This window comes from Flavobacterium sp. ASV13, from assembly GCF_000745775.1.
Classification (GTDB): domain Bacteria; phylum Bacteroidota; class Bacteroidia; order Flavobacteriales; family Flavobacteriaceae; genus Flavobacterium.
Genome location: NZ_KN050752.1, coordinates 228,745 through 344,087, shown reverse-complemented (window position 1 = coordinate 344,087; position 115,343 = coordinate 228,745). Strand labels below are relative to the sequence as shown.

General features: G+C 33.1%; 102 protein-coding genes and 1 tRNA gene (1 of these 103 running past the window's edge). 54 read left to right on the top strand and 49 right to left on the bottom strand.

Annotation, left to right across the window (positions count from 1 at the left end; all coding sequences use genetic code 11):
* Nucleotides 1-4: 4 nt before the first annotated feature.
* The 3 genes from rpmF to pdxA all read right to left on the bottom strand — a co-directional run bounded on the left by rpmF (nucleotide 5) and on the right by pdxA (nucleotide 1,906).
* Complete coding sequence (rpmF, locus tag GQ47_RS22050) at nucleotides 5-199, bottom strand: 50S ribosomal protein L32 (protein ID WP_008465217.1); 195 nt, start codon at nucleotides 197-199, stop codon at nucleotides 5-7.
* Nucleotides 200-208: 9 nt separating this feature from the next.
* Nucleotides 209-751: a YceD family protein gene (locus GQ47_RS22045; protein WP_035653532.1), complete on the bottom strand. Its 543-nt coding sequence runs from the start codon at nucleotides 749-751 to the stop codon at nucleotides 209-211.
* A 105-nt stretch (nucleotides 752-856) separates the two neighbouring features.
* Nucleotides 857-1,906: a 4-hydroxythreonine-4-phosphate dehydrogenase PdxA gene (gene pdxA / locus GQ47_RS22040; RefSeq protein WP_035653188.1), complete on the bottom strand. Its 1,050-nt coding sequence runs from the start codon at nucleotides 1,904-1,906 to the stop codon at nucleotides 857-859.
* 57 nt (nucleotides 1,907-1,963) lie between these two features.
* Between pdxA and GQ47_RS22035 the strand changes: the two genes are divergently transcribed.
* Entirely contained in the window at nucleotides 1,964-2,554 is a 591-nt protein-coding gene (locus tag GQ47_RS22035; protein WP_035653185.1) for a riboflavin synthase, read from the top strand.
* Between the two features lie 32 nt (nucleotides 2,555-2,586).
* Here GQ47_RS22035 and GQ47_RS22030 read toward each other — a convergent pair whose 3' ends face one another.
* From GQ47_RS22030 to GQ47_RS22010, 5 genes are all read right to left on the bottom strand, one after another.
* Nucleotides 2,587-2,850 (bottom strand): hypothetical protein, encoded by a 264-nt coding sequence (locus GQ47_RS22030; protein WP_152561078.1) that lies wholly within the window; start codon nucleotides 2,848-2,850, stop codon nucleotides 2,587-2,589.
* Between the two features lie 177 nt (nucleotides 2,851-3,027).
* Nucleotides 3,028-3,101 (bottom strand) — tRNA-Ile (locus GQ47_RS22025).
* Nucleotides 3,102-3,247: 146 nt separating this feature from the next.
* Nucleotides 3,248-3,652 carry a methylmalonyl-CoA epimerase gene (mce, locus tag GQ47_RS22020; RefSeq protein ID WP_035653181.1) on the bottom strand — a complete coding sequence of 135 codons (405 nt, stop codon included), beginning with the start codon at nucleotides 3,650-3,652 and terminating at the stop codon, nucleotides 3,248-3,250.
* A 10-nt stretch (nucleotides 3,653-3,662) separates the two neighbouring features.
* On the bottom strand, nucleotides 3,663-6,020 hold the full coding sequence (locus tag GQ47_RS22015) for a hypothetical protein (RefSeq protein ID WP_035653179.1): 2,358 nt from the start codon (nucleotides 6,018-6,020) through the stop codon (nucleotides 3,663-3,665).
* On the bottom strand, nucleotides 5,980-6,948 hold the full coding sequence (locus GQ47_RS22010; RefSeq protein WP_238568022.1) for a hypothetical protein: 969 nt from the start codon (nucleotides 6,946-6,948) through the stop codon (nucleotides 5,980-5,982). Before GQ47_RS22010 ends, GQ47_RS22015 begins: the two co-directional genes overlap by 41 nt.
* Before the next feature lie 189 nt (nucleotides 6,949-7,137).
* Between GQ47_RS22010 and GQ47_RS22005 the strand changes: the two genes are divergently transcribed.
* Nucleotides 7,138-8,826: an Ig-like domain-containing domain gene (locus GQ47_RS22005; RefSeq protein WP_035653177.1), complete on the top strand. Its 1,689-nt coding sequence runs from the start codon at nucleotides 7,138-7,140 to the stop codon at nucleotides 8,824-8,826.
* On the opposite strand, the gene GQ47_RS22000 is transcribed toward GQ47_RS22005, so the two are convergent.
* Nucleotides 8,823-9,590: a nitrilase family protein gene (locus tag GQ47_RS22000; RefSeq protein ID WP_035653174.1), complete on the bottom strand. Its 768-nt coding sequence runs from the start codon at nucleotides 9,588-9,590 to the stop codon at nucleotides 8,823-8,825. The genes GQ47_RS22005 and GQ47_RS22000 overlap by 4 nt on opposite strands.
* A 233-nt stretch (nucleotides 9,591-9,823) precedes the next feature.
* Here GQ47_RS22000 and GQ47_RS21995 point away from each other — a divergent pair, with 233 nt between their 5' ends.
* From GQ47_RS21995 to GQ47_RS21960, 8 genes are all read left to right on the top strand, one after another.
* On the top strand, nucleotides 9,824-12,979 hold the full coding sequence (locus GQ47_RS21995; protein ID WP_035653171.1) for a SusC/RagA family TonB-linked outer membrane protein: 3,156 nt from the start codon (nucleotides 9,824-9,826) through the stop codon (nucleotides 12,977-12,979).
* A gap of 11 nt (nucleotides 12,980-12,990) precedes the next feature.
* Nucleotides 12,991-14,520 (top strand): SusD/RagB family nutrient-binding outer membrane lipoprotein, encoded by a 1,530-nt coding sequence (locus GQ47_RS21990; RefSeq protein WP_035653168.1) that lies wholly within the window; start codon nucleotides 12,991-12,993, stop codon nucleotides 14,518-14,520.
* 15 nt (nucleotides 14,521-14,535) lie between these two features.
* A complete protein-coding gene (locus GQ47_RS21985; RefSeq protein ID WP_035653165.1) occupies nucleotides 14,536-15,855 on the top strand; it encodes a GntP family permease in 1,320 nt (439 codons plus the stop codon).
* Nucleotides 15,856-15,859: 4 nt separating this feature from the next.
* Complete coding sequence (locus GQ47_RS21980; RefSeq protein WP_035653162.1) at nucleotides 15,860-16,327, top strand: RidA family protein; 468 nt, start codon at nucleotides 15,860-15,862, stop codon at nucleotides 16,325-16,327.
* A gap of 208 nt (nucleotides 16,328-16,535) precedes the next feature.
* Nucleotides 16,536-17,567, top strand: a complete 1,032-nt coding sequence (locus tag GQ47_RS21975) for a sugar kinase (RefSeq protein ID WP_035653160.1) — start codon at nucleotides 16,536-16,538, stop codon at nucleotides 17,565-17,567.
* 15 nt (nucleotides 17,568-17,582) lie between these two features.
* On the top strand, nucleotides 17,583-18,230 hold the full coding sequence (locus GQ47_RS21970) for a beta/alpha barrel domain-containing protein (protein WP_035653157.1): 648 nt from the start codon (nucleotides 17,583-17,585) through the stop codon (nucleotides 18,228-18,230).
* 3 nt (nucleotides 18,231-18,233) lie between these two features.
* Nucleotides 18,234-19,349 (top strand): D-TA family PLP-dependent enzyme, encoded by a 1,116-nt coding sequence (locus tag GQ47_RS21965; protein WP_035653156.1) that lies wholly within the window; start codon nucleotides 18,234-18,236, stop codon nucleotides 19,347-19,349.
* Nucleotides 19,350-19,367: 18 nt separating this feature from the next.
* Nucleotides 19,368-20,438, top strand: a complete 1,071-nt coding sequence (locus GQ47_RS21960) for a dipeptidase (RefSeq protein WP_035653153.1) — start codon at nucleotides 19,368-19,370, stop codon at nucleotides 20,436-20,438.
* On the opposite strand, the gene GQ47_RS21955 is transcribed toward GQ47_RS21960, so the two are convergent.
* Nucleotides 20,435-21,211, bottom strand: a complete 777-nt coding sequence (locus GQ47_RS21955; protein WP_035653150.1) for a DeoR/GlpR family DNA-binding transcription regulator — start codon at nucleotides 21,209-21,211, stop codon at nucleotides 20,435-20,437. The genes GQ47_RS21960 and GQ47_RS21955 overlap by 4 nt on opposite strands.
* Nucleotides 21,212-21,410: 199 nt before the next feature.
* On the opposite strand from GQ47_RS21955, the gene GQ47_RS21950 reads away from it, so the two are divergent.
* The gene (locus GQ47_RS21950) at nucleotides 21,411-23,699 is read left to right on the top strand and encodes a family 20 glycosylhydrolase (RefSeq protein ID WP_035653147.1); all 2,289 of its coding nucleotides are present in this window, start codon (nucleotides 21,411-21,413) and stop codon (nucleotides 23,697-23,699) included.
* A 70-nt stretch (nucleotides 23,700-23,769) separates the two neighbouring features.
* On the opposite strand, the gene GQ47_RS21945 is transcribed toward GQ47_RS21950, so the two are convergent.
* From GQ47_RS21945 to GQ47_RS21930, 4 genes are read right to left on the bottom strand one after another with little or no spacing between them, the layout of a single operon-like run.
* The gene (locus GQ47_RS21945; RefSeq protein WP_035653144.1) at nucleotides 23,770-24,516 is read right to left on the bottom strand and encodes a succinate dehydrogenase/fumarate reductase iron-sulfur subunit; all 747 of its coding nucleotides are present in this window, start codon (nucleotides 24,514-24,516) and stop codon (nucleotides 23,770-23,772) included.
* A gap of 46 nt (nucleotides 24,517-24,562) precedes the next feature.
* Nucleotides 24,563-24,937, bottom strand: a complete 375-nt coding sequence (locus GQ47_RS21940) for a four helix bundle protein (RefSeq protein WP_035653142.1) — start codon at nucleotides 24,935-24,937, stop codon at nucleotides 24,563-24,565.
* A 21-nt stretch (nucleotides 24,938-24,958) separates the two neighbouring features.
* Nucleotides 24,959-26,959 carry a fumarate reductase/succinate dehydrogenase flavoprotein subunit gene (locus tag GQ47_RS21935; RefSeq protein WP_035653139.1) on the bottom strand — a complete coding sequence of 667 codons (2,001 nt, stop codon included), beginning with the start codon at nucleotides 26,957-26,959 and terminating at the stop codon, nucleotides 24,959-24,961.
* Nucleotides 26,960-26,970: 11 nt separating this feature from the next.
* Nucleotides 26,971-27,636, bottom strand: coding sequence for a succinate dehydrogenase cytochrome b subunit (locus GQ47_RS21930; protein ID WP_035653136.1), 666 nt, complete (start codon nucleotides 27,634-27,636; stop codon nucleotides 26,971-26,973).
* Nucleotides 27,637-27,971: 335 nt separating this feature from the next.
* On the opposite strand from GQ47_RS21930, the gene GQ47_RS21925 reads away from it, so the two are divergent.
* Nucleotides 27,972-29,333 carry a hydroxymethylglutaryl-CoA synthase family protein gene (locus tag GQ47_RS21925; protein WP_035653134.1) on the top strand — a complete coding sequence of 454 codons (1,362 nt, stop codon included), beginning with the start codon at nucleotides 27,972-27,974 and terminating at the stop codon, nucleotides 29,331-29,333.
* 186 nt (nucleotides 29,334-29,519) lie between these two features.
* Here GQ47_RS21925 and GQ47_RS21920 read toward each other — a convergent pair whose 3' ends face one another.
* The 8 genes from GQ47_RS21920 to GQ47_RS21885 all read right to left on the bottom strand — a co-directional run bounded on the left by GQ47_RS21920 (nucleotide 29,520) and on the right by GQ47_RS21885 (nucleotide 33,556).
* Nucleotides 29,520-29,702, bottom strand: coding sequence for a hypothetical protein (locus tag GQ47_RS21920; RefSeq protein WP_035653131.1), 183 nt, complete (start codon nucleotides 29,700-29,702; stop codon nucleotides 29,520-29,522).
* A 59-nt stretch (nucleotides 29,703-29,761) separates the two neighbouring features.
* On the bottom strand, nucleotides 29,762-30,133 hold the full coding sequence (locus tag GQ47_RS21915) for a hypothetical protein (RefSeq protein WP_152561077.1): 372 nt from the start codon (nucleotides 30,131-30,133) through the stop codon (nucleotides 29,762-29,764).
* A 14-nt stretch (nucleotides 30,134-30,147) separates the two neighbouring features.
* Nucleotides 30,148-30,993 (bottom strand): tetratricopeptide repeat protein, encoded by an 846-nt coding sequence (locus tag GQ47_RS21910; protein WP_035653126.1) that lies wholly within the window; start codon nucleotides 30,991-30,993, stop codon nucleotides 30,148-30,150.
* A 166-nt stretch (nucleotides 30,994-31,159) separates the two neighbouring features.
* Nucleotides 31,160-31,900 (bottom strand): LytTR family DNA-binding domain-containing protein, encoded by a 741-nt coding sequence (locus tag GQ47_RS21905; RefSeq protein ID WP_035653125.1) that lies wholly within the window; start codon nucleotides 31,898-31,900, stop codon nucleotides 31,160-31,162.
* Nucleotides 31,901-31,917: 17 nt separating this feature from the next.
* Nucleotides 31,918-32,367, bottom strand: a complete 450-nt coding sequence (locus tag GQ47_RS21900; protein WP_035653124.1) for a GNAT family N-acetyltransferase — start codon at nucleotides 32,365-32,367, stop codon at nucleotides 31,918-31,920.
* Entirely contained in the window at nucleotides 32,367-32,804 is a 438-nt protein-coding gene (locus GQ47_RS21895; RefSeq protein ID WP_035653123.1) for a GNAT family N-acetyltransferase, read from the bottom strand. The genes GQ47_RS21900 and GQ47_RS21895 overlap by 1 nt, the downstream gene beginning before the upstream one ends.
* 24 nt (nucleotides 32,805-32,828) lie before the next feature.
* The gene (locus tag GQ47_RS21890) at nucleotides 32,829-33,296 is read right to left on the bottom strand and encodes a macro domain-containing protein (protein ID WP_202965026.1); all 468 of its coding nucleotides are present in this window, start codon (nucleotides 33,294-33,296) and stop codon (nucleotides 32,829-32,831) included.
* Nucleotides 33,296-33,556 (bottom strand): hypothetical protein, encoded by a 261-nt coding sequence (locus tag GQ47_RS21885; RefSeq protein ID WP_035653121.1) that lies wholly within the window; start codon nucleotides 33,554-33,556, stop codon nucleotides 33,296-33,298. The genes GQ47_RS21890 and GQ47_RS21885 overlap by 1 nt, the downstream gene beginning before the upstream one ends.
* Nucleotides 33,557-33,997: 441 nt before the next feature.
* Here GQ47_RS21885 and GQ47_RS21880 point away from each other — a divergent pair, with 441 nt between their 5' ends.
* Complete coding sequence (locus GQ47_RS21880; RefSeq protein WP_035653120.1) at nucleotides 33,998-35,290, top strand: aminopeptidase P family protein; 1,293 nt, start codon at nucleotides 33,998-34,000, stop codon at nucleotides 35,288-35,290.
* On the top strand, nucleotides 35,283-36,197 hold the full coding sequence (locus GQ47_RS21875) for an alpha/beta fold hydrolase (protein ID WP_035653117.1): 915 nt from the start codon (nucleotides 35,283-35,285) through the stop codon (nucleotides 36,195-36,197). The genes GQ47_RS21880 and GQ47_RS21875 overlap by 8 nt, the downstream gene beginning before the upstream one ends.
* A gap of 55 nt (nucleotides 36,198-36,252) precedes the next feature.
* On the opposite strand, the gene GQ47_RS21870 is transcribed toward GQ47_RS21875, so the two are convergent.
* Nucleotides 36,253-36,771: a ferritin gene (locus tag GQ47_RS21870; protein WP_035653114.1), complete on the bottom strand. Its 519-nt coding sequence runs from the start codon at nucleotides 36,769-36,771 to the stop codon at nucleotides 36,253-36,255.
* A gap of 90 nt (nucleotides 36,772-36,861) precedes the next feature.
* Nucleotides 36,862-37,218, bottom strand: coding sequence for a hypothetical protein (locus tag GQ47_RS21865; RefSeq protein WP_035653111.1), 357 nt, complete (start codon nucleotides 37,216-37,218; stop codon nucleotides 36,862-36,864).
* 179 nt (nucleotides 37,219-37,397) lie between these two features.
* Between GQ47_RS21865 and GQ47_RS21860 the strand changes: the two genes are divergently transcribed.
* Together GQ47_RS21860 and GQ47_RS21855 are read left to right on the top strand one after the other, a co-directional pair.
* The gene (locus GQ47_RS21860) at nucleotides 37,398-38,201 is read left to right on the top strand and encodes a TIGR00266 family protein (RefSeq protein WP_035653108.1); all 804 of its coding nucleotides are present in this window, start codon (nucleotides 37,398-37,400) and stop codon (nucleotides 38,199-38,201) included.
* Nucleotides 38,202-38,368: 167 nt separating this feature from the next.
* Entirely contained in the window at nucleotides 38,369-39,145 is a 777-nt protein-coding gene (locus tag GQ47_RS21855; RefSeq protein ID WP_035653106.1) for an alpha/beta fold hydrolase, read from the top strand.
* A gap of 663 nt (nucleotides 39,146-39,808) precedes the next feature.
* On the opposite strand, the gene GQ47_RS21850 is transcribed toward GQ47_RS21855, so the two are convergent.
* From GQ47_RS21850 to gdhA, 13 genes are all read right to left on the bottom strand, one after another.
* Nucleotides 39,809-40,480: an ATP-binding cassette domain-containing protein gene (locus GQ47_RS21850; RefSeq protein WP_035653104.1), complete on the bottom strand. Its 672-nt coding sequence runs from the start codon at nucleotides 40,478-40,480 to the stop codon at nucleotides 39,809-39,811.
* 292 nt (nucleotides 40,481-40,772) lie between these two features.
* Nucleotides 40,773-43,538, bottom strand: coding sequence for a PD-(D/E)XK nuclease family protein (locus GQ47_RS21840; RefSeq protein WP_035653528.1), 2,766 nt, complete (start codon nucleotides 43,536-43,538; stop codon nucleotides 40,773-40,775).
* A 63-nt stretch (nucleotides 43,539-43,601) separates the two neighbouring features.
* A complete protein-coding gene (locus GQ47_RS21835; protein WP_035653099.1) occupies nucleotides 43,602-45,065 on the bottom strand; it encodes an OmpA family protein in 1,464 nt (487 codons plus the stop codon).
* A 113-nt stretch (nucleotides 45,066-45,178) separates the two neighbouring features.
* Nucleotides 45,179-46,372, bottom strand: a complete 1,194-nt coding sequence (gene kbl / locus GQ47_RS21830; RefSeq protein WP_035653097.1) for a glycine C-acetyltransferase — start codon at nucleotides 46,370-46,372, stop codon at nucleotides 45,179-45,181.
* A gap of 80 nt (nucleotides 46,373-46,452) precedes the next feature.
* Complete coding sequence (locus GQ47_RS21825; protein WP_035653094.1) at nucleotides 46,453-49,608, bottom strand: UvrD-helicase domain-containing protein; 3,156 nt, start codon at nucleotides 49,606-49,608, stop codon at nucleotides 46,453-46,455.
* An 85-nt stretch (nucleotides 49,609-49,693) separates the two neighbouring features.
* Complete coding sequence (locus tag GQ47_RS21820; protein ID WP_035653092.1) at nucleotides 49,694-50,290, bottom strand: lipoprotein signal peptidase; 597 nt, start codon at nucleotides 50,288-50,290, stop codon at nucleotides 49,694-49,696.
* A 222-nt stretch (nucleotides 50,291-50,512) separates the two neighbouring features.
* The gene (locus tag GQ47_RS21815) at nucleotides 50,513-50,893 is read right to left on the bottom strand and encodes a TraR/DksA family transcriptional regulator (protein ID WP_012022792.1); all 381 of its coding nucleotides are present in this window, start codon (nucleotides 50,891-50,893) and stop codon (nucleotides 50,513-50,515) included.
* Between the two features lie 11 nt (nucleotides 50,894-50,904).
* The gene (gene ileS / locus GQ47_RS21810) at nucleotides 50,905-54,306 is read right to left on the bottom strand and encodes an isoleucine--tRNA ligase (RefSeq protein WP_035653091.1); all 3,402 of its coding nucleotides are present in this window, start codon (nucleotides 54,304-54,306) and stop codon (nucleotides 50,905-50,907) included.
* 130 nt (nucleotides 54,307-54,436) lie between these two features.
* Entirely contained in the window at nucleotides 54,437-55,150 is a 714-nt protein-coding gene (gene recO, locus GQ47_RS21805) for a DNA repair protein RecO (RefSeq protein ID WP_035653088.1), read from the bottom strand.
* 46 nt (nucleotides 55,151-55,196) lie between these two features.
* Nucleotides 55,197-56,159, bottom strand: coding sequence for a hypothetical protein (locus GQ47_RS21800; RefSeq protein ID WP_035653086.1), 963 nt, complete (start codon nucleotides 56,157-56,159; stop codon nucleotides 55,197-55,199).
* Between the two features lie 3 nt (nucleotides 56,160-56,162).
* Nucleotides 56,163-57,611, bottom strand: coding sequence for an MBOAT family O-acyltransferase (locus tag GQ47_RS21795; protein WP_035653083.1), 1,449 nt, complete (start codon nucleotides 57,609-57,611; stop codon nucleotides 56,163-56,165).
* Between the two features lie 54 nt (nucleotides 57,612-57,665).
* Complete coding sequence (locus tag GQ47_RS21790; protein ID WP_035653080.1) at nucleotides 57,666-59,948, bottom strand: type IX secretion system anionic LPS delivery protein PorZ; 2,283 nt, start codon at nucleotides 59,946-59,948, stop codon at nucleotides 57,666-57,668.
* 131 nt (nucleotides 59,949-60,079) lie between these two features.
* The gene (gene gdhA, locus GQ47_RS21785) at nucleotides 60,080-61,423 is read right to left on the bottom strand and encodes an NADP-specific glutamate dehydrogenase (RefSeq protein WP_035653078.1); all 1,344 of its coding nucleotides are present in this window, start codon (nucleotides 61,421-61,423) and stop codon (nucleotides 60,080-60,082) included.
* A gap of 326 nt (nucleotides 61,424-61,749) precedes the next feature.
* Here gdhA and GQ47_RS21780 point away from each other — a divergent pair, with 326 nt between their 5' ends.
* Nucleotides 61,750-62,541: a THC0290_0291 family protein gene (locus GQ47_RS21780; protein ID WP_035653076.1), complete on the top strand. Its 792-nt coding sequence runs from the start codon at nucleotides 61,750-61,752 to the stop codon at nucleotides 62,539-62,541.
* 77 nt (nucleotides 62,542-62,618) lie between these two features.
* Here the strand turns inward: GQ47_RS21780 and GQ47_RS21775 are convergent, their stop codons facing one another.
* On the bottom strand, nucleotides 62,619-63,761 hold the full coding sequence (locus GQ47_RS21775) for a cystathionine gamma-synthase (RefSeq protein ID WP_035653075.1): 1,143 nt from the start codon (nucleotides 63,759-63,761) through the stop codon (nucleotides 62,619-62,621).
* A 201-nt stretch (nucleotides 63,762-63,962) separates the two neighbouring features.
* Here GQ47_RS21775 and GQ47_RS21770 point away from each other — a divergent pair, with 201 nt between their 5' ends.
* Nucleotides 63,963-64,706 carry a DUF3298 and DUF4163 domain-containing protein gene (locus GQ47_RS21770; protein ID WP_035653074.1) on the top strand — a complete coding sequence of 248 codons (744 nt, stop codon included), beginning with the start codon at nucleotides 63,963-63,965 and terminating at the stop codon, nucleotides 64,704-64,706.
* 130 nt (nucleotides 64,707-64,836) lie between these two features.
* On the opposite strand, the gene GQ47_RS21765 is transcribed toward GQ47_RS21770, so the two are convergent.
* From GQ47_RS21765 to GQ47_RS21755, 3 genes are all read right to left on the bottom strand, one after another.
* On the bottom strand, nucleotides 64,837-65,982 hold the full coding sequence (locus GQ47_RS21765) for an ATP-binding protein (protein ID WP_035653073.1): 1,146 nt from the start codon (nucleotides 65,980-65,982) through the stop codon (nucleotides 64,837-64,839).
* 129 nt (nucleotides 65,983-66,111) lie between these two features.
* On the bottom strand, nucleotides 66,112-66,867 hold the full coding sequence (locus GQ47_RS21760; RefSeq protein ID WP_035653070.1) for an SDR family NAD(P)-dependent oxidoreductase: 756 nt from the start codon (nucleotides 66,865-66,867) through the stop codon (nucleotides 66,112-66,114).
* Nucleotides 66,868-66,994: 127 nt separating this feature from the next.
* Nucleotides 66,995-67,867 (bottom strand): aldo/keto reductase, encoded by an 873-nt coding sequence (locus GQ47_RS21755; protein WP_035653067.1) that lies wholly within the window; start codon nucleotides 67,865-67,867, stop codon nucleotides 66,995-66,997.
* Nucleotides 67,868-68,091: 224 nt separating this feature from the next.
* Between GQ47_RS21755 and GQ47_RS21750 the strand changes: the two genes are divergently transcribed.
* The 8 genes from GQ47_RS21750 to GQ47_RS21715 all read left to right on the top strand — a co-directional run bounded on the left by GQ47_RS21750 (nucleotide 68,092) and on the right by GQ47_RS21715 (nucleotide 77,351).
* A complete protein-coding gene (locus GQ47_RS21750) occupies nucleotides 68,092-69,096 on the top strand; it encodes an AAA family ATPase (RefSeq protein WP_017497457.1) in 1,005 nt (334 codons plus the stop codon).
* An 80-nt stretch (nucleotides 69,097-69,176) separates the two neighbouring features.
* Nucleotides 69,177-70,040, top strand: coding sequence for a DUF58 domain-containing protein (locus GQ47_RS21745; RefSeq protein ID WP_035653065.1), 864 nt, complete (start codon nucleotides 69,177-69,179; stop codon nucleotides 70,038-70,040).
* Between the two features lie 150 nt (nucleotides 70,041-70,190).
* Entirely contained in the window at nucleotides 70,191-71,822 is a 1,632-nt protein-coding gene (locus tag GQ47_RS21740; RefSeq protein ID WP_035653062.1) for a phenylalanine--tRNA ligase subunit alpha, read from the top strand.
* A complete protein-coding gene (locus GQ47_RS21735; protein ID WP_035653059.1) occupies nucleotides 71,822-72,823 on the top strand; it encodes a vWA domain-containing protein in 1,002 nt (333 codons plus the stop codon). The genes GQ47_RS21740 and GQ47_RS21735 overlap by 1 nt, the downstream gene beginning before the upstream one ends.
* Before the next feature lie 51 nt (nucleotides 72,824-72,874).
* Complete coding sequence (locus GQ47_RS21730; protein WP_035653057.1) at nucleotides 72,875-73,909, top strand: vWA domain-containing protein; 1,035 nt, start codon at nucleotides 72,875-72,877, stop codon at nucleotides 73,907-73,909.
* 43 nt (nucleotides 73,910-73,952) lie between these two features.
* The gene (locus tag GQ47_RS21725; protein ID WP_035653526.1) at nucleotides 73,953-74,720 is read left to right on the top strand and encodes a tetratricopeptide repeat protein; all 768 of its coding nucleotides are present in this window, start codon (nucleotides 73,953-73,955) and stop codon (nucleotides 74,718-74,720) included.
* A gap of 123 nt (nucleotides 74,721-74,843) precedes the next feature.
* Nucleotides 74,844-76,592: a BatD family protein gene (locus tag GQ47_RS21720; RefSeq protein WP_035653055.1), complete on the top strand. Its 1,749-nt coding sequence runs from the start codon at nucleotides 74,844-74,846 to the stop codon at nucleotides 76,590-76,592.
* 15 nt (nucleotides 76,593-76,607) lie between these two features.
* Complete coding sequence (locus tag GQ47_RS21715) at nucleotides 76,608-77,351, top strand: tetratricopeptide repeat protein (RefSeq protein ID WP_035653052.1); 744 nt, start codon at nucleotides 76,608-76,610, stop codon at nucleotides 77,349-77,351.
* Nucleotides 77,352-77,522: 171 nt separating this feature from the next.
* On the opposite strand, the gene GQ47_RS21710 is transcribed toward GQ47_RS21715, so the two are convergent.
* Together GQ47_RS21710 and GQ47_RS21705 are read right to left on the bottom strand one after the other, a co-directional pair.
* Nucleotides 77,523-78,092 carry a 5-formyltetrahydrofolate cyclo-ligase gene (locus GQ47_RS21710; protein WP_035653050.1) on the bottom strand — a complete coding sequence of 190 codons (570 nt, stop codon included), beginning with the start codon at nucleotides 78,090-78,092 and terminating at the stop codon, nucleotides 77,523-77,525.
* Nucleotides 78,079-79,056: a succinylglutamate desuccinylase/aspartoacylase family protein gene (locus GQ47_RS21705; protein ID WP_035653047.1), complete on the bottom strand. Its 978-nt coding sequence runs from the start codon at nucleotides 79,054-79,056 to the stop codon at nucleotides 78,079-78,081. The genes GQ47_RS21710 and GQ47_RS21705 overlap by 14 nt, the downstream gene beginning before the upstream one ends.
* A 137-nt stretch (nucleotides 79,057-79,193) precedes the next feature.
* Between GQ47_RS21705 and uvrC the strand changes: the two genes are divergently transcribed.
* The 19 genes from uvrC to GQ47_RS21605 all read left to right on the top strand — a co-directional run bounded on the left by uvrC (nucleotide 79,194) and on the right by GQ47_RS21605 (nucleotide 103,501).
* The gene (gene uvrC / locus GQ47_RS21700; RefSeq protein WP_035653045.1) at nucleotides 79,194-80,987 is read left to right on the top strand and encodes an excinuclease ABC subunit UvrC; all 1,794 of its coding nucleotides are present in this window, start codon (nucleotides 79,194-79,196) and stop codon (nucleotides 80,985-80,987) included.
* 9 nt (nucleotides 80,988-80,996) lie between these two features.
* Nucleotides 80,997-83,279, top strand: a complete 2,283-nt coding sequence (locus GQ47_RS21695) for a patatin-like phospholipase family protein (RefSeq protein WP_081909405.1) — start codon at nucleotides 80,997-80,999, stop codon at nucleotides 83,277-83,279.
* Between the two features lie 316 nt (nucleotides 83,280-83,595).
* On the top strand, nucleotides 83,596-84,753 hold the full coding sequence (locus tag GQ47_RS21690) for a homogentisate 1,2-dioxygenase (RefSeq protein ID WP_035653043.1): 1,158 nt from the start codon (nucleotides 83,596-83,598) through the stop codon (nucleotides 84,751-84,753).
* A gap of 140 nt (nucleotides 84,754-84,893) precedes the next feature.
* The gene (locus tag GQ47_RS21685; protein ID WP_035653041.1) at nucleotides 84,894-85,253 is read left to right on the top strand and encodes a four helix bundle protein; all 360 of its coding nucleotides are present in this window, start codon (nucleotides 84,894-84,896) and stop codon (nucleotides 85,251-85,253) included.
* 93 nt (nucleotides 85,254-85,346) lie between these two features.
* Nucleotides 85,347-86,507 (top strand): 4-hydroxyphenylpyruvate dioxygenase, encoded by a 1,161-nt coding sequence (gene hppD, locus GQ47_RS21680; protein WP_035653039.1) that lies wholly within the window; start codon nucleotides 85,347-85,349, stop codon nucleotides 86,505-86,507.
* A gap of 293 nt (nucleotides 86,508-86,800) precedes the next feature.
* Nucleotides 86,801-87,571, top strand: a complete 771-nt coding sequence (locus GQ47_RS21675) for a DUF3108 domain-containing protein (RefSeq protein ID WP_035653036.1) — start codon at nucleotides 86,801-86,803, stop codon at nucleotides 87,569-87,571.
* The gene (locus GQ47_RS21670) at nucleotides 87,571-88,503 is read left to right on the top strand and encodes a tryptophan 2,3-dioxygenase family protein (RefSeq protein ID WP_035653034.1); all 933 of its coding nucleotides are present in this window, start codon (nucleotides 87,571-87,573) and stop codon (nucleotides 88,501-88,503) included. Before GQ47_RS21675 ends, GQ47_RS21670 begins: the two co-directional genes overlap by 1 nt.
* A gap of 33 nt (nucleotides 88,504-88,536) precedes the next feature.
* On the top strand, nucleotides 88,537-89,757 hold the full coding sequence (locus tag GQ47_RS21665) for a M23 family metallopeptidase (RefSeq protein ID WP_035653031.1): 1,221 nt from the start codon (nucleotides 88,537-88,539) through the stop codon (nucleotides 89,755-89,757).
* 32 nt (nucleotides 89,758-89,789) lie between these two features.
* Entirely contained in the window at nucleotides 89,790-90,410 is a 621-nt protein-coding gene (locus tag GQ47_RS21660; RefSeq protein WP_035653029.1) for a hypothetical protein, read from the top strand.
* Between the two features lie 482 nt (nucleotides 90,411-90,892).
* Entirely contained in the window at nucleotides 90,893-91,555 is a 663-nt protein-coding gene (locus tag GQ47_RS21650) for a hypothetical protein (RefSeq protein WP_035653024.1), read from the top strand.
* A gap of 137 nt (nucleotides 91,556-91,692) precedes the next feature.
* Nucleotides 91,693-93,336: a glucose-6-phosphate isomerase gene (gene pgi / locus GQ47_RS21645; RefSeq protein ID WP_035653022.1), complete on the top strand. Its 1,644-nt coding sequence runs from the start codon at nucleotides 91,693-91,695 to the stop codon at nucleotides 93,334-93,336.
* Between the two features lie 312 nt (nucleotides 93,337-93,648).
* A complete protein-coding gene (locus GQ47_RS21640) occupies nucleotides 93,649-96,495 on the top strand; it encodes a TonB-dependent receptor (RefSeq protein WP_035653020.1) in 2,847 nt (948 codons plus the stop codon).
* A gap of 105 nt (nucleotides 96,496-96,600) precedes the next feature.
* Nucleotides 96,601-97,023 carry a hypothetical protein gene (locus GQ47_RS21635; protein WP_035653017.1) on the top strand — a complete coding sequence of 141 codons (423 nt, stop codon included), beginning with the start codon at nucleotides 96,601-96,603 and terminating at the stop codon, nucleotides 97,021-97,023.
* 82 nt (nucleotides 97,024-97,105) lie between these two features.
* Entirely contained in the window at nucleotides 97,106-97,588 is a 483-nt protein-coding gene (locus tag GQ47_RS21630; protein ID WP_035653014.1) for a septal ring lytic transglycosylase RlpA family protein, read from the top strand.
* A 222-nt stretch (nucleotides 97,589-97,810) separates the two neighbouring features.
* A complete protein-coding gene (locus tag GQ47_RS21625; RefSeq protein WP_035653011.1) occupies nucleotides 97,811-98,551 on the top strand; it encodes a nucleotidyltransferase domain-containing protein in 741 nt (246 codons plus the stop codon).
* A 47-nt stretch (nucleotides 98,552-98,598) separates the two neighbouring features.
* Nucleotides 98,599-98,847 (top strand): hypothetical protein, encoded by a 249-nt coding sequence (locus GQ47_RS21620; RefSeq protein ID WP_035653008.1) that lies wholly within the window; start codon nucleotides 98,599-98,601, stop codon nucleotides 98,845-98,847.
* A gap of 301 nt (nucleotides 98,848-99,148) precedes the next feature.
* Nucleotides 99,149-100,306, top strand: coding sequence for a lanthionine synthetase LanC family protein (locus GQ47_RS21615; RefSeq protein WP_035653007.1), 1,158 nt, complete (start codon nucleotides 99,149-99,151; stop codon nucleotides 100,304-100,306).
* 97 nt (nucleotides 100,307-100,403) lie between these two features.
* Nucleotides 100,404-102,635: a lantibiotic dehydratase family protein gene (locus tag GQ47_RS21610; protein WP_035653004.1), complete on the top strand. Its 2,232-nt coding sequence runs from the start codon at nucleotides 100,404-100,406 to the stop codon at nucleotides 102,633-102,635.
* Between the two features lie 5 nt (nucleotides 102,636-102,640).
* Nucleotides 102,641-103,501 (top strand): thiopeptide-type bacteriocin biosynthesis protein, encoded by an 861-nt coding sequence (locus tag GQ47_RS21605; RefSeq protein WP_035653001.1) that lies wholly within the window; start codon nucleotides 102,641-102,643, stop codon nucleotides 103,499-103,501.
* A gap of 73 nt (nucleotides 103,502-103,574) precedes the next feature.
* Here the strand turns inward: GQ47_RS21605 and GQ47_RS21600 are convergent, their stop codons facing one another.
* Nucleotides 103,575-104,030: a DinB family protein gene (locus GQ47_RS21600; RefSeq protein WP_035653000.1), complete on the bottom strand. Its 456-nt coding sequence runs from the start codon at nucleotides 104,028-104,030 to the stop codon at nucleotides 103,575-103,577.
* 79 nt (nucleotides 104,031-104,109) lie between these two features.
* Here GQ47_RS21600 and GQ47_RS21595 point away from each other — a divergent pair, with 79 nt between their 5' ends.
* The 4 genes from GQ47_RS21595 to nadD all read left to right on the top strand — a co-directional run bounded on the left by GQ47_RS21595 (nucleotide 104,110) and on the right by nadD (nucleotide 106,731).
* Nucleotides 104,110-104,457: an arsenate reductase family protein gene (locus GQ47_RS21595; protein ID WP_035652999.1), complete on the top strand. Its 348-nt coding sequence runs from the start codon at nucleotides 104,110-104,112 to the stop codon at nucleotides 104,455-104,457.
* Between the two features lie 93 nt (nucleotides 104,458-104,550).
* The gene (locus tag GQ47_RS21590) at nucleotides 104,551-105,411 is read left to right on the top strand and encodes a YicC/YloC family endoribonuclease (RefSeq protein ID WP_035652998.1); all 861 of its coding nucleotides are present in this window, start codon (nucleotides 104,551-104,553) and stop codon (nucleotides 105,409-105,411) included.
* A 55-nt stretch (nucleotides 105,412-105,466) separates the two neighbouring features.
* Nucleotides 105,467-106,039 carry a guanylate kinase gene (gene gmk, locus GQ47_RS21585; RefSeq protein ID WP_035652996.1) on the top strand — a complete coding sequence of 191 codons (573 nt, stop codon included), beginning with the start codon at nucleotides 105,467-105,469 and terminating at the stop codon, nucleotides 106,037-106,039.
* Between the two features lie 110 nt (nucleotides 106,040-106,149).
* The gene (gene nadD, locus GQ47_RS21580; protein WP_035652994.1) at nucleotides 106,150-106,731 is read left to right on the top strand and encodes a nicotinate (nicotinamide) nucleotide adenylyltransferase; all 582 of its coding nucleotides are present in this window, start codon (nucleotides 106,150-106,152) and stop codon (nucleotides 106,729-106,731) included.
* Nucleotides 106,732-106,783: 52 nt separating this feature from the next.
* On the opposite strand, the gene GQ47_RS21575 is transcribed toward nadD, so the two are convergent.
* Both GQ47_RS21575 and GQ47_RS21570 read right to left on the bottom strand, forming a co-directional pair.
* Nucleotides 106,784-107,125, bottom strand: a complete 342-nt coding sequence (locus GQ47_RS21575; protein WP_238568021.1) for a PKD domain-containing protein — start codon at nucleotides 107,123-107,125, stop codon at nucleotides 106,784-106,786.
* A 136-nt stretch (nucleotides 107,126-107,261) separates the two neighbouring features.
* Nucleotides 107,262-108,167 carry a LysR family transcriptional regulator gene (locus GQ47_RS21570; protein ID WP_035652991.1) on the bottom strand — a complete coding sequence of 302 codons (906 nt, stop codon included), beginning with the start codon at nucleotides 108,165-108,167 and terminating at the stop codon, nucleotides 107,262-107,264.
* Nucleotides 108,168-108,252: 85 nt separating this feature from the next.
* On the opposite strand from GQ47_RS21570, the gene GQ47_RS21565 reads away from it, so the two are divergent.
* The 3 genes from GQ47_RS21565 (at nucleotide 108,253) to GQ47_RS21555 (ending at nucleotide 111,654) form a co-directional block, all read left to right on the top strand.
* Nucleotides 108,253-109,017 carry a type 1 glutamine amidotransferase domain-containing protein gene (locus tag GQ47_RS21565; RefSeq protein WP_035652989.1) on the top strand — a complete coding sequence of 255 codons (765 nt, stop codon included), beginning with the start codon at nucleotides 108,253-108,255 and terminating at the stop codon, nucleotides 109,015-109,017.
* Between the two features lie 185 nt (nucleotides 109,018-109,202).
* Nucleotides 109,203-110,360 (top strand): iron-containing alcohol dehydrogenase, encoded by a 1,158-nt coding sequence (locus GQ47_RS21560; protein WP_035652987.1) that lies wholly within the window; start codon nucleotides 109,203-109,205, stop codon nucleotides 110,358-110,360.
* Between the two features lie 298 nt (nucleotides 110,361-110,658).
* The gene (locus tag GQ47_RS21555; RefSeq protein ID WP_035652985.1) at nucleotides 110,659-111,654 is read left to right on the top strand and encodes an NAD(P)H-dependent glycerol-3-phosphate dehydrogenase; all 996 of its coding nucleotides are present in this window, start codon (nucleotides 110,659-110,661) and stop codon (nucleotides 111,652-111,654) included.
* A 155-nt stretch (nucleotides 111,655-111,809) separates the two neighbouring features.
* On the opposite strand, the gene GQ47_RS21550 is transcribed toward GQ47_RS21555, so the two are convergent.
* The 3 genes from GQ47_RS21550 to GQ47_RS21540 form a co-directional block, all read right to left on the bottom strand.
* Nucleotides 111,810-112,217 carry a hypothetical protein gene (locus GQ47_RS21550; RefSeq protein ID WP_035652984.1) on the bottom strand — a complete coding sequence of 136 codons (408 nt, stop codon included), beginning with the start codon at nucleotides 112,215-112,217 and terminating at the stop codon, nucleotides 111,810-111,812.
* A gap of 78 nt (nucleotides 112,218-112,295) precedes the next feature.
* Nucleotides 112,296-113,315, bottom strand: a complete 1,020-nt coding sequence (gene pheS, locus GQ47_RS21545) for a phenylalanine--tRNA ligase subunit alpha (protein ID WP_035652981.1) — start codon at nucleotides 113,313-113,315, stop codon at nucleotides 112,296-112,298.
* A 123-nt stretch (nucleotides 113,316-113,438) separates the two neighbouring features.
* A complete protein-coding gene (locus GQ47_RS21540; RefSeq protein ID WP_035652978.1) occupies nucleotides 113,439-113,795 on the bottom strand; it encodes a hypothetical protein in 357 nt (118 codons plus the stop codon).
* A 243-nt stretch (nucleotides 113,796-114,038) separates the two neighbouring features.
* On the opposite strand from GQ47_RS21540, the gene GQ47_RS21535 reads away from it, so the two are divergent.
* Together GQ47_RS21535 and GQ47_RS21530 are read left to right on the top strand one after the other, a co-directional pair.
* Nucleotides 114,039-114,581: a CvpA family protein gene (locus tag GQ47_RS21535; protein WP_035652975.1), complete on the top strand. Its 543-nt coding sequence runs from the start codon at nucleotides 114,039-114,041 to the stop codon at nucleotides 114,579-114,581.
* Between the two features lie 112 nt (nucleotides 114,582-114,693).
* On the top strand, nucleotides 114,694-115,343 hold the 5' portion of the coding sequence (locus tag GQ47_RS21530; protein WP_035652972.1) for an AraC family transcriptional regulator. Its footprint extends 451 nt past the window's final position; the window shows 650 of its 1,101 coding nt (coding positions 1-650); it begins with the start codon at nucleotides 114,694-114,696; the stop codon falls past the right edge of the window.

Genomic DNA, 115,343 nt, shown 5'->3' with positions numbered 1-115,343 from the left:
CGTATTAAGCAACCGCTTCAGATTTATCGATAACAACTTGCCCTCTGTAGTACATTTTACCTTCATGCCAGTAAGCTCTGTGGTATAAATGTGCTTCTCCAGTAATTGGACATGTAGCGATTTGAGCTACAGTAGCTTTATAATGTGTTCTTCTCTTATCTCTTCTTGTTTTCGAGGTTTTTCTCTTAGGATGTGCCATTTTACTATATTATTTATCCGTTAATAGTTTCTTTAATTTTTCCCAACGCGGGTCAATATCTTCTTCTTGTTTACTCTCTTCCTTTTGTTCTTTTACACTTAATTCATTCAGTTTGTTTAAAGCTTCTGTTTGCAAACTTCCGTCTTTCACTCCTGGATGAACTCGTTTTAGAGGTACCGACAACGCAATCATTTCATAAATGTATTGTGCAACATCTATTTCAAACTCTCCGTGTGGCAATATCAGCAACTCTTCATTGTCATTATTAAACTCATCTCCAAAACGAACGATTAATTTCATTTTACCTTTAATTGGCAAATCAAAATCTTCGCCTGTTAGATCACAAGGCACATTTACAGTTCCTTTGTGTTTAAAATCCAATTCAAGCATAGTGCTTTTCTTATCTAAAACTAAATTAACTTTGATATCCGAACTTTGAAATTCGTTATACTCAAAGTTCTCAAAGAACTTGTTATTTACCTGATACTCAAAATGGTGTTTTCCTAGTTTTAATCCTACGAAAGGAATTAAAAATTCTTTTGTTTTGCTCATTTCAACATCAATTTGAACAATTCGCATCTGTAAACAGATATCTGAATTGGGGTGCAAAGATATAAAATTATTATAAATCTAATAATCTTATTGACCTTTTTTTGTTTATAACTGTTTTTCTTTTATTTTTAGAGGTTTTTGGCTAATCTCCTCATACTGATTACGCGAGCGAAAAATATCGATCGCAAGATAAACTGCCTCTTTAAACGAATTAAAATCTGCCATATCTTTTCCTGCAATATCATAGGCTGTACCGTGATCTGGTGAAGTTCTAACCTTATTCAAACCTGCCGTATAATTCACCCCTTTTCCAAAAGATAGTGTTTTAAAAGGAATTAATCCCTGATCATGATAAGTTGCAATAATTGCATCATATTTTTCATATTGACCACTTCCAAAGAAGCCATCTGCAGAAAAAGGCCCAAAAACCATTGTTCCCGACTCAAATATTTTTTTCAAAGTTGGTTTCAAAATCAAATCTTCTTCTTTTCCGATAACTCCGCCATCTCCACTATGAGGATTTAATCCCAGAACAGCAATTTTTGGCTTCACTATACTAAAATCCTGAATCAATGATTTTCTGATTGTTTCGATTTTTCTTGTGATTAATTCTTCCGTCAAATGTGATGAAACTTCATTTAAAGGAACATGATCTGTTAACAGACCAACTCTTAAATTATCCTGAACCATCATCATTAATGCATCACCTTCAAGTTCTTTGTCCAAATAATCTGTATGACCCGGAAATTTAAATTCCTCTGACTGAATATTATATTTATTAATTGGAGCTGTAACTAAAACATCAATTGAACCTTCTTTCAAAGCTTTGGTTGCTGCCACAAAAGATTTAATGGCATATTCGCCAATTTTTTCATCATTTTTCCCAAGAGTAATATCAACACCTTCTTTCCAAAGGTTTAAAACATTCACTTTTCCCGACAAAACCTGCTCTAATTTATCCACTCCATGAAATTGAACAGAAGATGTAAAACTTTTTTTAATGAAAGAAAGTATTTTAGCATTTGCAAAAATAACTGGCGTACACAATTCTAGCATACGAGAATCCTCGAATGTTTTCAATATAACTTCGCTTCCAATACCGTTTAAATCTCCAATTGAAATTCCAACAATTATATTTTCTGCTTTTTTATTCATGAGCTCAGCTTATTTATTACTAATTTTGATGTGCAAATTTAGTAAAATAAAACAACAATGTTCACAGGAATTATAGAAACCCTAGGAAGGGTTCATGAAATACAAAAAGACCAAGGCAATCTTCACATCACAGTTGACTCCTCTATTACTAATGAATTAAAAATCGACCAAAGCGTTTCTCATAACGGAATCTGCCTGACGGTTGTATCAATAAAAGATTCTTTTTATACGGTAACAGCAATTGGAGAAACGATTTTAAAAACCAATATTGGCGACTGGAAAACTGGCGACATCGTTAATTTAGAGCGCGGCATGAAACTTGACGCTCGTCTTGACGGACATATTGTTCAGGGACACGTAGACCAAACCGGAACCTGTATTAAAATCGAAGAAGCAAACGGTAGCTGGAATTACACTTTTGAATACGACAAAAACCTCAACAATATCACAATTGAAAAAGGCTCAATTACCGTAAACGGAGTAAGTCTTACTGTAGTCAATTCAAAAACAAATGAATTTAGCGTTTCGATAATCCCCTATACTTTTGAAAACACCAATTTCAAAAACTTTGTAGTAGGAACTAAAATAAACTTAGAATTTGATGTTATTGGAAAATACATCTCACGATTATATTCGATAAACAAATAACAGCAACTTATTTTCATAAAAAAAGCTTCAATTTAAACTGAAGCTTTTTTTATAGAATCATATCTGCGAATTGCATATATACCAAATATTAACGCGCATCCGGCCAAAATAAATATTTTTTGATCGATAGGCACTCCCGGAGGTGCTGGCGGTCCATCGTCGTCGTCGTCAGCAGTTGTTGCAGCACTTCTAGCTGCTGATTGTGGTGGTTGCGGAGGCGTTGGAGCAGCCATAACACTCATAACTGTCATTAAGACAAAACAACATGTAAAAAAAATAGTTTTCGTTATCTTCATAAGTTTAAACCTGTCACAGACAAGCGATTTTAAATTAGACTTGGGGTCTTTTATGAAATTTCGTACAAGCCCTTTATACTAAAGCACTCGACCCGACAAATGTAGAAGATTTTTACAGAAATACAACCCTAAAAACAAAAAAAGCTTCATAAAAATTTATGAAGCTTTTATATTTTGTGGTCCCACCTGGGCTCGAACCAGGGACCACCTGATTATGAGTCAGGTGCTCTAACCAGCTGAGCTATAGGACCGGTTTGAGGATGCAATATTACTACTATTTTTCATTCACTCCAAATATTTTAAGACATCATTTGTATTTAATTCTATTTTGAAGTATCAGTATTAAAAAACGAGATTGATTTTCAATACCTTATTTAAAAACAAAAAAAACTTTTTTTTATTTAATTTCCTGACAAAGCTCTACTAAAACGCCATTAGTATTCTTCGGATGTAGAAAAACAACCAATTTATTGTCGGCACCTTTCTTCGGAACTTCGTTTATCAGAACAAAACCTTCATTTTTTAAACGCGTAATTTCAGCTTCGATATCATCAACATCAAAAGCAATGTGATGAATTCCTTCTCCTTTTTTCTCTAAAAATTTTGCAATCGGACTTTCCGGATTTGTTGCAACCAAAAGTTCGATTTTATTGTTTCCTGTCTGAAAAAAAGAAGTCAAAACACCTTCGCTTTCTACAGCTTCCATTTTATAAGATGGAACACCCAGCATTTTTTCAAACAATACATTTGCATCGTCCATATTTTTTACCGCAATCCCTATATGCTCTATTTTATTTACCATTGTTTCAAATTTATTGGTTTACATACGTATTAAAGTAACCACATTCTGCAATCACATCCTGATAATATTTCGTATCCGAATAATCTTTTCTTAATGCTTTGAATGAATTCCAGGCGATAAAATTAATTTTATCATCTTGAATTTCCCAGTAATTATTAACGTCATTGTATTTTTTATTGTAATAGTCATTTCGTTCACATTTCGAAATCAGATATAAACATTTTGCTTTTTGCTCTTTATTTGAAGCCGCTTCAAAAGCCTTTTGATAATACATTTTCGAAACCGAATTATTCGTAATCATTTCTTTCATTGAATTTCTGAATGAATAAGGACTTGAACCGTAACCAACAATGCTAATTTCGTAGAAAGTTCTTCCGTTTCCAAAATGCGAAATATTATAAAATGCATTTCCTAATAAAAGACTATTCGTATAAATATCTTCTTTCTGCGCCAATTTATCCTGCATATCTTTGATTGTAGTCAGAAAATCCATTTGAGAATATTTCTTTTTCTGATACGCTGCATGTTCACAATCGTGACAATCTTTTATGTTTCCGTTAAACGGATTTCCTAAAAACTTGTAATACTGCACCGAATCTGCTTCTTTCATAAATTCAATTGCTTCTGGAATCTTATTCTTGAAAGTCGCCTGAACTGCCTGAAAATTATTAATATCTTTCAGTTTCAAACTATAAATTCCTGCACCAGTTTTCTCAATTTCAGTTTTATTTTGCTTTGACAAAAATGATTTTATATCTAACAAATTCTTCTCATTATCATAAAAAGCATTTCCGTCGTTCCAATAACTGTAACGAGATTCGCCAAAAATCTCAGCCATTACAAAATCTCCTTTTTCTCTGTAAAGCGTTGACAAATAGCTTCGACTCCAGGATGAAGCGTTTTGATAACGAAATTCCAGTCCTTTATATGTTTTTGGAAGTTCGTAATACAGCCAATTCAAGTCGGCAATAATTGTTTTTTCATTTTTATCGGTCAGCTTATCGATTTTGCTTAGATTATTCACAAAACGAAGCAATCTGAGCTGAAATCCTGCCAATTCTGTTTTAGGAAGCGTTTTTGTCGCTTTGTCAAAACTTTTATCTGCATTTGCATATTCTCCTTTTAAAGTTTGAAGATATCCCAAAGATAAATCCCATAAATAGGGTTTTTGAGTATTTCCTGCGTTTGAAATTTTTGCAATTAAAGCAAATGCTTCATTATTAAGTTTAGCAAGATTTTCGGTTTTATTTTCAGCAACTGTTTGTGTTTTCTCCTTCGTATTTTCTCCAGCTTCTTGTTTAAACGAATTGTTTATTGCTTGCTCCTGTTTATTTACCAATCGGGTTGCGAGATAATTCAAGTGCTCGCTTTTTGGATCTAATTCGTAAATTTTTTCAATTGCCTGTTTTTCATCTTTATAAAATCCGTGAATTGCCCAGAGTGCCGCTTTTTCATCGTTGGTTTTAGCCATTGCAAGCGCTTTATTCCAGTCGGCATTATTTTTTGGACTAAAACTGTACGCCGTTACAACTCGCAATTCAGGACATTTATCAAAAACTTTAGCATATAAATAATTCGAAACTGCGTATTTCTTTTGCTTATAATTAATTCCTGCAACATAAGAAAGCGCTCTGTAATACAAGGTATTTTTAGGAACCGAGCTTTCTGTTTTATTAAAAAAATCAATTGCTTTTTGTTTGTCATTACTGTAAAAACGAGCTTTCATAGTCAGAAACCAATAACGATTTTTCAAAAACGGATCTGAAGTTGTATTATATACATTCTCAATGGACTGAATCATTTTTGCATCCTTAAAAGTTTTTGCCACTACAGGATCGTAACTCCAATAATCTTCACCAATTGATACAGTTTCAATTTTTTGGGCCAAATACAAAAACTCAACAAAACTCTTTACTTTTTCATCTTTCAGATTGAGTTTTTTATTCCATTTCTGAACTGTTTTATTCTCTTTTTTAGTTTTGTAAAAAAGATGAAGATCTGCAATTTCTTCTTTGTTTTTAATCACGTTTTTATCGTCAGAATAATAACGCGGCTTTTCATCTCCAATTAAAAAATAATTAACTGTAGTGGTATCTGCTTTTCCTTTTAAATACGAAGCCCAATCTGATTTTATGTTTTTATTGAATCGGGAATTATGCTCTGTATCAAATTCAATTCCGTAAAAAATGGAGCCAGATAAAAACAGCGGTGAATAGGATTTATCTGCAAAAGTTTCTGGAGTAAAATTCGAATTGTATCCAAAAAAATCCCAGTCGTCTCCGCCGGCGCATGCATAAATCACGCCGTAAACCGAAAGCAGACCAACACTAAAAACAAGAAACAGTTTGTTCGAAAATATTCTTTTCATAATTTTTTAAATTGAATTCATCTAAATCGTAAAATATAATTTCTCTAGGAGCCAGAGCTGAATTTTCACTCAAATCTTCGGCCATGTTTTTTAAATCTTCGGAAGAAATTGCTTCCATTTTAAGCAAATCATTTTCTTCATAATAAACCCCGTTTTTGTAATTAGATTGTTTGACTTTGAAAAAAATCGAGCTGATTTGTTCAAAGTTTTTATCTTTTTTAAGTTCGGTAAAATTCAGTTTTGACCGAAGTCCCAAAACCTTTTGATTTCTAATATGAATTGCCCACGAATAGATTGGCAATGCAAAATCTAAATGAAGCGGATAATGTTTTAAACTTTGAAGATATTTCTCTGAAATTTCCCGGTTATAAATCGAATTTAGAGAATCTGGCGCAATACTTCCCATATTATAAAACATTAAAACCCCTGAATCGACATTTGGAATTTTAGTTTTCTTAAAATATTTGACCTGATGAAGTCGTATTGTAGCGGAGAGTTTTTTATTCGAAAGCTTTTTAATCTGTTCAATAAATTTAAGATAATTGTCTTTACTATTTAACGACCAATCGCAGTCAATTTGAATTTCGGTACAATTAATTTTATTCTTTTTATTGATTTCTGAAATCAAATGAACCGTTTTTTCAGCCAAATCTTTAACATCAAGTTTCGCTTCAAGCATTACTTTATTCTGAATAAAAACGACTGGAACAATTTCAAAATTCTGAATATTTTCTTTGAAATGAATCGGGCTTATCGGAAATGGGTTTTGTGTTTGTGGATGAAGTCCGATATCAAAATACCGAATATAAAGTTTACGGACATTATTGTCTTTCAAGACTTTTTTCTCGGTTTCAGAAAATTTCAAATTGGTTTTCCAATAATAAAAAGCGATTGTAGGTTTGTCACTTTTGCTACAGGCTGACAGCAAAAGAAAGAATGAAATCCAAAAAAATCTTTTAAACAAAACGAAGTGATATTACATTTGAATTCAAAAGTAAGAAAATATTACTACAAAAAAGCGCGAAATCCGAAATTTGCAAATCCTAATAAATAGATAAAAAATTTCAATTAAAGCAAATATAATCGTTATTTTGTGCAATCAAATTCAAAAACGATTATGTTGAAAAACACTCTGAAATACATTTCACTTTTACTGGTATTTTTAATGATGAGCTGTGCCAAAAGAGGCAGTATTACAGGCGGATTAAAAGACACCCTTGCTCCTGTTATAAGATCAAGTTCACCTGAAAATTTCAGCACCAATTTTAAGGCCGATGAAATCATTTTGACATTTGATGAATATGTAAAACTGAAAAACTTAAACAAACAACTGATAGTCTCGCCGCCAATGAAGCATCAGCCGCTTGTATTGCCAACTAATGCGAGTAAATTTATCAGTATAAAAATCAAAGACACTTTACAGCCAAATACCACTTATAGCCTGAATTTTGGAGAAAGTATTGCCGATAATAATGAAGGAAACTCAATGCATCAGTTTAAATATGTTTTTTCGACTGGACCCTATATTGATTCACTTTCCATTAAAGGTGTCATCAAAGACTCTTATGAAAAGTATGTCGATAATTTCGTTTCCGTTATGCTTTATGAGATAAATGACCAATATAAAGATTCTGTAGTTTATAAAGAATTTCCGAGATATATCACAAACACACTTGACAGTTTACGTACTTTTAAATTAGAAAATTTAAAGGCCGGGAAATATCTTTTAGTTGCCATGAAAGACAAATCAAGCAACAACAAATTCAATCCGAAAGACGATAAAATTGGCTTTATAAAGCATCCAATTACAGTTCCAAATGATACTATTTTTGAATTGGAATTATTCAAGGAAAAGTTGCCTATAAAAACTTTCAAACCTATTCAGGCGTCGGGAAACAGATTATTGTTTCCGTATGAAGGAAATATGAATTTCAAAGTTACTAAACCTAAAATTACGCTTAAAAGCCACAATGAAGTTCTGCAGACAATTGTCACTCAATTCCCTAAAAAAGATTCGCTGCAAATTTGGTACAAACCAATAAAAACCGATTCACTTTCTCTGGAAATTAATTCTGACAAGTACAACAAGAAATTCGGTTTTAAAATTAAAGATCTGAAAAAAGACACTTTGAATATCACAGCAGTTCAAAGTGGCGTTCTTAATTTCAGGGAACGATTTACGCTAGAAACGGAAACTCCGCTTGTTAAAATTGACAGTTCTAAAATTTCACTAGTGAACAAAGATTCTGTTGCGGTTAAATACACTACCGAATATAATGAATTTGAGCAAAAATTATATTTCGATTTCAAAAAAGAACCATTAGAAAAATACCGTATTACGTTATTGCCTGGAGCTTTGACTGATTTTTATGATAAGTCGAATGATACTTTATCTTATAAATTAACCACGAAAGAATTGGAAGATTACGGAAACTTAGTCGTAAATCTTCAAAATGTAAAACGTTTCCCGATTATTGTTGAAATTACCAGCAAAAAAGGAGATAAAGTACTTGCCAGCGCTTATTCTGAAGGTGAGACCAAAATTGAGTTTAATTTGGTTGAGCCCGAAGCTTTTGCGATCCGAGTAATTTATGATGACAATAAAAACAAAGTTTACGACACTGGAAATTTCTTAACTAAAACATACGCTGAAGAAGTCTTTTATTTTCAAAAAGAAGTCGATGTCCGGGCGAATTGGGATGTTGATCAACCTATTGATTTAAGTATTCCTTTTAGTCCTGAAGTTGAGAAGAAAACAGATGAAAAGAAAAAGAAAGAAGCCGAAAAGAAACGAAAAGCCTTTTAGATCTTAATTTCGAATTCATCCTGATCACTTAAAAAATCAAGTTTTTTACGAGTTTCATACATGGTGTTTTTATCTAATTCTACGATAAAGACACCATTTTTTTCTTGTGGCTCTAAAATATAATTCCCTAAAAAATCGACCGCCTGCGAATGACCAATGTGTTCGTAATTGTTGGCATCAACACCAATTCGGTTCAGGCCGATTGTGTAACTCAAATTTTCAATAGCGCGTGCTTTCAGCAAAGCGTCCCATGCATTGGTGCGTATTTTTGGCCAATTGGCAACATATAAAAGCAAGTCGTAATTCTCTGTATTTCGGGCAAAAACTGGAAATCTTAAATCGTAACAAACCTGCAGACAGATTTTCCAATCTAAATATTCTACAATAACTTTTTCTGTTCCTGCAGTATAAAACTGATCTTCTCCCGCCAATGTAAATAAATGGCGTTTGTTATAATATTGAATTTCTCCAGAAGGAAAAACAAAAAACATTCGGTTGTAAAATTTTCCGTTTTCAGTAATTACTAAACTTCCGGTAACGGCAGCATTTTTCTGCTTTGCAATTTCTTTCATCCAAAGAACAGTTTCGCCTTGCATTGTTTCGGCAACTGCGGAAGCATTCATTGTAAATCCGGTCGAAAACATTTCGGGCAAAACAATCAAATTCACCTCAGAATCAATTGAATTTATTTCCGATTCGAAGTTTTTTCTGTTTTCTAAAGCATTTTCCCAATGCAGATCTGATTGTATAAGTGCGATTTTCATAATTCAAAAATACGAATTTTCAGCCAAATTATAAATTTTGCAAAAAAGCGTTTTCTGCAAAATTTTCTCAAAAAACGTCTAAAATCAATATTTCATAAGGAAATTAAAAACATATCAAACTTTTGTTTTGCAAAAAAAATGCATTTTATGCAAAAAAAATGCAAAAGTGAAAAATTAATATATATATTTGGCTTGCCAATAAAAACCAAAAAAAACATGAAAACCAAAGAATTATGAAAACAAGGCTAATTTCATTAGTATTTGCCGGAGGTATGATTTTCTCGGCAAATGCAAAAGAGACTGCAATAAAAACGCATCTTTTTGAACAGAAAAGCAATCAAACTGAAATTTCAGGTCAAGTTATAGGCCAGGACGACGGAATGCCAATTGCAGGAGCTACAATTATTGCAAAAAGCAATAATAAAATTGCCACCATAACAGATGAAAATGGAAGATTTAAACTGAATGTTCCTGAAAACGAAAGTCACATCATCATTTCGTACATGGGTTATGGAACATTAGAATTCAAATTAGACAATACAAAAGACGTAACGATAAGTTTAAAACCAGCTGAAAATGTTTTGGATCAGGTTTTAGTAACTGCATTAGGAGTTAAAAAAAGCGGGAAAGCAGTTTCATATGCCGTAACAGAACTTAAAGGAACTGAATTTACTAAAGCAAAAGAAACCAATATTACGAATGCATTAGTTGGAAAAATTGCCGGAGTTAACGTGAGCAGTACAGCAACGGGACCAAATGGTTCAAGTCGAGTTGTAATTCGTGGAAACGGTTCGCTAAACGGAAACAACCAACCAATGTATGTAGTTAACGATTTACCGATTGACAATACACAGTTGAATCTGCCAGGAATAGGAAATGGCCCGGGATCAACCAGAATCAATGTCGATCGAGGTGACGGAACTTCAGTAATTAATCCAGACGACATCAAATCGATTACCGTTTTAAAAGGAGGAACAGCTGCGGCATTGTATGGCGCCAACGCTGCAAACGGAGTTATTTTAATTCAAACCAAACGAGGAACTGCCCAAAAAGGCATTGGAATTGAATACAATAGCTCTTTTACTTTTGAAACTCCATCAATTATACCAGACTGGCAGTACGAATACGGTTCTGGTCATAACGGAAAAAAACCAGCAAATCAGGCTGAGGCTATTGCTGACGGACGCTGGTCGTGGGGAGCAAAAATGGACGGAACAGATGTTGTTCAGTTCGACGGCGTTGCCCGACCTTATGTAGCACAAAAAAACAACATCAAAAACTTCTACCAAACCGGAACTACTTTTATTAACTCAGTCGCTTTATCTGGAGGAAGTGAAAAAGCAACTGGACGTTTGTCATTTTCGAATTTAGAAAATGAAAGTATTTTACCAAATTCTGGTTTCAACCGCAAAACATTCAACTTGGCTAGTAATGTAAATTTGACAGACTGGTTGAAATTTGATGTCGTAACGCAATATAATTTAGAAAAATCGGCTAACAGACCAACCGTTTCTGATGCTGAAGCTAATGCAAACTGGGGAACGTACATGATTGCCAATACTGTTGATATCAGAAATCTTGCCCCAGGTTATGACGAAAACGGCATTGAAGAAGCATGGAATCCTGTAGCTGTAGCGACAAATCCTTATTTCGTTGTCAATAAAATTAAAAATAACGATACCAAAAATCGTTTTATCGGGATGTTAAATGTAAAATTGAATTTCACACCTGAACTTTTTCTGCAAGGCCGAATCGGACAAGATTACACCGATTATGAGTTCTTTGGATACATTCCAAAAACAACATTAAATAATCCTGTTGGTTATGCGCAAGGTTCTAGAATGAAACTTTCAAATTTAAATTCCGAGGCAATTTTAAATTATACTAAAAAGAATTTCTACAAAGATTTCTCTTTAAATGCCTTAGTTGGTGTAAACTCCCGAACTACTTTGAGAGATGAAACAAAAGTTGAAGGATCTGGTTATGTATTAGATGATTTTTATGCTTTAAGCAACTTACAAACTCTTACCTACTCTTATCCTTACGGAAAAACAAAAACAAACTCTGTTTACGGAGCTGCCGACTTTGATTATAAAAATGTCATTTTCTTAAATTTCACTGGACGCCAAGATTGGTTCTCAACACTTTCTGCAGAAAACAATACGGTATTTTATCCTTCAGTTGGAACAAGTATCATTGTTTCCGATTTATTAAAAATGCCAGAATGGGTTTCATTTGCAAAATTAAGAAGTTCTTGGGCTCAGGTTGGAGGAGCAACTCCAGATCCTTATGCTTTGAATCAATCTTATTCGATGGTTCAAGGCGGACATAACGGACAACAATTACAAGGGCCAACAAGTAGCAGAGTTCCAAATTCAACTTTAAGTCCGCTGACTTCAACAACATTTGAAATTGGTACCGATTTAGGTTTTTTCAATAACAGGTTAAATCTTGATTTTGCTTGGTACGATCGTGCAACAACAAATGATATTGTGGAAACTACAGTCTCAACAAGTTCTGGAGCAAACACAGCGTTACTGAATCTTGGAAAAATGAAAAATACCGGTGTTGAATTTTTGCTTTCTGGAAAAATAATCAACAATCAGGATTTTTCATGGGATGCTACTTTCAACGGATCTTATAATAAAAATACAGTTCAGGCACTTACAGATGATTTGAATTCTATTACAATGGCAACTTCTGTAAATGGATATGTAACCATTACAAGTGATGTTGGCCGTCCATACAGTATTATAAAAGGTTACAAACCATTAAAAGATGCTAACGGAAATACAGTTTACAATGTGAGCGGAGGATCTGCTAGTATTGCCAGAGGGCCGCTTGAAGAATTAGGACAAGGTGTTCATCCTTGGGGCGCGGGAATCAACAATGAATTCAAATACAAAGCATTATCCTTCAGCTTTTTAATTGATGGAAAATTTGGCGGAAGCTTATATTCTGGAACCGATTTATACGGAACGCGTATGGGTTTAACTAAATTGACATTAGAAGGTCGTGAAACCGGATTGCCAATTTCAGGAGTTGATACAAACGGAAATCCGGTAAATATGGTAATTGCCCCAGAAAACTTAAGAACTTATTATGATGGTTTAAGAAACATTTCATCAACTTTTATTTATGACGCAAGCTTTATCAAATTAAGACAAGTAATTGTTGGTTATGACTTACCGCTTGAAAGAATAAAAGCATTGGCTAAACTTCAGAGTCTTTCTGTTTCTTTTGTGGCCAGAAATTTATTCATCCTTTACAAGAAAACGCCAAACGTTGATCCGGAATCTGTATTTAGTGCAGGAAATGCTCAAGGTGTAGAGCAATTTGGATTGCCTAAAACAAGAAGCTTTGGTTTAAGCTTAAACGTTAAATTTTAAATTAAAGAGAAATGAAAAAATTAACTCTATTATATCTAACAGGAATACTTTTAGGAGGTATGACTTCTTGTTCCAAAGATTTTGAAGAAATCAATACGAATCCGAATGTTGTTGAAAAACCAAATCCGAATTATATTTTCAGCAAAGCGCAATTGGATGGCTTAAACAACAATTATTTTGCAACCAATATTTTGGAATGTGGCGGTATGTTGCAGCATTATGCGACTTACAAAGAAGCTTCTGGAGCTGGGGACAAATATCTTAGCAATGAGGTTTATTACTCTGCTTATTTCAATCAGGCTTATCCAACTGGAATAAATGAAACTGAAATTGTTATTGATGCTGTAAAAGGCAATCCAACCGACAGCAACAAACTTAATATTGCCAGAATCTGGAGAGCTTATTTGTATCACAGAATTACAGATTTATATGGTGATATTCCATATTCTCAAGCTGCAAAAGCAAACACTTCATCTATTTTTCTTCCAAAATATGACACTCAGGAATCAATCTATAAAGATTTACTAAAAGAACTTGATGAAGCTGCAACTGCTTTGGATGCATCAAAAACAAGTTTTGGAAAAGCAGATTTTTTATATGATGGCGATGTAGCAAAATGGAAAAAATTCTCTTATTCGTTAATGCTCCGTTTAGGAATGAGATTGACTAAAGTTGACCCAACATTGGCAAAAACTTGGGTTACAAAAGCAATTGCTGGAGGTGTAATCATAAACGGAACTGATAACGCTGTAATGCGCTATACTGACGGACCAAATGATATTAACAGAAACCCTGTTGGATTTGATTCAAGAAGACAAGATTTTACAGCTGGATCATACGGCCAAAAAAATGTAGAAGGCGGAAAATTAGGCAAAACATTTATCGATTTATTAAAATCAACTGCCGATCCTAGAATTAGTGTTTATTCAGGTGTTTGGCAAGGAACAACTCAAAATACATCACTTGCTGTTCAAAAAGGTTTTCCTAACGGAACTAAAACTGCCCCAACTCCAGTAGAACAAGGAACTTATTCGGAACCAAATCAAAGTACGGTTTTCAAATATGATGCGCCATTGATGGTTATTAGCAATGCCGAAACTAATTTATTGTTAGCCGAAGCTGCTGCAAGAGGCTGGTACACTAATGAAGCCGATAAAGATTTATATGAAAAAGGAGTAAAAGCTTCGTTCTTAAACATGGCAATTTATGGACCAACTTATGCAATAACTGACGCAACACCTTATTTAACGCTAAATCCATTCAATACTGCAGGTTCTTTTGAAGCAAAAATGAATCAAATTCATACTCAAATTTATGTGGCTCTTTTTGTAGATGAACAAGAGGTTTATTCAAACTGGAGACGAACTGGATATCCAGTTTTAGTTCCGGTAAATTTCCCTGGAAATGTCACAAATGGCACAATTCCAAGACGATTCAAATATCCAACTAGTGAATATTCTGTGAATTCAACTAACTTAGCAGAAGCAGTTAAGCGCCAGGGTGAAGACAATTTCACAACAAAAATCTGGTGGGATAAATAATAAAAAAAATAGATAATGAGCATTATAATTCTTACGGCATGTATTGCATTTTTAATCCTTCAAATCGCTTGGTTTAAAATCAATCCGTTTATTGCCTTTATCATTACAGCTTTGCTGGCAGGCCTATTTTTAGGTCTGCCAATAAACACTTTGTCACAAACAGTTCAAAAAGGTTTGGGCGAAATGTTGGGTTCGATCACCTTAATTATCGTTTTCGGAACCTGTATTGGCAAACTTGCCGTTTCATCTGGCGCGGCAAATGTCATTGCAAAAACAGTTATGGGATGGACAGGCAAAAAACACGTTCGCCTAGGATTAATGATTACCGGATTTATTGTTGGGATACCTCTATTTTATAGTGTTGGTTTTGTTTTGTTAGTTCCCTTAATCTTCTCAGTAGCCCATCAATTTAAGCTTTCAAAAGTATATCTCGGAATCCCAATGCTGGCGTCGCTTTCAGTAGCACACGGTTTTTTGCCTCCACATCCTTCCCCAATGGCATTGAGCAGTATTTTAAAAGCTGATATTGGCCTAGTCTTAATTTACGGAATCATCATTGCTGTACCTACTATTTTTATTGCCGGTTTATTATTTTCAAATTTGCTGAAAAACATTAAAACCGAATCAGATCATGAAATAATAAATGTCGAAGAAGTCGTTAACGAAGGCAAATTGCCAAGTTTTTCAATTAGTTTATTCTCGGCTTTATTCCCTGTTTTTGGTCTGACTATCACTTCATTGCTTCCATTAATTACAACAAATGAATCTGTAAATAATATCTGCAAAACAATTGGAGATCCAAGTATAATTATGCTGATTTCCCTTCTTCTTTGCACCTATACATTAGGCATAAGAATGAACCGAAGTCTGGCTTCTATAATGGATGATTATGCAATCGCAATAAAAGATGTTGCGCTGATTGTTTTAATCGTAGGCGGAGCAGGAAGCTTAAAAGAAGTTATGATTGTAAGCGGTGTAAACGAAACAATTGTCGCGACTTTAACGCAAACCAATATTCATCCTTATTTACTCGCTTGGTTGATGGCGGCAATCATTCGCATTTGCGTTGGTTCAGCCACCGCAGCCGGATTAATGACTGCCAGTGTTTTATTACCTTTGTTACAACAGAATGGTTTGGATCCCAACTTATTAGTATTGGCAGTTGGAGCCGGAAGCCTAATGTGTTCACATGTAAACGACCCAGGCTTTTGGTTGTTCAAAGAATATTTTAATACCAGCCTAAAAGATACATTTAAATCCTGGACCGTAATGGAATCCTTAGTATCTGTTTTAGGAATCATTTTCGTTTTTATTTTAAACTCTATAATACATTAATATCATGAATTTATTACCTCAAGAAAAATTTGAAACACTTGGTTTGTCTTTACCGCCAGCACCACAACCGCTTGGCATCTACAAACCTTATTTAGTTGATGGTAAATATTTATACCTGTCTGGTCACGGTCCGGTTCGTGATGACAAATCCTTAATCATCGGGAGAATTGGTGATGATATGGATATTGAAGAAGGAAAATTAGCAGCAAGACAAGTCGGTTTGACCATGCTTTCTACCATCGTAACTAATTTTGGAAGCTTGAATAAAGTAAAAAGAGTTATTAAAGTGCTTGGAATGGTGAATTGCAATGGCGAATTTTTAAGACATCCATACGTGATAAACGGCTGCAGCGAATTATTTGCTGAAGTCTGGGGTCAGGAAAACGGAATTGGAGTTCGAAGCGCGGTTGGAATGGGTTCTTTACCAGATAATATTCCTGTTGAAGTTGAAGCTGTTTTCGAATTATATTAAAAAAAACACGCCACAGAAATAAAGATTAAAGAGTAATCTGTATTGGTTAAGGAAAATAATTTAGTCCCAAAATCTGTGGCTGATTAAAAATTTATTTGCCACGACCCGAACATAATGAGCAGGCGAAGCAATTCCCAAATCAGTACAAAATAATATAAGTACAATGCTTTGTAATAATTCATGAATTCGTGGCTAAAAAAAATCAAATATGAATACAAATACACCACAAACAAGAATAGCAACATTTGGAGAATTATTACTCCGAATGAGTGTAACCGATGGAAACCGGTTTACGCAGGCCAATGAAATAAAAATACATGTTGGAGGCGCCGAAGCAAATGTTTGTGTTTTACTTTCCCAACTCGGAATCCAAACGGATTATATTACAAGATTACCTCAAAATGATTTGGCTCAATTAGCCATAAACGAACTACAAAAACATAAAGTAAATACTTCAAAATGTATTTATGGCGGAGAACGATTAGGACTTTATTTTGTTGAATCCGGAAATCAAATCAGACAATCACAGGTTATTTACGACAGAAGCAATTCCTCTTTTGCAACAATTCAAAAAAATCAGATTGATTGGGAAGAAGTTTTAAAAGATGTAACACATTTTCATTGGTCGGGAATTAGTCCAGGCGTTTCTTATGAAGCTGGACTTGTCTGCAAAGAAGGAATTTTGGCAGCACATGAAAAAGGATTGCCAATTTCTTCTGATTTTAATTATCGTTCCAAATTATGGCAATACGGGAAAAAACCTTCTGAAATAATGCCCGATTTGCTTCAATACAGCACCATCACTGTAGCTGATTTGGACGCGATCGAAATTTACTTCGGAATAAAAACCGACAAAAATGAATCCGATGAAAATCGTTTTCAAAAGACTTTTGAATTACTAAAAAAAGAAATGCCATTTCTAAAAACACTCGCAATGAGTTTTAGAAAATCAGATGGGCCGGCACATTTATACAAAGGTTTATTAATGCATGAAGGCAATTTTTACGAAACCAAAGAACACAAAATACACGTTGTTACAGACCAAATTGGTTCTGGCGATGCGTTTAATGCCGGATTAATTTATGGTTTATCCAATAAATTATCAGGTCAGGAATGCATTGAATGGGCAACGGCTTGCGGTGTAATCAAACAAAGCATACATGGCGATTTTGCCATAACAAGTCTTGCCGAAATAAATCATTTTATGGAAAACGGCTCAAGCAACAGAATTAATAGATAATAAATTACCCCAAATATGTATAGCATTTTAAAAGCTCAAGGCGTGCTTCCGCTAGTAACACAAATCAACATTGAAACAGCTAAAATTGTTTTGCAATCAGCTGCTGATTCTGGCATAAAAATTATTGAATTTGCCGCGCGTGCAGATGATGCTAAAGAAGTTTTCAGTCAAATGATCGAGTTTAAAAAGGCAAACAATTTAGATGTTAAACTGGCCGTTGGATCTATTTTAAGTGTTGAAGATGCCGAAACATTCATAAACCTAGGAGCAGATTGCATTGTTTGTCCGCATACTGATTCTGAAATTGGAAATTACTGTTTCAAGAATAATATTTACTGGATTCCCGGCGCTGCTACTTTAAATGAAGTGCTTCATGCCAATAAATTAGGTGCCGAAGTTGTAAAGCTTTTTCCTGCTGATAAAATTGGCGGACCCGGATATGTAAAAGCAATTAGAGCTCCATTTCCGAATTTAAAAATAATGCCAACCGGAGGCGTAACTTTAGAAGAAAGCAATTTAAAATCTTGGTTCAAATCTGGTGTTGTTTGCGTGGGAATTGGTTCTAATTTGTTTTCGAAAGAAATGCTTTTAAATTTAAGTTATGAGCAATCTTTAAAAGCTTTTCAGGATTTAATTGAAGTTGTAGAAAAAACCAGAAACTAAGTTATGCAAGAAAATTGGTGGAAAATAAATTCCGAAATCCGTGTTGACACTCCGTTTATTGCTGTTTATGAAGATCGTATGCAACACAATGTCGAGCGTCTGATTGAAGATGTAAATGGTGAAGTTCAAAATTTGAGGCCTCATATCAAAACGCATAAAATTGGCGAAATTCTAGATTTATTCAAGACATACGGAATCAATAAAACAAAATGCGCCACAATTGCGGAGGCTGAACTTGCCGCCATTCATGAAATTTCGGATATTCTTCTCGCCTATCAGCCTGTTGGAAATAAAAAAGAAAGATGGATTTCTCTTATTCAGAAATATCCAAAAAGCGCTTTTTCAACCATTGTCGATAATTTAGATTCGGCGAAAGCCTTAAATGAAATTGCTCAAAAAAATAATTTATCGCTGACGGTTTATTTGGATTTAAATACTGGAATGAACAGAACCGGAATTTCAATTTCTGAAAATTGGCCTGAATTAGTAGAAGAAATTCTAAAGCTAAAAAACATTCATTTTGCCGGAATTCACATTTATGACGGCCATTTAAAAGGAACTTTAGAAGATCGAATAGCTGTAGCTTCTAATTCTTTTTTCAGCATCAGCGAAAAGCTAAAAACGATTCAGGAAAAACTAGATTATGAATTAAAAATAGTTGCCGGCGGATCGAATACATTTCCGTTTTATGCTTCAGAAAAAAATGTAGAATGCAGTCCGGGAACTTTTGTTTTCTGGGATTCCAATTATCAGATTCATCTTTCGGAACAAAAATTTGAACCGGCATTTGTTATTGTTGGAACGATTATTTCAAAACCAACAAAATCAACTTTTTGTATCGATATTGGCTACAAAGCCGTTTCTTCAGAAAACCCAATTGATAAAAGATTAGTTATTTTAAATGATGAAAATCTGATTCCGACTGCTCATTCAGAAGAACATTTAATCATTGAAAACAAAGGACAAAATCAGTATGCTATCGGCGATCTTATTTACGCAATTCCTTATCATGTGTGCCCAACTTGCGCACTTTATGATTCGGTTCAAGTCGTGAATTCAACACATGAAATTTGTGACGAATGGAAAGTTGCTGCCCGAAGCAGAAAAATTAATATATAAAATTAAGTTCAAACGAATATGTTTATACTAGACGCCCATTTAGACCTGAGCATGAATGCGATGGAATGGAATAGAGATTTACGAAATGATGTTCCAACTTTACGTCATTTAGAAAAAGGAATGACAGATAAACCAGATCGTGAGCGCGCGACGGTTTCTTTTCCAGATTTGCGACGAGGCAATATTGGGATTGTTGTGGCAACTCAAATTGCACGATTTGTAAAACCAGGCAGTATTATTCCGGGCTGGAATTCTCCTGAGCAAGCTTGGGCACAAACTCAAGGGCAAATTACGTGGTATAAAGCCATGGAAGAAGCTGGAGAAATGACGCAGATTACAGATAAAAAATCGCTCCAAAAACAAATTGATTTATGGAATGACGGAACGCCAAATGATAAAAAACCAATTGGATATATTCTAAGTTTAGAAGGCGCCGATTCTATTATCGATATTTCCTATTTAGAGAAAGCTTACAATTACGGATTACGCGCCATTGGTCCCGCGCATTATGGTCCTGGACGATACGCAAACGGAACTGATGCGACGGGAAAAATGAATCAAAACGGTATTGATTTATTAAAAGAAATGGAGCGTTTGAATATTATTTTGGATGCAACGCATTTGTGCGATGATGCTTTTTGGCAGGCATTAGATCATTATAATGGACCAGTTTGGGCAAGTCATAACAATTGCAGAAGTCTGGTTGATCACAATCGTCAATACAGCGATGAAATGATCAAAGCATTAATTTCAAGAGGAGCCGTTATTGGTGGCGCTTTAGATGCCTGGATGTTAGTTCCAAATTGGGAAAGAGGCGTTTCTACTCCAAAAGGCACTAATTGCAATTTAGAAACCGTTTTTAAACATATGGATCATATTTGCCAATTGGCCGGAAATGCAGATCATATCGGAATTGGTTCTGATCTTGACGGCGCTTTTGGTACAGAACAATCTCCGTATGATTTAAATACCATTGCCGATTTGCAAAAACTAGTTCCGATATTTAAAAACAACGGCTATTCTGATGAAGATTTAGATAAAATCTTTCACCAGAACTGGATTAATTTTTTAATGAAAAATTGGGATTAAATAAAAACTAAACTTGGAACTGCCTTCTTATACGATTTTAATTTTTCGTCACTCGGATCAACTTCGGTGACAACATAATCAACTTCAGATAAGTTGGCAATTTTCATTTTTAAAACGGTGTCTAATTTTTCAGAAATAGTCAAAATTGCAGTTTTTTCAGAAGCCTGAATCATTGCTTTTTTTACCTGAACTGTTTCCCAGTCAGAATCTGAGAAACCGCCTTCGATATCTAAGGCATTGGTTCCTAATATTAACAAATCAACTTTAATATTAGCCAATTGATTGTAGACGTCGCCGCTCACGCACATTTGGCTGTAAGAAGAAATACTGCCGCCAATCATGATGATTTTGACATTCGGTTTATCCAAAAGTTCAACAGCAGATAAAACAGTAACCGTAAAAATGGTAAGATTTAAATCATTCGGAATTAAACGGATAAATTCTCTAATTGTGGTTCCGCCTCCAATCAAGAGAACCATTCCGTCACGAAGAAGTCCCAATGTTTTTTGAGCAATAATCTGTTTTGATTCACCGGCATAAGTTTGATTAGATGAAGAATGATGGTACGCTTTTGTCATCGCACCGCCTTTTACCTTAATCAATAAAGAGTCTGCTTCAAGTTCATTAATATCACGTCTGACAGTATCTTCTGAAACAAATAATTTGGCAGAAAGTGTTTCAAAACTTACACGAGTGTGCAAGTTAATCTCTTTTAAAATAAGATTTTTTCGTTCTTCCTTAGTGTAATTTACCAATTCATTTTCATTATTCATGCCAATATATTTTTTAAACAAATGTAAACAAATAATGCAATATTATTGCGAAACAAATTATAACACAATGTAATAAAAAAATTAACTAAGCTATTTTAAAGACATTTAAACACCTAAACGTTTTGCATATTTTTTGCAGAAAAGAAATTTCAAATACTAAATTTGCCTGAAACCACAATAAATCGAACAGTAACCAGCCATGAAAAAAAACATCTTCCTCTTTTTATTATTTTGCTGTTTTATCGGAAAAGCTCAAAACACTTCTATAATTCCTGCTCCAAATTTATACAAAGCAACTGGCAACAGCATAAGTTTGAACGGACAAATAAAAGTTGTTTTTGAAAACAATAAATTCAGTGCAAAAGAACTTAAAACAGCGCAAATTTTTGAAGCGGCAGTAAATGGAAATTTACCCGCAAAAAAAAGTCCAATTGAAGTTTTGTTTGTTGCCAAAAATCCATCATCGGCAAGTAAAGAATCCTATAAAATTTCTATTTCTTCTAAAAAAATTATAGTAACAGGTTCTGAAGAAGGATTATTTTATGCTGTTCAAAGTCTTTTGCAACTTTTACCAAATAAACCATCAAATAAAAATGAAATAAAACTGCCTTGCATAACCGTTGAAGACGCGCCACGATACGCTTACCGAGGATTACACCTAGATGTTTGTCGTCACTTTTTCTCTGTTGATGTTATAAAAGATTTTATTGCACAAATGTCTAGCTATAAATTAAATAACTTTCATTGGCACTTAACTGACGATCAAGGTTGGAGAATTGAAATAAAAAAATATCCAAAATTAACTGAAGTCGGATCTAAAAGAGCACAGACTTTAGTCGGAAATAAATTTGAAAGATCACCGCTTTTTTTTGACGGAAATCCATATGGCGGATTTTACACACAAGAAGAAATTAAAGACGTTGTAAAATTTGCCGAAGCGCATTATGTAAATATTATTCCCGAAATCGAAATGCCGGGTCACGCAACTGCGGCGGTAACCGCTTATCCAAATTTATCTTGTTTTCCAGACAGAACTTATAAAGTTGTCGAAACATGGGGTGTTTTTGAAGATATTTTTTGTGCTGGAAAAGAGGAAACTTTTACTTTTTTAGAAGATGTTTTAACTGAAGTTATCGCTTTGTTTCCGAGTAAATATATTCATATCGGCGGAGACGAATGCCCGAAAGCAAGATGGAAAGAATGTCCAAATTGCCAAAAAAGGATTAAAGACTTGGGTTTAAAAAACGAGCATGAATTACAAAGTTACTTAACAACAAGAATAGAGAAATTCTTAAATAAAAACGGAAGACAAATTCTTGGCTGGGATGAAATGCTTGAAGGCGGATTAGCACCAAATGCAGCCGTAATGTCTTGGCGAGGTGAATCAGGCGGAATCAGTGCTGCGAAACAAAAACATTTTGTAATTATGAACCCGGAGCAAGTTCTTTATCTGGATTATAATCAAGGATATTCACCACAAGAACCTTTAACAATTGGCCGATTTACTACCGTTGAAAAAATTTACAATTACAATCCAACTCCAGTTGACAGCTTGACTGTTGAAGAACAGAAATACATTTGGGGCGTTCAGTCGAATCTTTGGTCCGAATATTTAACAAGTCCGGCGAAATTAAATTACATGCTTTATCCACGATTATTTGCTTTGGCAGAAATTGCATGGACGCAACCTGAAAACAAAAACTACAATCATTTTATTTTGAATCAGATGCCGTATCATTTAGAAAAATTAGAACAGCAAAAAAGGCTTTATAAAGTTCCAACGCCTTTTGGATCTAATGAAACTGCTGTAATTGCATCAAAATATACTTTAGATTTAAAACCAACAATCAAAAACGGTCAAATTTTTTACACTATTGATGGTTACAATCCTGATGAAACGGCCGAACTATATACCAAACCAGTAGCTATAAATATTCCGAAAGGAGAATATCGAATCATAAAAACAGTTCAAATAAGCCCAAGCGGACGAAGAAGTTCTATTAGTAAAATATTAGTCCGAAATCCTGATTTAAAATCGGCTTTAGCCATACAACCAACCAAAAAAGGACTGAAATATGATTATTATACCGGAGCATTTCAGCAAGTTCAAGATTTAGAACTTTCAAAACCTGTCAATTCAGGAATATTTGAAGGAACAATCAGCAGTGAAAAATGGAAAACAAAAACCGAGCGTTATATCGGTTTAAAATTTGACGGATATATCTTTATTCCAGAAACGGCAAATTATACGATTTCGACGCTTTCAGACGATGGATCGAAGCTTTTTATAGACAATGAACTGATTGTAAATAATGACGGCATTCATTGGTTAAACGAAGCATATGGAGTTGTCAAGCTTGAAAAAGGATTTCACAAACTCAACATCAGTTATTTTGATCAGATTGGAGGAACTTCTTTAACCTGTTTCATTCAGCAGGAAGGAAAAGAAAAACAGGAAATTAGCGAATCAAATTTATATTACGAATAAGACATAAAAAAAGCATCCCGTCAGGAGACGGGATGCTTTTTTTTATTTAAAACTAAAAATGTTTTTTAGATTATCCTTTCAAGCTTGCTGCTAAATATTCACGATTCATACGTGCAATATTTTCAAGAGAAATTCCTTTAGGACATTCTACTTCGCAAGCTCCAGTATTTGTACAGTTTCCAAAACCTTCCAAATCCATTTGGTGAACCATGTTTAAAACACGGTCAGTTGCTTCAACTTTACCTTGAGGCAATAATGCATATTGAGAAACTTTTGCAGAAACGAATAACATTGCTGAAGAGTTTTTACAAGTTGCAACACAAGCTCCACAACCAATACAAGCAGCAGCATCAAATGATTTATCTGCGTCGTCTTTATTAACTGGAATTGTATTCGCATCAATTGTATTTCCTGAAGTATTTACAGAGATAAATCCTCCAGCGTGTTGAATTCTGTCAAAAGAAGTTCTATCAACAACTAAATCTTTAATTACCGGGAAAGCTTTTGCTCTAAATGGCTCAATAAAAATTGTATCACCATCTTTAAACATACGCATGTGCAACTGACAAGTTGTAACACCTCTGTCTGGTCCGTGTGCTTCTCCGTTGATGAATAAAGAACACATCCCGCAGATTCCTTCACGACAATCGTGATCAAATGCTACTGGTTCTTCTCCTTTATTGATTAAACCTTCGTTAAGAACGTCTAACATTTCAAGGAAAGACATATCTGGTTCGATTCCATCGATAGGATATTCTACAATCCCTCCTTTATCTTGAGCGTTTTTTTGACGCCATATTTTTAATGTAAGTTTCATAATTTTGTTATGGGTTATAAGTTAAGAGTTAAACGTCATAGGGTTACTACTCCATTTTAGTCCTAGCTAAATAATTTATATATCCATTTAATATTGCTTTGGTTCTTTCAAACCTTTCTCTAAATTTTTGCAACAAATCTTCTTCAATATAGTTCTCATCTAAAGCAGTGATTACCTGATTTAAAGATTCTGTTAAAGAACCTCGGGCAATTCTGCAGAATTGAATATTTTCTTGATAATGATATCTTCCAAACCCTTCGGCAATATTATCACTAACAGATCTAGAAGATCGTTTAAGCTGACTAGTTAAGGCATATTTTTCGTCAATTGGAAATTTCGAAAGAATATTTTGAGAAACAAAGATTCTTAATTCACGTGCTGCTTTCCAGCACTCTAAATCTTCGAACGACTTTAAACTCATAACCCTTAACTCTTAACTTTTTTATTTATAACTTCTTTGAACTAATTTAATGTTTTCGTAATTAAGCGGTTCTTTGTGTAATACTGCATCACTTGGTTTCCCTTTGTATTCCCAAGCTGCAACGTATGCAAAGTTATCATCATCACGAAGTGCTTCTCCTTCTTCTGTTTGGTACTCCTCACGGAAGTGACCACCACAAGATTCGTTACGGTGTAAAGCATCTTTCGCGAACAATTCTCCTAATTCTAAGAAATCGGCAACACGAGTTGCTTTTTCTAATTCCTGATTAAATTCGAAAGCACTTCCAGGAACTTTTACATCTTTATAAAACTCTTCACGTAAAGCAGCAATTTCTTCGATAGCTTCAGTTAAACCTTTAGCATTACGAGCCATACCTACTTTATTCCACATGATTTTTCCTAATTTTTTGTGGAAATAATCTACAGAATGTTTACCGTTGTTATTGATAAATTTATTTATTTGATCAACAACTGCTTTCTCAGCTTCAACGAATTCTGGTAAGTCTGTAGAAATTTCTCCCATTTTAATATCTGGAGCTAAATAATCTCCTATTGTATAAGGAAGTACAAAATATCCGTCAGCTAAACCTTGCATTAAAGCAGAAGCTCCAAGTCTGTTTGCTCCGTGATCAGAGAAGTTAGATTCTCCAATTGAGAAACATCCAGGAATTGTAGTCATTAAGTTATAATCAACCCAAGTTCCACCCATTGTGTAGTGAACCGCAGGGTAAATCATCATTGGTGTTGTATAAGGATCCTCATCAACGATTTTGTAATACATCTGGAATAAGTTTCCGTATTTACTTTTCACGATTGCAGCTCCTAATTTAGTTACCAAAGCAGCATCTTTATCATCTAAACCTTTTACATAAGCATCTTCAGTTCCGTAACGTTTAATTGCCGCTGCGAAATCCAAGTAAACTGCTTCACCCGTTTTGTTAACTCCAAAACCAGCATCACATCTTTCTTTAGCCGCACGAGACGCAACGTCACGAGGCACTAAGTTACCAAAAGCAGGATATCTTCTTTCTAAGAAATAATCTCTTTCTTCTTCAGATAAATCTGTTGCTTTTTTCTTTCCTTCACGAATTGCCTGAGCATCTTCTAATTTTGCAGGAACCCAAATACGACCGTCATTACGCAAAGACTCAGACATCAAAGTCAATTTAGACTGGTGATCTCCTGAAACTGGAATACATGTTGGGTGAATTTGTGTATAACAAGGATTTGCGAAAAACGCTCCTTTTTTATGAATTTTCCAAGCTGCTGTTGCGTTACTTCCCATAGCATTTGTTGAAAGGAAAAATACGTTTCCGTATCCTCCAGAACCAATTACTACCGCGTGAGCAGAATGTCTTTCTATTTTACCTGTGATTAAGTCACGAGCGATAATACCTCTCGCTTTTCCGTTCACGATAACAATGTCAAGCATTTCGTGACGGTTGTACATTTTGATTTTTCCACGACCAATCTGACGGTTCATTGCAGAATAAGCTCCTAACAATAATTGCTGTCCTGTTTGTCCTTGTGCGTAAAATGTACGAGAAACCAAAGTTCCTCCAAAAGAACGGTTATCTAAAAGTCCGCCATATTCACGAGCCAATGGCACCCCTTGAGCCACACACTGGTCAATAATATTTCCAGAAACTTCAGCCAAACGATAAACGTTTGCCTCACGAGCACGGTAATCACCACCTTTTACAGTGTCATAAAACAATCTGTAAATTGAGTCACCATCACCTTTATAGTTTTTTGCTGCATTGATACCACCTTGTGCTGCAATAGAGTGCGCACGACGAGGTGAATCTTGAAAGCAAAATGCTTTTACGTTATATCCTAACTCAGCTAAAGTAGCTGCCGCAGAACCTCCAGCCAAACCTGTACCAACAACGATAATATCTAAATTACGTTTGTTAGCAGGGTTTACTAAATTAATATGATCTTTATAATTTGTCCATTTGTCCGCTATAGGACCATTTGGAATTTTTGAATCTAATGCCATTATAATTGATATTAATTATTGAAATGATGAAATAATGCGATAATTACGAAAAGTGCCGGAACCACTACTGCGAAACCGTAACCAACTTTACTTAAAAATCTAGAGTATTTGTTGTGCATCCCTACTGATTGAAGAGAAGATGCAAACCCGTGCCATAAGTGAAATCCTAAAAGAATGAAAGACACACAGTATAATCCTGTACGGATTGGGTCATGAAATTTGTGAACTAACTCTCCATAATACCTTGTAGCATCCGGTGCTGTACCTGCAATATATTTATAGGTAACTTCAGGAAACCAGAAATCATAAAAGTGCAATCCTAAGAAAGCCAAAATAACCAATCCAGAAATAATCATATTTCTAGAACTCCAAGAAGCGTTTGCAGCTCCGTTGTATTTTGCATAAGCAATTGGTCTTGCTGCGCTGTTTTGAGCTGTAAGTACAAATCCCATTACAAAGTGGAAAATTACTCCAAATGCCAAAACTGGCTGCATTACATACTGGATCAGCGGATTGTATCCCATAAAGTGAGAAGCTTCGTTGAAAACGTCTTCACTAAGAATAGAAATAAAATTTAAGGAAACATGCAGCGCTAAAAACGTGATTAAGAATATTCCCGAAAGAGCCATAGCCACTTTCTTTAAGATGGAAGCATTCAACTGTGCAGATTGTGCCATAAGTGTTAAGTAGTTTGTTTTAAAAAATTACACAAAAATAACTCAAATACAAAAGAACTACAACCATTTCGTTGTTATTTATAATCATTTTAAAATAGACTGCGCATACGTATTTTTACGTATAAATTCAGTATAGCAAATCTAAAAAATTGCTTTACAGCCACTTTCTCTTAATTTTAATACGTATTCAGATTACTAAAAATTTATCATATTGTTATTTTATTCAAAGTTTTGATTTATTTTCTTCAAAAGTGCCGGCTGTACTTAATTTAATCAAAGCAAAAAATTGTCATTCCATAACATAGTTTTACCTTTAGCGGCTCAAAAAAATAAGAATGAAAACAGGAATTGATGCTATCTCTTTTGACGTAGCAAACATACATTTACCCATAAAAACTTTGGCGATCGCCAGAAATATTGAACCAGAAAAATTAGAAAAAGGTCTTGGATTACTAAAAATGACTTTTCCAGACGTTCATCAGGACGCGGTTGTTTTTGGAGCAAATGCTTTAACCAAACTAATCCTTGACAATAAAATTGACTTAAAAGAAATTAGCAGAATTTATGTTGGTACCGAAAGTGGTATCGACAGTTCGAAACCAATTGCTTCTTATTTAATTAATTTAATGGAGCAAAAATTTGGCGAAGATTCATTAGCAGAATGCGATGTTGTCGATTTTACTTTTGCTTGTATTGGTGGCGTTGACGCTTTACAAAACTGCCTTGATTTTGTAAAATTGAATCCAACTAAAAAAGCAATTGTTGTTGCAACTGATTTTGCAAAATACGATTTAAATTCTGGCGGAGAATATACACAAGGTGCCGGAGCTGTTGCGATGTTGGTAACAGTAAACCCAAAAATTATTGCTTTTAATGATAATTGGGCAACGAGCACAAAAGGCGTTTTCGATTTCTTTAAACCGTACAGAACTATTTCTAAAGAAGAAATCACAAAAAACACAAACAACGATTCTTGGTTTGACAATTTAGAAGCCGAAATCGAAATCCACAAAGATCAGCCGGTTTTTGACGGACAATATTCGAACCAATGTTATATGGATCGTACGCGTAATGCTTACTTTTCATTCAAAAAATTAAAAAATACCACCGAAAATTTATACAACACTTGGCACAGCATTGTAATGCATTTACCATATTCTTTCCAAGGAAGAAGAATGTTATCTGAAATTTATGCTTTAGATAGTGCCGAAAAAATTATTGCCGATGATATTGCACCTGCAGATTATCAAACAAAAATTAAAGAAGTAGCAAAATCGGAAGATTACAGAACTTTTGTAACCGAGAAATTACAACCTGCAGAATTGGCTTCTTCATTAATTGGAAATCTTTATACAGGTTCTATTTTCATGGGATTGTTATCGACTTTGGCTCATTTTTATGACACTAAGAAAGAAGTTGCAGGAACTAAATTTGGTTTCTTAGCTTACGGAAGCGGATCGAAATCAAAAGTCTTTGAAGGAACGATTCAGTCAGAATGGAAATCGGCTTTAGAAAATGTAAAGCTTTTTGAAAATTTGGCCGAAAGCGTAGAAATTGATTTCAATACTTATGAAAGTCTTCATAAAAAAGAACAAAAACAAAGCGTTAGAACTCCTAAAAACGAATGGGTTTTAGACCGAATTGAAAAAGAAACCCCTGTTTTAATTGGGGCGAGATATTATAAATGGATTGATTAAGAAATTCCAAAACCGAAGCTTAATGTTTCGGTTTTTTTATGCTTTTTAAAATTTAACCGCAAAGTTCGCAAATGATTACGCAAGGTTCGCAAAGCTTTTTATGAACACAAAGCTTTGCGAACTTTGTGTTTATTTAGATATCGCGAAAAAAAACCTTTGCGTCCTTTGCGGTTAAATAAAAAGTAATCAATCCTTTTTATGCTGTTCAGTATAATTTTGATTTCCTTTAATTCTGGTGTCTTCGGTGTGCATTCCGTTTGCCATTCCCAACATAAAGGCTGTAATTACGATTATAAATTTCCTTTTTATCCAATGAAAAAGCGGTCGCTTGGATTGCTCCAAACGTGTTTGTTTATTTTGTTTATACATTTTAAAAATGATAAATGATTAGACATTATTGTATCATCTGTGCTTAGAAATAAATTTTCTTAAGCATTGTATAAACTTTTATCGAAGTGTTTTGAGGTGATTATTTCATTTATAAAAATAGACTGATTTATAAATGAATTTAGTTTTTGATGAAGCAGGTTCTGCAGTTTCAGAAGCTTTTTAATTTGAAAAGTAAAAACATTTTCGGTTTTTAGAAAATTCAGAACAATTGAAAATCTTATTTTATCCGAAGAAACAATCTGTCCGAATTTATATAAACGAGAATTTTTAAGATTCAGTTCTCTTCTTAAAACTACAAACGAAGATTGGTAATATTCTGCCGATTTAGATTGAGAATATAAAGTACCGTCAGCCGCAATCAAGACAAAAGTCAGAAAGAGTGCTATTAGATATTTTATATGTTTTCTCAATTTTCGTTTGTAATTTATTGTTTCAACTCTACTTTCATTTGTTCTGCCAAAGGTTTAAATCTTTGATCGCTCATTAAATAAGAATTTGCTTCTGCAAACCAATTATTGAAGTTTTTAATATCTTTTTTAATATAATAAGCCTGCAAAATATTATATGCATTTTCAGCATTATACGTTTTATCTGCAACTTCTTTAAAAACTTTACGGCATACATTTTCTGCGTCTTGCAGATTACCGTTTTTTGTCTCGGCATAAATTAATTCCTTGTTTGTATAAGCATCAAGAGGTTCTTTTTTTAATGCAACTTTCAAAATATCAACAGCTTTTTGATATTGATTAAGACAATTATAAGAATAGGCCAATTCTACCCGAAGACCTTTATATTCAGGATCTATTTTTTGCGCCTTTTCAAGAAACTCAAGCGCTTTTTGACATTCATTCCAGCCGTTATACATATAACCCCAATTGTAAAGTCGTTTGATTGACTCTTCATCTGTTTTGTAAAACTTCAGCCAATCGGGAACTTTATCAATATGTAATTCTTCAAACTTAGATTCTGGAATAAAAGCAACTAAATTATTATTGGGTTGCAAACGAACTTTCATCTGTCCATCAATCTCTCTCCTTTTTGGAATAAATTTACCTGTTGGATCAATTTTAAATGTTCCTTCCCAATCGAAAGTTAATCCGGCTTGCGCATCAATATATATAAATCCATACGGATAAGCTCCTGTGCTATCTGCTGAAAATGCAACCCATTTATCTTCACTTTGAACAATTTTTTTGTCAAATTGAATAGTATTTTGCGCAGAAATATGGAATACAAAAAGGAAACTTAATAACGTAAAAATCTTATTCATATTTAAAATGCGATTGGCTTTAAATTATAAAATCAATTCAAATATATAGATTTCATTTATTTTAATATCATTCTTACAAAGTAAAAAGCCCAATCCAAAAACAAAACGAGCTTAAAGGCCAATTTTAATCACTTAAATACAAGAAGACTTTGTTTTAGCCACGAAATTATAATGCTAATAAAGTTTCTTTATAATTTTTAGAAACCGGAAGTTCAATTTGGGTTAAAACAATGGTATTTTGATTTCGCCAAGATTTAAAATGAGACGGATTTATTAAATGCGAACGATGAATTTGCATCAAAAAACTAAAATCTTTTTGAATATTTTTGAGTGAAGTCCGTAATAGTTTTGAAGTTAGTTTTCCGTTTTCTGTATAAAAAACTTCAACATAATTTTGTGCATTTGATATGCAGACCAAATCAGCTTTCTGGATTTTTAAAATGTCTAATCTATTTTCGCCTTTAATAATTAAAACATCATCTTTTAATGGAATCAGTTTGATTAAATATCTTCTTGCGAGAATTATTACCGGAGTTAAAATCAAAGCGACTTTTATAAAGATGAAAGAAAAGAATTCTGAAAAGTGATATCCGCCATTTAAAATTGGGCTTTTGTAAAAGGCAAAAACCCCAATCAAATATAGTACATGAAATAAAAAAATCGCTGTTATTTCTAAACCAGCATTCCATTTTCCAATTCTTTTATAAAAGCTTTTTTGAATAATCGTTAAAAAACCATAACACAAAAACGCCACAACACTAAATCCAAAACTGATTAAAAACCAAGCTCTGAAATTTATGGTTCCGTCGTCAAAAGGTTTTATGATGAAAGCAAAAATGAAAAGCCATAAAGCAATCAGTAAACCAATTATAAGATTATGTTTTATGGAAATATTTAGCTGTTTCACTTTTTTTTAATTCGATTTTAAAGTTTCATTTCCATAATAGGCATGAAGCGGTTTTTTATAGAAGTTTCGAATTCACCAATTTTTACAAATCCCATTTTGGAGTAAAAACTTTCCGCATTTGGTTCTGAATCGAGAATGATTCTTTCTATTTTCTCTGCTTTCATTTTGTTTAAAAAATCAAGAAGTAAATATCTCCCAAATCCTTTTCCAATATGTTCTGGCAAGATAAATAAATTATCAAGTTTTACAATCTTTTCATTTTCAAAAACATAAGAATAATAGCCGATAATAAAATCGTTTTCTATCAACTTAAAAGTGTTATTATTTCTGATATAATCCTGCGAAATGGTCAAGTTTTTATCCCATTTTTGAATTTGTTCATCAGAATATCCCCAATAGGCTTTTGACTTTTTGGTTATTGAAGTTAGGATTTCATTATCAGTTATGTTGGCTTTTTCTATTATCATTACTTATAAATCGTAAACTTATTATGACTCAAAGTAAAGCCAAGATTCTCATAAATCGCTACGTTTTCTACTCGTTTTTTATTTGTCGTTACTTCGATGCTTTTTAAATTATTCTCTTCTGTAAAATTTAAAATTTCATTTATTAATAATCTTCCAACGCCTTGACCTCGGTAATTTTTATCAATGAAAAATTCCTGAATTTCACCAACTAAACCGCAATGATGTAAAAGATTTTGCGTGTGAAAACTAATAAATCCTAAACCTTCATTTTCGTTTTCGGCAATTAGATAAAGATTTTTTGGATTGGAAATATTTTCATTGAATATTGCTTCGAATACTTCAAAATCTAGAATTTCGTTTTCGAGTTCGCAGATTGATTTGTAGATGAAGTTTATGTCATGGTTTTGGATTTTTCTGATTTTGATCTTTGAGTTCATGACTTATAGTTTCATTTTTTTATTTCAATTAAAATCATAAACGTAAGTTGGAATATTTGCATTCAAAAGAGAGTCTTTAATTAATGGCTCAACTTTTTCCCAAGTCCCCCCCGCAAGGCCACATCCTATTCTTGGCATATGTACAGATGCATTGTTTTCTTTTGCAAATTGGGCAACTTTTTCAAGTCCTGCTTTGATAGCTTCGTAGCGAATTGGTGCATTTCCATTTTCATCTTTGTTTATTTTATGTTGACCAATCATATTTGACACCCAAATACCATCTTCTACTTTTACAAATTGTACTTCTCCAAGTAAAAAATTCTCTTTTGATTTATACCATTTTCTATATTCATGCTCAGGTTCTTTCCAACGTTTAGAAATTGCCATTACAAATCCTTTTCCCCAACCACCAATATCATTACAGATATGCACAATAATTTTATTACCCTTCACATTTGGATCTGTTGCATCTCCAATGACATAATTTATAATCATTTCCATTGATCTTCAAAATTCTCTTTAGTAATAATGAATTCTTCAAATTCAACTAAATCAATTGATTGATCTGAAAGAAACCCAAACTCATCTTCTATAAAATCTTCACTATATTTTAGCTTTTTACCATTTTCATAAACCTCAATCTGACGAATTATTCCTCCATCCTCATTTGATTCCAAGTAATAAATAGAATTTCCCCAATTGTCATCTTTTTCAATTCGTGGTTCATTAAAATATCTTTTGAAATAAAACATCTTTTATTTATTTTTTTTTAGCCAATATACAAAATCTACAATTGGAAATAATTTCTTCAGAAACAATAAATTTCCTTCTGAAACCCTAAGCGTGAGGGATAGAGGCGGTATCCTTTTATGAAGCGGAGCGGAATAAAAGATATAGCCGAAAGCCCGGCCCGGAGGGACACGCCATTATTGAAATTCTAAAAGGTTAAGGTCCTGAGACGCCAAGATTTTCTCAATCTTTGTCGAGCTACTTGCGAAGATTTCTCCTCCGTTGAAATGACAAGATTGTCTAAAATCTATTGCGTGCTTTGCGTAAACCATAGCGTCCTTTGCGGTTAAAAAAACACTCAAAAATTAGAACCAAAACAAATAATAAAACTTTAAGAAATCAATTTCGTGCTGTTTACTGAAAAAACGTAATTTTGAAATTCGAAGTTCAAAAACTAAGTTATTATGAAATATCATCAAATAAACAGCGCTCTTTTTGTAAAAAACCGCAGAAAATTCATGGCAGAAATGAAACCTAATTCGGTTGCCGTGTTCAATTCAAATGACATTTACCCAATTAGTGCCGACAGTACTTTGCCGTTTGCACAACACAGAGACATTTTTTATCTGAGCGGTGTAGATCAGGAAGAAAGTGTTTTGCTTTTGTTTCCGGATGCACCTTATGAGCACCAAAGAGAAATTCTTTTTTTAAGAGAAACCAACGATCATATTGCAGTTTGGGAAGGTGAAAAACTGACTAAAGAACGTGCTTTTCAGGTTTCTGGAATTAGAACAGTTTATTGGCTACAGGATTTTCATAAAGTTTTGAACGAAATGATGACGTATGCTGATACAATGTACATTAACACGAACGAACATTATCGTGCAACTGTTGAAACAGAAACACGCGAAGCTCGTTTTGTAAAATGGTGGAAAGAGCGTTATCCAGCGCACAACGTAGCAAAAAGTAATCCGATTTTACAAAGAATTCGTTCTGTAAAAGAAAGCGAAGAAATCGATTTGATTCAGCACGCTTGTGATATTACAGAAAAAGGTTTCCGCAGATTATTAGGATTCGTAAAACCAAATGTTACAGAATATGAAATCGAAGCGGAATTAGCTCACGAATTTATCAGAAACCGTTCTAAAGGTTTTGCTTATACGCCAATTATTGCTTCTGGAAACAATGCCAATGTTTTGCATTATATCGAAAACAATCAGCAATGTAAAAACGGAGATTTGATTTTGTTAGACGTTGCTGCTGAATATGCAAATTATTCAAGTGATATGACGAGAACAATTCCAGTTTCAGGACGTTTTTCTGAGCGCCAAAAAGCAGTTTACAATGCTGTTTTAAGAGTTAAAAACGAAGCTACAAAAATGCTTACGCCAGGAACACTTTGGAAACAATATCATGTTGAAGTGGGTAAAATCATGACTTCTGAATTATTAGGTTTAGGTTTATTAGACAAAGCTGATGTTCAGAACGAAAATCCAGAATGGCCTGCTTATAAAAAATACTTCATGCACGGGACTTCCCACCACATGGGACTTGACACGCACGATTACGGATTACTTCATGAACCAATGAAACCAAATATGGTTTTTACGGTTGAACCAGGAATTTATATTCCGAACGAGAAATTCGGAATTCGTTTAGAGGATAATGTTGTCGTTCAGGAAAAAGGAGAACCTTTTAACTTGATGCGTAATATTCCTGTTGAAGTAGATGAAATCGAAACTTTGATGAATGAATAATTTCATGATGAAAAAGATTTTTCTATTTGCTTTTTTAATAATTGCCGGAAACATTTTCGCGCAAACAGAAGGTTACGCAACCAACAATGATTCGAGCAAAACCTATTACAAAACGTTCGGAAAAGGGGAACCGCTTTTGATTATCAACGGCGGCCCGGGAATGAATAGTAATGGTTTTGAAGATATGGCGAAAACTTTGGGCGAAAATCAGCAAACGATTATTTACGATCAAAGAGGAACCGGAAAATCGAAACTTTCAAAAATAGATGCTAAGACAATTTCAATGAAAATAATGGCCGATGATATTGAGTCGTTAAGAAAACATCTTAAAATCAAAAAATGGAATGTCCTCGGACATTCTTTTGGTGGAATGCTTGGTTCCTATTATGCGACGGTTTATCCAAACAGCATTAATAAATTGGTTTTATCGTCTTCTGGCGGTGTTGATTTGAGTTTATTGAAAGGCCCGAATTTGATCGAAAAAAATCTAAGCAAAGTCGAAAAAGATTCAATGGATTATTGGAACGACAAAATCGAAAAAGGAGACACTTCTCATGCTGCGCGTTTAGCACGCGGAAGAGCTATGGCGCCGGCCTATGTGTACGATCGAAAGTTTGTACCAATAATTGCTGAAAGATTAACTCAGGGAAATTCAACAATAAACGGTTTGTTATGGGCAGATATGCAGAAGATGAATTTTGACTGCAAAGACAAATTGAAGAATTTCAAAAATCCAGTTTTAATTATTCAGGGAAAAGAAGATATTATCAGCAATGAAATTGGAGAATTGGCAAAACAAACATACCCAAACTCAAAACTGATTTTATTAGAACATTCTAAACATTATGGGTGGCTTGATGCAAGAGAGAAATATTTCTCCGATATTAATTCATTTTTAAAATCATAAAATTAAAAAAGCCCTTAAAATATTAAGGGCTTTTTAATTTTATAAACGTTTCAATTTATCCGATTTTTGAAATCTGAACATCCAATTGAAATTTGCCGTCAGCTTCATTTCCGTTGATTAATTCAAAAAGCTCTAAAGCTCTTCTTGCGTTTTTCTCTTCTTCTCTTTGTTCAGCCACATACCACATCATAAAATCTTCTGTAGCATAATCATTCTCAGCTCTACATTTTGCGATTACTTTATTGATTGCCTGAGTAACTGCAATTTCATTTTGCAAAGCAATTTCAAATACTTCTCTAAAAGAAGCAAATTCTTGCTGCACTTCTGGAACAGATGGCGTAACTGCAATCCCTCCCATATCTGTAATATATTTGAAAACTTTTAGGAAATGCTCTCTTTCTTCTTCGGCTTGCTTGTAGAAGTAAGATGCTGTATTTGCATAACCGTTTCTATCCAACCATGCAGCCATAGCTAAATATTTGTTAGAAGCGTCGCTTTCAATTTTTGCCTGTAAGTTCAATATATTTTCGATTCCTTCAACTAATGAAGTACTTGTTCTTAGTAAATCTTTCATAACCTTTAATTTTTATTACGTGTAAAATTACAAAAATTAAAGACGGCAACTCTAAGTGGTTAAAAATTTGGATTTAATCTAAGTAAGAATCTAAATAAGCTCTACGTTGACCGTATTGCAAAGCAAAGAATGTAAATTCAGGGTAAATTTAGTTCCGTTTAATAAATCTCTCAACTGCACTATTTCGCAGATGGTAAGGTTTCGGGAAAAATTTCTTTTGGTGGTTTCAATCAACTGTGCATCTGACTGATCAGACAAGTCATAAAGCATATTCAAAATGTCAACGCTATTAACCTTTCTTTGAAAAATCAAAAAATCGTGAATTTTATAACTTGACACTGTATCAACAAAATTGATAATTATACTATTGGTCAAATCACATTGATAACTGTATCCTTTTTCGGTTTCAAATAATACTTTGGTGGTCAAATCACTAACTAATGCCATTCTGATAAAATATAATAACGGTGCAAAAATATAGAATTTAAAGCAATTAAACACGTAATTAAGACTAATTTAAAATAACAAAATTGCTTAATGTTCTTAAAAACAGCTGAAGTACACCAAAAACTGTAACATTCTGCAGCATCATGAGTCTAATTTTAAAAACAAATAACTAAGAAATCATGCAGGCACACGAAATAGATTATCAGATTTTTGGGGAAGAAATGCAATATGTTGAAATAGAACTTGACCCACAAGAAATTGTAATTGCCGAAGCTGGCAGTTTTATGATGATGGAAAACAATATCCAGATGGAAACCATATTTGGTGATGGTTCTCAACAACAAGGATCAGGTTTATTTGGCAAACTTTTAAATGCTGGTAAAAGAGTTCTTACTGGCGAAAGCTTGTTTATGACAGCATTTTTGAACCAAGGAAATACTAAAAGCAAAGTATCATTTGCATCGCCATATCCGGGAAAAATTCTTCCAATTGACTTAACCCAATTTCAAGGCAAATTTATTTGTCAAAAAAGTTCGTTCTTATGTGCTGCAAAAGGCGTTTCAGTAGGAATCGAATTTTCTCAAAAATTGGGCCGAGGCCTTTTCGGTGGTGAAGGATTCATCATGCAAAAAATAGAAGGAGACGGAATGGCATTTGTACATTCTGGCGGAACAATGGCAAAAAAAGTATTAGGTCACGGTGAAGTCCTAAAAGTAGATACAGGATGTATTATTGGTTTTACCAAAGATATAGATTATGATATTGAATTTATTGGAGGAATTAAGAATTCTATTTTTGGAGGTGAAGGATTATTTTATGCCACTTTAAAAGGTCCTGGAACGGTTTACATACAGTCATTGCCTTTTTCAAGATTAGCCGATCGTATTATTGCATCGGCACCAAGGGCAGGTGGAAATAGTCGAGAAGAAGGAAGTCTACTTGGCGGATTAGGAAATCTCTTGGATGGTGATAATAGATTTTAATCTAGAATAGCTTTTGGAAACGAAAGCTATTTTTTATCATTTCACAAGTCGTGTTTTGTTATAAATATATTTATAACTTTTTTAAAGATTTCCCAATTAAATCAAGACATTTCAATATTTCGCTTCAGCTTTCTTAACTTTGTGCTTCATAACAAAAAAAGTTCATTTTGAAAACGCTTTTATATAAAAACACCAAGATTTCATACTCAGATTCTGGACAAGGAAGGGCAATTGTTTTGCTTCACGGTTTTTTGGAAAACAAAAAAATGTGGGAAGAATATGTTGATTTGTTTACCGAAAAATATCGTGTAATTACAATCGATTTATTAGGTCATGGGGAATCTGATTGCTTGGGTTACGTACACGAAATGGAAGGAAATGCAAATGTTGTGAATGAAGTTTTGGAACGTTTGAAAATTGAAAAAGCTATTATTTTAGGACATTCTATGGGCGGTTACGTTGGTTTGGCTTTTGCCGAATTATACCCAGAGAAAATTCAAAAATTAGTTTTATTGAATTCAACTTCTAAAGAAGACAGTACTGAGAAAAAACTAAACAGAACGCGCGCGATAAAAGCTGTAAAACAAAATTATGCCGGTTTTGTGAGTTTAGCGATTGCAAATTTATTTAGTGAAAACAACCGAATTCGTCTTGTTGATGAAATAGAAAAAGTAAAAGAAGAGGCTTTAAAAACACCTTTGCAAGGGATCTTAGCATCACTTGAAGGAATGAAAATCAGAAAAGACAGGGAATGGCTTTTACACGAAAACCGTTTTCCGGTTTTATTGATTTTGGGCAAAAAAGACCCGGTTTTAAATTACGAAGACAGTTTATCGCAAATCGAAGATACAACTGCAGAATTAGTTTCGTTTGAAGACGGCCACATGAGCCATATTGAAAACAAAGAAGAACTAAAAACAGTTTTAACCGATTTTTTCAGTTAAAAAATAAAACATATTAAAATCAGAAAAGGCCGTTTCGAATAAACATCGAAAACAGCCTTTTCTTCCTTTTGTGGGGGCAAAAAATTATAATTTGGCAACGATGTCTTTCTTAAATTTCGACAAAGTTACTCACGTTAATCCAAGATTTACTTTTAATTATTCTTTGTTGAAGATCCCATTATTCACATTCTCAGACACATTCTAAATCCTGCTTCTATCTTCATCTAAATCGATTTTCCTCTTAAGAAGCCTCAAAGATATTTTAATTAACATAATTGTGCGATAAACACTTGTTAAAAAAAAGCACTGCATAATCATTTGAATCACTTTTATTTATAGCATAATTATTGGCTTTTTTTAGAAGAAAATGCGCAAAAAAAAACAACATAAAAAAAAGATTCATTGAAAATAATAACATTTTGTTCCATAAAATTCATTTTAAATAGCTGTATAGGTCATTACAGTTTATAAGAGGAAGTGTTTTTATAGAAATGCATAAATAATTGCAGAGATGAAAACTGTTTAAGAAATACTATTTAATCTATATATCAAAATGATTAAGGGTACAAAATCTCGTTTTGAAAAAGGAAAAATAAACAGTACAGATTCGCAAGAGCTTGAAAAGAAAGACTTCTTTAAAAAAATATGCTGTTATTAAATCAATTAAAAAGCCATACTTGTAAGATAACCTTTTTCGACAAGTTCAGTTTTTTCTTTTATTGAATGAGTCTTTCCGTCTTTTATCAAAACCAGCCGATTTGCGATTTTTACTACATTCTGATAGTTGTGGTCCGTAACAATAATACCTTTTTTGTTTAAGCTACCTTTTATCATTTCGTTAATGCTTTCGATCATCAATGGAGAAAGTCCATTATAGGGTTCGTCGAGCAATACAAACAAAGATGGATTGGAAAGCACAATTTTTATCTCCAGATAACGCAATTCACCCGTTGACAAATGCCTTATTTTTTTGTTTAGAAGTTTTTTGATAAACTCATCTTCACAAAAATTAATTCTGTTTTCTTTATCAATTGAAAGTGAAATTACTTTTCGAACAGAAAAATGATTCGGAATAAACTGATCCTGATCTAAATAACTCACATTATTCATCAATGCATTTTTAATATTCAAAGAAACCGAATCGATTCGAACGCAACGATCCGGAACTGATTCTAAACCAGCTACAATTTTCAACAAAGTAGATTTTCCGGAGCCGTTTCTCCCGAGTAATCCAATAATTTCTGAAGTTTCACATCTCAAATAAACATCAGAAAGTATCGTTTTATTTCCAAATCTTTTCTGAATTCCGCTAATTTCAAAAGTATGTTTTTTCAAAATAATTTATTTTTTAAAAAGACGATTAAACCAAATAAAAGTGCGGTGCAAAAAGTCATCAGATAACTAAATAACAAAAGTTGGATTTTTGAAACACCATTATTGAAATAAAATAAATAATCCTTTTTGCGATAAAATTCCTTAAAACCGACGCTGGCTAAAAAACCAAAACTTAGAAACCATATAAAGAAATAGTCAAAACCACCCAAAAAAACAGCAATTGCAGAAACCAACAAATTAACCGTCAATGTTGTTTTAAAAAACTCGAATATGTTTAGTAGCTTTCTGATCATTAATTTATTTTTTCTTCAAAAGGAATTGTAGTGTCAAAAATTTCATTCAAAAGCAAAACTATTTCTTTCAGATACAAATCGAGAGTTTGCTCAGACACAGTTGTATCCAAATCTTTTTCTTCTTTGAATGTAAAAGGCAAAAATCCCGATTTTAGATTCTTAAATGAAATAATTCCAACTTCAATAGGCATATTGCCAGCTTCCTTTTCAAACATGAATGCATAAGCTAAAACCTGAATGATTTTGTCATTTTTAAGCTCATTGGTCAATCCGTTCCATGTTTTGAGTACAACATTCGCTTTTTCGACTTTTCCTGTCTTATAATCAATAATTCTTATTTTTCCATTTCGTTGTTCAATCCGGTCAACATTTCCTTTTATAAGAACCGGAAATGGCAAACTTGGATGTGTGAGTTCGCGCTGATATGTTTGCTCTAAAGCAATAATTTTAATTGCGTCTCCATTTCGAATTGCTTCTAATTCTACTTTAAGAAAATTAAAAACATTTCGTTTTGCAACTTCGAAAGCCAAAAGATTTCGGCCTTTTTTAATTTCACCTTCTTTATAAACTACTTTAAATTGTTTTAAAACCTCTTCGTCAAGAAGTTTAAAACATTTTGTTATATCTTCTTCAGAAATAAATCGACCGATAAAAGGTTCGTAAAGCGCTTTTAAAGTTTCATGTATTATCGTTCCGAGAGTATTCAACGCGATATTTTCCTCTACTTCTTCTACTTCACGGATTCGAAGTATTTTTTGGAAATAAAAATCAATCGGGTTTCGAATATAACTTGTCAGCGCCGAAGGAGAAAACCCTGCTAAAGCAATCTCTTTCAATCGGTCCATAACAGCCTCCGATTTTGGAATCACCATTGGTTGATATGCCGTTGAAGGTAAAACCGGATTATAAATATCAAAAGTCAGATTATGTCTAGGTTGTTTTTCCACCTCTAACTGTGTTATAAAACGACTTCTTTCACCTGCATCTAATCCATCATTTTCAGTATTGTAAATAAGATAGATATTTTTGGCACGCTGAAGTAAATGATAAAAATGATACGTATAAATTGCATCTTTTTCTTTAAAAGTCGGCAAGCCCAACTCTCGTTTTACATCATAAGGAATAAAGGAATTTTGAGATTTTCCAGCAGGAAATTTCCCTTCATTCATCGAAGTTATAATAACCGTATCAAAATCGAGAACACGACTCTCAAGAACACCCATTATTTGAAGTCCACGCAAAGGTTCACCTTCAAATGAAACTTCAGCGACATCAATAATTTGCTTATAAATGGCGTGAAGCGTATCAATGTTATCAATATGGTTATGACTCGTGTAATAATTAATAAGTTTATTTATGACTTTAAAAACAGCATAAACAAAAGATTTTGCAATTTTCTCCTCTTCATTATCCTTATCAAAATTTGTTTTGATCAAAAGCAAAAGTGCTGAAATATTTTCAAGTACAGCTAATGAACCGTTTTCCCATTTTTTAAATAATAAATCGAACAAATTAGATGAATGGCCATACAATTCAACTATTCTGTTATGAGAAATAAAGGTGTAATTATTCTCTTTGATAATCTTAACCAGATGATTTGCATTTGCATAAGGAGCCACAAGCGGATGCGTTAAAACATCTAAAACATCTTTATAATAAAATACATAACTGTCGCCCTTTCGTGAAAGCGCATTCGTATGCATTTTAAACAATTTTGCAATTAAAATCTGTGACGGATTGTTTTTACCAGAATATCCCATGGTAATATTCAAAGCACCAACTGAAGCAGGCAACGAATACAAAACCGGAATCAGCAAGTTTTCCTCACCTAAAACCACAGCTACTTTGTCTAAAGATCCAGCAGGATTTTCAGTAATTAAATTTTCAATTATACTTCCTGCAATTTTTGCCTGGCCAATAGTTTTTGGAGAACCAATTACCTGAATATTTTTGGATTGTGAAAAATCATCTACAATCCATTCAAAAGGATGCGATTTATAATACTTCCAGCTCTCTTTAAAACGTCTTACAAAAAGCCCTGCATCGTGATAAGGATCATTTAAAAAGGTCTGGTCTGTATCCCAGTATATTTTTGCCTGATCCAGGGCCAATAAATGTTGCACTATTTTCTCTTCTGCAGCATTTAACGCATTAAAGCCGGCAAAAATAAAAGAACGGCTTGAAACCGTATTCGAAAAATGATTAAGATTATTGACTGCTTCTCGATAAATCAATCCTTGATAACCAATTGCTTTGTTTAACAAATGATTATATAATGCGTCATAATACAAAGGAAGAAGCTTCCAAAAATCAATATAATTCTCTAAAAGTTTTGTTTTGTTTTCTACTTCGACTCCCCACTTCTTTATATCCTCTATATCTTTCAAATAAGAAAGCACATGGTTCGGATCTAGAAGATATCGATCAATTTCATTAAAATCCTGCAAAAGTGTTTTTGCCCAATTAGCAAATAATTCAAATGAGTGCTGATGCTGTTTTTCTGTAACAGACAAATACACTTCATAAAATTCAAACAAAAGCTCTATTGAATCTATTGAACGAATTGAAGCCACGTCCTGAACAAAGTCCTCAATGCTAATGATATCTGGCGAAAGAATAGTTTTGTGAGTTTTTCTTTTTAAAGCTTCAATTAAAAAAAGCTTCGCTCTTTTATTAGGCAGAATAATAGTTGTTTCAGCAAGCTTTGTTTCATAATTCTGAATAACTACAGCTGCAATTTTTTCAAGAAAAGAAGTGTTTATCATTTTATAAAAATAAAAAAAGCCATTCAATTAAGAATGGCTTTTAAGTATTATTTACAAAGTAAATTATAGTTTACCTTGATATTTAGAACCAACGTGTTTGATTTCAGTTCTTCTGTTTTGTGCTTTACCTGCAGCAGTTTTGTTGCTTGCAACTGGTTGAGAAGATCCAAATCCTTTAGACTCTAAGTTTTCTGGATTAACACCTCTTTCAACTAAAGCATCCAATACAGCTTTCGCTCTATCTTCAGAAAGTTTTTGGTTAATTTTAGCAGAACCTGTACTATCTGTGTGTCCTTCAATAGAGAATTTCGCGTTTGGATAGTTTTTAAGGATTTCTTTAATTGCATCTAATCTAGCTGGAGTTTCTTTATCTCCTGTTTTGAAAGTAGCTTTACCTGAGTTGAAGTAAACTGCTCTTGCTTGAACTTTAAGATCTTCTAAAGCCTCAGAAGTTACTTCTGGACAACCTCTGTTACTAGCAGGACCGTATACTGTAGGACAATCGTCATCTTTATCAGCAACACCATCTTTGTCAGCATCTAAGAAAGGACAACCACCATTTTCTTTTGGACCAGCAACTGTAGGACATTTATCATCTTTATCAGCGATTCCGTCACCGTCAGTATCAGGACAACCTTTTAAAGCAGCTAAACCAGCAACATCTGGACAAGCATCATCTTTATCAGCAATTCCGTCTCCGTCTGTATCAGGACATCCGTTTAATGCAGCTAAACCAAATACATCTGGACAAGCGTCAGAAGCATCAACGATTCCGTCTCCGTCAGTATCAGGACATCCGTTGAATTGTTTTAAACCAGCAACATCTGGACAAGCGTCATCTTTATCGTAGATTCCGTCTCCGTCAGTATCTTTACCTCCGAATTTGAAGATAAGACCAGCTGTGTGTTGGAAGTGAGAAACAGCATCTGGAGTTCCAGAAGCATCAACTCTATCTCCACTAACAGCCCATTTGTATCTTGTAGCTAATTCAAGACCAATAGCATCAGTAAACCAGAAAGTTAAACCAGCACCTGGGTTAACAGTTCCGTAGCTGCTATCTCCGAAGAAAGTATAACCACCACCAACAGATAACGAAGGATCAATCACTTTAGATTTGATTAATTCTTGGAAGCTGTATTTGATAGTAGCATCAATTCCGTAGTACATTAAGTCTCCAGGATTAGTTACGACATTACCTCTTCCATCATGCCCAGGAGCAGTTGGAGCAAAAGTAACGAATTTATCAATTTTGTTTACAGAACCTTGTAAACCAACAGAGAAACCACTACCAACATATCTAGACACACCAATGTAAGATAAAGAAGGAAGAATGTTCCAGTTGTCTTTCACATCAAATGGTTGAGAAAAATGTTGATCGAACCAACCATGTCCTGCTCCAGAACTTGTTCTGGTATCCACTGCATTAACCCCAAATGAGATCGCCCATGGATTGTTACTGTCTTGTGCGTGAGAACTTAAACCCATCACCATCATCACAGCAACTAAAAGTTTGTTAAGATGTTTCATACTTAATTTTTTTAATTACAATTTAGTTAATTACAAGCAAAAGTAACACCAAATTTTTTAAATACAAAATGAAATGTTAAAAAAAACCTACAAAAATTTACAGAATATGGTAATTATATAACTTTTAACATTTTACCTGTTAATGTGAAAGCTTCTATTGCCTTGTCCAAGTGCTCTTTAGTATGTGCTGCAGAAAGTTGAACTCTTATCCTTGCTTTGTCTTTTGGAACTACCGGAAAAAAGAATCCGATTACGTAAATTCCTTCTTTTAATAATGCATTTGCCATAGTCTGTGACAATTTAGCATCATACAACATAACAGGAACAATTGCAGAATCTCCGTCTATGATATCGAAACCTGCTTTTTTCATTCCTTCTTTGAAATAATTTGTATTCCATTCTAATTTATCTCTCAATGAAGTATCTTTTTCCAATAATTCAAAAACCTTAATGGAAGCACCAACAATAGCAGGCGCTAAAGAATTTGAGAACAAATAAGGACGAGAACGCTGGCGTAATATCTCAATAATTTCTTTTTTTGCTGTTGTATATCCTCCCATTGCACCTCCTAAAGCCTTACCTAAAGTACCTGTTATAATATCAACACGTCCCATAACTCCTTTTGCTTCAAGAGTTCCTTTTCCGGTTGCACCGATAAATCCTGCTGCATGACACTCATCAACCATTACCATCGCATCATATTTATCTGCTAAGTCACAAATTTTATCAAGAGGCGCCACTAAACCGTCCATAGAGAAAACACCATCTGTAACAATTAATTTGAAACGAGCTCCGGCTTCATTTGCTTTAATTAGCTGCTGCTCCAAATCTTCCATATTGCTATTTTCATAACGATAACGAGCCGCTTTACACAAACGAACTCCATCTATAATAGAAGCATGATTTAAACTATCTGAAATAATCGCATCATTTTCACCTAATAAAGGTTCGAAAACACCTCCATTTGCATCAAAAGCTGCAGCATATAATATAGTATCTTCTGTACCATAAAAATCTGCAATCTTTTTTTCTAATGTTTTATGAATATCCTGAGTTCCGCAAATAAAACGAACAGACGACATTCCAAATCCATGCGTATCCATTGCATCTTTTGCGGCCTGCACTACTTCTGGATGAGAAGAAAGGCCCAAATAATTGTTTGCGCAAAAATTCAATACAGTTTCTCCTGTAGAAATTGTAATTTCAGCACCTTGAGCTGAAGTTATAATACGTTCTTTTTTAAAAATTCCGTTTTCTTCAATAGTCTGCAATTCATTTTGCAGATGTTCTTTAATTTTACCGTACATTTCCTTATATTTAAAACGTTAAAAATTAACAACTTAAACCTAAAATAAGCTTGTTTATCTTTAACATCTGATTAATTTTTTCACAAATTTACTACATCGATTTCGGTTCCTATATATACCAATGCTTTTTTTAACACTTTATATCCCAAATCCTCAATAGCATCTTCATATTCCTGAAGTTGCTGCTTATATTTGGAATTTATTGCTCCGGTTTTATAATCCAACAAATAAGCATTTTTATCTTCTGTAAGCACAACTCTATCCGGTTTTAAAATTTTTCCTTCTTTCTGGATGATGTTATGCTCATTTAAAATCTTGTTTTTTCCTTCGAAACATACATTAATTTCCGGATGATTCACAATATCATGAAGCGTTTTCAAAACCTGCTCTACTTGATCAATCTTTATTAAGCCAGCTTCAATTGCTTTTGTAACCGCCAAATCAATATCTGATTTATCTTTTACAAAAGCCAAAATTTCATGAACAACATTACCGTAAGCAATTGCTTCCTGCTGATGTGTTCCCCACATTAAAGCTTCTCTCTGTGCAATTTTTATATTTTTTGGATTTAAAACTTCTTTGACAACCGGAATCTCTTTTATTGAATCAGTGAATTCAACCGAAGAAGATAATTTTGTGGGATTCCCAAATTCATATTCTAATTTCCCTGAATCATAAATTCCTTGATTAATCAAATACTTAATAAAAAAAGACGCCATATTGCTAGGAAATTCTCCATCTTTTCTTTCGTTCAAAGATTGTGAGATAACATATAATTGTTCTTCAGCACGTGTTAAAGCAACATACAAAACATTAATATTATCTAATAATTCTTCCTGCTTTTTCACATTAAAAACCGCCGAAGCACTTTCACCAAAACCTTCTACCGCGCTACTATTATCGATCAAAGCCTTTGGAACTCCTAAATCTTCATTTTCAGCATCGAGCCATAATTTATCTTTTGGCTTTCGATTATAATCTTCTTCAGCAAACGGCATAATCACAACTGGAAATTCCAAACCTTTCGATTTATGAATTGTCATGATCCGAACAGCATTATTTCCTTCCGGAGACGGAATACTGAATTTTTCAGCATTTTTATCCCAGTAACTTAAAAAATCGGCTATACCAGCCTGACTCCTCATATCTCTTTCTAAAACAATATCTAGAAAAAACTGCACATAAGCAGTCCCTTCTGAAGGAATAAATTTAGAAATGATAATTTCAACTGCTTCGTACAATGATTTTTTTCTAACATCCTCAAAATTTAATGAAACATCAAAAGTCAAAAGCCATTTTTCAAAATCGGCTTCTACTCTATTTGACATTCCTTTTTCGATAAAATCATGAATTGGCATTTCATGATTTATATTAGAAGCTAAAAAATGAAGAAAATTAGCTTTGGATTCTAAATCGGCGCTATTATTCAAATATTTTAGAAGATGAATTATCAAACGAACTTCAGTGGCATTCTGAATCATTAAAGTTTCTGAAGACAAAAGCGGAATATTTTGCTCCGTTAAATAATTTGCAATTGCAATTCCCTGACCTCTTTTTCGAGTCAAAATCACAATGTCTCTGTACTGAAAACCCTGATTAACAACTTTCAGAATTGTATTTAAAGTTGCTAAAACATATAAATCTGATTTTTCAACAACTTCGTCTTCTTCTACAGCATCAGTCTTTTCAATAATTGGAAGAAATGAAATATTTACATATCCTCCTTTTTTTGCATTTGAATTCTGAAAACTATGATTTTCGTACAAATCCTTATAATCTTCGTTTGAAAATTCAGAAGAAATTAATTTAAAAAAAGCATTATTAAAATCAATAACCTCACTATAACTTCTATAATTGGTATTTAAATGCTTTATTTCTTTATCCGGATTATTAAAGGGATTTACATCTTTACTAAGCTCAATAAATTGCTCTGCTTTTCCTCCGCGCCAGCGATAGATTGATTGTTTTGGATCGCCCACAATCATTAGCGTTCCTTTATTCCCTAAATCATCCTGACCTGAAAGTGAATTGTCAATCAGCGGAATCAAATTTTGCCACTGCATTTCAGAAGTATCCTGAAATTCATCTATAAAAAAATGACGATACTTTTCGCCCAAACGCTCATATATAAAAGGCGCAGGCTGATTCTGAATTTCGCGATGAATAATGGCATTAAATTCTGAAATAGAAAGAATATTTTGTTCCGACTGTATTTTTGCCAATTCATTACTTACCGTATTCAACAAAGAAAGTGGCGTTATATTTTTCAGGAAAGCTTTATAAAAATCTCTTTTTTCGAAATTCTTGTAAATCTTACTCAAAATCTGAAGCAAATCTGGAATAATATTTTCAATTAAAGCTCGATCTTTAGCCGTTTTATTAATTGCAATGTCATCAAACTCATGAAAAGTTTTATTTCTTGGATTGAATTTTCCGTCACGAATACTTTCTAGATGATTTGGAAAAGTACCACGTGAAAATGATTTCAAATCGATTCCGTTTTTATCAATTAACGAAAGCGCATCAATTGCCCAACTTTCATTTTCAGATTCCAAATCTTTGCAAAGCGCAAGCATTTTCTTTTTAATCTCGATAAACTCTTCAATAGATTTATCGTGAAAATGCAAAATTTCATTCCGATTATTTTCATTGAGCACCAATCTTCCGGTTTCCAAGATTTCACGAGAAACGTCCCAACTTTTATCATCATCGGTTTTCTCCATCGTAAAATCGATAAGTAAATTGGTCAACGTTTCATCCTGACCTGCTTGTGCAATTATTGCATCAACCGCCTCAATCAATAAATTTTCAGTATCCAAAGTGACTTCAAAAGTCATTGGAAGATTTAGATCGTGCGCAAAAGCCCGAATTACTTTGTGGGTGAATTTATCAATTGTCGAAATATCAAAAGCCGCATAATTATGAATTAAGTGCTTAATAATACTTTGCGATTTAATTTTGATTTTAATGATTGAAAGCCCAGTTTCCCGAGCCAAATCTTCCATTAATGCAGATGCTTTTTCAGAAGGTTCATCTTTAGCAAATTCAGAAAGACTACCAACAATACGGCTTTTCATTTCGTGAACCGCTTTGTTCGTAAAAGTAATCGCTAGTATATTTCGATATGCATCGTTTTTTGGTGAAGAAAGAATAATTTTGAGATATTCTTTAACCAAAGTATAAGTCTTTCCTGAGCCTGCAGAAGCATCATAAATAGAGAAAGACGGACTTTGCATAATTCGATTTTTTTGTATGGTAAAAATAGTATTTATAAAATACTATCCATTGAAAAATCTAAAGAATCTGAGAAATCGACAGAATTTAGTGCTTTGGAAAAGCTCTTTTATTGAAAACCAATAATATTCCAACTCCTGTAGAAATAGCTATATCGGCAACATTAAAAATAGCATTGAAAAAAGCAAAATGTTTTCCTCCAAAAATTGGCAGCCAAGTTGGCAAATTCCCTTCCCAGATAGGAAAATAAAACATATCAACTACTAAACCGTGAAACCAAGTTCCGTATGGATTAGGAGAAAAAAGTGTTGCCATAGTGTGCGTGCTGTCATCAAAAATAACTCCGTAAAAAACCGAATCTAAGATATTACCAGCAGCTCCAGCAAAAATTAATGCAATCGCCACTACTAAATAAGTAGAATGACGTTTTTTAATCACATCCGAAAGCCACCATCCAATTCCAAAGACAGCAAAAATTCTAAAAACAGTCAAAATTAATTTTCCGTATTCACCAGGTATTTTTGTTCCCCATGCCATTCCTTCATTTTCTATAAAATGAATCTTAAACCAATCAAATAAAACAACCTCTTCACCAAGAACAAAGTTTGTTTTTACGTAGATTTTTGATAGTTGATCAACAATTAAAACTAAAAATATAAGGAAATACGCTTTTCGTAATGACATTTTATAAAATTTTGATGCGCAAAAATAACTAATTAAATCAAAAAAGCACTTTTTAAGTAACGTTAATTGTTTCGTAATAAATCGAAATCAAACGGATTCGCTTTTTGTATGTGTCAGAAATGCTTTCTCGCAATATAATTTACCGAAATTAAAACTTAGGAAGTCGTATTAAAGAAAAAAGCGCCCCAAAATGGGACGCTTTTTTTAAGAATGATAATATTATTATCTCTGCAAGTTTTTAGCTTCGATACTCATTGTAGCATGAGGAACAATTTTAAGCCTTTCTTTGCTGATTAATTTACCTGTTACTTTGCAAATACCATATGTTTTGTTTTCAACACGGAATAATGCGTTTTTTAAGTCGCGGATAAACTTCTCCTGACGAATTGCCAATTGAGAGTTTGCTTCTTTAGACATTGTTTCACTTCCTTCTTCAAAAGCTTTGAAAGTTGGAGATGTATCGTCTGTTCCGTTATTCAAATCATTCATATAGGCACTTTTGATCAAATCAAGATCTTCTTGTGCTTTTTTAATTTTTGCTTGGATTATTTCTTTGAACTCCGCCAAATCAGCGTCAGAGTATCTTGTAATTTCATCTATCATGGTATTATACTTTATTTTGAAATTAATATCATTGTTTTAATATCATCAAACTCAATTTCTGTGCCGTTTTCTAAAGCATCCACAAAAACCAAATCATCTGTTAGTGTCTCAGACTTAATATAGTCTAAGTTTTTCAAAACTGCATCTTCTAAAATGCCGTCTCTCTTTATCTGTACCTTAATCTTATCAGTAACTTCAAATCCTGAATCTTTACGGATATTCTGAATTCTGTTTACCAATTCTCTCGCGATACCTTCATTTTTCAACTCTTCAGAAATTGTAATGTCAAGCGCAACTGTAATTCCATTTGAATTTGCAACCAGCCATCCTTCAATATCCTGAGATGTTATTTCGACGTCTTCTAGTGATAAAGTTACATTATTTCCAGAAATAACAATATCTAGCGTCCCCTGCTTGTCCAACTCATTGATTTGTTCAGCTGTAAAACCTTGTATTTCCCTAGAAATCAGACCCATATCTTTTCCAAAACGTGGCCCAAGAGCTTTAAAATTAGGCTTAATCTGTTTAACCAAAATACCAGAAGCATCGTCTAAAAGTTCAATTTCTTTCACGTTTACTTCGGCTTTTACAAGGTCAGAAATCGCTTCAATTTCAGCCCTCTGATTCTCGTCAAGTACCGGAATCATTACCTTTTGCAAAGGTTGACGCACTTTAATCATTTCCTTTTTTCTAAGTGATAAAACCAAAGAAGAGATCGTTTGCGCCTTCTGCATTTTGCTCTCTAACGTTTTATTAACAAAGTTTTCGACAAATTTCGGGAATTCAGCCAAGTGAACACTAGCAAAATCCTCGGTTCCTGTCGAAGCAGTCAAATCGCGATACAATTTATCCATAAAAAATGGAGCAACCGGAGCGCTCAATTTACTGATTGTTAACAAGCAAGTATAAAGCGTTTGGTAAGCTGCAATTTTATCTTTTGCATATTCTCCTTTCCAGAAACGACGACGACATAAACGAACATACCAGTTACTTAAATTTTCCTGAACGAATTCAGAAATTGCTCTTGTTGCTTTTGTTGGCTCATAATCTTCATAACATTCGTCAACAAACTTCACTAAAGTATTCAATTCAGAAATAATCCATTGATCGATTTCTGGTCTTTCGTTTAACGGAATTTCAGCTTCAACATATTTAAATCCGTCGATGTTAGCATATAACGAAAAGAAAGAATAAGTGTTGTATAAAGTTCCGAAGAATTTACGGCGAACCTCAGCAATTCCTTCAAGGTCAAACTTTAAGTTGTCCCACGGATTTGCATTCATAATCATGTACCAACGTGTGGCATCAGGACCGTATTCTTCAATGGTTTTAAATGGGTCTATCGTATTTCCTTTACTCTTAGACATTTTAATTCCATTTTTATCTAAAACCAAACCGTTTGAAACTACGTTTTTATACGCTACTTTATCAAAAACCAAAGTTCCGATAGCATGTAATGTATAAAACCATCCACGTGTTTGATCTACTCCTTCTGCGATGAAATTCGCAGGAAAATCTTTGTTCCCATCAATTTTATCTTGATTTTCAAAAGGATAATGCCATTGTGCATAAGGCATTGCTCCAGAATCAAACCAAACGTCGATCAAATCGCTTTCGCGTTTCATTGGCTGGCCTGAAGCCGAAACCAACGTAATTTGATCCACTACATTTTTGTGCAAATCAATTAAATCATAATTTGATTCAGACATATTTCCGATTTCGAAACCTTTAAACGGATTTTCTTTTTGAAAACCAGCTTCGATAGATTTCTCGATCGCATTGTATAATTCTTCAACAGAACCAATAAGAACTTCTTCTTTTTTGTCTTCAGTTCTCCAAATTGGCAACGGAATTCCCCAATATCTAGAACGAGATAAATTCCAGTCGTTGGCATTTTTAAGCCAGTTTCCAAAACGTCCTTCACCAGTAGATTTAGGCTTCCAATTGATAGTTTCGTTCAGGTCGAACATTCTATCTTTTACATCGGTTACTTTGATGAACCATGAATCTAGGGGATAATATAATAACGGCTCGTCAGTTCTCCAGCTGTGTGGGTAACTGTGCACGTATTTTTCAACTTTAAAAGCTTTGTTTTCTTCTTTTAGACGAATTGCGATTTCAACATCTACAGATTTCTCTGGCGCTTGTCCTGCATCGTAATATTCGTTTTTCACGTATTTACCAGCAAGTTCACCAACATGTGAAGTGAATTTTCCTTGTAAATCAACTAATGGAACTGCATTTCCTTCTTCATCCAAAACCAACATTGGCGGAACTTCTGGTTTTGCTTCCTTAGCAACTTTAGCATCATCAGCACCAAAAGTCGGCGCTGTATGCACAATTCCCGTTCCATCTTCAGTTGTAACGAAATCTCCGGCAATTACTCTAAATGCATTTTCAGCATTTTGATATGGCAATACATAAGGTAATAATTGCTCGTAACGGATTTCTACCAAATCTTTTCCTTTTGCTTCGGTTAAGATTTTATATGGAAGCTTTTTGTCTCCGTTTTTAACATTATCAAAATCAGCGTCATCTTCACTTAAGAAAAATCCTTTTCCGAATTGTTTTCCAACTAAGTTTTTAGCCAAAACAACATTGATTGGCTCAAAAGTATATTGATTGAATGTTTTTACTAAAACATAATCGATTTTTGGACCAACTGTCAAAGCTGTATTTGAAGGAAGCGTCCAAGGTGTTGTTGTCCAAGCTAAAATGTGAATATCTCCAAAACCTTGTAAAAAGCTTGGCAATGTTTCTGGCAAAGTTTTAAACTGCGCAACAATTGTAGTATCTGTAACATCTCTGTAAGCTCCAGGCTGATTTACTTCGTGAGAAGATAATCCAGTTCCTGCTTTTGGAGAATACGGCTGAATCGTGTAACCTTTGTACAACAAACCTTTATCATAGATTTGTTTCAAAAGCCACCAAACAGACTCCATGTATTTTGGTTTATAAGTCACATATGGATCTTCCATATCAACCCAATATCCCATTTTTTCGGTCAAATCATTCCATACGTCGGTATAACGCATAACGGTTTTTTTACACGCCTCGTTATATTCTTCGATCGAAATCGTTTTGCCAATATCTTCTTTTGTAATTCCTAATTCTTTTTCAGTACCCAATTCTACAGGCAAACCGTGAGTATCCCATCCGGCTTTTCTTTTTACCTGAAAACCTTTTTGAGTTTTATATCTGCAAAAAATATCTTTAATCGCACGCGCCATTACGTGGTGAATTCCTGGCAATCCGTTTGCTGAAGGCGGACCTTCAAAAAATACGAAAGGTTCAGCACCTTCGCGAGTTGTTACACTCTTTTCAAATATATTTTCTTTCTTCCAAAAATCAAGAACTTCTGACGCTACTGTTGGCAAGTCAAGTCCTTTGTATTCAGTAAATTTTGTACTCATTTTATCCTTTTCTTAAACGAGGTGCGAAAGTAATGAATTTTGAGGAAATTAGAGAAAAGATAACGGAAAAAAGACTCATTTGAGGGAATTTCAGGTAGATTCCGCAACAAAAAATACGATTTTAACCTATTTAAGAGAAAACTTCTTTTAAAATCTCTAAAGATTTAGGTTTTTTGAATCCGTCCAAATGGAAACTGTAATAATCAATTAAGATTTTTAGCAGAATTTGCCTTTCTAAAACATGAAAGATTTTTTGATCGTTATCGAATTTTAAATCGAGTAGTTTTCTAAGTAAACTGGTTTCGTGTTCTGAAAGCGTATTTACTCCAGAAAAATGCGTAAAAACACCATCAATCATTTCAAAATGAGGCAAATCTATTTCTGAAACATCGGGATAAAAACCTAAATATTTTGTGATTTCTAAAAGTAAAATCAAATGAAAATTGGAAATTTCTTCATGATGATCCAGCCAGGTCAGAGCGGTTTCTAAAAAAAGAAAAAGCTGTTCATTTTTTTCTTCTTCCTGAATAGAATAATGAAGCATTTCAGACAAAAACATCACCATTGTACTTTTTACAATATCCGTATGGATGCTCTGAAATGGAACAGCACTTTTTATTTCTTTGAAATTTTCCAACGTTCCTTTGTTTTTATGAACGGCTTCAATTTCTAAAATCGAAAAAGGCTGAAAATAAGCAATCTTCTGGCTCGCTTTCCTACTCGAAAAAGCATCGCGCACAAAATACGATTTCAGTCCGCTTGAAAGCGTAAAACATTTTACGATCAAGCTTTTTTCCTGAAATTTTAAAGAAGAGATCACTATGGCTTTTGTTTTAACGAGCATTTTTTTATTCTCTAATTGCTAAAGGAGGATGATATTATTTCCAGAATTAATTATATATATTTTTATTTGATTTTAAAATACTCGCAAATTTCTTTGTAAATATCTCCGCACCTCTTCTATTTAGATGACTTGCATTATAGAAAAGCGTTTTATCATAGCATATTTTATCACTAGAAAAATCGTAAAAATTCAAGTTATAACGTTTAGAAAATTCTTTATAAATATCAATTACTTCTTTTCTGTTTACTACAAATTCTTGTCCTTCTATAAATTCAGGAGTATATAACAAAATCAAATTTATATTCATCTCTTTACATTCTTTAATAAAAACTTCAAGAAGATTTCTATTATCTATATTCACTTTTACTTTGTAAAACTTTTGTTTAGCCTTAAGCTTTTCAAAATCTGCATTCCATTCCTGATCCATACCCAAAAATCCATTGCGCCTATATTTCTCTCTAGGAGATCCATTCATCAAATATTTCAAACTTTCTCGCAACACTTCTGTTTTACCAATATACCTTACTGCAGGAATATAATAATCCCAAACTGTATAGCTAATATATGAACTTGTATAATTTTTAATATTCTTATTCCACAACATATATGGGAGATATTGATCTGAAGCATACAACCCAACTTCCTTTTTCAAAGAAAACATATCAACTGAAAGGACTATTGTTTTTGGTTTATTATTATGTTTCAGAAATTCCAAATGGCGTAAATATTGCAAATCAAATGAATGCCCGTCGTTTCCAAAATTATACACTGACAAATTTAATGAATCACTCATTATCTTAGGATCAACATGTACCCATGCTCTGGACGATCCATAAATTGCAATATCACAATTTGCTTTTGAATTATATACATCATTCATTACTTCAAATTCGCCTGGATATTGATTTGATTTTTTTAGGAAATATGAAATTCCATAATCAATAGGATATGAAATAACTACAGCAGGCAGTACAAAAAAATAAAACATTTTGAGAATAAATCTTTTCATACACTAAAACTGAAAATAAATAAATTGCTGTTTTTTACCACTAAAACAAAAAATTGCAATGATAATCATATAATAAAATAAATATCTAAAAACAGGCTTCCATTTTAAACCTAATTTAGCTATTGCAAATTGATTTTCTCTTCCTAACCACTCAATAATCATAAAAACAGTTAACAATAGGAACATTATTTTTAGTAAATCATCTCCGTCATATTTGGGAGAAGTAAATAATGAACTCGAAAAAATTCTCGAAACATAATGTAAAGCATGTTCTAAATTATTTGCTCTAAAGAATATCCATGCAAAAACAGTCAAACTAAATGTTAACAACATTTGAAGAGTTTCTTTTACACTAGGCACTAATCTACCTTGGGCTACAATATTCAAGTTTTTTCTATTTGTACCAAAAATAATAGAAGGCATAATATACAATGCATGCAGAAGCCCCCATACAATGAATGTCCAATTTGCTCCGTGCCAAAATCCACTCACTAAGAAAATAATGAATGTATTTCTAATCTTGACCCAAACTCCTCCTTTACTTCCCCCTAACGGAATATATAAATAATCTCTAAACCATGTTGAAAGCGAAATATGCCACCTTCTCCAAAACTCAGCAATATCTCTGGAAAAATAAGGGAAAGCAAAATTTCTTAGTAAATCTATACCAAAAAGACGCGCTGTTCCTATTGCAATGTCTGAATACCCTGAAAAATCACCATAAATCTGAAATGCAAAAAATACTGCCCCTAAAACAAGCGTGCTTCCTGAATATTCATTAGAATTATTAAAAATATCATTCGCATATTGAGCGCATATATCTGCAATTACAACTTTCTTAAATAATCCCCATAAAATCTGCCTCAACCCATCTATAGCTTTAGCATAATCGAAAATTCTCTTTTTCTGAATTTGAGGAAGAAGATGCGTAGCGCGTTCAATAGGCCCCGCAACAAGCAAAGGAAAGAAACTTACAAATACCGAATAATCAACAATATTCTTTTCTGCAACTATCCTTTCCTTGTAAACATCAATTACATATGACAAACCATGAAAAGTATAAAATGAAATCCCTACAGGGAGTAACACATCTAATGTTAAAGGATTTATATGGAAACCAAAATTAGCAACTCCTTCTGCAAAAGATTCCACAAAAAAATTATAGTATTTAAAAACTGCCAGAAAACCGAGATTTAAAGATATACTAAGCCAAAACCAAAATTTTCGCGTGGTTTGATTACTAGATTCAAATATCTTTATACCTGAAAAATAGTCTAGCGTAGTAGAAAAGATTAATAGAAATAAAAACCTCCAATCCCAACAAGCATAAAAAAAATAGCTTGACAAAAGCAGTAAAATATTTTGAGATCTCAGTGATTTATTTAACACAAACCAATAACATATAAAAACTAATGGCAAAAAAATTGCAAAATTTAGGGAATTAAAAAGCATTCGGTAGATTTGTGATTTTGTATTTTGGTTGTTAATTAATTTTATAAAATTTTCTTATCGAATAATCATTACTTTCTTCACTTTGGTTTCTCCTCCATCTTGCGCAGAAATAAAAATCATATAAACTCCCGAAGAAACTTTATATTTTCCAAAAGCGGTTGTATCCCATTCAATTGTTCCACCTTCAGATGTTGTTTCGTAAACCAAATTACCTTCTATGTCTGTAATTTTTATATTGGCTTTATCTAATAATCCCGCAACTTTTACAGTTCCCGAATATGTTGGCCGAACTGGATTTGGATACACATAAACATTACTCAAATCTTCGTTGGCTTCAGTGGCAATTCCGCCAAAAGAAATCAAGCCTTTATTGGTTGCTATAAAAACTTCGCCCGTTGTGCTATTGATTTTAATTTCATTTATGGCGTTGCTCGGCAAAGGCGAATTACTGATTGTAAAATGATATTTCGTTTCCTGACCATTTGGAGAAACCATAAAAACTCCAGAATCACTTGTTCCAATCCATTTATTATTGGCTCCATCAACCGCAATTGTGGTTATAAATTGCTCGTAAAGAAGTTCCTGAGCCAAATTATCTTCCATAATAATTATCGGATTTGCCTTTAGCTGACTATCATTCTGAAAATTTCCAACATTGGATAAAACACGCAATCCTTTTGTTGTCCCAATCCAAAGCTGATTTTTAGTATCAATCGCAAGCGCTCTGACATCAGCAACTGGGAGATTTCCGGCATCGGCACCAAAAGTCATTTTTTTGAAAGTATTATTCGTTTCATTAAAACCCACAACACCGTCACGATTTGTTGCAATCCATTTTACACTGTTTTTATCTACCAAAATACTGGCATAACTGCTAGCTTGAGCATCATCTAAAATTGAAGTCATCGCATAACTTCCCCATTGATTATTCGATTTTAAAACCTTCAATCCGTTTTTAATTCGGCTATTAGTTATCCAGAGATTTCCTGTTTTGTCAAAAGCTGTCGCATTAATACGGACATCAATATAATTTGGACCTTCAGTCGTAATCGATTCTAAACCGCTATTTTTTTCATTATACAAAAGATTCGGAACATCATTTTCTATTCGCAATAAACCTGAAAAAAATGAACTTGCATAAACTTGTTTCTCATTCTTTGGATTAACAATAACTCTTGTCATCGATTTTGCATTATAAACATCAGAATAGGGAATATTCAACCAACCAGAAGTATTGTATTTACTAACGCCATAACTATCTAAATCATATGGATTGTAATAGGTGTCATAATCGCCATAAACGGCCCAAAGAACACTTGGAGTTACATCCATTGAAAAAATATTATTTCGGGCCGGACCTGAAGGAGTATTATTTACAAATGCAGAACTACTTGAAAGCGATGATGAAAACAAACCTTTTTCTTTTGTTCCAATAAAAATCACATTCCCTACCGAAGTTGCACAGGTAAAATTTAGAGTATTATCCAATACCTGAGTATTAGAAATTTGACGAATCAAAACCATTTGATTGTTATACACATAAACAGCATTTTTTATGGTTATAAACAAATTATGATTTTTTGCCCGCATATCAACCGAAGCTTGTGGAAGTTGCGAAAATCCAACAAAATTGTTAGCGTTAAATCGATGAATATAACCCGAAGAATTAATCGCGATCAGTTCTGCATCTAAACTTTCAACACTTGACCAATCGCCCGTATTTACAACAGACCATTGCTTAAAATCATTTAAATTTGGATTTGTAATATCGGCACGCCTTATTCCGCTTGAAGTTGCAGCATAAATAAATCCGTTAAAAAAAGTAGTTTGTTTAACACTGATTTCGGCGCCATTATCTCCTATAAAATACGTATCACCAAATTTCAGGGTTGCCAAATTAAACTGTACAATTCCAAAATCGCAGGAAACATAAACCAAACCGTTATGCTCCATAAAATGATTTATTTTTTTAAGATTAGGAGCCAATTGTTTATTGATGATATCCACAATTTTAAGCATGCTTCCGTCCGATTCATTAATTACAATCATCAAACCATTTTCATAACCTACAATTGTTTTCTTAAAGGCTTCACTATAATACATAGCCGAAATAGTCTGACCTGAAAGTCCATCGACAGTCGTAATGGTTTTTGTTGTATTTGTTGTTGCACCTTTTGTAAACAAAGCATTTTCTGAGGCTGCAAAAACCGCAGTAGAAGATTCTGAAATATCTTTTATTTCGTTGAACGAAAAATAACCTTGCCATGACAATTTGTTCTGTGAAAAACTAAATTGAGACAAGAGCAAAAACAAAATATACAGAAACTTTCTTTTCATTATTTTACGTATTCGAATAAACAAATATACTACAAACGGAATTATTTGTTTTTTGTTCTTTTTATAAATAAAAAAAAACCTTCAAATGTCCGGAGACAAATGAAGGCATTTCAAAAAACTATAACTAAAAATTACACTACACCTTGAGCGAGCATAGCATCGGCAACTTTAACAAATCCTGCAATGTTTGCTCCTTTTACGTAGTTCACATAGCCGTCTTCTTCAGCGCCATATTTTTTACATTGGTTGTGAATTCCAACCATAATGTCTTTTAATCTTAAATCCACTTCCTCACTTGTCCAGTTTAGACGAATAGAGTTTTGTGTCATTTCCAATCCAGATGCAGCAACACCACCGGCATTAGCTGCTTTTCCTGGAGCAAAAAGCACTTTATTATCTAAGAAAAGTTTAATTGCATCTAATGTCGAAGGCATATTAGCCGCTTCAGTTACACATAAAACGCCATTATCAATCAATTTCTTAGCATCTTCTCCTGTTAACTCATTTTGCGTTGCGCATGGAATTGCGATATCTACTTTTACTTCCCAAGGACTTTTTCCTTTATGGAAAATCGCATTTGGATATTTCTCTAAATATCTTTCTGCTCTGTTATCTCCGGTAGCTCTCATTTCAACCATATGGTCGATTTTTTCTCCAGAAATTCCGTCTTCATCATAAATATAACCGTCAGGTCCAGAAATTGTAACTACTTTACCTCCTAATTCATTTACTTTTAACGCTACTCCCCAAGCCACATTTCCAAATCCTGAAATAGCTACTTTTTTACCTTTAATCTCATGTCCGATAGTGCGAAGCATTTGATCTGTAAAATATACCACACCATAACCTGTAGCTTCTGGTCTGATTAATGAACCTCCGTAAGCCAAACCTTTTCCAGTTAAAACTCCAGTAAATTCATTTCTGATTCTTTTATATTGTCCAAACAAATAACCAATTTCTCTTGCACCTACTCCAATATCTCCTGCAGGAACGTCAAGATCTGGACCAATATGACGACATAATTCTGTCATAAATGATTGGCAAAAACGCATAATTTCAGCATCCGATTTTCCTTCTGGATCAAAATCAGAACCACCTTTTCCTCCACCCATTGGAAGTGTTGTCAAACTATTTTTAAAAACTTGTTCGAAAGCAAGAAATTTTAAAACTGATAGGTTTACAGTGTGATGAAATCTAATACCTCCTTTATAAGGTCCGATTGCAGAGTTCATCTGAATTCTAAATCCGCGGTTTACAATAATTTCTCCTTTATCATCTACCCACGGAACTCTAAATATTATTGATCTTTCCGGTTCAGCAATTCTTAAAAGAATATTCTTTCCATCATATTTTTTACGCTCAGATATAAACGGAATTACAGTTTCTGCAAATTCTCTGACTGCCTGAAGAAATTCTGGTTCGTTTGGATTTTTTGACTCAACCAGAGCCATAAATTCATTTATTTTTTGTTCCATTTTTAAATAAATTATTCAAATAATAGTTTTTAGCTTAAAATCAATTATAATAAGAAAAACGCCTTAAAGAAAACGTTTTCGTAACAACATGCAAAGATAAGGCAAAACAATCATGAATTGTTATTTTTTTTCGTTTTTAGAGAAGAATTGTGTAATTTCTAAACAAAAATTAAAATACAATTTTACACCTCTGATTTTACATCAAATCATTGCACTTAAAGTCAGAAAATTAAGTGTTTTGTTACTAAATTTTTAATACAAGAATTTATTATTTTGATTAGACAACCTTTTTTATATATTTGCCAAGATTTGAAAGCCCAAATACTATGCTCAAACCCGTAATTATCACGCTATTTACCATTCTTGGTATCAGTACTGCAGTAAACGCCCAATCTGATCTCGCTCAAGAAATAGGAATATTCGCAGGACCTGTAACACTGCAATCTGATTTTGGTCAGAGAAACAACTTTGACACTAACGTCGGAAACACCGGATTTGGGATTGGAGTTATGCATTTCATCAACTTTTCAGCCGCCAATAACCATGAAAGTTTTTTTACTGAACACTTTAAAGTAAGATCCGAACTTTCATTTAGCCATACTGAACTTAAACATTTTGGAAGATGGGTTGACAAAAAGCCAGAAACGGTATTTGTCAACATGCTTAAAAACATGAAGGCAAGTTCAACTACGGTAGGGATTGGATCTCAATTAGAATTTTCTTTTATTAAAATACATGACTTCGAAAACACAGTTGGTAGCTTCAGTCCGTATTTGAGTCTTGGATTTCAGGTAGATTATTATTCTGCGAAAGTAGGCTCTAATTTAGGAGACCTGACACTTCCAAATGTAACGATAGGAAAATATTTAACTCCATCAGACGGAAGAGCACACGGGTTTTCTACTGAAACCGGAATTGTTTTAGCCGCAACCGGAGGAATTGGAGTTCATTACAAACTAACAAAAATGGATGATTTAATGTTTGAAACTCGTTTTAAGATGTACAGTAATGACTGGATTGATGGTCTAAATCCTAACAAAGACATTTATAAAGAAAACAAGTCAAACGACTGGCAAGTATGGTTTAACTTTGGATACATCTATTATTTAGAATTCTAGAGAAATCCCAAAATAGAAAAAATCCCAAATTCCAAAATAATCAAAATTGGAATTTGGGATTTTTTATTGCTATTCTTTTATGATAAAGCCTGCTCTAAATCGGCGATTAAATCTTCTGCATCTTCAATACCAACGCTTAATCTAACTAAATCATCAGTTATACCAACCTCAGCTCTTTTATCTGCAGGAATCGATGCATGCGTCATTAAAGCCGGATGATTTGCCAAAGATTCTACTCCGCCTAAAGATTCTGCCAAAGTAAATACCTTTAGTTTCTCTAAAAATGCAATCGAATCTTCTTTTTTACCTGAAACAAAAGTAAACGAAACCATTCCGCCAAAAGCTTTCATTTGCTTTTTAGCAATTTCGTGAAAAGGATGATTTTTTAATCCTGGATAATAAACCGTTTTAATTTTAGGATGATTACTCAAAAATTCTACTACTTTTTCTCCATTTTCACAATGTCTTTGAACTCTTAACGAAAGTGTTTTAATTCCTCTTAAAACTAAAAAACTATCCATTGGCCCTAACGTTGCACCAGTTGCAAATTGTTGAAAATGCAATTGATCTCCTAAAGCTTCATCTTTTACAATTAAAGCTCCGGCAATAACATCAGAATGTCCACCTAAATATTTTGTCGCTGAGTGCATCACAATGTCAGCTCCCAAATCTAGTGGCTTTTGCAAATAAGGTGTTGCAAAAGTATTATCTACTGCAAATAAAATTTTATGCGCTTTTGTGATTTTGGCAACTTCTTCGATATCTGCCAATTTCATTAACGGATTTGTTGGCGTTTCAACCCAAATCAGTTTTGTGTTTTCATTAATCAGCGATTTCAATTTCTCCAAATCGGTCATGTCAACAAAGTGGAATTTAATTCCAGAATCTTTATAAATTCTAGAAAACATTCGGTATGTTCCACCATATAAATCATCCATTGCAATGATTTCATCACCAGCTTTAAATGATCTTAAAATACAGTCTGTTGCTGCTAAACCAGACGAAAAAGCAAGTCCGCGAGTTCCATTCTCAATACTTGCCAAAGCGTTTTCTAAAGCTGTACGAGTTGGATTTGAAGCTCGGCTATATTCATAATCCGCCAAAGGTTTTCCTGGACTAGTCTGAATAAAAGTTGAAGTTTGATATACCGGAGGCATTACTGCACCTGTACTTGGATCATGATGTTGACCACCATGTATTACTTTAGTATTGAATTTCATATAGTTACAAATTTTAATTCTATAAATGCTGTACAAATTTACCGTTTAATTTATTCTAATCCTGAAACAAGTTCTTACCTTTGTATATAATTAACACTTTTCGACATAAAACTACTGTCTGTCAGACTTTTGCGAAATTAAAATTTCATTTCCAAAAAAAGTACTACCTTTTATGTCTGCTAACAAATAACTTTCACATATATGAAACATTATACTTCTTTAGTCTTTTTGTTTTTGATATTCACAAGTTGTAACAAAGAGCTTTCATTTGAAAATGAGACGTTTGAAAAAAAATCTACTATTCCCTGCAAAAGCGATTGTCCTGTAATCACTATTGAAGTTCCAATTGCAAAAAATGTAAAAATTACTGCAGACAGTATCAATAAAAAAGTTTTCAAAGTCATAAAAGAGATTGTTTATTTTGACGAAAATCCTGCAAAAGCAACCAATTACAATATCCTCACAGAATCATTTATTTCTTCTTATGAAGAAATGCATAAAAAATTTCCAACTGAGACTTTTGGTTGGGAAGGAAAAATTATAGGAAATGTCGAATTTCATTCTGAAGAAATTTTAAACATTAAAATTGACCACTACACTTTTACCGGCGGCGCACATGGTTATCAAGGCTTTAAATCGTTATTATTTGATCCAAAAACCGGAAAAACAATTTTTAACGATCAATTATTCAAAAAAGAAAAAGCATTTAAGGCTTTCGCCGAAAAAAAATTCAGAGAGAAATATAAAATTCCTGCTAAAGCAAATATCAATGCAACAGGTTTAATGTTTGAAAACGACAAATTTCAATTGCCACAAAATATTTTTTATACTGAAGAAGGCCTTCTGTTATACTACAACTCCTATGAAGCCGCTTCTTATGCTGATGGCCCAAAAGAAATCTTATTTCCGTATGATGAAATAAACCAATATTTGAAATATCATTAAAAAGATTCTAAGGTTCTAAGTTGCTAAGATTCTAAGTTTTTTTACTCAAATTTAAAAGTTTATTGCACTGCAGTGCGTCTCTATAGAAAACCTTTGCACCTCTGTTACTTTGTACCTTTGTGCCTTTTTTTTACTGAACATCATATTTCATTTTTCGCAGAATTCGGAGCGCTTCTTTAAAAGACAAATAGACTTGCGGAAAAGGTTTTAAAAGTAATTTTGAATCGATCAGTTTTTGTTTGGCTTCATCAAAACCATTCAGATAACAAATCATAAAAGTAGAAGGAAGATTTTCCAGATCGATCAATTCTCGTTCAGACAAAACTATTCCTTTTTGCAATTTTTGAAGCAATGCCATATTTGAATTGTAAATATGATAAAGCATTTTGCGATTGAATTCGGGAGGATGAAAAAGTATTTTTCGATCGATTTTATAATAACCATTATCAAAAAAACGAATGGTTTGTTCTTCTAGCGGATAGTAACTTGTTTTGTCATTTAATCCAAGCGGAACATACTCTGTAATCGTAAAACTATCATCGTCAAAAATTATCGTTACAACATCCTGAGCCGAGTAAAAAAGTTTAATTTGCTCGTTGATTAACTCAATATCAACACGGGAAAGAAAGGTTTTATCACGGGATTTTTTAGGAACTCCTGCCCAGCAAATCACAAATAATTCTTTAAAAACACGATATTTCGGCGACATATCTTTGTGCCTGAAATTCATAAAATCAATAACGCCGTCAAGTGTATACTGAATACTGTTTCGGGAATTATTTTCGATACCAATTACGGTTTCGGTATTTTGATAATTCTTCTCTACTTCTTCATGATTTTCTAAAGGAATTGAATTACTTCCGCGCCTAACAAAAATGCTATTTGCAAGAATCGTATGAATACCTTTTTTAAAATAAGAGATTTTGCTTTTCGGCTTAATGGTAACCAATCCGATTACTTTATCTTTGGGAAGATTTGGAAACGGTACATTTTCATATTGAATTTTTGGTGGATTTTCCAAAAAAGCATTTACCAGATTCTGAATTCGGCTGTCATCGAAAAAATCGTCGCCAACAATTTCATTATCCTGATCTTCAACACCAACAACAATATAAGAGTTATTCGTTGGATTTGAATTTGACAATGCGCAAATATGCTTCAGGAACTTTCCTTTTCCTTCGCGCGTATGCAAATTCAGCTGCCTTTTTTTATCATAAAAACTACTCTCGTCATTGTGAGCAAGTAAATTCTTTATCAAAAGGCGCTTATTAATCATGATCTAATTTTTTTCTGTCGCTACACTAATTTACACTAATTAAAAACTCGTAATCATTTTAATTCCAATCCATAACCTTAAAACGTAAAAAAGACGCACTGCTGTGCGTCTCTACAATAAAATTTTCTATCAAATATTTTTCTTGACAATTGTCGCTGAGGCTTGAGCCGTAGGGAAAACAATTAAATCTGCAATATTAACATGATACTTTCTTGAAACTACAAAATGAATAATATCTGCAATATCTTCTGCCTGAAGCGCATCTAAACCTTTATACACATTTGACGCTCTGTCGGCATCGCCTTTAAAACGAACTTCACTAAATTCAGTTTCTACCATTCCTGGATGAATTGCACCAACTCTAATTCCGTACGGATTCAAATCCATTCGCATTCCGTTGTTGATGGCATCTACAGCATGTTTTGAAGCACAATAAACGTTCCCGTTTGGATAAACTTCTTTCCCTGCAATTGATCCGATATTGATAATATGTCCCGCTTTTCTTTCAATCATCTGTGGAATAATTGCTTTAGAAACATACAAAAGACCTTTTACATTAATATCAATCATGGCATCCCAATCATCAATATCTCCATTCTGAATCGGATCTAAACCGTGTGCATTTCCAGCATTATTGATTAAAACATCAATTGTTGAAAAATCTTCTGGCAAAGAATTAATTTCTAAGAAAACGGCATCTTTATCCCGAACATCAAAAGATAAAGAATGTACTTCTGTAAAAGCCGAAAGTTCTTTTTCCAATTCTTCTAAACGGTCCTTGCGTCTTCCGCAAAGGATAACTTTATAATTGTTTTTTGCCAATATTTGTGCGGTTGCTTTTCCAATTCCGCTTGTTGCTCCAGTAATTAGGGCTGTTTTTTTCATTCTTGTTTTTTATTTTTTAACCACAGATTTTACAGATTACAATAATTTTATATCTGTGCAAATCCGTTTAATCTGTAAAATCTGTGGCCAATATTTTTTTAATGGCATTTTAGCTGAATACTAAAAATTAAGGCACATCGTCGCCCATACTTTCTGTCCAGATGGCGAACCAGTCTTCTTTGTCCATATCCAATTCAACCGCTTTTAATAAAGATTGAATTCTGGCAACGTTAACAGTTCCTGCAATTGGAATAACTCCTGCCGGATGTTTTAAAATCCAAGCTAATAAAAGTGTATCTGCACCTAAATGATATTTTTCCAAAAGCACTGAAAACAGTTTTTTCAATCGGCGTGTTTTTTTGGTATCTTCTCTAAAAACAGTTCCAAGCGGATTCCAAGACAACGGACGAATTCCATGCGTTTGCATATAATCCAAACTTCCGTCGGTCATTGCTTCAAAATGCGTTGCCGAAAATTGCACTTGGTTAAAACTTACTTCTGTTTTCTGGCGAATTAATTCGGTTTGAGAACTTGTAAAATTCGAAAGTCCGAAATCAATAATTTTTCCTTCCGATTTTAATTTTTCAACTGCTTCAGCAATTTCATCAGCCTGCATCAGCGGACTTGGTCTGTGCAATAAAAAAACGTCGATAAAATCTGTTTTGAGTTTCTTCAGTGATTCTTCTACAGACCAAATTATATAGTCTTTAGAATAATCATAATGTTTGATTTTTGTGTTGCGGTTTTCATTCACCAACTGAATACCGCATTTTGTAATTAATTGTACTTTTTCGCGGGAAATTTTACTTGCTTTAAATGCTTTTCCAAATTCAGCTTCGGTGGTATAGTCGCCATAAATATCGGCGTGATCAAAAGTGGTAATTTTGTTTTCGATACTAATTTGTATCAAGTTTTCCATTTCTTTAGCCGAAAGGTTTTTGTCCCAGATTCCCCAATTCATAGTGCCTGAAATAATAGGCGATAATGTTGTTTTGCTCATGGTTATATTGCGTTATTTTTGGTAATAAATATGCTTTTTAAAAACATATCCATCAAAGTTCTTAAAAATATAAAAATAGATTCACAATTCGTCCTTAAAATTAGGTGTTTGGTCGAAGTTTTAACCATTCTTTAACATCTTACTTCTCAAAAAATATTCAATTTGCACTCTCAAAAACCGGACGTAAAAATCAAGAGTTTAAAAAAGCTTTTAAAAACATTTATATGGAAGAAAATACAACGACTTTAGACATTAGAGCGATCAATGAAAAAATTGAAAGAGAAAGTGCTTTTATAGACCTTCTTACAATGGAAATGAACAAAGTTATTGTGGGCCAGAAACACATGGTCGAACGTTTATTAATTGGTCTTTTAGGACAAGGTCACATTTTACTTGAAGGAGTTCCTGGTTTGGCCAAGACTTTAGCTATTAACACGCTATCTCAAGCGGTTCAGGGTTCTTTCAGCCGTATCCAGTTTACGCCCGATTTATTGCCTGCCGATGTTATCGGAACGATGATTTACAATATTAAAGCAAACGAATTCTCTATTAAAAAAGGACCGATCTTTGCTAATTTCGTACTTGCGGATGAGATCAACCGTGCTCCTGCAAAAGTACAATCTGCACTTCTTGAGGCGATGCAGGAAAAACAAGTAACAATTGGTGATACAACTTTCAAATTAGATCGTCCATTTTTAGTATTAGCAACTCAAAACCCAGTTGAACAAGAAGGAACATACCAGCTTCCTGAAGCTCAGGTTGACCGTTTCATGCTAAAAACTGTTATCGATTATCCAAAAATTGACGAAGAGCGTTTTGTAATTCGCCAAAACTTAAAAGGATCTTACGAAAAAGTAAACCCAGTGGTTTCTGTAGAACAAATTTTACGTGCACAAGAAGCTGTTCGTGAAGTTTATATGGATGAAAAAATTGAGAAATATATCTTAGATATCATTTTTGCTACACGTTACCCAGAAAAATACAAATTAGCCGATTTAAAACCGCTTATCAGTTTTGGAGCTTCTCCTCGTGGAAGTATCAACTTGGCTAATGCTGCTAAATGTTATGCTTTCATCAAACGTCGTGGTTATGTAATTCCAGAAGACGTTCGTGCAGTTGTTCACGATGTTTTACGTCACAGAGTTGGAATCACTTACGAAGCAGAAGCAGAAAACATTACTTCTGTAGACATTATCAACAAAATCGTTAACGAGATTGAGGTACCTTAAAAATTTGTTTCAAGTTTCAAGTTTCAGGTTGTTGCAAGACAAACTTGAAACTTTTAAACTTTAAACTTTAAACAAATAGAATGGATACAAAAGAGCTTTTAAAAAAAGTACGGAAAATAGAAATCAAGACCAAAAGATTGAGCAATCACATCTTTTCAGGAGAATACCACTCTTCATTTAAAGGACGAGGAATGACGTTTAGCGAGGTGCGTCAATACCAATACGGAGATGATATTCGTAACATCGATTGGAACGTAACCGCACGCTACAACGAAGCTCACGTTAAAGTATTTGAAGAAGAACGCGAATTGACCATGGTTTTAATGGTTGACATTTCGGGTTCTGAAGGTTTTGGTTCAAAAACTCAGTTTAAAAAAGACATCGTAACCGAAATTGCGGCAACGATGGCTTTTTCGGCTACACAAAACAACGATAAAATTGGATTGATTTTATTTTCTGATAATGTTGAGTTGTATATTCCACCAAAAAAAGGCCGTTCACACGTTTTAAGAATTATTCGTGAATTAATCGAATTTGAACCAAAGAGCCACAAAACTGATATTTCTGAAGCTTTAAAATTTTTATCAGGAACTCAGAAAAAGAAAGCCATTGTTTTTATGATTTCAGATTTCATGTCTGAAAATTATGAGCAAACTTTAAAAATTGCTTCAAAAAAACATGACCTTACCGGAGTTCGCGTGTATGATATCCGTGAGGAAAAAATTCCAAATTTGGGAATGGTAAACATGCTGGATGCTGAGACTGGAAAAACAATTTTGGTTGATACAGGTTCAAAAACAGTTCGAATGAACTATGAAAAACATTATCACGAAAGAGTAAATTATTTTAAGGAAACTTTCAGCAAATCTGGCGCTGGCGTGGTAAACACAAGAGTCGATGAAAATTATGTAACTAAATTATTAGGCTATTTCAAGTCTAGATAATTATCCCGAAACTTCGGGATTAGAGGGTTAGAATATTAGATTTTAAAATATCGTTTTTCAATTATAAAAAATATAATCTGCTTAAATCTGTGTAATTAGTGTTCCATTTTTAAGCATCGTTTTAGACTAAAATCTGAAATCAAAAATCAAATGAAATTAAAATTTTACATATTTCTATTTTTGCTTACATCGGCGGTTTTTGCACAGCAAAAACAAGTCGAAACTAGTATTGATACTACAAAAAACAAAATTGGCGCTGAGTTCAAGCTTACGCTGAAAACGGTTGTAAGTTCAAAATCGAAAGTTGTTTTTCCTAAACAAAAAACCTTTGGGGCTTTAGAAGTTATTCAGTCGTATCCAGTTGATACAGTAAAGAAAGACGGCAATTATGAGCTGATCAAAAAATATGGACTAACACAATTTGATTCTGGAAAATATGTAATTCCGAGTGTTACGATTTTAATCGACAAAAAACCTTTTTTATCTGACTCTATCAAAGTTGAAGTTGCCAATGTAAAAGTCGATACTTTACAACAAAAAATGTACGATATCAAAGACATCAGCACTGCTGACGAAGGTCTTGGAAGTTGGTGGAAATATGTTTTAGCATTATTGATTATTCTTGGTATTGGAGCATTTGTGTATTGGTATGTAAAAAAACGCCAACAAAAGAAAATCGAAGAAGAAGTTTATAAAACACCAATTGAAAAAGCAACGAGCTTATTAAACAATCTGGAACAAAAAGAACTTGTTCAAAAAGGTGAAATCAAAGAATATTATAGTGAACTTACTGATATTGCAAGAAATTATATTGAAGAAGCCATTCACATTCCGGCAATGGAAAGCACAACTTCTGAATTAATTCAGGCAATCAGAACCGCTTCTACTAAAAAGAAAATGACTTTAACACCAGAAACGGTTGAAAATTTAGAACGCGTTTTACGTCAGGCCGATTTAGTAAAGTTTGCAAAATCAAAACCATTGGATTTTGAAATTACTGAAGACCGAAACAAAATTCAGAAAGTAATTTTAACACTTGATAATGCAATTCCGACGGAAATTCCATCTGAAGAAGATGAATTATTGAACGAAGCTCAAAGACAAAAACAGATTAAACTTCAATTAAAGAAACAAAGAAATAAACGAATTACGATTGCTGTCGCAGCTGTTTTTGGTTTATTGATTGTAACGACAGCTGTTTTAATTGCTGTAAAAGGTTTCACTAATGTAAAAGATACCGTTTTAATGAACCCAACAAAACGCCTTTTGGAAAGCGAATGGGTAAAAAGTGAATACGGAAATCCAGGAGTTTTACTTGAAACGCCGCAAGTTTTAAAACGAGTGGATCCGCTAAAAGTCCTTCCGAAAGATGCAATGGCTTTGATTAAGGAAATGCAGCTTTTTGTTTATGGAGGCATGACTGACAATTTTTACATTGCGGTTTCTACAAGCAAATTTAAAACGCCAACTGAAATCGATTTGGCCAAAACATTAGAAGGTTCATTAAAAGTTATTGAAGCCCAAGGCGGACAAAATATAATTGTAAAACAAGAAGATTACCAAACAAACGAAGGTGTTCAGGGCTTAAAAGGATATGGAACGATGACAGTTATAAATCCTCTTACCAAAAGCAGTACAAAAGTGTATTATGAAATTCTTTTGTTTAAACAAGAACAAGGATTGCAGCAAATTATTATTTCGCACGAAGAAGGCGACAGCTACGGAAATACGATTACAGACCGAATTTTAAATTCTGTTGAACTTAGAAAAGCTAGTAACTAATGGGAAAGATCACTTTTTTAAATCCAGAATTCTTTTGGCTGTTTCTTTTGATTCCGATTGTGATTGCTTGGTACTTTTGGAAACGAAACCAACAATCTGCAACTTTAAAAATGAGTTCAACGGTAGGTTTTAAAAACAGCGAATCACTGTTGACGAAACTAAAACCATGTTTATATGTTTTCAGGATTCTTGCTTTATGTTCATTAATTATTGCTTTAGCAAGACCAAGAACAGTTGACATCAGCAATCAGACCAAAACAACGAAAGGAATTGATATTGTAATGGCAATTGACGTTTCTGGAAGTATGCTGGCAAAAGATTTGAAGCCAAACCGTATGGAAGCTTTAAAAAGAGTAGCTGCAGATTTTGTTGGTGAAAGACCAAATGACCGAATTGGATTGGTTTTATACGCATCAGAAGCTTATACCAAAACACCTGTTACGAGCGATAAAGCCATTATTTTGGAAGCAATAAAGGAAATAAAATATGACACTGCTTTACAAGATGGAACTGGAATTGGGATGGGATTGGCAACAGCAGTTAACCGATTAAAAGACAGTAAAGCAAAAAGTCGCGTTATCATATTATTGACAGACGGTGTAAATAACGCCGGATTTATTGAACCTGAAACTGCTGCAGACATCGCAAAACAATATGGCATCAAAGTTTACACTATTGGTTTAGGAACAAATGGAATGGCAGAATCTCCATATGCATACGGACCAAATGGCGGTTTCTTATTCAAAATGCAAAAAGTAGAAATTGACGAGCAATTAATGAAAAGCATTGCCCGCAAAACGGACGGAACATATTTTAGAGCAACAAGCAATGATAGATTAGCTCAAATTTATAATGCAATCAACAAATTAGAAACAACAGAAATACAGGAATTGAAATTCTACGATTATGACGAGAAATACCGATTTTTTGTTTCATTGGCAGTCTTTTTATTATTGTTGGAAGTTGGTTTAAGAAATACGGTTTACAGAAGCTTCATTTAATTTTGGATTAAAAAAAATCTAAAATCTAAATTCAGAAATCTAAAATTTAAAATGGAATTAGACGAAAAAAAATATTTATACCTTTTATTTTTACTACCAATTTTGGTGTGTATTTTTCTTTTCAATGTATATTGGAAACGAAAAAAACAGCGCGAATTTGGTGATATAGAAATGGTCAAAAAACTGAGCCCGGAAAGTTCTGTTTTTAAACCAGTATTAAAATTATCGATTATCCTGTTGGCCCTTGCTTGTTTGATTATTGGACTTGTAAATCCAAAAATTGGAACAAAAATGGAAACCGTTAAACGCGAAGGAATCGATATTGTTTTTGCTGTCGATGTTTCTAAAAGTATGCTGGCCGAAGATGTGGCGCCAAATCGTCTTGAAAAAAGCAAACAAATTGTTTCGCAAATCATCAACCAGTTAGGAAGTGACCGAATTGGAATTGTAGCTTACGCTGGAAGTGCTTTCCCGGTTTTACCAATTACTACTGATTATAGTGTTGCCAAAATGTTCCTGCAAAGTATGACTCCAGATATGGTTTCTTCTCAGGGAACTTCACTTGATGAGGCAATTCGTTTATCGTCAACTTATTTTGACGAAAAAAGTAAAACAAGCAAATTACTGATTCTGATTTCTGATGGAGAAGATCATTCTGAAGGCGCTTCTGCAGCTGCGGAAGAAGCCAATAAATTGGGAATGAAAATCATTACGATTGGAGTTGGAACTGAAAAAGGAGGAACAATTCCGTTAAAAGAAAATGGCATTGTTAGAAATCATCAGAAAGATCAAAACGGAGAAATTGTTATAACTAAATTAAATCAGGAAGGTTTAAAAACTATTGCAAAAGCAACAAAAGGCGGTTATGTTTACGGCGGCAATACCAAAGAAGTTTTGGATTATGTGAAAAATGCTTTGAACAACATTCAGAAAACAGAGTTTGAAGCAACGCAAATGGCCGAATTCCAATCGCAGTTTCAATGGTTTCTTGGTTTCGCTTTTCTATTATTATTCTTAGATATTTTCCTTTTGGAAAGAAAAACAAACTGGATAAAAGAGTTGAATTTATTTAATGAAAAGAAATAATTGTTCCGTAAAATTCCCGGAACAAAAAAATAAAAAATTTAGAATGAAAAATTTACTTCTTTATATTTTACTAACGTTTTCCTTAGCAGTTTCTGCTCAGGAGAAAGACAAAACATTGCCAAACGGGAACGAAGAATATAAACAGAATAAATTTGTTGATGCCGAAGCGAATTATAGAATTTCACAGTCAAAATTTCCAAAAAAAGCAGCTGCTTCGTACAACTTAGGAAACACCATTTATAAGCAAAATCAAATTTCGGAAGCCAAATATGCTTACGCAAAAGCGATAAAAAATGCTAAAACAAGACCCGAAAAACATACTGCTTATCACAATTTAGGAAATGTTTTCATGAAAGAGAAAGATTATACGCAGGCTGTTGAGGCATACAAGCAAGCATTGCGAAATGATCCAACTGATGATGAAACCCGTTACAATTATGCCTTGGCGAAACAAAAGCTAAAAGAAAATCCGCCTAAAAACGACAACAAAGACAAGAATAAAGACAAAGACAAGGATAAGGATAAAAATAAAGACAAAGACAAGGACAAAGATAAAAACAAGGACAAGGATAAAGATAAAAAAGACGATAAAGGCGATAAAGACAAGGATAAAAAAGACGGCAAAAATGATCCGAAGAAAGATGATAAATCTGACAATAACGGACAGCCAAAACCACAACCTGGAGGAATATCTAAAGATCGTGTTCAAAATTTATTAGATGCGGTTAACAATGAAGAGAAGAAAGTTCAGGATAAAGTAAACGCTCAAAAAGTAAAAGGAAGTCCTAAAAAAACAGAAAAAGACTGGTAATAAAAGTTTAATCGTTTAATTGTTAATTTGTTTATTCGGAAAGTATCCGTTAGATAAAAAACCGATTAAACGATTTCACAATTAAACAATTAAACAACAAACAAAAACTGATTAAACGAATAAATGAAAAGATTTTTAATTTTATTTCTATTCACTTTTCAAGGACTTTTGGCTCAAGTTCAGTTTGAAGCCAGAGTAAGCAAAAACACGCTTGGTCTCAACGAAAGACTTCGAATTGACTTCATCATGAATGTTGATGGAGACAACTTTGAACAGCCTAATTTTGATGGATTTAAAATCGTAGCCGGACCAAGTCAGCAAATAAGCCAGTCATGGGTTAATGGACGAAGCTCTTTTCAAAAAATATATTCTTATATTTTACAACCTGATAGAAAAGGAAATGTAACAATTCGTCAGGCTGCAATTGAATTTAACGGACAGATTTACAAAACTTCGCCTATAAAAATTGTTGTTACAAATGCCGTTGCTCAAGAAAGAGATCCAAATGAAAGACCACAAGGACAAGGAAGTGAAACGCTTAATTTGGTTGCTGAAATTTCAAAAACAAATCCGTATCTGAACGAACCAATCACGGTTGTTTACAAATTGTATTTCAATAATATTGGGGTTACTGGTTTTAAAGAATTGGCAAAACCAAAATACAATGATTTTTGGAATCAAAACATTGATATTAAACAATTATCAATTGAAGAAGGAAGTTTTCAGGGTCAAAGATGCTATTTTGTAATTTTGAAAAAAACAATCCTGTATCCTCAAAAATCAGGCAAATTAACGATCGAACCACTTTCATTGGATATTGGTGTACAATTGCCAACAAATCGTCGCGATATGTTTGGTCAAATGATTATTACGGATGACAATAAAGTAGTTTCGGCCGGAGCCAAAACAATAAACGTAAGACCGCTTCCTGAAACTGGAAAACCAGAAGGTTTCAGCGGTGCAGTTGGTAAATTTAATTTCGTTGTTACGCCTTCAAAAACAAGCGTAAAAAGTGGCGAAGGTCTTGATTTAATCGTGAGCGCAAATGGAACTGGAAACATGAAACTGTTTACTTTGCCAAAACCAGTTGTGCCAAATGCACTGGAAATGTATGATCCGGTTCATGATGAAAAAGTGACAACTTCTTTAACTGGCATGTCAGGAAGAATTTCAGATAAATATACTATTGTACCACAATACAAAGGAAAATACATTATTAAACCAATGCAGTTTTCGTACTTTGATTTAAGTACTGGTTCATACAAAACGATTACTTCGCAGGAAATTGCGATTGACGTTTTAGACGGTCCAATGCAGGCTGAAGCAAATAGTACAGCAAATGCAGCTAAAAATGTTATTTCGAAAACAGATCAGTTTAAATATATCAAATCAAGAACGACATTAGTTTCTGTCGAAAAAGATGATTTTTATGGTTCTGATTTGTATTATGCCTTGTTGTTTGCACCTTTCATCATTTTGCCAATTATAATCATTGCTAAGAAGAAAAAAGAAGCAATTGATGGCGATGTGGCTGGAAACCGAATCAAAATGAATAATAAGCTGGCTAAGAAATATTTATCAGAAGCTAAAAAACAGCTTAACAACAAAGAAGCATTTTATATCGCGCTGGAAAAAGCAATGCATAACTTCCTGAAAGCGAAACTACATATTGAAACTTCAGAGATGAGTAAAGACAATATTCGTGAATTGCTTTTATCAAGAAATGCAAATCCAGAATCGGTTAAGAGTTTTATTGATTTGACTGAAAACTGCGAATTTGCACGTTATGCTCCGGCCTCTAGCGCTTCGATTCAGCAAGATTTTGATAAAGCTGTTTTAATTATTTCAGAATTAGAAAAACAGATCGTTTAGTTTAAAGAAAATAAAATGAAAAATATAGTCTATCTCTTTTTATTCATCACACAGGTTTTCTTTGCTCAAAGCTTTGAAAAAGGAAATGCCATGTATCAAAGAGGCAATTATCAGGAAGCTATTCAAGCTTATGAAGGTGTCATTAAAGAAAACAAACAAGAATCGGCTGAGTTGTATTTCAATTTGGCTAATAGTTATTATAAGCTAAATAAAGTTGCTCCGGCAATTTACAATTATGAGAAAGCTTTAGTTTTAAAACCTCATGATCCGGAAACACTGAACAATTTAAAATTTGCCAAAAAACTAACAATCGATGAAATTAAAGAAGTTCCAAAAGTGGGTTTTGCAAAACTGATTCAGAATTTTACCGGTATTTTCGATTATAATATTTGGGCAAAAATTTCAGTTGGATTTGCATTTCTTTTCTTGTTGAGTTTTATCGGTTATTACTTTTCACAACTGACACTTACAAAAAGAATTTATTTCATTGGAATGTTTGTTCTTTTGGTTGCTTTAGGATTGAGTGTTTCGGCAGGAATGTCTGAAAAAAGTCATTTTGATAATGATCGTCCGGCAATTGTATTTGCTGAAATGAGCGAAGTTCGAAGCGAACCTCAAAAAGGTGGTTCTGCCATTTTCTTATTACACGAAGGTGCAAAAGTTTATGTAACCGAAGTTTTAGGCCAATGGAAAAAAATCGAATTAACCGATGGAACCGAAGGTTGGATTGATGCTTCGACTATTAAAGAAGTAAAATAAATTTCTAAAAATAATACAATAAAAAAATCCCAAATTCCAATTCTTAAACTGGAGTTTGGGATTTTTATTTTGTTCTTAAATTATTCCATTAAATACAGTTGTAGTATAATAAATTTTATAACAAAACAAGTTTTAATATCAGATATCTTATACCAATTCAAGTATGAAAATTTAAAAAGTGTATATTTTTAAAGGCGTTACGCAATAATCCAATTTTACATCAGATTCAAAAACATCATCGATCTGATTTACGGCTTCAAAAAATGAAAGTCCAATTTTTATTGTTTCTGGTCGGCATTCTGCTAAGAATTTATCGTAAAACCCTTTTCCATAACCAATTCGGTTTCCACGAATATCAAAAGCTAAAAGCGGAACAAAAACAACATCAATATTTGAACTCTGAACTTGAAGACCGTTTACTGGTTCAGGAATATTGTATTCGTTTTTTTTTATTTTAGTATTATCCGTCAATAAAAAATGTGTCATTGCACGCGTTTCAAAATCACTTTTTGAAATCACAATTTCTTTATCTTTTCCAGAAAGCAAATGCAAAACAAACTCTGTATCGACTTCTTTATGTTCGACAATTGGAAGAAAAACATGAAAGTATGTTTTATCCCAAATCGGTAGCGGAATTAAATTATTAGCAACAGCCAGACTTTTTTCTTCGATTTCCTCTTCAGAAAGTGCTGTGCGCAAATTTTTGTAATATAATCGAAGTTCTTTTTTATTCGTCGGCATTTTCAGGGTTTTTAGAAATATGGTAAATAGCATCACCTTCGTAAACAATTGGCGAATGATTGGCATTAATTATAAATCCGTCATGAGGTGCTTTTACCTTTTGTTCAAATTTCCCAAAAGGATCTGTAATAATCGCCAGAATAGTTCCTTTTGTCACAAATCTCCCAATTAAATTAAAATCATGGAGCAAACCAGAACATTTTGCTCGAAGCCAAACGGAATTTTTAATATAAATTGAAGGCATCGGAGCCGCTTCGACAAGTTGTTTTGGATCAAGCATTCCAAGATAATTCAACAATCGTTTTGTTCCCATAACGCCTTCATTGGCAATATCGTTATTGATGTCCAACGATTTTCCGCCTTCAAAAAGCAGCATTTTTACATTTGCTTTTTCAGATGTATTTCTAAAAGAACCGCCAATATTTTTAGAGTACAAAGTAAATGGCGCATTAAAAACATCAGCCAACACTTTCAATTCGGGATTATTCTCTGTAATTCTGATTTGCGGAGCGTTAAATCGGCTTGCACCTCCCGCATGAAAATCTACTGCATAATCTAAAATTGGCAAAATTTCTTCGACGATGTGAAATGCGAATCGGCTGGCAAGAGAACCTTTTTTGCTTCCTGGAAAAACCCGGTTTAAATCACGTCCATCAGGAAACTCGCGCGATTTGTTTACAAAACCATACATATTGATAATTGGAATACAAATTATGGTTCCGCAAGCTGGTTTATTGATTTTTTTGCTGATAATTTGTCGCACAATTTCAACGCCGTTTATTTCATCGCCATGAATTCCTGCCGAAAATAAAACAACAGGGCCTTCAATTTTTGAACGGCGAACAATTACCGGAATATTAAGTTTTGTAGTCGTATGCAATCTTGCGATTTCAACATTGATTGTTCTGCTTTCTCCAGGCAAAATTGCTTCATCGAAGATAACTAAGGGCTTGCTATTTTTCATGTAGAATTATAAAAGCTAAATATAGAAATTATTCTTTTGATTTTGTAAATTTGAAACTAAATCGATAGTAAGCTTTTTTTGATAAATCGGAATGATTTTTGAAACTGCTTGTCATCTCTCTTCAGAAACAAAAAAGAATGCAAAAACCGTCCTTAGATCTTCAAATTCTAACCTTGCCAGACAATCCTGGTGTATATCAATATTATGATAAAGACGGAAAAATTTTATATGTTGGAAAAGCCAAAAACTTAAAAAAAAGGGTTTCCTCCTATTTCAATAAAATTCATGATACGGCTAAAACGAATGTTTTGGTCAAAAAAATTGTGACGATAAAACACATCGTCGTTCCAACAGAAACCGACGCGCTTTTATTGGAAAACAATTTAATCAAAACACTTCAGCCACGATATAATGTACTACTTCGTGATGACAAAAGTTATCCTTGGATTTGTATAAAAAAAGAACCTTTTTCGAGAATTTTTTCTACCCGAAGAATGGTTAAAGACGGCTCTGAATATTTTGGACCATACACTAATTTCAAAACGGTTCATACGATTTTGGAATTAATCAAAGAATTATATCCGTTGCGAACCTGCAATTATGATTTAAGCAAATCCAATATTGATTCTGGAAAATTCAAAGTTTGTCTGGAATATCATATTGGCAATTGCAAAGGTCCGTGCGAAGGTTTGGAACCTTTGGAAGAATACCAAAGACAAGTCGATGCAATTCGTGAAATTTTGAAAGGGAACTTCAAAGAAAGTTTAAAGGATTTCAAGAAATTGATGAACAATTATGCCCAAAACCTGCAATTTGAAGAAGCGCAAAAAATCAAAGAAAAAATTGAAGTTTTGGAGAACTATCAATCCAAATCTACTATCATCAATCCGAAGATTACAAATATTGACGTTTTCTCCATTGTTTCTGACGAAAGTGCTGCTTTTGTAAACTTTCTACAAATTTCGCATGGTTCTATTATTCGTTCGCATACTTTGGAAATGAAAAAGAAATTGGACGAAACCGATGAAGAATTACTAGAATTAGCAATCGTCGAACTTCGTGAACGTTTTCAATTATTATCAAAAGAAATTATTGTTCCGTTTGAAATTGATTTGGGCGAAAACATCAAAACAACTGTTCCGCAACTTGGTGATAAAAAACAGATTTTGGATTTGTCGATTCGAAATGCCAAATTTTACCGAATCGAACAATTAAAACAATTGCAAATTGTAGATCCAGATCGACATACCAACCGAATTATGGCGCAAATGCAAAAAGATTTGCGACTACCTGTTGAACCACGACATATTGAATGTTTTGATAACTCGAACATTCAGGGAACAAATCCAGTTGCGGCCTGCGTTGTTTTTAAAGACGGGAAACCAAGCAAAAAAGATTACCGTCATTTTAATGTGAAAACGGTTGAAGGTCCTGACGATTTTGCCTCGATGACAGAAATTGTGGGCCGACGCTATAAAAGATTGCTGGAAGAAAATGAACCTTTGCCTCAATTAATTATTATTGATGGTGGAAAAGGGCAATTATCTGCTGCATTAAAAAGTATTGATGAATTAGGTTTACGAGGAAAAATTGCAATAATTGGAATTGCAAAACGTCTTGAAGAACTTTTTTATCCTGGCGATTCGATTCCATTATATCTGGACAAAAAATCGGAAACACTGAAAGTGATTCAGCAATTGCGTAATGAAGCGCACCGATTTGGAATCACATTTCACCGCGACAAACGAAGCAAAGCAGCGCTAAATTCTTCGGTTGAAAGTATTCCGGGAATTGGCGAAAAAACAATGCTGACTTTGATTCAGCATTTTAAAAGTGTTAAAAGATTAAAATTAGCATCCGAAAAAGAAATTTCAGATGTAATTGGAGTTTCAAAAGCCAAAAAAATTGTCGACTTTTACAAAACCAACTAGCTGCTTTTTATGTACTTAAAAAAAGTGTTCATTTCACATACTCTGTCGAAAGGTTTTTTTTCCAATTCAATCTGGAAAGTTGCAGTCGTACTTTTTATATTGTTTCTTCTTCCGGAGAAATCATTTTCGCAGGACATAAAACAAGACAGTGTTAAGAGACCAAAAATTGGTTTAGTTTTAAGCGGTGGCGGCGCAAAAGGATTTGCACATATTGGTGTTCTAAAAGTTTTGGAAGAAGCCGGCATCAAAATCGATTATATTGGAGGAACCAGCATGGGATCTGTAATTGGCGGACTTTATGCCACTGGCTATAATGCATCACAAATTGATTCGATTTTCAAAAAAACAAATTTTGACGAATTGATCAACGATTACATTCCGCGTTCTTCTAAAAATTTTTACGGCAAAAAAAATGACGAATTATATGCCATTACTTTGCCTTTCAGTAATTTCAAAATTGGCATTCCAGAAGCGCTTTCAAAAGGAATGTACAATTACAATCTATTAAGCAGTCTGACCAGAAATGTACGTCATGTTCGCGACTTCAATAAATTGCCAACTCCATTTTTGTGCATCGGAACAAATATTGAAACTGGTGAAGAAGTGTTACTTAACAAAGGCAATCTGGTGCAGGCTATGATGGCTAGTGCTGCTTTTCCTTCGTTATTTACACCGGTTGAAATTGACGGAAAACTTTTGGTCGATGGTGGTGTAGCAAACAATTATCCGATTCAGGAAGTACGTAATCTCGGTGCCGACATCATTATTGGCGTTGATGTACAAGATGATTTACAGACAAGAAAAGGACTGAAAAATGCAACCCGAATTTTAGTTCAGATTACCAATCTGCAGTCGATTGAGAAAATGAAAACCAAAAGAAAAGAAACCGATATTTATATAAAACCGGATATTCGCGATTTTGGCGTAATTTCATTTGACCGTGGCGAAGAGATCATCAGAAAAGGTGAAGAAGCTACTTTTGCTGTTTACGAAAAAATCAAAACATTAGTAACGGAAGAAACTTTTTATAAAAAGCCAAAACTTAAAGTCAGCAGTGATACTTTAGAAATAGAAAAAATTAATGTCGATAAACTAGATAATTTTACCAAAGAATATATTAACGGAAAACTGCGTTTCAAACCCGGAAGTACCATCACATATGATGATTTAAAAACCGGAATGAACAATTTGGATGCCACTCAAAACTTTAGCACAATTTCATATTGCCTGCAACCTGGAGATAAAAACGGTGACAATTTGGATCTTGTTTTAAAAGAAAATCCAACCCAAACATATCTAAAGCTTGGTTTGCATTATGACGGACTTTACAAAAGTGCCATCTTATTAAATCTAACCCATAAAAAAACATTTCTAAAAAATGACGTTACTTCCTTAGATATTATTTTAGGAGATAATTTCAGGTATGATTTTAATTATTATATCGAAAACGGATTTAATATCAGCTTTGGATTTCGTTCAAGATTAAATCAATTTAACCGAAATGTTACAACAAGTATAAGTCGACTGGAACAATCAAATCCAAATGTAAACCTTATTAATGTTGATTTTTTTGATCTTACCAATCAGGCTTATTTTCAAACTATTTTTGTTCAGAAATTTTTAATGGGTGGTGGTTTAGAATATAAATATTTAAAAATCAATTCGCCAACACTGGCAAATGAAGGAAACATTATTGACAAAAGTAATTACATGAGTGTTTTTGGATACTTAAAATACGACTCTTTTGACAAAAAAACTTTTCCTCGTTCTGGCTTATATTTCTCCAGCGACATACAAACCTATTTGGCTTCTTCTGATTACACCAATACTTTTAAGCCGTTTTCTATGGCAAAAGCCGAAATCGCATTTGCTAAAACATTATTTAGAAGAGCAACTGTCAAAATTGGTGCCGATGCCGGATTTAATATAGGAAGCGATAGTGTTCCTTATTTCGATTATATTTTAGGAGGATATGGTTATAATAAAATCAACAATTTTAATTATTTCTATGGTTATGATTTCCTGAGTATCTCTGGCAATAGTTATATAAAAACAGATATTACGCTTGATTACGAAATCATCAAAAAAAACCACCTGAATTTTTCAGCCAATTTTGCCAATCTGGGTGACGATATTTTCACAACAGTTGACTGGATTTCTATGCCAAAATATTCTGGTTACGCTTTTGGTTATGGTTTAGAAACCATTATTGGCCCAATCGAAATTAAACAATCTTGGTCGCCAGAAATGTCAAAAAGCTATACATGGTTCAGCATTGGCTTTTTATTTTAAGAATTGAATCATGAATTGTTCAATAAATTTGAGGTATTTTTTTGTTATCAAAAAATTATATCAAAAAAATCAAAATAATTAGTGTTATAAATAATATAATTTTTAATTTTACTCGTCAAAAATTACGACATTTGTTATAATGAAAACAAATTGGACAGGTTTATTAGAGTATCTTCAATTCCTTATCAAGAGAAATCCTGAATAATGGCTCTATCGAATTGAAATAATTGGTCAATTAAAAAATTGAACTAATTATTAACTCTGCAATTCACATTTTCTAATTATCTAATTCACAAATTATCTAATTGAAAAAGCCATGCCATTATATCATAAACTTGGAGATTTTCCTCAAAAGAGACACACCCAATTCGAAAAACCAAACGGGGGTTTTTACTACGAACAATTATTTGGAACTGAAGGTTTTCACGGACATTCGTCTTTATCCTATCATGTTCACAGACCAACGCAGGTAAAAGAAATTTTAAACTCTTATTCGGTTGAACCAAAAATTGCAATCGGAAAAAATATAAAATCATTACTTTTTAAAGGTTTTGAATTAAAACCTGAAAATGACTTTTTGGATAGCCGAAAAGCAATGTTAGTCAACAAAGATTGTATCATTGGTTTAGCTGCGCCGAAAGAATCGCTTCGAAATTATTTCTACAAAAATGCCGATGCCGATGAAATGCTTTTCATCCATAGAGGAAAAGGAAAATTAAGAACCATGTTAGGAAATATTCCTTTCGAATATGGTGATTATTTAATTATTCCGCGTGGCATCATTTATCAAATTGATTTTGAAACAGAAGACAATCGTCTATTTTATGTAGAATCATATTCTCCATTTTATACACCAAAACGATATAAAAACCAATCAGGTCAGCATTTAGAACATTCTCCATTTTGCGAGCGTGATTTTATTTTGCCAAATGAATTGGAAACACACGACGAAAAAGGTGATTTTTTAATTAAAATCAAAAAAGAAGGCATGCTACACGAAGTGGTTTATGCTACTCATCCTTTTGACGTTGTGGGCTGGGACGGTTACAACTTTCCATACGGGTTTTCAATTCACAATTTCGAACCTATAACGGGACGTGTTCACCAACCGCCTCCGGTACATCAAACTTTTGAAACGGCAACTTTTGTCGTTTGTTCATTCTGCCCAAGACTTTACGATTACCATCCGAAAGCAATTCCGGCGCCATATAATCACAGCAATATAGATTCTGACGAAGTTCTATATTATGTAGATGGCGATTTTATGAGCCGTAATAATATTGAGCAAGGTCATATCACTTTACATCCAAAAGGAATTCCGCACGGTCCGGCGCCAGGTGCAATGGAACGCAGTATTGGTCACAAAGAAACTCAAGAATTAGCCGTTATGGTTGATACTTTCAGACCATTAATGGTAACGGAAGAAGCTATGGGATTAGATGATGGTCAGTACTACAAATCTTGGTGTGAATAATTAGTCAATGTGCCAATTTGATAATTAGTCAATTAGAGAATGTGGCAATTAGAAAATGAGAAAATTAAATAATTTATTTGTAATTTTAAACCTACAAAAAATTATCTCATTATCAAATTTCCTAATTATCTAATTAAAAAATGACTTTCAACGAGAAATATAAAGACAATGCTCTTTTAATAAAAACATTCAATTTTGCATTAAATATAATTGACTACACAACCGAACTTCAAGATCAAAAGAAATTCGTAATTGCAAATCAGTTATTAAAAAGCGGAACATCAATTGGAGCAAATTCAAAAGAATCACAAAACGCAGAAAGTAAAGCCGATTTTATTCATAAATTAAAAATTGCAATTAAAGAAGCAGATGAATCAGAATATTGGTTGTTTTTATGTGATGCACACAAAGACTATCCAGATTGCAAATATTTATTAAATGAATTATCAGAAATTTTAAAAATTTTAAATAAAATAATATCAACATCAAAAAGGAAATAATTAGATCATTTGTCAATGAGCCAATGTGATAATTTTTATCAGAATGCTCATTATCTAATTTTCTAATTAACTCATTTTCTAATTAAAAATATCATGAGCAAAGAAGTTAAATCAGTAGAATACGGATTAGAAAAAATATTTGAAGGAGCACAAGATTTCCTTCCATTATTAGGAACAGATTATGTAGAATTCTACGTTGGAAATGCTAAACAATCTGCACATTATTATAAAACAGCTTTCGGATATCAGTCATTGGCTTATGCCGGATTAGAAACCGGAGTTAAAGACAGAGCATCGTATGTTTTGAAACAAGACAAAATCAGAATTGTTTTGACTACGCCTTTAACAGCTGATTCTCCAATCAACGAACATTTGAAAAAACATGGCGATGGAGTAAAAGTTGCGGCACTTTGGGTTGAAGATGCTACAAAATCTTACGAAGAAACAATGAAACGTGGCGCGCGTTCTTTTATGGAGCCAACTATTGAAGAAGATGAGTTTGGTCAAGTTATCCGTTCTGGAATTTACACTTACGGAGAAACCGTTCATATTTTCGTAGAAAGAAAAAACTACAATGGAGTTTTCTTGCCAGGTTATAAAGAATGGAAATCAGATTACAATCCAGAACCAACCGGATTAAAATATATTGACCACATGGTTGGAAATGTAGGTTGGAATGAAATGAATACTTGGGTAAAATTCTACGAAGACGTTATGGGATTTGTGAATTTCTTATCTTTTGATGACAAACAAATTACCACAGAATATTCTGCTTTGATGAGTAAAGTAATGTCAAACGGAAACGGAAGAATAAAATTCCCAATCAACGAACCAGCCGAAGGAAAGAAAAAATCTCAAATTGAAGAATATTTAGATTTCTACGGCGGACCTGGAATTCAGCATATTGCCATCGCAACAGATGATATTATTAAAACCGTATCACAATTAAGAGCACGTGGTGTTGAATTTTTATCAGCTCCCCCACATACATACTACCAAGCAATTCCTGAAAGATTGGGCGTTCATATGGATATGATGAAAGAAGACATTAACGAAATTGAAAAATTAGCAATTATGGTTGATGCCGATGAAGATGGTTATCTTTTACAAATTTTTACGAAACCTGTTCAGGACCGACCTACCCTTTTCTTCGAAATTATTCAAAGAATGGGAGCAAAAGGATTCGGTGCAGGGAACTTTAAAGCCCTTTTTGAGTCGATTGAAAGAGAACAAGAATTGAGAGGAACATTATAAAAACGCTGATTTTTTACATTATGCAGAAAAATTCTCTGTAAAACGTTGATTTTTATGCAAATGTTATGTTAAACTTGCCTTTTGCTATTTCTTTTTTGAACTTTCTATCTATCTTTGCACTCGCAAAACAAAAGGGGTGGTTTCCTTTTGGATTGATATAAATTTCATAATTTATAGTTTTTTGGTTAGTTAATAGCATAAAAACTCAGTCATTACTTGACTGAGTTTTTTTGTTTTGGTACATTTGGAATAGAATTTGCAATTATCCTCATAAATATTTGTAAAACAGTACTATGAAAAAATTAATCCTCACTATATTCATCCTCACAGCCTTTAGTTTTGATTCACAAAAAGAAGACGCTTTCGATACAGGAGAGTTTTTTAAATTCAGAATTCACTACGGAATTATAAACGCAGGATATGCTACACTCGAAATCAAAGATGCAACAATAAATAACAAAAAAGTTTTCCATGCGGTGGGAAAAGGTTACACAACTGGCATGTCTAAATTTTTCTTTAAAGTCGAAGATTTATACGAAAGCTATTTTGACAGAGAAACCGGAAGTCCCTATCGTTATGTGAGAAAAATTGATGAAGGCGGTTATACCAAAAATCAGGAAGGCTTTTTTAATCAGGCAGAAAACAGAGTTTTGGTAAAAGATTACAAGCGAAAATCTGAAAAAACCATTGTAACTACTGATAATGTACAAGATATTGTTTCTTCATTTTACTACTTAAGAAATCATCCGAATATTGATAAATTAAAATCAGGTGAAGCCATAATAATTGACATGTTTTTTGATGATGAAATCACAAAATTTAAGTTAAAATATATAGGTCGTCAAGATATTACAACTAAATTTGGCACCGTTTCTACGATGGTTTTTAGACCATCTGTACAAAAAGGAAGGGTTTTCAAAGAAGAAGAAAGTTTAACACTCTGGATTACAGACGACGACAACAAAGTTCCTATTAGAATTAAAGCAGATCTTGCAGTTGGATCACTCAAAGCAGATCTTGATGAATATAAAGGATTAAAAAATCCATTTAAAGCAAAAAAATAATGAACCTTACTGATCATTCAGAATCAATTTTAAAAGAAATTGATCAAAAATTCCAAGCTATAAATCAAAAAACTGATGTTCAGTTAGAAGGATTGCTTTGGTCAAAACCAATTACATATTGGGATTATATTCAAACAGACGCCCTTTTAAATTTACAAATACAACGCACCACACTTCCTGACGAAATGGTCTTCATTATGTACCATCAAGTCAATGAATTAATCTTTAAAATGATTTTGTGGGAAATTGATCAAATTGCTGAAACAGAAAATATTCAGGTTGATTTTTTCAGTGAAAGACTTTCAAGAATCACGCGTTATTTTGACATGCTTACCAATTCGTTCAGCATTATGGAAAACGGAATGGATGTAGATCAATACATGAAATTCAGAAATACACTTACTCCTGCAAGTGGTTTTCAGAGCGCACAATATCGAATGATCGAATTTGCATCGACTGATGTTATCAATTTAACTGATAGAAGGTACAAAGCAAATTTTGATGAAAATACAGATTTAGAAACCAGTTTCGAACATTTGTATTGGCAAGCAGCTGGAAAAGATTATCAAACTGGAGAAAAATCATACTTGCTTAACGAGTTTGAGAAAAAATACAAAGAGCAGTTTTTAAGACAAATGTCATCGTTTAAAACAAAAAATATTTGGCAAAAATTCACACAACTTCCTATTGAAGATCAACAAAATACGGAACTAATTACTGCAATGCGCCATTATGATAAAACGGTAAATATTACCTGGGTAATGCAGCATCTTAATACTGCGAGAAAATATATTTTGGAAAGCGGAAAAGGCAACGGAGAAGCGACCGGAGGAAGTGACTGGCAAAAATATATGCATCCAAAATACCAAAGACGCATCTTTTTTCCTAAATTGTGGACCGAAGAAGAATTGTCCAATTGGGGAAATGAATAGAATATTTTAGTTTCCCAGAAAAATTTAAAAAGTTTGAAAAGAGCAGTCGTAATTTTAATAGTCTTGTTTTCTGTTTTCTCATGTAATAAAAAAGAGGAAATAGTTGAAAACAAAATTACCAAACCTAAAACCAAAAAAATAGAATTCGGGTTTAATTACGCAGACTATAATGTTGTAAATGATACCTTTTCAAAAGGAGATTCTTTTGGATCCATTTTTCAAAGTCAGAATATTGGCGACAAAAAAGTATTCGACATAGTGGAACAAGTTAAAGACTCTTTTAATGTCAGAACTATTCGTTATGGCAAACCTTTTACATTACTTCGTTCAAAAAACAAAACCAACAATCTTCAGGTTTTTATTTATCAGCCAGATGCACTAACGTATTATATTATTGACTTAAGAGACAGTATTGCAAAAGCTTATAAAAAAATAAAACCAGTAACCTTAAAAAGAAAAATTATTGGCGGTGTTTTAAAAAGCTCTCTTTCAGAAACTTTAGGAAATGAAAGTGTCGAAACAGCACTTGCGAGCAGAATTACAAAAGTATTTTCATGGTCGATTGACTTCTTCAAACTTAAAAAAGGTGATCGTTACGGATTAATTTTCACCGAAAGATTTATCAACGGAAAAACGTATGACGGCGTTGAAGAACTTGAAGCTGCATTTTTTGAATATAAAGGTAAAATCGTTTATGCTTTCCCTTTTGAAAAAGATACGCTTTCAGGAAAAATCGAATATTATGACGATCAAGGAAGAACGCTTAAAAATTTCTTTCTAAAAACACCAATCAAATTCAGCCGAATCACTTCAAGATTCACAATGAACAGATTCCATCCTGTGCAACATACCTGGAAAGCGCACAAAGGAACCGATTATGCCGCTCCAACAGGAACTCCAATTTCTACGACTGCATCTGGAGTTGTTGAAGCAACTGGATATACCGCAGGAAACGGGAACTTTGTAAAAGTAAAACATAACGGAACCTACTCTACTCAATATTTACATATGTCCAAAATCTTGGTTCGCCGAGGTCAGCGCGTTACTCAAGGACAAACTATTGGATTAGTAGGAAGTACCGGTTTAGCTTCTGGACCTCACGTTTGTTACCGTTTCTGGAAAAATGGCGTTCAGGTTGATGCGCTTCGTTTGAATTTACCAACCGGAGAATCTCTGACTGGAAATGATAAAACCCGTTTTGCAAAACAAATCGAACCTTTAAAGAGAGAATTGGATAGTATTGGAAATTTATAAAATTCAAAATTGACTTTTAAAATAGAAAAAACATGAAAAACGCTCGGCTTAAGGCGATTTACAATGAAACTTTTTCAGGTTTAAAATTATTTTATAGAGACACCAATCTCTCTGAAAGCTTAATTTCAAATTACAAAGTCGGGCAGATAATTCAGGAAAGAGGTTTTACTGATATGACTTCTATTGGCGGAGGTCTTTCTGGAAATTTCAGATATTTAATTGCAAGCTCTCATCCCAAAGACTTATCAAAATTCAATCCTGATTCGGCAAAAATTGGTCACTTTCTTTTGGACACAATTACTTATTTTAAAGTTTTGGATATTTATAAAATCGGAGATAAAACTCAGGTTTTTCTCTTGAACATTCCTGACAATTCAATTTCACTTTTCAAAAACTCCTCTTCAAATCTGGAAGAAGAAATTATAGAAAAAGCAAGAAAAAAATTCAGTGACAAAATCAATATTGCTTTAATTCCTGAATTACAAACTGAAAATTGGAAGGAAAGAACTAAATCTCCAATAGGAATGAATGAAATTGGAGAACTGTTTTTTGATGATTCTAAAATTAAAATGGAATCGCCAAAAAGAATTAAAATTGACATAGAAAAGAAAACTATTGAAGTTAATAAAAAACCTTGGTGGAAGGTTTGGTAATCTGACTTATGAAAAAACTGCTAAAATATTTTCTCTTTTTTGCTTTTATTTCATGCCAAACCAAACCGTTTGAAATTAGTTTCGACACATATAATGATTATAAAAAAGAAACTAATTTGAGATTAAAGGTTTGGTTTCCAAATATCATTAAATCCGATTCTTACAATCTAAAAAGTGGTTCTCACCTTGGCTCTTGCAACTTTGTAAAATTCAACTACTCTAATAATAAGAGTTACGACTCCTTATTCTTCAACAGTACAAAAGTTCCTCTATTTTCATTTCAACAAAAAATAAAAAAATACGACGAGCTAAAACCAAATTGGTTCCCAGATTATAATGAAATAAATAACACCGATTTTGAAATTATAAAAACCGATAGGTATGATATTGCTAGAAAGAAATCTACACATGAAATCTTTTGCTTCTGTGAAAATTAAACTTTTAAGAATAAAATAAAAAACATTAAAAACCAACCCCAAATAATGACTGAACATTTTATCGCTTTTAAGAATTTCCCAACACGCATCCAGGCCAAAGAACTTGAAATATTATTGGACAGAAATAATATTAAATCTGTTTTAGCCGATAATATTGCTCCCGTTGACATTACTTTTTCAGGAAGTACTTTACAAAATCAATACGAAATAAAAATTGACCCAGCAGATTTTGCAAAAGCCGAAGCTATTTTGGAAAAAGACACTGAAAGCATTCTAAATGAAGTTGACAAAGATTATTACCTTTTAAATTTTTCAGATGAAGAATTGTACGATGTTCTTTTAAAATCGGATGAATGGAATGTTTTTGATTACAAATTGGCTCAAAAACTTTTAATCGAACGAGGCAAAAATATTGATTCAGAAGTGCTTGCTTCCTTAAAAAAAGAGCGCTTACAAATTTTAGCAAAACCAGAAGAACCTCAAAAATCTTGGATTACTGTTGGTTATATATTTTCTCTTTTAGGTGGTTTCCTTGGAATCATTATTGGATATCTTCTTTGGACTTCTAAAAAAACATTACCAAACGGCGAACGTATTTATTCTTATAATGAGGACGATCGAAAACACGGGAAAACTATTTTTATTCTTGGAACGATAATTTTTCCTTTGGCACTTTTAGTCAAAATCCTGACCTCTGATAAATTTTAAAAACTGGCCATTTTCAAATAACATTCATAAAACGTTTTCGTAACTAATTGTTATATAATCGTGAACCGTTACCCTTTTAAAAGTTATTTCAGTATTTTTGTGTTTCTAAAAAAAACAAACCACATAATAAAATAAAAATGGCTTTAAACACAACAAACCCTACTGGGACTGAGGCGTGGAAAAATCTCCAAAACCACTATAACGCAATTCACGAAACTACGATACAAGAATTATTTCAGCAAGATAATGCACGTGCTGAAAAATTCAACTTGCAATGGAATGACTTTTTAGTTGATTATTCTAAGAACAATATTAGTCAGGAAACAATTTCACTTTTATTAGAATTGGCAAATTCTATTGGATTAAAAAATGCAATAGCTGATTATTTTGGAGGAGAATTAATCAACAAAACTGAAAACCGCGCTGTTTTACACACAGCTTTGCGCGCTCCGGAATCGGCAATAATTAATGTTGACGGAGAAAATGTAATTCCGGAAGTTTATGAAGTAAAAAATAAAATCAAAAATTTTACAAACGAAGTAATTTCTGGAGAAAGAAAAGGTTTTACAGGAAAAGCTTTTACAGACGTTGTAAATATTGGAATTGGAGGTTCAGATCTTGGTCCGGTTATGGCGGTTGAAGCTTTGCAATTCTACAAAAATCATTTGAATTTACATTTCGTTTCTAATGTTGACGGCGATCACGTAAACGAAATAATCAAAAAGTTAAATCCTGAAACAACTTTATTTTTAATTGTTTCTAAAACTTTTACCACTCAGGAAACGCTTTCAAATTCGGAAACTATTAAAGAATGGTTTTTGAAATCAGCTTCTCAGGAAGATATTGCAAAACATTTCGTTGCGGTTTCTACAAACATCCAGAAAGTAACAGAATTCGGAATTAATCCAGACAACGTTTTCCCGATGTGGGACTGGGTTGGAGGAAGATTTTCTCTTTGGAGTGCAGTTGGTTTAAGTATTGCTTTGGCAATTGGTTTTGACAATTACAACCAATTATTAGTTGGAGCTCATGATATGGATAACCATTTCAAATCGGCAGAATTTGACGAAAACATTCCCGTAATTTTAGCTTTATTAAGCGTTTGGTACAATAATTTTTATGGTGCTGAAAGTGAAGCTTTGATTCCTTACACACAATATTTATCAAAACTGGCTCCGTACTTGCAACAGGCAACTATGGAAAGTAACGGAAAAAGTGTTGGCCGTGACGGAAAACCTGTGAACTACCAAACTGGAACAATAATCTGGGGAGAGCCAGGAACAAACTCGCAACATGCATTTTTCCAATTAATTCATCAGGGAACAAAAAGAATCCCAACTGATTTCATCGGATTTGTAAAACCACTTTACGGAAACGAAGATCACCACGATAAATTAATGTCAAACTTTTTCGCTCAGACAGAAGCTTTAATGAATGGAAAAACTCCGGCACAAGTTCAGGCAGAATTTGACAAGCAAGGACTTTCAGCAGAAAAAGCATCTTACTTATTGCCATTTAAAGTTTTCACAGGAAACAAACCAACGAACACAATTTTGATTGAAAAGTTAACGCCAAAAAGTTTAGGTTCGTTAATTGCATTATATGAACACAAAATTTTCGTTCAGGGAATTATCTGGAACATTTTCAGTTTTGATCAATGGGGAGTTGAATTAGGAAAACAATTAGCAAATTCAATTCTGGATGAAATAAATTCTAAAACTGTTAAGACTCACGACAGCTCGACAACATTTTTGCTAAATCACTTTTTGAAGAATAAGTAAATCACAAATTTACAACCAACTGAAACGCCTTAATTTACTTAAAATTAAGGCGTTTTTTCATACAAAAAGTACTATTACAGCCTTCAAAAAAGGTTTATTTGAAAGTTTACAGCTACAGCACTGTTGAAATTATTATCATTTTAACAAAATACAGTGCATAAAATTTACAAAAGCGTTATTTAATTTAATGAAAAAAGAAAAAATCATTTTAATGCGCAACAGAAAACGTAAAACTAATTTTTCTTAACATTTTGATAACATTATCTGATTTTATTGTTATAATTTTGCCAAAAACAATAAACTAAATAACAAATGAAGAAAATGAAAAATTGGTTACTTACTGGACTATTTTTTATGATAGTTTCAACCGTATTTTCTCAAGGAAAAGTTACTGGTACAATTACCGACGCAACGGGCGGTTCATTACCAGGAGCAAACGTAGCGATCAAAGGATCATCTACAGCTACTTCAACAGATTTTGATGGTAAATTTACCATTACTTCAACAACGGGTTCAGGAGAGATTGTTGTCTCTTTCATCGGTTATGACAACAAAACTGTAAAATTTACAGTATCAAATGGCTCAACTACAAACTTAGGTGAGATTACTTTAGCATCTAACTCAAACGAATTAAGTGAGATTGTAGTAAAAAGTACAGTAATTGACGTTGCTAAAGACAGAAAAACTCCGGTTGCTGTGTCTACAATTAAAGCAGCTGAAATTCAGCAAAAACTTGGAACTCAAGAATTTCCAGAGATCTTAAAAAACACTCCTTCAGTTTATGCAACTAAATCAGGTGGTGGTTTTGGAGATTCTAGAGTAAACATTCGTGGTTTTAACCAAAACAACATTGCGGTTATGATCAACGGTATGCCAGTTAACGACATGGAAAATGGTTCTGTTTACTGGAGTAACTGGGCTGGTTTATCAGATGTTGCATCTGTTATCCAAGTTCAAAGAGGTTTAGGAGCTTCTAAACTTGCTACACCTTCTGTAGGGGGTACAATCAATGTTATCACAAGAACTTCTGACAGAAAAGAAGGTGGATCTTTCTCTTCTGGATTTGGAAACGCTAGAAATTTCAAAATTCAAGGTTCATACAGCACAGGAAAATTAAGCAACGGATTTTCTGCATCTATTTTGTTATCTCAAACAATGGGAGACGGATATGTTCAAGGCACACAATTTGAAGGATCAAATTACTTCGCTGCTTTAGGATATACTACTAAAAATAACAAACACGATCTTCAGTTAACAGTAACTGGTGCGCCACAATGGCACAACCAAAGATCTACTGCATCTACTATTGCAACTTACCAACAGTATGGAACTAAAGAAGATCCAAACACAAGATACAATGCTGATACAGGGTACTTGAATGGTGAGCAATACAACATCAGAAAAAACTACTACCATAAGCCAATTGCATCTCTTAACTGGGATTATGCAATCAATGAGACTACAAAACTTTCTACAGTATTGTACGCTTCTTGGGGACGTGGTGCTGGAGCTAGTGCAACTGGAGGTATTAAAGGAAAAGCATACAATGACGTATTGGCTTTCAGAAGAGCTGACGGTTTAATCGATTATGATAAAATCTACGATTACAACTCTGGACAAACTGTTACAATTGGAGGTCTTACTGGTCCTCAAACAAGAACAAAAATTGGTGGAGTTTACCAAAACAGTTCTTATTTCAATACAGGCTCAAATATAGCCGATTATAACCCGCAAACGAACATTAATACATCAGGTATTTCACAAACTTCATCTATCAACTCTCATGACTGGTATGGTGCTGTAATCAACTTAAACAAAAAACTGTCTAATACTTTAACATTAGATTTCGGTTTTGACGGAAGAACTTACAAAGGATACCACTATACAGTATTAAATGATTTATTAGGTGGTGGAGAATATTACGATAACTTTATCGCTGATTTAAAACCAGCTGGAAGACACCTTACAACTACTTACGATACAAGCGTTCAATGGAACCCATTTGACAAGAAAAACTATGAGAAAATCTCTTTCAATAGTACAGGTAACGTAAAATGGTACGGTTTGTTTACTCAATTAGAGTACTCTAAAGATAATTTAAGTGCCTTTGTACAAGGAGCTATTTCTCAACAAGGATACAAAAGAGAAGATGATTTCGTTTACACAGCTAACGATCCATTAAGATCTACTCCATACGAAAATGTACTAGGAGGAAATGCTAAAGCGGGTGTAAATTACAACATCAACGAAAAACACAATGTATTCGTTAATGCTGGATACTACTCAAAACAACCTTTCTTTAACTCAGTTTACCCTAACAACAGATCTACAGTTAACCCTAACTTAACTAATGAGAAAATCTTAGGATTTGAAGCTGGTTACGGATTCCGTTCTAAATACTTTACTGCAAACGTAAACCTTTACAACACAAACTGGGATGACAGATACTTAAAAGGAAATGCTTTACCAGCTAATGCCATTCCTGGTCTTCCTGCTAACACAACGTACACAGAGTACGTAGGTCTTAACGAGGTTCACTCAGGAGTTGAATTTGAAGGTAGTTCAAACATTACTGACAGATTAAAAGTTACTGGTATGTTCTCTTACGGAATCTGGGAATACAAAGGAAATGCTACTGCAAATGCTTATTATACAGCTGACAACACACCAGTTCCTGGATATACTGGAGCTACGATCTACATGGATGGAGTAAAAGTTGGTGATGCAGCTCAAATGACAGCATCTTTAGGAGCTTCTTACGAAGTTTTGACAAGATTCTTTTTAGATGCTAACATTAACTATAATGATAATTTGTATGCTGGAATTAACCCAGTGAGCTTTACTTCTGCAACGAACAAAGGTTCATTACAGTTACCTGCTTACGGTTTAGTTGATGCTGGTTGGTCATACAAAATGTTAGTTGGTCAAAACAAAGATAAATCTGTAAACTTCAGATTAAACATCAACAACGTATTTGACAGAACGTATATTGCTGAATCAAGAACAAACATTTTCGCTGATGACAATGTAAGCTCAACAAATGCAGCTTTAGGAACTTACGCTTCAAATAACAGATTGTACAAAGGAGTAGCTGATGCTAACCAAGTATTCTTCGGATTCGGAAGAACTTGGAACTTCTCACTACGTTACGATTTCTAAAATTTAGAATCTTAATAAATAATAAAACGGCATTGACTTTTAGTTTAATGCCGTTTTTTTTATGGCCTTTTTTTCTATATTTGTTTAAAACAAAAAACATAATTTATGGATCATTTTTTAAAAGAACTTCACTCGGGCTGGGCTTACTTAGCATTATTGCTTCTTTTAGTTGCTGTCGTGAATGCGCTAATTGGCCTCAATTCTAAAAAAGAATTTACTGCCAAAGACCGCAAAATTTCGTTATTTGCCTTAATTGGAACTCACACACAATTATTGATTGGTCTTATTCTTTACTTTGTATCTCCTTTAGGGAAAGCAGCTTTCGGGCAAATGTCTAATGCTGAACTTAGACTTACATCACTTGAACACCCTCTTATTAATATTATAGCTATCATTCTGATTACTATCGGATGGTCTAAACATAAAAAACTAATCAATAGCGAAGCAAAGTTTAAGACGTTTGCTATTTTTTATGGTTTAGGTTTATTGCTTATTTTAAGCAGAATTCCATGGAACCTTTGGTTCTAATAAAAAAGTCCTAAATTTGTAGGACTTTTTTTATAATGGCACATTATTTGTACAAACTCCCCAAGTCTGAAAAAAATAACCCATGAGAAATAAGAAAAACTATATACTCACAATGCTTACGGCAGCTTTTATAAGTTGTTTTACCTACGTTATAAGCCAAACCAAGCCAGTAATTGAGCCAAAAGCTCAAGACTCCCTGACAAAACCAAATTTAATTCCAATACCGACAGACTCCATTTTTACGGACAAAGGATTAAAATTGAAAACCTACAAAAAAAACGCTCATGCCTCCTACTATGCAGATCGTTTTAATGGTAAAAAAACCGCTGATGGAAGCCGTTTTAATAATAGCAAATATACCGCAGCACACAAAAAACTTCCTTTCGGGACACGTGTTAAAGTAACAAACGAAGCCAATGGAAAGTTTGTAATTGTAAAAATCACCGATCGTGGTCCTTTTGTCAAAACTCGCGAAATTGACCTTTCAAAACGAGCATTTATGGAGATTACAAAAAGTAAAGGTGCCGGCGCTATGAAGGTAACCATTGAGACTATTATAGAATAATATATTCAACATTCAGACCCGACACATTTTAAAACTGTCGGGTTTTTCATTCTACAAACTAATTCATTGTAAATTTCCTTTTTAATACAGATAATAATTTAACTGATCAAAAGATTTATATTTTCAATTTTAAAACTTACAAAATAGTAGGAAAATATTCCAACTTCGCTCCTTATTTTTTTTAAATTTACTTTACTTTAGTATTATATTAAGTAAATAAAAATGGAAAAAGCTCTTGAAAAGTTTTTAGAAAGCTGGCAAAATAACACAAATGTAATTGGAATACTTTTAACAGGAAGTTATGCCGTTAACATGAATCATAAAAATTCTGACGTAGACATTAGAATTATATTTGACAAAGATTGTGACACGGTTAAAGGATTAATAGAAATTGATGGTTTTAAATTTTCCTACTTAGGAAGAAGTTATGATAAAATAGAAAATAGAATTAAAAAAGAATTCTTAATAAACTACAAGTTTGAAGCAAACGTAATTCGTATTGGAAAAGTTTTATTGGAAAAAAATTCTAAAGTGAACGAATTAAAACAAATAGCAACTTATTATCAACAAAGTGCCTTTTTAGTAAAAGACAAAGACCGTAATAAATTAAAAACAGACATGTATTTACTATATAATTATAAAAGTTATTTACTGTCTTTAGATCAAAATTCTCCATTTTTCATTTATACTTATATGTCATTTATGAAATTATGTTTAAAATCTTATTCTGAATTTTTAAATTCTGAACAAGTAACTGATTTAAAAACTGAAAAACTATTCACAAATTCATCATATAGAGAAAAATCTGGCTGGATCGAATTTCCAGATAGAAAATTTGTAGTTCTTTGGCAAAGTTGTATATCTGACATTAGTAAACAAAATCTTTCAGAAATATTTCATTACTTAGAAAATAAAATAATAAAATTTAACGAAAAAAACTACAAAATAATTTGGAAAGAATAATTTCTTTTTTATATTCGTAATACTTATCTTAATTAAAAAGAAAAATTATGAAAACTAATCTTAAATTATCGAAAATTACTATTTCAAAATTAGACAATCTTAATTTCAATGCTTTAGAAAATGAACAGTTAGCCAATGTCAAAGGTGGTGGTGGAGATGGTGTTCCCATAAAATTCCCAGGTTCTCCAACTGTAACTGCTCCGTATAATGACACAACACATCTTTCAAGTTGCGAATATGGTATTGGTGACGACGGCAATAATGATTACGGAAATTGTATCAGCAGACAATCCTAATGCTCTCGAAGAAATTAGTATCTAAAATAATAATTTTGGATACTAATTTCTTTTCATTATTAAATAAAACTTATGCTAATATATTTTTGAGTTTATTAATATGATTTCTGCAATCTTATCGGTTTTAATGTAACATCATTTAATGATTAAATAGCACTAAAATCTTAAATTATGAAGTTTGCAAGACAATTATCATTATCGGTAATGGCCAATCAGACAACCTCAATAAATAAACATGTATCAATCCAAATAAATCCAAAACGGAAAAGTTTTGGATTTTTTATTAACCTTTTAGAAAATCATGACCTTAATAGAATCAAAAATTCACTCAATTAATGAGAGAATAAGTTATGGTTTTCATAATATGGAAGACATTGGAGTTTTAAACGGTCTATCTGGTTTAGCATTGTTTAATTTCTATTACTCCAAAAATTTTAAAACAGAAAATAAGACTGGACAGCAAATTTTAGAAAAGTGTATTGATAAAATTAACGAAGGATATTCAAAGCCTACTTATTGTAATGGAATAATAGGATTAGGTTGGGTTATAAATCATTTAATAAAAGAAAAGTTTATAGATTCTTCAAATAATGAAGTTTTATCAGATATTGACACCTACGCTTCTTATTACATCCAAGAATCATTACTTGAAAAAAACATTGATGCTTTACATGGGGCCATAGGGTATGCACATTATTTTGTTGATCGATGGGAACAATCTACCGTGTTTAAAAGTAAAGAATTAATCGAAGATCATCTTCTTATGCTGGTTGAAAATCTGAAACACCTCTTTACTGACATAGAATTATTCGCTAAAGAAAAAGAGATTACAGTTAAAATGAGTTTTCAAAACAGAGTAGCCTTTGGATTAGCTCATGGTATTTCCAGCATTATATTCATTCTCAACAAAATATCAAAAATATCAAAGCTTCAGAAAGAATCATTGATATTAGCAGATTGTTATGCAGATTATTTATTTAAATACAAAGACACAAAAAATACCGGAATTTCAATATTTCCAAATTATCTAGATTCGGAAGGAATTGTTAAATACTCTAGTGCTCTTTCCTGGTGTTCTGGAGACTTAGGCATCGGAATAAATCTTCTAAACACCTCTATCAATTATAATCAAAAGGAAAAGCACAAAGATGAAGGAATCAGAATTTTAAAAAAATCAGCTTATAGAATGAATTTAGAACAATCATTATTACAAACAAATGGTTTTTGTCATGGATACTTTGGTGCTTCTAAAATTTTCTCAGATGCCTATAGAATAACTAAAGACAAAGACCTCGACAAAACAAGCCAATTTTGGTTAAAATTAGGTTTAGAAAATCTAACCATAAAGGATAATAATGACTTATCAATCTTATATGGATTATCAGGCATTGGTCTTACATTACTTGAAACTTTCAGCTCGGAAAGACTTAAATGGGATGAATGTTTATTTCTACAATAGATTTATTTCCCACCCCCTTTAAGTTCTAAAATTATATCAACAATTTCTCTTCTAGACACCATATATAAAGTATTTAATTTTATACAACCTAAATACAATGAGTAACTTTCCTTATAAATTATTTACAAAATATATTTTACGAACGCCTTTATATCCCATTTCAGATTTATTTGCTTTTTACAATGACATAGAAGAAAATGAATCAGCTTTTAAAAAAAAATTTAATAACACTCTTATACAGGAAGCCCTTTTTATATCTTCCCCCAGCCTTTATTTCACCTTAAAACAATGGCTGGATGGAGAACTGGTTGATCCGAAAAAAATCGAAAAATTAAAAAACTCACTTACAAAATACTTAACCCGTATGTCTTCAAGGTGCACTCCTTTTGGGCTATATGCCGGTTACTCTATTGGATCTTTTGCAGAGCAAAACAACATCTCGATTAGTGATTACAAGAATCATACAAGGCACACTAAACTGGATATGTTTTATTTAGTTTCTCTTGTTAATGATTTGGTTAAAGATCCTCGAATTAAAAACAACATTCGTTTTTTCTCTAATTCAACTTTGTACAATGTAAATAATGAGTTACGTTATATTGAGTACAAGTATTTTGGTCTAAAAAGATTCCACGAAATTGTTTCTGTTGAAAAAACAGAAGTATTGGATTTTGTTTTATCATTTTCAAAAAATGGACACCTGATTTCTGAAATCGCCAGCGAATTAATAAATAAATTTACTGATGTAGATTATGATGACGCTATAGGATTTATAACAGAGCTAGCCGATAACCAATTACTTATCAGCGAGCTTGAACCATTATTAATAGGTGAGGATTATTTTGTGCTGCTCCAGCAAATAATCAAAAAAAATGAGGGCATAGAGGACATTAGAATTATCATCGACTCTATAGCCGACAAAATTGAAAAATTAGATACAAGAATTGGAAATCAAATCTCTAAATACAATGATATACACGAACTATTGCGTGAATTCAAAACCAGATTTGATCCTAAATTTCTATTCCAAACTGATTTAAAAATTGCAACAAAAGAAAACACTCTCAGCAAAACTATAATTAAAGATATAAGAGAGGGAATAATGATCTTAAATCATGTATCACCAATTTACGAGAATCACTCTTTACAACATTTTAAAAAGCAATTTGGTGAAAAATTTGGTGAGTCAGAAATTCCTTTGTCCATAGCATTAGATTCTGAATTCGGAATTGCTTATAATGAAAGCATGTACCATAATATATTACCTGATGACTCTTTTATTAATCATATGGTATTAAAAAAAAGAAATTCATTGCCTGATATTAAACTAAACAGTACAGATATTCATTTACACGAAAAAATTACTGACGCCTATAGAAGAAATGAATACAGCATTATTCTGGACAAGGATAAATTACCGCGAACTAATGACAATTGGGATAATCTTCCGGAAACAATGTCTTTTATTACCGAATTTATTTTTACAGATGGCAAACAAAAAATATTACTAACAGGTGGCGGAGGTTCAACTGCAGCAAATCTAATCGGAAGGTTCACAATCGCTGATCCGGAAATTCGAAATTATGCAGAGCAAATAAGCGCGATTGACAAAAAATTTAATAAAGATGTGGTTTTAGCTGAAATTGTCCATTTATCAGAAGCAAGAGTTGGAAATATTACTTCGAGATCATCCTTATACGATTATGAAATCCCTTATCTCGCAAAATCTATAAAAAAAATAGACAATCAAATTCCTATTACTGATTTAGTCGTTTCTGTTAGTGATACCGGAAAAATAATGCTTCGTTCTGTTTCAAAGAACAAAAAAGTAATCCCACGATTAATCAACGCCCACAACTATGGATTTAACAATACGCCTATATATAGATTTTTATGTGATTTGCAATTAGCAGATAAAAGAAAAGGAATTCGGCTTGACTTAGGGAATATTTCTAAACTATATAAGTTTGTTCCAAGAGTAGAATATAAAGACATTATTTTTAGAAAGGCAACATGGAATTTCAACAAAGAAGACTTAGTGTCTCTTTTTAAAACGGACAATTATAATAGCCTAAAAGAAACGATAAAAGATCTAAGAACAGAATGGAAAATTCCTCGATATATTAATTTAATTGAAGCAGACAATGAACTATTAATCGATCTCGAAAACAAAAGATCGATTAATGTTATGCTTGATATCGTTTCCAAAAAAGAAAAAATAAGCCTTGAAGAATTTCTCTTCTCAGATGAAAATCAAATAGTACAAAGAGGAGAAAATAATTTCACCAATCAAGTAATCATTTCAATTTATAAAAACCACACAAACTAATCATAATGGTTGAAAAAATAAAAAATCGCTTTTTTCCTGGCGACGATTGGCTATACTTTAAAATATATTGTGGCTACAAAGTATCTGATGTTTTATTAACTGAAATCATTAATCCTCTTACAGAACAACTTATCAGAGAAAATTATATAAAAAAATGGTTTTTTATTAGATATAATGATCCAAATTATCACATCAGATTCCGGCTTGAACTTACAGATAAAAAAAATATCGGACACGTAATAAATGAATTCAACAATTTGTTACAAGAATACTTAGAGTCTAAATCGGTTTGGTCTCTACAAATAGATTGTTACGATAGAGAAATCGAACGATATGGTTTAAATACAATGGAATTAGCAGAAGAAGTTTTTTTTAATGATAGCGTCGAAATAATTAATTTTCTAGCTACAACAAAAAATGACGGCCCTGATATTGTTCCAGAGTCTAAACCTATCTTCAGTCTAAAACTAATAGATTTTTATTTGACTCATTTTGAATTAACAGATTCTCAAAAATTAAGTTTTATGGAAAGACTTAGAAATTCATTCAACAAAGAATTTGACATTAACAAAGAAAATAAAAAACAAATTGAAAAAGTCTATAACAATCATAAAGAATCAATCCATAAGCAATTATTGGATACTAATAATATCATAACAAATACTGCAATAAAATATAATATAGACGAAATCCTAAAAGTTATAAAACAGGAATCGATACCAGAGAACAAATTGACTTATTTAATCTCAAGCTTCGTGCATATGTCCCTTAACAGATTATATTATTCTAATAATCGAATCCATGAATTAGTATGCTACGATGTTTTATGGAAATTTTATAAATCTAAAATTAGCCGAGGTTTGTAAAATCCATATTAGACAAAAAAAACACCAGCTTAAAAACTGGTGTTATATAAAACCTAACTTACGGCTTTTATTTTTAAACAAATTTTCTAATGCTCCACACAATTCCGGTGTGAATGCCCTCGTGATAATTATTAAAATTCAAAGCATCTTCAACATTGCGTAATGTAAATCCCATGCTTGTTAAATATTCATTGTAACTAACAAAAACATTTGCTTCAAAATCTTTTTCTGTTTGCGTTAATGTAGCTGAAAGCAAATTCCTGATTTCATCAACTTCGGCTTGAGAAACATCGCCTTCAGGTTTTGTCCCTTTTTTGTACTTCGCAATAAATTCTTCAGAAACCAATGTTGGCAAACCTGATAATTTGTACACTAAAACTTGCTGTGATGAGACACAATGTGCAATGTTCCAAATCAGATTATTGCTAAATCCTTCCGGAATTTTATTTAATTGCTCTAATGAATGATTGTCTAAAACCTTCAAAAGATTTTCTCTAATGGTTTTTTGTACTTCAAAAACTGAGTTCATAATTATATTTTTTTTCTAAAATTAATCAATTTTAAGCTTTAAATGGATTTTCTTTGCATTCTAACAAAATTCACAAAAAATGAACAAAATATATTACTTAGCTTCTTGCGATACTTGCCGCAAAATCATCAAAAGCTTGCCGGAAAACAATCTGGTTTTTCAAGACATCAGACAAAATCCGATTACGGAAACGGAACTTGAAGAAATGTACAAACTCTCTGGAAGCTATGAACTTTTATTTAGCAAGAAAGCGCAATTGTACAAATCAATGGATTTAAAAAACAAAAATCTGACGGAAGCTGATTTTAAAAAATATATTCTGGAACATTACACTTTTTTAAGTCGTCCGGTTTTTATAATTGACGGCAAAATTTACATTGGCAACAGCCAAAAAAATGTTGCTGAAGTTATCAAAGCATTATCGTAAGAAAATAAAAACCTTTCTGTACGAAACTGATTAACAATTTAGAACACAAAGCAGCAAACTTTTAATTATCTTTGCGCCTTTATACTCAATTATATGATACATTCTATGACAGGGTTTGGCAAAGCTTCTTTGCAATTGCCTACAAAAAAAATTACGGTTGAAGTAAAATCTCTAAACAGCAAAGGTTTAGATTTAAATGTGCGAATGCCATCGGTTTACCGCGAAATGGAATTAGGTTTAAGAACTTTGATTTCGACGAAACTTGAAAGAGGTAAAATAGATTTCGGTATTTATATTGAAAGCACAGCTGAACAGACTTCAACTAAAGTAAATGTTCCTGTTGTAAAAAATTATATTGCGCAATTGCAAGAAGTTTATCCTGATGCTGACGTGACTGAATTAATGAAAATGGCTGTTCGTATGCCGGATACATTAAAAACAGAACGTGAGGAAATTGATGAAAATGACTGGGATCAAATTCAGGTTACAATTGACGAAGCACTCCAAAACATTTTAAGTTTTAGAAAAGACGAAGGAGCATCTCTTGAAAAAGAATTCAACTTACGAATTGGAAATATTCGTCAATATATGGATGACGCTTTAGCACTTGACCCGGAACGTGTACAAGCTATCAAAGACCGTTTGCAAACTGCGATTTCAGAATTACAAGTAAATGTCGATGAAAATCGTTTTGAGCAGGAATTAATCTATTATTTAGAGAAATTAGATATCACTGAGGAAAAAGTACGTTTGACGAATCATTTGGACTATTTCCTGGAAACTTTAAACGGAACTGAAGCAAACGGCCGTAAACTTGGTTTCATTACTCAGGAAATGGGCCGTGAAATCAATACAATGGGTTCAAAATCAAATCATGCTCAAATGCAGAAATTGGTTGTGATGATGAAAGATGAATTAGAGAAGATTAAAGAGCAAGTTTTGAACGTCTTGTAAATACCACACAAAATTAAAGCTTAAAGCGTATTGCTTAAAGCCTAAAGCATACACAATGAACAAAGGAAAATTAATTGTTTTTTCAGCACCTTCAGGATCAGGAAAAACAACTATAGTAAAACATTTACTAGGGAAAGAAGATTTAAACTTAGAATTTTCAATCTCAGCGGCTTCACGCGACCCACGCGGAGAAGAAGAACACGGAAAAGATTATTATTTTATTTCGCTGGAACAATTCAAAAAACACATTAAAGCGGAAGAATTCCTGGAATGGGAAGAAGTTTACCGCGATAATTTCTACGGAACTTTGAAAGCCGAAATTGAAAGAATCTGGGCTTTAGGAAAAAATGTGATTTTTGATATTGATGTTGCCGGCGGTCTTCGAATCAAACATAAATTTCCAGAACAAACTTTAGCTGTTTTTGTAAAGCCTCCAAGTGTTGACGAGCTTAAACGTCGCTTAAAGCAAAGATCAACAGAAAGTGATGACAAAATCAATATGCGAATTGCTAAAGCTTCTGTTGAATTAGCAACAGCGCCTCAATTTGATACTATTATTAAAAATTACGATTTAGATACTGCTAAGGAAGAAGCTTATCAATTAGTGAAGGCTTTCGTAAATAAATAATTTTATTCCGCAGAAATACACAAGAAAAAACACAGAGATTCGCAAAAGTATTATTTTAAACTTTGCGAATCTTTGTGCTATCTTAGCGAATCTCTGTGAAACTATAAAAAATGAAAATAGGTCTATATTTCGGAACTTATAATCCCATTCACGTTGGTCATTTGATTATTGCCAATCATATGGCAGAATATGCTGGTTTAGACCAAATTTGGATGGTTGTTACACCGCATAATCCATTAAAGAAGAAAGCAACTTTATTAGACGATCAACAACGCTTGCAAATGGTTTTTCTGGCAACAGAAGATTATCCAAAGATAAAACCATCAGATATTGAGTTTAAATTGCCTCAGCCGAGTTATACCGTAATCACGCTCGCTCATTTACAGGAAAAATATCCAAATCATGAGTTTTCATTAATTATGGGTGAAGACAATCTGAAAACGTTTCATAAATGGAGAAATTATGAAGTGATTCTTGAAAATCATGATATTTATGTCTATCCAAGAATTTCTAATGAACCTGAAAACACGGAATTAAAATCGCATCCAAAAATTCATGTAATCGATGCACCTATTGTAGAGATTTCTTCCACTTTCATTAGAAACAATATTAAAGAAGGAAAAAATATTCAGCCTTTACTTCCTCCGAAGGTTTGGGAATATATTGATCACAATAATTTTTACAAAAAATAAATATGGCCTGATTTTAAAAAAATCAGGCCATATTTATTTTTATGCTTTAGCATTAATTCACTGTAACAGTACGCTTCTTAGTTGTACCACATTCTGAACCATCTTTTTTAACCGTAACAGTTGCTACCGCTTCATAGGTCCCAGCAGCAGCATAAGTATGAGTAACAACTGCACCAGTTCCTGTTTTCCCATCTCCAAATGTCCATGTTACACTTTGTAAAGTACCAGATCCAGTATATTCAATTGAATAATTCATTAATTTTGGATTAGTGCCATCTGTAGAATTATGTATTTGTACATAAGCAGATTCAAAAGCACAATCTACGATAGATTCTTCTGCTTTACTACAGGAATTAGAAATAAAAAATACTAAAGCAAACACTGAAATTGTCAAAATTTTTTTCATAATTGGAAACTTTTAGCGGTTCGTTTCTCAAAATTATCCCTTAAAAAAACAAAATCAAAACAAAACAGCAGAATTTTCATATGTTTTATGAATAACAAAAAAACATAAAATACACATTATCAAACTACAACCTATTTCCAAAAAACAATTTAAGTTCTTTCTCAATAACTTCAAAAATCGACTTTACACTATTGTTTTTTGGCGCTAATAAATACACAAACTCTTCCGGAACATGAAAACTGTTCCAAACCAATTGCAGTTTATTTTCTTTAATATAATTTCTTGCATTGCAATTCCATGTTGCAGCTATACCATCATTTTTAGACAATAGTCTTAGCATTTCAGATTCTGAAGGGATAATATAATTAGGAATCATCGATGGTCTCTTTTTATTAAAAGCATGAAGCCAAAATAATTTTATATGCGGAATACGAGCATCATGACTGTACCATTTTTGAGCATTCAGCCATTGTTCGATTTCGGCAAAATTGTCTGTTTTTAATCTTTGACGAAATTCGGTTATATCTAAACTTGTCGGTGCAACCAATATCAGTTTTATTTTACCAACAATTTCGTAAATGGTATCAAATGTGTCAAATCGTTTTGTCGTAATCGCAAAATCAAGTTTTTTAGAATTTACTAAATCAAAAAGCTCATCATTTTCTGCAAAAGTAAAATCGATCAAATCAAATTTTGAAATTAAAAGAGCTCCAACGCAGTCAAATAAATGCTTTGAAATTCCAATCGAAATTAATCGGTTTGCATCTTCTGCCTTTGCCCGGAAACCGGTTTCGACACTTTCGAGTCTGTCCAGCGCGTCTATTATCAAATTATTCAGTAACTTAGCGTATTCAGTTGGTTCTACGCCTTTTGACTTTCGATTAAATAATTTATTACCAACATGTGCTTCAAGCATAGAAATTTGCTGACTAACGGCAGGCTGGCTCATAAATAACTCTTTTGCAGCGATCGAAAAATTTCCGTTTTTATAAACTGCCTTAAATGTTCTGTACCATTCTAAATTGACCATGACATAAATTTATTTATAACAAACATAGTTTATTTTATTTTTACTGATATCACTTAAGACGTAAATTTGTCAAAAATTTAATCTTATGAAAAAAATAGCACTACTCGCAATAATTGCAATTACAGCCACAAGCATTTCTGCATTGGCACAAAAATCAAATAAAAAAGGGATGAAAAAAGTATTATTTGTTGTGACCAGTAATGATAAACTGGGCAACACAGGAGAAAAAACCGGATTCTGGTCAGAGGAATTAGCGGCGCCTTATTACGAATTATTAGATCAGGGAGTTGAAATTACAATTGCATCTCCACTTGGAGGACAACCACCAATTGATCCTAAAAGTTCTGATCCAGCATCAGCAACTGAAGACACAAAACGTTTTGATGCAGATAAAGTTTTACAAGAAAAACTAAAACATACGCTAAAACTTTCAACAGTAAATCAAAAAGATTATGATGCTGTTTTTTATCCAGGAGGTCACGGCCCGCTTTGGGATTTAGTTGAAGACAGAAATTCGATCACTTTAATCGAATCTTTTTATAATCATAAAAAACCAGTTGCTTTTGTTTGTCACGCTCCTGCCGTTTTGAAAAATGTAAAAGTTGATGGTCAATATTTGGTAAAAGGAAAAAAAATAACTGGTTTTACCAATGAAGAGGAAGAAGCAGTTGGATTGACAAAAGTGGTTCCGTTTTTATTAGAAGATGCTTTAGCATCAAACGGCGGAATTTTTTCAAAAGGACCAAACTGGCAACCATACGCAGTTGAAGACGGACTTTTAATCACAGGACAAAATCCAGCTTCGTCTAAATTAGTTGCTGGAAAATTGTTGAAAAAATTGGATAAATAAGGTGCTAAGGGACTGAGATGCTAAGGTTCTAAGGTTATTCCCTTAGTAATTTTAAAAGGCTAATGTCCTATAAGCAAATAGATGAGTAACAAAATTAAACAAACAACCATGCTAAGTTTATTAAATAAGTTCAAAGAAAAAACCTTAGAACCTTAGTAGCTTAGCATCTTAGAACCTTAAAAAAAATGCTAAACTTTGAATTATATAATCCGACAAATTTAATTTTCGGAAAAGGGCAAATAGAAAAGCTTTCGACTTTAGTTCCAAAAAATGCTAAAATATTATTGGCTTATGGTGGCGGAAGTATTTTTAAAAACGGAATTTACGATCAGGTAATCCAAAATCTGAAAGGCTTTGAAATTGTGGAATTTGGCGGAATCGAACCAAATCCACGATTTGAAACTTTAATGAAAGCTGTTGACGTAATAAAAACAGAAAAAATCGATTTTATTCTTGCTGTTGGTGGTGGATCTGTAATTGATGGAGTGAAATTTATTTCTGGCGCTGTTAATTTCGAAGGAAATCCGCTTGATATTCTTCAAAAAAGAATTTTGATTAAAGAAAACGCAATGCCTTTTGGAACCGTTTTGACACTTCCGGCAACAGGAAGTGAAATGAATTCTGGCTACGTGATAACTATTGAAGCAACTCAGGAAAAATTAGCTTCTGGCGGAAGCGCTTTATTTCCTCAATTCTCCATTTGCGACCCAACTGTGATAGCTTCTTTACCAAAAAGACAAATCGAAAACGGTGTTGTAGATGCTTATACCCATGTTATGGAGCAATACTTGACGTATCCGCATGATGCTTTTCTTCAAGACAGAATTGCAGAAGGAATTTTACAGACCTTAATTCAGGTTGGTCCTGGTGTAGTCAAGAATCCAACGGATTATACTTTGGCTTCTAACTTTATGTGGAGCTGTACAATGGCTTTAAACGGATTAATTCAAAAAGGTGTTCCAAGCGATTGGGCAACACATATGATTGGTCACGAATTGACTGCTTTATACGAAATTGACCATGCAAGAACTTTGGCAATTATTGGCCCAAGTTTGTATACAGTGATGTTTGAAACTAAAAAAGGAAAACTGGCTCAATACGGAAGACGTATTTTCAATCTAACAGGTTCAGATGACGAAGTGGCAAAAGAAGCAATCAACAAAACCGTTGAGTTCTTCCACACAATGGGAATGGACACCAAACTTTCGCAATACACAACAGAATATTCAAATACAGCTGATTTTATTGTAAATCGTTTTGACGAAAGAGGCTGGAAAGGTTTAGGCGAAAATCAATTGGTTACGTTAGAAAAAGTAAAATCAATCGTAGAATTGAGTTATTAAACTTTCAAAATTAATTAAATCAGAAAAGGCGTTCTTAAAGTAACTTTAGGAACGCCTTTTCACAATACTAAAACAAAACTAACTAACTCAATTTTTATTAAACTCATTAAAATTTTAATTTATAAACAGTTACAACGTAAGGTTAGTTGTTTTATTGTGCACAACGTAAAATATTTTTTTATTTTTTTTCTAACCACTTGAAAAACCGTGGTATTTAAAGGGGTTTTTCAAATTTCTTAAATCAGATTTTGTATTATTACTACATTATTAAGTACTTTTGTTTTAAATTATTAAAATAATGAGCGAAAATTTAAAATTTGCAGTAATTGGTGGAGGAAGCTGGGCAACTGCAATTGCAAAAATGTTATGCGTAAATCAATCTGAGATTGCATGGTACATGCGCAACGATGCTGCAATCGAGCACATTCAAAAATACAAACACAACCCAAACTATTTAAGTTCAGTAGAGTTTGACACTAAAAAACTTAAATTAACAAACAATATCAACGAAGCAATTGAATATGCCGATTATTTAATCTTCGCTATCCCATCTGCCTTCTTAGATGCCGAAATGAAAAACATGACGGTTTCTTTATCAGACAAAATTATTTTCTCGGCAATTAAAGGAATCGTTCCTGAAACAAGCTTAATTGTTGGAGAACATTTCCATATTCAATATGATATTCCATATTACAATATTGGTGTTATTACAGGTCCTTGCCACGCAGAGGAAGTAGCGTTAGAAAGACTTTCGTATTTGACAATTGCTTGTGGCGATCCTGAAAAAGCCTGCAATGTTGCCAAATCACTTTCTGGAAATTACATTAAAGCTAAAATTTCAGACGATATCATCGGAACTGAATATGCAGCAATGCTGAAAAACATTTACTCTATTGCTGCAGGAATTGCTCATGGTTTAGGTTATGGCGACAACTTCCAGTCGGTTTTAATGAGTAATGCGATTCGCGAAATGAAGAAATTCATCAGAAAAGTACACAAAATGAAACGCAACATCAATGATTCAGCTTATTTGGGCGATTTATTGGTTACTGGATATTCCGTTTTCTCAAGAAACAGAATGTTCGGAAATATGATTGGAAAAGGATATACCGTAAAAAGCGCCATGATGGAAATGAGCATGGTTGCCGAAGGTTATTACGCAACAAAAAGTGCTTATAAACTAAATCAAGGTTACGGTGCAAAAACGCCAATTATAAACGCTGTTTATGCCGTTTTATATGAAGGAAAAGACGCAAAATCTGTATTTAGAAAATTAACTGAGTCTTTGGATTAATTTTTTTTTAGAGAAAAGAAGAAAGAAGAAAGAGAAAAGACTTGTTCTATTACAAATAAAAAAGAGCCAAACTGAATTTCAGTCTTGGCTCTTTCTCTTTATTCTATTTCTATGAAGTCTTTCTTCTTGTTTCTTGTTTCTTGCTTCTTTTTTCTCTACTTCACCATAATCCCTTCAACAAACAAAATCGGCACTTCTTCCGTATTGTTTTCGTTGATTAGGTTTGATTTAAAGATGAATTTCTTGTCGTATAAAGTATTTCCAATGAAGAAAGTCACCATAAATTCGTTATTCATAACCAAAAGACTTTTCTCAATCATTTCGATTTTAACAACAGAAACCGAAGGAACTTCAACAAATGCATGACGCAGAATCGAAGTTTTTTTCATTTCGCCATCAATAGTTCCAAATGCTTTTGAAACTACCATTACGCTGTCTAAATTAAAGTCGCTATCATTTACTAGATAAGCATACCACACTTTTTCCATAAAATCATCGCTCCACTCCTGCACTGCTGCAAGAAACACATTTTCGACTTCTGGAATTATTATATCTTTTTTCATTTTTAGTGAATAGTAAAAAGTAAATAGTGATTAGAAAGAAAGCTCTTCACTAATCACTATTCACTAGTAACTTATTTTTTAAATATTTGATTTGAACTGCTCTAAGAAACGAACATCGTTTTCATAAAACATTCTGATATCGCCAATTTGGTATAAAAGCATTGCAATACGCTCTACTCCCATTCCGAAAGCAAATCCGTTGTATTCATCTGGATTGATATCGCAGTTTTTAAGAACGTTTGGATCTACCATTCCGCAACCTCCAATTTCTAACCAACCTGTACCTTTTGTGATTCTATAATCTGTTTCGGTTTTTAATCCCCAATAGATATCTATTTCAGCACTTGGTTCTGTAAATGGAAAATATGATGGACGAAGACGAATCTTTGATTTTCCGAACATTTCTTTAGTGAAATAAAGTAATGTTTGTTTCAAATCGGCAAACGAAACATCTTTGTCAATGTACAATCCTTCCACTTGATGGAAAATACAATGTGAACGAGATGAAATTGCTTCATTACGGAAAACACGTCCTGGTGAAATCGTACGGATTGGCGGTTTGTGATTTTCCATATAACGCACCTGAACAGACGATGTATGCGTACGCAACAACACATCAGGATTTGTCTGAATGAAAAATGTATCCTGCATATCACGCGCCGGATGATATTCTGGCAAGTTCAATGCAGTAAAGTTATGCCAGTCGTCTTCAATTTCCGGACCTTCAGAAACATTGAATCCAATATTGGCAAAAATATCTATAATCTGATTTTTTACAATCGAAATCGGGTGACGAGATCCTACAATTACTGGCTCAGCAGCACGAGTCAAATCACCAAAAGCACCTTTAACTTCTTCTTTGCTTTCAAGCTCTTCCTGAATAACTCTAACTTTTTCTTCAGCAACAGCTTTTAAAGTATTGATTACTTGTCCAAAATCTTTTTTCTGATCATTTGGAATATTTTTAAACTCAGTAAAAAGTTCTTTTAATAACCCCTTACTTCCTAAATATTTAATTCGGAATTGCTCTAAAGATTCTTTATTTTTCTCATTAAAGGCTTTTGCTTCCTCTATATGTACTTTTATCTTATCTATCATTTTCCTTCGGTTCTTGAGAATACAAATTTAGTGTTTTTAGTTTAAAGTGTCTAGTCACAGTCACAGTTTTCAGTTTTCAAATCAATAATTCTATAAACCTACAACTATCTCTGTAGCTAAAAACTACTCAATAAGGTTTCTTTCTAAAAAATAACTTACAATAGCTTCTTTCATCAAAACCGATTGTTCTCCGGCTTTCAATGGTGGCAATTGCTCTTTTATTTTGTAATGTGGCCATCCATCTTCATCAAAATATTCGAATTCATAAAATCCGTAAGGTTCTAATAATCGACATATGGCGATGTGCATTAAGTTCAGTTTTTCATCTTTTTTGAATTCGCGGTGTATTTTCCCGAATTCCTGAACTCCAATAAGGTAAATTATGGCATCCAAATCCAGATCTTCGCCTTGCGAAAATTGATTTGAAAGTATATCAACGAGCTTTTCCCATCGCTCTTTTAATTGTGTATCTCTAGACATTTTGATTTATGATTTTAGATTGTAGATTTTAGATTGCTGATTAAAAAATCTATTCTGAGGGGGCAGAATCGCAATCTGAACTCTAAATTTGAATTGCAAAGATACATAGTTCACTACATTGCACCTAAAAAAATAAACACATACCAAAAAAGCACTACAAAAAACCCCTGAAGCTTTGTTTCTTTGAACCTCTGAACCTCAAAAAAAACATATCTTTGCGCCTCATTAAACACCAAACCAAACATGAGTTTTTTTGATATTATAGTAGGAGCACTTTTATGTTACAGTTTATACAAAGGCATAAAAAATGGCCTTTTTGTAGAAGTTGCTTCTTTTATTTCTTTGTTGTTAGGAATTTATCTTGCGATTAAATTTTCGTCATTATTGACCGGAATGATTTCAAAGCACGTTTCATGGAATCCAACAAACATTCAAATTACAGCTTTTATCCTAACTTTTATTTTGGTTGTAATTGGTGTTTACTTTTTAGCCAAAATATTAACCGGAATAGCTGATTTCGCTATGTTGGGCTGGATGAATAAACTGGGCGGCGGATTTTTCAGAATTTTAAAAACCATATTGATTCTGAGCATTTTTATCGCTTTATTCGAAAAAATAAACTTCAACAATACTTTTGCCAAACAAGAAACTTTAGACAAATCTATTTTTTACAATCCGGTGAAAAAAGTGGCTGCTTTTGTATATCCTTCAATCGAAAAATGGTACGAAAGTTTTAAAAAAGAGAACAACAAAAAAACGGAGGAAACATCAGAAACTGAAAAATAATAATTCGCATATTAAATAATATTTAGAAAACATTTCACTTTCAAATATTTGCGAGAAATAATTTATCTTGCTCCGTATTTCCAACAACCGATTTTAACCAAAAATCCAAACCATGTTGTACTTAACGGGCATTATAATTACCTTTTTTCTGGTTGTTATTCTGGCAAGCAAAAAAGATAAAAGCGAAGCTGATAAAATCTTGGCCTTTTGGCTGTTTTTTACCGGATTTCACTTGTTTCTATATTATCTGCATTATAAAAATGATTTTGCTTCATTTCCCTATTTATTAGGGTTTGAATTGCCAATGCCTTTGCTGCAAGGGCCGTTTTTGTTTTTATATACTTCGGCATTGACAAATCAGAATCAGCATAAAAAATACAATCTTTTGCATTTTTTGCCTTTTGTAATCGCTTGCTTAATTCTCATTCCGTTTTTTGAACTTTCTTTTGAAGAGAAATTAAAGGTTTTTCAAAACGAAGGAAAAGGATATGAAAATCTGATTTTCATTTTATACAGCGCCATTTTAATTTCTGGAATTACTTATGCTTTACTTTCACTTCGGAAACTTTCAAAACATCGGAAAAACATTTCAGAAGCTTTTTCTTCTACTGAAAAAATTAATTTGCGCTGGCTTCAATATTTAATTCTTGGTTCGAGTATTATTTGGCTTGTTGTTATTTTATTTAATGATGAATATATTTTTTCGGTTGTTGTTTTTTATCTGATTTTCATTGGCTATTTCGGGATAAAGCAAGTTGGAAT

What these genes read in the sequence shown, in the direction of transcription:
- rpmF (WP_008465217.1), bottom strand. Translation starts at nt 199, where the DNA reads ATGGCACATCCTAAGAGAAAAACCTCGAAAACAAGAAGAGATAAGAGA.
- GQ47_RS22045 (WP_035653532.1), bottom strand. Translation starts at nt 751, where the DNA reads ATGAGCAAAACAAAAGAATTTTTAATTCCTTTCGTAGGATTAAAACTA.
- pdxA (WP_035653188.1), bottom strand. Translation starts at nt 1,906, where the DNA reads ATGAATAAAAAAGCAGAAAATATAATTGTTGGAATTTCAATTGGAGAT.
- GQ47_RS22035 (WP_035653185.1), top strand. Translation starts at nt 1,964, where the DNA reads ATGTTCACAGGAATTATAGAAACCCTAGGAAGGGTTCATGAAATACAA.
- GQ47_RS22030 (WP_152561078.1), bottom strand. Translation starts at nt 2,850, where the DNA reads ATGAAGATAACGAAAACTATTTTTTTTACATGTTGTTTTGTCTTAATG.
- mce (WP_035653181.1), bottom strand. Translation starts at nt 3,652, where the DNA reads ATGGTAAATAAAATAGAGCATATAGGGATTGCGGTAAAAAATATGGAC.
- GQ47_RS22015 (WP_035653179.1), bottom strand. Translation starts at nt 6,020, where the DNA reads ATGAAAAGAATATTTTCGAACAAACTGTTTCTTGTTTTTAGTGTTGGT.
- GQ47_RS22005 (WP_035653177.1), top strand. Translation starts at nt 7,138, where the DNA reads ATGTTGAAAAACACTCTGAAATACATTTCACTTTTACTGGTATTTTTA.
- GQ47_RS22000 (WP_035653174.1), bottom strand. Translation starts at nt 9,590, where the DNA reads ATGAAAATCGCACTTATACAATCAGATCTGCATTGGGAAAATGCTTTA.
- GQ47_RS21995 (WP_035653171.1), top strand. Translation starts at nt 9,824, where the DNA reads ATGAAAACAAGGCTAATTTCATTAGTATTTGCCGGAGGTATGATTTTC.
- GQ47_RS21990 (WP_035653168.1), top strand. Translation starts at nt 12,991, where the DNA reads ATGAAAAAATTAACTCTATTATATCTAACAGGAATACTTTTAGGAGGT.
- GQ47_RS21985 (WP_035653165.1), top strand. Translation starts at nt 14,536, where the DNA reads ATGAGCATTATAATTCTTACGGCATGTATTGCATTTTTAATCCTTCAA.
- GQ47_RS21980 (WP_035653162.1), top strand. Translation starts at nt 15,860, where the DNA reads ATGAATTTATTACCTCAAGAAAAATTTGAAACACTTGGTTTGTCTTTA.
- GQ47_RS21975 (WP_035653160.1), top strand. Translation starts at nt 16,536, where the DNA reads ATGAATACAAATACACCACAAACAAGAATAGCAACATTTGGAGAATTA.
- GQ47_RS21970 (WP_035653157.1), top strand. Translation starts at nt 17,583, where the DNA reads ATGTATAGCATTTTAAAAGCTCAAGGCGTGCTTCCGCTAGTAACACAA.
- GQ47_RS21965 (WP_035653156.1), top strand. Translation starts at nt 18,234, where the DNA reads ATGCAAGAAAATTGGTGGAAAATAAATTCCGAAATCCGTGTTGACACT.
- GQ47_RS21960 (WP_035653153.1), top strand. Translation starts at nt 19,368, where the DNA reads ATGTTTATACTAGACGCCCATTTAGACCTGAGCATGAATGCGATGGAA.
- GQ47_RS21955 (WP_035653150.1), bottom strand. Translation starts at nt 21,211, where the DNA reads ATGAATAATGAAAATGAATTGGTAAATTACACTAAGGAAGAACGAAAA.
- GQ47_RS21950 (WP_035653147.1), top strand. Translation starts at nt 21,411, where the DNA reads ATGAAAAAAAACATCTTCCTCTTTTTATTATTTTGCTGTTTTATCGGA.
- GQ47_RS21945 (WP_035653144.1), bottom strand. Translation starts at nt 24,516, where the DNA reads ATGAAACTTACATTAAAAATATGGCGTCAAAAAAACGCTCAAGATAAA.
- GQ47_RS21940 (WP_035653142.1), bottom strand. Translation starts at nt 24,937, where the DNA reads ATGAGTTTAAAGTCGTTCGAAGATTTAGAGTGCTGGAAAGCAGCACGT.
- GQ47_RS21935 (WP_035653139.1), bottom strand. Translation starts at nt 26,959, where the DNA reads ATGGCATTAGATTCAAAAATTCCAAATGGTCCTATAGCGGACAAATGG.
- GQ47_RS21930 (WP_035653136.1), bottom strand. Translation starts at nt 27,636, where the DNA reads ATGGCACAATCTGCACAGTTGAATGCTTCCATCTTAAAGAAAGTGGCT.
- GQ47_RS21925 (WP_035653134.1), top strand. Translation starts at nt 27,972, where the DNA reads ATGAAAACAGGAATTGATGCTATCTCTTTTGACGTAGCAAACATACAT.
- GQ47_RS21920 (WP_035653131.1), bottom strand. Translation starts at nt 29,702, where the DNA reads ATGTATAAACAAAATAAACAAACACGTTTGGAGCAATCCAAGCGACCG.
- GQ47_RS21910 (WP_035653126.1), bottom strand. Translation starts at nt 30,993, where the DNA reads ATGAATAAGATTTTTACGTTATTAAGTTTCCTTTTTGTATTCCATATT.
- GQ47_RS21900 (WP_035653124.1), bottom strand. Translation starts at nt 32,367, where the DNA reads ATGATAATAGAAAAAGCCAACATAACTGATAATGAAATCCTAACTTCA.
- GQ47_RS21895 (WP_035653123.1), bottom strand. Translation starts at nt 32,804, where the DNA reads ATGAACTCAAAGATCAAAATCAGAAAAATCCAAAACCATGACATAAAC.
- GQ47_RS21885 (WP_035653121.1), bottom strand. Translation starts at nt 33,556, where the DNA reads ATGTTTTATTTCAAAAGATATTTTAATGAACCACGAATTGAAAAAGAT.
- GQ47_RS21880 (WP_035653120.1), top strand. Translation starts at nt 33,998, where the DNA reads ATGAAATATCATCAAATAAACAGCGCTCTTTTTGTAAAAAACCGCAGA.
- GQ47_RS21875 (WP_035653117.1), top strand. Translation starts at nt 35,283, where the DNA reads ATGAATAATTTCATGATGAAAAAGATTTTTCTATTTGCTTTTTTAATA.
- GQ47_RS21870 (WP_035653114.1), bottom strand. Translation starts at nt 36,771, where the DNA reads ATGAAAGATTTACTAAGAACAAGTACTTCATTAGTTGAAGGAATCGAA.
- GQ47_RS21865 (WP_035653111.1), bottom strand. Translation starts at nt 37,218, where the DNA reads ATGGCATTAGTTAGTGATTTGACCACCAAAGTATTATTTGAAACCGAA.
- GQ47_RS21860 (WP_035653108.1), top strand. Translation starts at nt 37,398, where the DNA reads ATGCAGGCACACGAAATAGATTATCAGATTTTTGGGGAAGAAATGCAA.
- GQ47_RS21840 (WP_035653528.1), bottom strand. Translation starts at nt 43,538, where the DNA reads ATGATAAACACTTCTTTTCTTGAAAAAATTGCAGCTGTAGTTATTCAG.
- GQ47_RS21835 (WP_035653099.1), bottom strand. Translation starts at nt 45,065, where the DNA reads ATGAAACATCTTAACAAACTTTTAGTTGCTGTGATGATGGTGATGGGT.
- kbl (WP_035653097.1), bottom strand. Translation starts at nt 46,372, where the DNA reads ATGTACGGTAAAATTAAAGAACATCTGCAAAATGAATTGCAGACTATT.
- GQ47_RS21825 (WP_035653094.1), bottom strand. Translation starts at nt 49,608, where the DNA reads ATGCAAAGTCCGTCTTTCTCTATTTATGATGCTTCTGCAGGCTCAGGA.
- GQ47_RS21820 (WP_035653092.1), bottom strand. Translation starts at nt 50,290, where the DNA reads ATGTCATTACGAAAAGCGTATTTCCTTATATTTTTAGTTTTAATTGTT.
- GQ47_RS21815 (WP_012022792.1), bottom strand. Translation starts at nt 50,893, where the DNA reads ATGATAGATGAAATTACAAGATACTCTGACGCTGATTTGGCGGAGTTC.
- ileS (WP_035653091.1), bottom strand. Translation starts at nt 54,306, where the DNA reads ATGAGTACAAAATTTACTGAATACAAAGGACTTGACTTGCCAACAGTA.
- recO (WP_035653088.1), bottom strand. Translation starts at nt 55,150, where the DNA reads ATGCTCGTTAAAACAAAAGCCATAGTGATCTCTTCTTTAAAATTTCAG.
- GQ47_RS21800 (WP_035653086.1), bottom strand. Translation starts at nt 56,159, where the DNA reads ATGAAAAGATTTATTCTCAAAATGTTTTATTTTTTTGTACTGCCTGCT.
- GQ47_RS21795 (WP_035653083.1), bottom strand. Translation starts at nt 57,611, where the DNA reads ATGCTTTTTAATTCCCTAAATTTTGCAATTTTTTTGCCATTAGTTTTT.
- GQ47_RS21790 (WP_035653080.1), bottom strand. Translation starts at nt 59,948, where the DNA reads ATGAAAAGAAAGTTTCTGTATATTTTGTTTTTGCTCTTGTCTCAATTT.
- gdhA (WP_035653078.1), bottom strand. Translation starts at nt 61,423, where the DNA reads ATGGAACAAAAAATAAATGAATTTATGGCTCTGGTTGAGTCAAAAAAT.
- GQ47_RS21780 (WP_035653076.1), top strand. Translation starts at nt 61,750, where the DNA reads ATGCTCAAACCCGTAATTATCACGCTATTTACCATTCTTGGTATCAGT.
- GQ47_RS21775 (WP_035653075.1), bottom strand. Translation starts at nt 63,761, where the DNA reads ATGAAATTCAATACTAAAGTAATACATGGTGGTCAACATCATGATCCA.
- GQ47_RS21770 (WP_035653074.1), top strand. Translation starts at nt 63,963, where the DNA reads ATGAAACATTATACTTCTTTAGTCTTTTTGTTTTTGATATTCACAAGT.
- GQ47_RS21765 (WP_035653073.1), bottom strand. Translation starts at nt 65,982, where the DNA reads ATGATTAATAAGCGCCTTTTGATAAAGAATTTACTTGCTCACAATGAC.
- GQ47_RS21760 (WP_035653070.1), bottom strand. Translation starts at nt 66,867, where the DNA reads ATGAAAAAAACAGCCCTAATTACTGGAGCAACAAGCGGAATTGGAAAA.
- GQ47_RS21755 (WP_035653067.1), bottom strand. Translation starts at nt 67,867, where the DNA reads ATGAGCAAAACAACATTATCGCCTATTATTTCAGGCACTATGAATTGG.
- GQ47_RS21750 (WP_017497457.1), top strand. Translation starts at nt 68,092, where the DNA reads ATGGAAGAAAATACAACGACTTTAGACATTAGAGCGATCAATGAAAAA.
- GQ47_RS21745 (WP_035653065.1), top strand. Translation starts at nt 69,177, where the DNA reads ATGGATACAAAAGAGCTTTTAAAAAAAGTACGGAAAATAGAAATCAAG.
- GQ47_RS21740 (WP_035653062.1), top strand. Translation starts at nt 70,191, where the DNA reads ATGAAATTAAAATTTTACATATTTCTATTTTTGCTTACATCGGCGGTT.
- GQ47_RS21735 (WP_035653059.1), top strand. Translation starts at nt 71,822, where the DNA reads ATGGGAAAGATCACTTTTTTAAATCCAGAATTCTTTTGGCTGTTTCTT.
- GQ47_RS21730 (WP_035653057.1), top strand. Translation starts at nt 72,875, where the DNA reads ATGGAATTAGACGAAAAAAAATATTTATACCTTTTATTTTTACTACCA.
- GQ47_RS21725 (WP_035653526.1), top strand. Translation starts at nt 73,953, where the DNA reads ATGAAAAATTTACTTCTTTATATTTTACTAACGTTTTCCTTAGCAGTT.
- GQ47_RS21720 (WP_035653055.1), top strand. Translation starts at nt 74,844, where the DNA reads ATGAAAAGATTTTTAATTTTATTTCTATTCACTTTTCAAGGACTTTTG.
- GQ47_RS21715 (WP_035653052.1), top strand. Translation starts at nt 76,608, where the DNA reads ATGAAAAATATAGTCTATCTCTTTTTATTCATCACACAGGTTTTCTTT.
- GQ47_RS21710 (WP_035653050.1), bottom strand. Translation starts at nt 78,092, where the DNA reads ATGCCGACGAATAAAAAAGAACTTCGATTATATTACAAAAATTTGCGC.
- GQ47_RS21705 (WP_035653047.1), bottom strand. Translation starts at nt 79,056, where the DNA reads ATGAAAAATAGCAAGCCCTTAGTTATCTTCGATGAAGCAATTTTGCCT.
- uvrC (WP_035653045.1), top strand. Translation starts at nt 79,194, where the DNA reads ATGCAAAAACCGTCCTTAGATCTTCAAATTCTAACCTTGCCAGACAAT.
- GQ47_RS21695 (WP_081909405.1), top strand. Translation starts at nt 80,997, where the DNA reads ATGTACTTAAAAAAAGTGTTCATTTCACATACTCTGTCGAAAGGTTTT.
- GQ47_RS21690 (WP_035653043.1), top strand. Translation starts at nt 83,596, where the DNA reads ATGCCATTATATCATAAACTTGGAGATTTTCCTCAAAAGAGACACACC.
- GQ47_RS21685 (WP_035653041.1), top strand. Translation starts at nt 84,894, where the DNA reads ATGACTTTCAACGAGAAATATAAAGACAATGCTCTTTTAATAAAAACA.
- hppD (WP_035653039.1), top strand. Translation starts at nt 85,347, where the DNA reads ATGAGCAAAGAAGTTAAATCAGTAGAATACGGATTAGAAAAAATATTT.
- GQ47_RS21675 (WP_035653036.1), top strand. Translation starts at nt 86,801, where the DNA reads ATGAAAAAATTAATCCTCACTATATTCATCCTCACAGCCTTTAGTTTT.
- GQ47_RS21670 (WP_035653034.1), top strand. Translation starts at nt 87,571, where the DNA reads ATGAACCTTACTGATCATTCAGAATCAATTTTAAAAGAAATTGATCAA.
- GQ47_RS21660 (WP_035653029.1), top strand. Translation starts at nt 89,790, where the DNA reads ATGAAAAACGCTCGGCTTAAGGCGATTTACAATGAAACTTTTTCAGGT.
- GQ47_RS21650 (WP_035653024.1), top strand. Translation starts at nt 90,893, where the DNA reads ATGACTGAACATTTTATCGCTTTTAAGAATTTCCCAACACGCATCCAG.
- pgi (WP_035653022.1), top strand. Translation starts at nt 91,693, where the DNA reads ATGGCTTTAAACACAACAAACCCTACTGGGACTGAGGCGTGGAAAAAT.
- GQ47_RS21640 (WP_035653020.1), top strand. Translation starts at nt 93,649, where the DNA reads ATGAAGAAAATGAAAAATTGGTTACTTACTGGACTATTTTTTATGATA.
- GQ47_RS21635 (WP_035653017.1), top strand. Translation starts at nt 96,601, where the DNA reads ATGGATCATTTTTTAAAAGAACTTCACTCGGGCTGGGCTTACTTAGCA.
- GQ47_RS21630 (WP_035653014.1), top strand. Translation starts at nt 97,106, where the DNA reads ATGAGAAATAAGAAAAACTATATACTCACAATGCTTACGGCAGCTTTT.
- GQ47_RS21625 (WP_035653011.1), top strand. Translation starts at nt 97,811, where the DNA reads ATGGAAAAAGCTCTTGAAAAGTTTTTAGAAAGCTGGCAAAATAACACA.
- GQ47_RS21620 (WP_035653008.1), top strand. Translation starts at nt 98,599, where the DNA reads ATGAAAACTAATCTTAAATTATCGAAAATTACTATTTCAAAATTAGAC.
- GQ47_RS21615 (WP_035653007.1), top strand. Translation starts at nt 99,149, where the DNA reads ATGACCTTAATAGAATCAAAAATTCACTCAATTAATGAGAGAATAAGT.
- GQ47_RS21610 (WP_035653004.1), top strand. Translation starts at nt 100,404, where the DNA reads ATGAGTAACTTTCCTTATAAATTATTTACAAAATATATTTTACGAACG.
- GQ47_RS21605 (WP_035653001.1), top strand. Translation starts at nt 102,641, where the DNA reads ATGGTTGAAAAAATAAAAAATCGCTTTTTTCCTGGCGACGATTGGCTA.
- GQ47_RS21600 (WP_035653000.1), bottom strand. Translation starts at nt 104,030, where the DNA reads ATGAACTCAGTTTTTGAAGTACAAAAAACCATTAGAGAAAATCTTTTG.
- GQ47_RS21595 (WP_035652999.1), top strand. Translation starts at nt 104,110, where the DNA reads ATGAACAAAATATATTACTTAGCTTCTTGCGATACTTGCCGCAAAATC.
- GQ47_RS21590 (WP_035652998.1), top strand. Translation starts at nt 104,551, where the DNA reads ATGATACATTCTATGACAGGGTTTGGCAAAGCTTCTTTGCAATTGCCT.
- gmk (WP_035652996.1), top strand. Translation starts at nt 105,467, where the DNA reads ATGAACAAAGGAAAATTAATTGTTTTTTCAGCACCTTCAGGATCAGGA.
- nadD (WP_035652994.1), top strand. Translation starts at nt 106,150, where the DNA reads ATGAAAATAGGTCTATATTTCGGAACTTATAATCCCATTCACGTTGGT.
- GQ47_RS21570 (WP_035652991.1), bottom strand. Translation starts at nt 108,167, where the DNA reads ATGGTCAATTTAGAATGGTACAGAACATTTAAGGCAGTTTATAAAAAC.
- GQ47_RS21565 (WP_035652989.1), top strand. Translation starts at nt 108,253, where the DNA reads ATGAAAAAAATAGCACTACTCGCAATAATTGCAATTACAGCCACAAGC.
- GQ47_RS21560 (WP_035652987.1), top strand. Translation starts at nt 109,203, where the DNA reads ATGCTAAACTTTGAATTATATAATCCGACAAATTTAATTTTCGGAAAA.
- GQ47_RS21555 (WP_035652985.1), top strand. Translation starts at nt 110,659, where the DNA reads ATGAGCGAAAATTTAAAATTTGCAGTAATTGGTGGAGGAAGCTGGGCA.
- GQ47_RS21550 (WP_035652984.1), bottom strand. Translation starts at nt 112,217, where the DNA reads ATGAAAAAAGATATAATAATTCCAGAAGTCGAAAATGTGTTTCTTGCA.
- pheS (WP_035652981.1), bottom strand. Translation starts at nt 113,315, where the DNA reads ATGATAGATAAGATAAAAGTACATATAGAGGAAGCAAAAGCCTTTAAT.
- GQ47_RS21540 (WP_035652978.1), bottom strand. Translation starts at nt 113,795, where the DNA reads ATGTCTAGAGATACACAATTAAAAGAGCGATGGGAAAAGCTCGTTGAT.
- GQ47_RS21535 (WP_035652975.1), top strand. Translation starts at nt 114,039, where the DNA reads ATGAGTTTTTTTGATATTATAGTAGGAGCACTTTTATGTTACAGTTTA.